At 65.3% G+C, this 114,510-nt stretch carries 107 protein-coding genes, 1 tRNA gene and 2 riboswitches; of the genes, 64 read left to right on the top strand and 44 right to left on the bottom strand.

The features are described 5' to 3' along the window. The first annotated feature begins 24 nt into the window (after positions 1–24). Positions 25–129, top strand: a riboswitch (glycine riboswitch). Between the two features lies 1 nt (position 130). Then, positions 131–246, top strand: a riboswitch (glycine riboswitch). Between the two features lie 46 nt (positions 247–292). From gcvT to gcvPB, 5 genes are read left to right on the top strand one after another with little or no spacing between them, the layout of a single operon-like run. Then, positions 293–1,429, top strand: coding sequence for a glycine cleavage system aminomethyltransferase GcvT (gene gcvT / locus ABWP22_RS08655; RefSeq protein ID WP_353199559.1), 1,137 nt, complete (start codon positions 293–295; stop codon positions 1,427–1,429). Then, on the top strand, positions 1,426–1,797 hold the full coding sequence (gene gcvH, locus ABWP22_RS08650) for a glycine cleavage system protein GcvH (protein WP_353199558.1): 372 nt from the start codon (positions 1,426–1,428) through the stop codon (positions 1,795–1,797). The genes gcvT and gcvH overlap by 4 nt, the downstream gene beginning before the upstream one ends. After that, complete coding sequence (locus tag ABWP22_RS08645) at positions 1,798–2,568, top strand: class I SAM-dependent methyltransferase (protein ID WP_353199557.1); 771 nt, start codon at positions 1,798–1,800, stop codon at positions 2,566–2,568. Between the two features lie 5 nt (positions 2,569–2,573). Next, positions 2,574–3,944, top strand: coding sequence for an aminomethyl-transferring glycine dehydrogenase subunit GcvPA (gene gcvPA / locus ABWP22_RS08640; RefSeq protein ID WP_353199699.1), 1,371 nt, complete (start codon positions 2,574–2,576; stop codon positions 3,942–3,944). 5 nt (positions 3,945–3,949) lie between these two features. Next, on the top strand, positions 3,950–5,509 hold the full coding sequence (gene gcvPB, locus ABWP22_RS08635) for an aminomethyl-transferring glycine dehydrogenase subunit GcvPB (protein WP_502951109.1): 1,560 nt from the start codon (positions 3,950–3,952) through the stop codon (positions 5,507–5,509). Positions 5,510–5,643: 134 nt separating this feature from the next. Here gcvPB and ABWP22_RS08630 read toward each other — a convergent pair whose 3' ends face one another. The 4 genes from ABWP22_RS08630 to ABWP22_RS08615 all read right to left on the bottom strand — a co-directional run bounded on the left by ABWP22_RS08630 (position 5,644) and on the right by ABWP22_RS08615 (position 8,909). Continuing rightward, on the bottom strand, positions 5,644–6,432 hold the full coding sequence (locus tag ABWP22_RS08630; protein WP_353199555.1) for an Npun_F0296 family exosortase-dependent surface protein: 789 nt from the start codon (positions 6,430–6,432) through the stop codon (positions 5,644–5,646). Positions 6,433–6,798: 366 nt separating this feature from the next. Further along, positions 6,799–7,584: an Npun_F0296 family exosortase-dependent surface protein gene (locus tag ABWP22_RS08625; protein ID WP_353199554.1), complete on the bottom strand. Its 786-nt coding sequence runs from the start codon at positions 7,582–7,584 to the stop codon at positions 6,799–6,801. 192 nt (positions 7,585–7,776) lie between these two features. Then, positions 7,777–8,295, bottom strand: coding sequence for an RNA 2',3'-cyclic phosphodiesterase (gene thpR / locus ABWP22_RS08620; RefSeq protein WP_353199553.1), 519 nt, complete (start codon positions 8,293–8,295; stop codon positions 7,777–7,779). Further along, on the bottom strand, positions 8,292–8,909 hold the full coding sequence (locus ABWP22_RS08615; protein ID WP_353199552.1) for an arylesterase: 618 nt from the start codon (positions 8,907–8,909) through the stop codon (positions 8,292–8,294). Before ABWP22_RS08615 ends, thpR begins: the two co-directional genes overlap by 4 nt. Before the next feature lie 65 nt (positions 8,910–8,974). On the opposite strand from ABWP22_RS08615, the gene ABWP22_RS08610 reads away from it, so the two are divergent. The 5 genes from ABWP22_RS08610 (at position 8,975) to ABWP22_RS08590 (ending at position 16,519) form a co-directional block, all read left to right on the top strand. Next, complete coding sequence (locus tag ABWP22_RS08610) at positions 8,975–9,691, top strand: ABC transporter ATP-binding protein (RefSeq protein WP_353199551.1); 717 nt, start codon at positions 8,975–8,977, stop codon at positions 9,689–9,691. 13 nt (positions 9,692–9,704) lie between these two features. After that, on the top strand, positions 9,705–10,406 hold the full coding sequence (locus ABWP22_RS08605; RefSeq protein WP_353199550.1) for a dienelactone hydrolase family protein: 702 nt from the start codon (positions 9,705–9,707) through the stop codon (positions 10,404–10,406). Positions 10,407–10,426: 20 nt separating this feature from the next. Continuing rightward, a complete protein-coding gene (locus tag ABWP22_RS08600; RefSeq protein ID WP_353199549.1) occupies positions 10,427–12,880 on the top strand; it encodes an ABC transporter permease in 2,454 nt (817 codons plus the stop codon). Positions 12,881–13,016: 136 nt separating this feature from the next. Then, entirely contained in the window at positions 13,017–13,754 is a 738-nt protein-coding gene (locus ABWP22_RS08595) for a Bax inhibitor-1/YccA family protein (protein WP_353199548.1), read from the top strand. Between the two features lie 275 nt (positions 13,755–14,029). Next, entirely contained in the window at positions 14,030–16,519 is a 2,490-nt protein-coding gene (locus tag ABWP22_RS08590) for a TonB-dependent receptor (RefSeq protein ID WP_353199547.1), read from the top strand. Between the two features lie 24 nt (positions 16,520–16,543). Here ABWP22_RS08590 and ABWP22_RS08585 read toward each other — a convergent pair whose 3' ends face one another. The 8 genes from ABWP22_RS08585 to ABWP22_RS08550 are packed head-to-tail and all read right to left on the bottom strand — an operon-like array spanning position 16,544 to position 22,917. Next, positions 16,544–17,131: a 2-hydroxychromene-2-carboxylate isomerase gene (locus ABWP22_RS08585; RefSeq protein WP_353199546.1), complete on the bottom strand. Its 588-nt coding sequence runs from the start codon at positions 17,129–17,131 to the stop codon at positions 16,544–16,546. Positions 17,132–17,142: 11 nt separating this feature from the next. After that, positions 17,143–17,865 carry an SDR family NAD(P)-dependent oxidoreductase gene (locus ABWP22_RS08580; RefSeq protein WP_353199545.1) on the bottom strand — a complete coding sequence of 241 codons (723 nt, stop codon included), beginning with the start codon at positions 17,863–17,865 and terminating at the stop codon, positions 17,143–17,145. Then, positions 17,862–18,311 carry a PaaI family thioesterase gene (locus ABWP22_RS08575; RefSeq protein ID WP_353199544.1) on the bottom strand — a complete coding sequence of 150 codons (450 nt, stop codon included), beginning with the start codon at positions 18,309–18,311 and terminating at the stop codon, positions 17,862–17,864. The genes ABWP22_RS08580 and ABWP22_RS08575 overlap by 4 nt, the downstream gene beginning before the upstream one ends. Further along, positions 18,308–18,766, bottom strand: a complete 459-nt coding sequence (locus tag ABWP22_RS08570) for a MarR family winged helix-turn-helix transcriptional regulator (RefSeq protein ID WP_353199543.1) — start codon at positions 18,764–18,766, stop codon at positions 18,308–18,310. Before ABWP22_RS08570 ends, ABWP22_RS08575 begins: the two co-directional genes overlap by 4 nt. 40 nt (positions 18,767–18,806) lie before the next feature. Continuing rightward, the gene (locus tag ABWP22_RS08565) at positions 18,807–19,697 is read right to left on the bottom strand and encodes a dienelactone hydrolase family protein (protein WP_353199542.1); all 891 of its coding nucleotides are present in this window, start codon (positions 19,695–19,697) and stop codon (positions 18,807–18,809) included. A 42-nt stretch (positions 19,698–19,739) separates the two neighbouring features. After that, positions 19,740–21,302, bottom strand: a complete 1,563-nt coding sequence (locus ABWP22_RS08560; protein ID WP_353199541.1) for an NTP transferase domain-containing protein — start codon at positions 21,300–21,302, stop codon at positions 19,740–19,742. Next, entirely contained in the window at positions 21,299–22,246 is a 948-nt protein-coding gene (locus ABWP22_RS08555; protein WP_502951107.1) for an XdhC family protein, read from the bottom strand. The genes ABWP22_RS08560 and ABWP22_RS08555 overlap by 4 nt, the downstream gene beginning before the upstream one ends. Beyond that, the gene (locus ABWP22_RS08550; protein ID WP_353199540.1) at positions 22,243–22,917 is read right to left on the bottom strand and encodes an SRPBCC family protein; all 675 of its coding nucleotides are present in this window, start codon (positions 22,915–22,917) and stop codon (positions 22,243–22,245) included. Before ABWP22_RS08550 ends, ABWP22_RS08555 begins: the two co-directional genes overlap by 4 nt. A gap of 103 nt (positions 22,918–23,020) precedes the next feature. On the opposite strand from ABWP22_RS08550, the gene ABWP22_RS08545 reads away from it, so the two are divergent. Together ABWP22_RS08545 and ABWP22_RS08540 are read left to right on the top strand one after the other, a co-directional pair. After that, positions 23,021–23,608 carry a cold-shock protein gene (locus tag ABWP22_RS08545; RefSeq protein ID WP_353199539.1) on the top strand — a complete coding sequence of 196 codons (588 nt, stop codon included), beginning with the start codon at positions 23,021–23,023 and terminating at the stop codon, positions 23,606–23,608. Then, entirely contained in the window at positions 23,608–24,057 is a 450-nt protein-coding gene (locus ABWP22_RS08540; protein ID WP_353199538.1) for a DUF192 domain-containing protein, read from the top strand. Before ABWP22_RS08545 ends, ABWP22_RS08540 begins: the two co-directional genes overlap by 1 nt. Positions 24,058–24,085: 28 nt before the next feature. Here the strand turns inward: ABWP22_RS08540 and ABWP22_RS08535 are convergent, their stop codons facing one another. From ABWP22_RS08535 to infA, 5 genes are all read right to left on the bottom strand, one after another. Further along, positions 24,086–24,418 (bottom strand): hypothetical protein, encoded by a 333-nt coding sequence (locus ABWP22_RS08535; RefSeq protein WP_353199537.1) that lies wholly within the window; start codon positions 24,416–24,418, stop codon positions 24,086–24,088. Positions 24,419–24,495: 77 nt separating this feature from the next. Beyond that, a complete protein-coding gene (locus ABWP22_RS08530; protein WP_353199536.1) occupies positions 24,496–24,633 on the bottom strand; it encodes a hypothetical protein in 138 nt (45 codons plus the stop codon). 244 nt (positions 24,634–24,877) lie between these two features. Then, positions 24,878–25,210 (bottom strand): hypothetical protein, encoded by a 333-nt coding sequence (locus tag ABWP22_RS08525; RefSeq protein ID WP_353199535.1) that lies wholly within the window; start codon positions 25,208–25,210, stop codon positions 24,878–24,880. A gap of 326 nt (positions 25,211–25,536) precedes the next feature. After that, positions 25,537–25,869: a hypothetical protein gene (locus ABWP22_RS08520; RefSeq protein ID WP_353199534.1), complete on the bottom strand. Its 333-nt coding sequence runs from the start codon at positions 25,867–25,869 to the stop codon at positions 25,537–25,539. 175 nt (positions 25,870–26,044) lie between these two features. Next, a complete protein-coding gene (infA, locus tag ABWP22_RS08515; protein WP_017668801.1) occupies positions 26,045–26,305 on the bottom strand; it encodes a translation initiation factor IF-1 in 261 nt (86 codons plus the stop codon). 192 nt (positions 26,306–26,497) lie between these two features. On the opposite strand from infA, the gene ABWP22_RS08510 reads away from it, so the two are divergent. Then, the gene (locus tag ABWP22_RS08510; RefSeq protein ID WP_353199533.1) at positions 26,498–27,607 is read left to right on the top strand and encodes an S-(hydroxymethyl)glutathione dehydrogenase/class III alcohol dehydrogenase; all 1,110 of its coding nucleotides are present in this window, start codon (positions 26,498–26,500) and stop codon (positions 27,605–27,607) included. Continuing rightward, a complete protein-coding gene (gene fghA / locus ABWP22_RS08505; protein WP_502951106.1) occupies positions 27,604–28,428 on the top strand; it encodes an S-formylglutathione hydrolase in 825 nt (274 codons plus the stop codon). Before ABWP22_RS08510 ends, fghA begins: the two co-directional genes overlap by 4 nt. Before the next feature lie 126 nt (positions 28,429–28,554). On the opposite strand, the gene ABWP22_RS08500 is transcribed toward fghA, so the two are convergent. Both ABWP22_RS08500 and ABWP22_RS08495 read right to left on the bottom strand, forming a co-directional pair. Further along, entirely contained in the window at positions 28,555–30,204 is a 1,650-nt protein-coding gene (locus ABWP22_RS08500) for a thiamine pyrophosphate-binding protein (protein ID WP_353199532.1), read from the bottom strand. Continuing rightward, on the bottom strand, positions 30,201–31,628 hold the full coding sequence (locus ABWP22_RS08495; protein WP_353199531.1) for a DUF1254 domain-containing protein: 1,428 nt from the start codon (positions 31,626–31,628) through the stop codon (positions 30,201–30,203). Before ABWP22_RS08495 ends, ABWP22_RS08500 begins: the two co-directional genes overlap by 4 nt. A 100-nt stretch (positions 31,629–31,728) precedes the next feature. Here ABWP22_RS08495 and ABWP22_RS08490 point away from each other — a divergent pair, with 100 nt between their 5' ends. Beyond that, positions 31,729–32,904, top strand: coding sequence for an acetyl-CoA C-acetyltransferase (locus ABWP22_RS08490; protein ID WP_353199530.1), 1,176 nt, complete (start codon positions 31,729–31,731; stop codon positions 32,902–32,904). Between the two features lie 145 nt (positions 32,905–33,049). Beyond that, positions 33,050–33,949: a crotonase/enoyl-CoA hydratase family protein gene (locus ABWP22_RS08485; RefSeq protein WP_353199529.1), complete on the top strand. Its 900-nt coding sequence runs from the start codon at positions 33,050–33,052 to the stop codon at positions 33,947–33,949. Between the two features lie 87 nt (positions 33,950–34,036). Here the strand turns inward: ABWP22_RS08485 and ABWP22_RS08480 are convergent, their stop codons facing one another. Both ABWP22_RS08480 and ABWP22_RS08475 read right to left on the bottom strand, forming a co-directional pair. Continuing rightward, positions 34,037–34,372, bottom strand: coding sequence for a GntR family transcriptional regulator (locus tag ABWP22_RS08480; RefSeq protein ID WP_353199528.1), 336 nt, complete (start codon positions 34,370–34,372; stop codon positions 34,037–34,039). 91 nt (positions 34,373–34,463) lie between these two features. Continuing rightward, a complete protein-coding gene (locus ABWP22_RS08475) occupies positions 34,464–35,567 on the bottom strand; it encodes an NAD(P)-dependent alcohol dehydrogenase (protein ID WP_353199527.1) in 1,104 nt (367 codons plus the stop codon). A gap of 127 nt (positions 35,568–35,694) precedes the next feature. On the opposite strand from ABWP22_RS08475, the gene ABWP22_RS08470 reads away from it, so the two are divergent. The 7 genes from ABWP22_RS08470 to ABWP22_RS08440 all read left to right on the top strand — a co-directional run bounded on the left by ABWP22_RS08470 (position 35,695) and on the right by ABWP22_RS08440 (position 42,399). After that, entirely contained in the window at positions 35,695–35,937 is a 243-nt protein-coding gene (locus ABWP22_RS08470) for an exodeoxyribonuclease VII small subunit (protein WP_353199526.1), read from the top strand. Between the two features lie 13 nt (positions 35,938–35,950). Beyond that, positions 35,951–36,850, top strand: coding sequence for a polyprenyl synthetase family protein (locus ABWP22_RS08465; RefSeq protein ID WP_353199525.1), 900 nt, complete (start codon positions 35,951–35,953; stop codon positions 36,848–36,850). A gap of 12 nt (positions 36,851–36,862) precedes the next feature. Next, on the top strand, positions 36,863–37,363 hold the full coding sequence (gene coaD / locus ABWP22_RS08460) for a pantetheine-phosphate adenylyltransferase (RefSeq protein ID WP_353199524.1): 501 nt from the start codon (positions 36,863–36,865) through the stop codon (positions 37,361–37,363). Further along, positions 37,363–38,115, top strand: coding sequence for a peptidylprolyl isomerase (locus tag ABWP22_RS08455; protein ID WP_353199523.1), 753 nt, complete (start codon positions 37,363–37,365; stop codon positions 38,113–38,115). Before coaD ends, ABWP22_RS08455 begins: the two co-directional genes overlap by 1 nt. A gap of 40 nt (positions 38,116–38,155) precedes the next feature. After that, entirely contained in the window at positions 38,156–39,226 is a 1,071-nt protein-coding gene (gene queA, locus ABWP22_RS08450; protein WP_353199522.1) for a tRNA preQ1(34) S-adenosylmethionine ribosyltransferase-isomerase QueA, read from the top strand. After that, positions 39,223–39,702 (top strand): transcription elongation factor GreA, encoded by a 480-nt coding sequence (greA, locus tag ABWP22_RS08445; RefSeq protein WP_353199521.1) that lies wholly within the window; start codon positions 39,223–39,225, stop codon positions 39,700–39,702. Before queA ends, greA begins: the two co-directional genes overlap by 4 nt. 105 nt (positions 39,703–39,807) lie before the next feature. Beyond that, complete coding sequence (locus ABWP22_RS08440) at positions 39,808–42,399, top strand: TonB-dependent receptor plug domain-containing protein (protein WP_353199520.1); 2,592 nt, start codon at positions 39,808–39,810, stop codon at positions 42,397–42,399. Between the two features lie 92 nt (positions 42,400–42,491). On the opposite strand, the gene ABWP22_RS08435 is transcribed toward ABWP22_RS08440, so the two are convergent. Together ABWP22_RS08435 and ABWP22_RS08430 are read right to left on the bottom strand one after the other, a co-directional pair. Next, positions 42,492–42,854: a hypothetical protein gene (locus ABWP22_RS08435; protein ID WP_353199519.1), complete on the bottom strand. Its 363-nt coding sequence runs from the start codon at positions 42,852–42,854 to the stop codon at positions 42,492–42,494. A gap of 37 nt (positions 42,855–42,891) precedes the next feature. Beyond that, the gene (locus ABWP22_RS08430) at positions 42,892–43,764 is read right to left on the bottom strand and encodes a hypothetical protein (RefSeq protein WP_353199518.1); all 873 of its coding nucleotides are present in this window, start codon (positions 43,762–43,764) and stop codon (positions 42,892–42,894) included. Between the two features lie 109 nt (positions 43,765–43,873). Between ABWP22_RS08430 and mgtE the strand changes: the two genes are divergently transcribed. Then, positions 43,874–45,283, top strand: a complete 1,410-nt coding sequence (mgtE, locus tag ABWP22_RS08425) for a magnesium transporter (RefSeq protein ID WP_502951105.1) — start codon at positions 43,874–43,876, stop codon at positions 45,281–45,283. After that, the gene (locus tag ABWP22_RS08420; RefSeq protein ID WP_353199517.1) at positions 45,283–45,693 is read left to right on the top strand and encodes a DUF1489 family protein; all 411 of its coding nucleotides are present in this window, start codon (positions 45,283–45,285) and stop codon (positions 45,691–45,693) included. Before mgtE ends, ABWP22_RS08420 begins: the two co-directional genes overlap by 1 nt. A gap of 163 nt (positions 45,694–45,856) precedes the next feature. Here ABWP22_RS08420 and ABWP22_RS08415 read toward each other — a convergent pair whose 3' ends face one another. Together ABWP22_RS08415 and ABWP22_RS08410 are read right to left on the bottom strand one after the other, a co-directional pair. Then, positions 45,857–46,657 (bottom strand): enoyl-CoA hydratase-related protein, encoded by an 801-nt coding sequence (locus ABWP22_RS08415; RefSeq protein WP_353199516.1) that lies wholly within the window; start codon positions 46,655–46,657, stop codon positions 45,857–45,859. A gap of 61 nt (positions 46,658–46,718) precedes the next feature. Next, positions 46,719–47,852, bottom strand: coding sequence for a M14 family metallopeptidase (locus tag ABWP22_RS08410; protein WP_353199515.1), 1,134 nt, complete (start codon positions 47,850–47,852; stop codon positions 46,719–46,721). A 183-nt stretch (positions 47,853–48,035) separates the two neighbouring features. Between ABWP22_RS08410 and ykgO the strand changes: the two genes are divergently transcribed. Continuing rightward, positions 48,036–48,161, top strand: coding sequence for a type B 50S ribosomal protein L36 (gene ykgO, locus ABWP22_RS08405; protein WP_164157367.1), 126 nt, complete (start codon positions 48,036–48,038; stop codon positions 48,159–48,161). An 89-nt stretch (positions 48,162–48,250) separates the two neighbouring features. After that, entirely contained in the window at positions 48,251–48,859 is a 609-nt protein-coding gene (locus ABWP22_RS08400) for an HAD family hydrolase (protein ID WP_353199514.1), read from the top strand. A gap of 19 nt (positions 48,860–48,878) precedes the next feature. Here ABWP22_RS08400 and pyk read toward each other — a convergent pair whose 3' ends face one another. Further along, the gene (pyk, locus tag ABWP22_RS08395; RefSeq protein ID WP_353199513.1) at positions 48,879–50,330 is read right to left on the bottom strand and encodes a pyruvate kinase; all 1,452 of its coding nucleotides are present in this window, start codon (positions 50,328–50,330) and stop codon (positions 48,879–48,881) included. 77 nt (positions 50,331–50,407) lie between these two features. On the opposite strand from pyk, the gene ABWP22_RS08390 reads away from it, so the two are divergent. The 12 genes from ABWP22_RS08390 to ABWP22_RS08335 all read left to right on the top strand — a co-directional run bounded on the left by ABWP22_RS08390 (position 50,408) and on the right by ABWP22_RS08335 (position 58,257). Then, on the top strand, positions 50,408–50,734 hold the full coding sequence (locus tag ABWP22_RS08390; protein WP_353199512.1) for a DUF1244 domain-containing protein: 327 nt from the start codon (positions 50,408–50,410) through the stop codon (positions 50,732–50,734). 32 nt (positions 50,735–50,766) lie between these two features. Beyond that, a complete protein-coding gene (locus ABWP22_RS08385) occupies positions 50,767–51,006 on the top strand; it encodes a DUF2312 domain-containing protein (protein WP_353199511.1) in 240 nt (79 codons plus the stop codon). A 17-nt stretch (positions 51,007–51,023) separates the two neighbouring features. Next, positions 51,024–51,665, top strand: a complete 642-nt coding sequence (locus ABWP22_RS08380) for a glutathione S-transferase family protein (RefSeq protein ID WP_353199510.1) — start codon at positions 51,024–51,026, stop codon at positions 51,663–51,665. Between the two features lie 50 nt (positions 51,666–51,715). Further along, positions 51,716–52,204, top strand: coding sequence for a (2Fe-2S)-binding protein (locus tag ABWP22_RS08375; protein ID WP_353199509.1), 489 nt, complete (start codon positions 51,716–51,718; stop codon positions 52,202–52,204). Next, positions 52,197–52,964: an FAD binding domain-containing protein gene (locus ABWP22_RS08370; RefSeq protein WP_353199508.1), complete on the top strand. Its 768-nt coding sequence runs from the start codon at positions 52,197–52,199 to the stop codon at positions 52,962–52,964. Before ABWP22_RS08375 ends, ABWP22_RS08370 begins: the two co-directional genes overlap by 8 nt. Positions 52,965–53,055: 91 nt before the next feature. Beyond that, a complete protein-coding gene (locus ABWP22_RS08365) occupies positions 53,056–53,796 on the top strand; it encodes a YebC/PmpR family DNA-binding transcriptional regulator (protein WP_353199507.1) in 741 nt (246 codons plus the stop codon). A 23-nt stretch (positions 53,797–53,819) separates the two neighbouring features. Beyond that, positions 53,820–54,230 (top strand): nuclear transport factor 2 family protein, encoded by a 411-nt coding sequence (locus ABWP22_RS08360; RefSeq protein ID WP_353199506.1) that lies wholly within the window; start codon positions 53,820–53,822, stop codon positions 54,228–54,230. A 48-nt stretch (positions 54,231–54,278) separates the two neighbouring features. Then, positions 54,279–54,770: a crossover junction endodeoxyribonuclease RuvC gene (gene ruvC / locus ABWP22_RS08355; RefSeq protein ID WP_353199505.1), complete on the top strand. Its 492-nt coding sequence runs from the start codon at positions 54,279–54,281 to the stop codon at positions 54,768–54,770. Beyond that, positions 54,767–55,363, top strand: a complete 597-nt coding sequence (gene ruvA / locus ABWP22_RS08350; protein WP_353199504.1) for a Holliday junction branch migration protein RuvA — start codon at positions 54,767–54,769, stop codon at positions 55,361–55,363. Before ruvC ends, ruvA begins: the two co-directional genes overlap by 4 nt. A gap of 9 nt (positions 55,364–55,372) precedes the next feature. After that, entirely contained in the window at positions 55,373–56,386 is a 1,014-nt protein-coding gene (gene ruvB, locus ABWP22_RS08345; RefSeq protein ID WP_353199503.1) for a Holliday junction branch migration DNA helicase RuvB, read from the top strand. A gap of 45 nt (positions 56,387–56,431) precedes the next feature. After that, positions 56,432–56,980, top strand: a complete 549-nt coding sequence (locus ABWP22_RS08340) for a peroxiredoxin family protein (RefSeq protein WP_353199502.1) — start codon at positions 56,432–56,434, stop codon at positions 56,978–56,980. A gap of 23 nt (positions 56,981–57,003) precedes the next feature. Then, entirely contained in the window at positions 57,004–58,257 is a 1,254-nt protein-coding gene (locus ABWP22_RS08335) for a cysteine desulfurase-like protein (protein WP_353199501.1), read from the top strand. On the opposite strand, the gene ABWP22_RS08330 is transcribed toward ABWP22_RS08335, so the two are convergent. Next, positions 58,258–59,049, bottom strand: coding sequence for a bestrophin-like domain (locus tag ABWP22_RS08330; protein WP_353199500.1), 792 nt, complete (start codon positions 59,047–59,049; stop codon positions 58,258–58,260). An 87-nt stretch (positions 59,050–59,136) separates the two neighbouring features. Between ABWP22_RS08330 and leuC the strand changes: the two genes are divergently transcribed. Further along, positions 59,137–60,552 (top strand): 3-isopropylmalate dehydratase large subunit, encoded by a 1,416-nt coding sequence (gene leuC / locus ABWP22_RS08325; RefSeq protein ID WP_353199499.1) that lies wholly within the window; start codon positions 59,137–59,139, stop codon positions 60,550–60,552. Between the two features lie 161 nt (positions 60,553–60,713). Further along, entirely contained in the window at positions 60,714–63,143 is a 2,430-nt protein-coding gene (locus ABWP22_RS08320) for a putative bifunctional diguanylate cyclase/phosphodiesterase (RefSeq protein ID WP_353199695.1), read from the top strand. A gap of 4 nt (positions 63,144–63,147) precedes the next feature. On the opposite strand, the gene nadB is transcribed toward ABWP22_RS08320, so the two are convergent. From nadB to ABWP22_RS08305, 3 genes are all read right to left on the bottom strand, one after another. Continuing rightward, on the bottom strand, positions 63,148–64,779 hold the full coding sequence (gene nadB, locus ABWP22_RS08315; RefSeq protein WP_353199498.1) for an L-aspartate oxidase: 1,632 nt from the start codon (positions 64,777–64,779) through the stop codon (positions 63,148–63,150). After that, positions 64,763–65,689, bottom strand: coding sequence for an ABC transporter ATP-binding protein (locus ABWP22_RS08310; RefSeq protein ID WP_353199497.1), 927 nt, complete (start codon positions 65,687–65,689; stop codon positions 64,763–64,765). Before ABWP22_RS08310 ends, nadB begins: the two co-directional genes overlap by 17 nt. Before the next feature lie 202 nt (positions 65,690–65,891). Next, the gene (locus ABWP22_RS08305) at positions 65,892–68,222 is read right to left on the bottom strand and encodes a TonB-dependent receptor (RefSeq protein ID WP_353199496.1); all 2,331 of its coding nucleotides are present in this window, start codon (positions 68,220–68,222) and stop codon (positions 65,892–65,894) included. A gap of 165 nt (positions 68,223–68,387) precedes the next feature. On the opposite strand from ABWP22_RS08305, the gene ABWP22_RS08300 reads away from it, so the two are divergent. From ABWP22_RS08300 to ABWP22_RS08240, 13 genes are all read left to right on the top strand, one after another. Further along, on the top strand, positions 68,388–68,588 hold the full coding sequence (locus ABWP22_RS08300) for a zinc-finger domain-containing protein (RefSeq protein ID WP_353199495.1): 201 nt from the start codon (positions 68,388–68,390) through the stop codon (positions 68,586–68,588). Further along, positions 68,585–69,529 (top strand): hypothetical protein, encoded by a 945-nt coding sequence (locus ABWP22_RS08295; RefSeq protein WP_353199494.1) that lies wholly within the window; start codon positions 68,585–68,587, stop codon positions 69,527–69,529. The genes ABWP22_RS08300 and ABWP22_RS08295 overlap by 4 nt, the downstream gene beginning before the upstream one ends. A gap of 64 nt (positions 69,530–69,593) precedes the next feature. Beyond that, positions 69,594–71,027, top strand: coding sequence for a metalloprotease TldD (tldD, locus tag ABWP22_RS08290; RefSeq protein WP_353199493.1), 1,434 nt, complete (start codon positions 69,594–69,596; stop codon positions 71,025–71,027). A gap of 19 nt (positions 71,028–71,046) precedes the next feature. Further along, positions 71,047–71,604, top strand: a complete 558-nt coding sequence (locus ABWP22_RS08285) for a pyridoxamine 5'-phosphate oxidase family protein (protein ID WP_353199492.1) — start codon at positions 71,047–71,049, stop codon at positions 71,602–71,604. Beyond that, complete coding sequence (locus ABWP22_RS08280) at positions 71,604–71,807, top strand: putative signal transducing protein (protein ID WP_353199491.1); 204 nt, start codon at positions 71,604–71,606, stop codon at positions 71,805–71,807. The genes ABWP22_RS08285 and ABWP22_RS08280 overlap by 1 nt, the downstream gene beginning before the upstream one ends. A 100-nt stretch (positions 71,808–71,907) precedes the next feature. Beyond that, on the top strand, positions 71,908–72,246 hold the full coding sequence (locus tag ABWP22_RS08275) for a P-II family nitrogen regulator (RefSeq protein WP_353199490.1): 339 nt from the start codon (positions 71,908–71,910) through the stop codon (positions 72,244–72,246). Positions 72,247–72,326: 80 nt separating this feature from the next. Further along, positions 72,327–73,004 carry a 2,3-diphosphoglycerate-dependent phosphoglycerate mutase gene (gpmA, locus tag ABWP22_RS08270; protein WP_353199489.1) on the top strand — a complete coding sequence of 226 codons (678 nt, stop codon included), beginning with the start codon at positions 72,327–72,329 and terminating at the stop codon, positions 73,002–73,004. Then, the gene (locus tag ABWP22_RS08265; protein ID WP_353199488.1) at positions 73,001–74,128 is read left to right on the top strand and encodes a serine hydrolase domain-containing protein; all 1,128 of its coding nucleotides are present in this window, start codon (positions 73,001–73,003) and stop codon (positions 74,126–74,128) included. The genes gpmA and ABWP22_RS08265 overlap by 4 nt, the downstream gene beginning before the upstream one ends. A 65-nt stretch (positions 74,129–74,193) precedes the next feature. Next, positions 74,194–75,906, top strand: a complete 1,713-nt coding sequence (locus ABWP22_RS08260) for an amidohydrolase (RefSeq protein ID WP_353199487.1) — start codon at positions 74,194–74,196, stop codon at positions 75,904–75,906. A gap of 346 nt (positions 75,907–76,252) precedes the next feature. Beyond that, the gene (locus ABWP22_RS08255) at positions 76,253–76,477 is read left to right on the top strand and encodes an antitoxin MazE family protein (RefSeq protein WP_353199486.1); all 225 of its coding nucleotides are present in this window, start codon (positions 76,253–76,255) and stop codon (positions 76,475–76,477) included. An 8-nt stretch (positions 76,478–76,485) separates the two neighbouring features. Beyond that, positions 76,486–76,845 carry a type II toxin-antitoxin system PemK/MazF family toxin gene (locus ABWP22_RS08250; protein WP_353199485.1) on the top strand — a complete coding sequence of 120 codons (360 nt, stop codon included), beginning with the start codon at positions 76,486–76,488 and terminating at the stop codon, positions 76,843–76,845. Between the two features lie 268 nt (positions 76,846–77,113). Next, entirely contained in the window at positions 77,114–77,416 is a 303-nt protein-coding gene (locus ABWP22_RS08245) for a DUF4258 domain-containing protein (protein ID WP_353199484.1), read from the top strand. 11 nt (positions 77,417–77,427) lie between these two features. Beyond that, positions 77,428–77,865 carry a helix-turn-helix domain-containing protein gene (locus tag ABWP22_RS08240; protein WP_353199483.1) on the top strand — a complete coding sequence of 146 codons (438 nt, stop codon included), beginning with the start codon at positions 77,428–77,430 and terminating at the stop codon, positions 77,863–77,865. 192 nt (positions 77,866–78,057) lie between these two features. Here ABWP22_RS08240 and ABWP22_RS08235 read toward each other — a convergent pair whose 3' ends face one another. Further along, on the bottom strand, positions 78,058–79,440 hold the full coding sequence (locus ABWP22_RS08235; RefSeq protein ID WP_353199482.1) for an ApeA N-terminal domain 1-containing protein: 1,383 nt from the start codon (positions 79,438–79,440) through the stop codon (positions 78,058–78,060). Positions 79,441–79,843: 403 nt separating this feature from the next. Next, positions 79,844–81,652, bottom strand: coding sequence for a translation elongation factor 4 (gene lepA / locus ABWP22_RS08230; protein WP_353199481.1), 1,809 nt, complete (start codon positions 81,650–81,652; stop codon positions 79,844–79,846). Positions 81,653–81,770: 118 nt separating this feature from the next. Here lepA and ABWP22_RS08225 point away from each other — a divergent pair, with 118 nt between their 5' ends. The 4 genes from ABWP22_RS08225 to ABWP22_RS08210 all read left to right on the top strand — a co-directional run bounded on the left by ABWP22_RS08225 (position 81,771) and on the right by ABWP22_RS08210 (position 87,549). Beyond that, positions 81,771–83,069 carry an FAD-dependent oxidoreductase gene (locus ABWP22_RS08225; RefSeq protein WP_353199480.1) on the top strand — a complete coding sequence of 433 codons (1,299 nt, stop codon included), beginning with the start codon at positions 81,771–81,773 and terminating at the stop codon, positions 83,067–83,069. 163 nt (positions 83,070–83,232) lie between these two features. After that, positions 83,233–83,309: transfer RNA gene (locus ABWP22_RS08220), tRNA-Pro, on the top strand. A gap of 238 nt (positions 83,310–83,547) precedes the next feature. Continuing rightward, complete coding sequence (locus ABWP22_RS08215; RefSeq protein WP_353199479.1) at positions 83,548–86,217, top strand: transferrin-binding protein-like solute binding protein; 2,670 nt, start codon at positions 83,548–83,550, stop codon at positions 86,215–86,217. A gap of 6 nt (positions 86,218–86,223) precedes the next feature. Next, positions 86,224–87,549: a tetratricopeptide repeat protein gene (locus tag ABWP22_RS08210; RefSeq protein WP_353199478.1), complete on the top strand. Its 1,326-nt coding sequence runs from the start codon at positions 86,224–86,226 to the stop codon at positions 87,547–87,549. Positions 87,550–87,572: 23 nt separating this feature from the next. Here the strand turns inward: ABWP22_RS08210 and ABWP22_RS08205 are convergent, their stop codons facing one another. The 10 genes from ABWP22_RS08205 to ABWP22_RS08160 form a co-directional block, all read right to left on the bottom strand. Next, complete coding sequence (locus ABWP22_RS08205) at positions 87,573–90,290, bottom strand: M14 family metallopeptidase (RefSeq protein WP_353199477.1); 2,718 nt, start codon at positions 90,288–90,290, stop codon at positions 87,573–87,575. Next, positions 90,290–91,474, bottom strand: a complete 1,185-nt coding sequence (locus ABWP22_RS08200; protein WP_353199476.1) for a hypothetical protein — start codon at positions 91,472–91,474, stop codon at positions 90,290–90,292. The genes ABWP22_RS08205 and ABWP22_RS08200 overlap by 1 nt, the downstream gene beginning before the upstream one ends. 113 nt (positions 91,475–91,587) lie before the next feature. Further along, entirely contained in the window at positions 91,588–93,258 is a 1,671-nt protein-coding gene (locus tag ABWP22_RS08195; protein ID WP_353199475.1) for a carboxypeptidase regulatory-like domain-containing protein, read from the bottom strand. Then, entirely contained in the window at positions 93,255–95,399 is a 2,145-nt protein-coding gene (locus ABWP22_RS08190) for a DUF4175 family protein (protein WP_353199474.1), read from the bottom strand. The genes ABWP22_RS08195 and ABWP22_RS08190 overlap by 4 nt, the downstream gene beginning before the upstream one ends. Continuing rightward, positions 95,396–96,487, bottom strand: a complete 1,092-nt coding sequence (locus ABWP22_RS08185; protein WP_353199473.1) for a BatA domain-containing protein — start codon at positions 96,485–96,487, stop codon at positions 95,396–95,398. The genes ABWP22_RS08190 and ABWP22_RS08185 overlap by 4 nt, the downstream gene beginning before the upstream one ends. Next, positions 96,487–97,383, bottom strand: a complete 897-nt coding sequence (locus ABWP22_RS08180; RefSeq protein WP_353199472.1) for a DUF58 domain-containing protein — start codon at positions 97,381–97,383, stop codon at positions 96,487–96,489. The genes ABWP22_RS08185 and ABWP22_RS08180 overlap by 1 nt, the downstream gene beginning before the upstream one ends. Before the next feature lie 26 nt (positions 97,384–97,409). Beyond that, positions 97,410–98,402 (bottom strand): AAA family ATPase, encoded by a 993-nt coding sequence (locus ABWP22_RS08175; RefSeq protein ID WP_353199471.1) that lies wholly within the window; start codon positions 98,400–98,402, stop codon positions 97,410–97,412. Positions 98,403–98,410: 8 nt separating this feature from the next. After that, complete coding sequence (locus ABWP22_RS08170; RefSeq protein WP_353199470.1) at positions 98,411–99,100, bottom strand: DUF4159 domain-containing protein; 690 nt, start codon at positions 99,098–99,100, stop codon at positions 98,411–98,413. A gap of 154 nt (positions 99,101–99,254) precedes the next feature. Beyond that, complete coding sequence (locus tag ABWP22_RS08165) at positions 99,255–100,589, bottom strand: TldD/PmbA family protein (RefSeq protein WP_353199469.1); 1,335 nt, start codon at positions 100,587–100,589, stop codon at positions 99,255–99,257. A gap of 17 nt (positions 100,590–100,606) precedes the next feature. Next, positions 100,607–102,241 carry a TldD/PmbA family protein gene (locus ABWP22_RS08160; RefSeq protein WP_353199468.1) on the bottom strand — a complete coding sequence of 545 codons (1,635 nt, stop codon included), beginning with the start codon at positions 102,239–102,241 and terminating at the stop codon, positions 100,607–100,609. A gap of 20 nt (positions 102,242–102,261) precedes the next feature. On the opposite strand from ABWP22_RS08160, the gene ABWP22_RS08155 reads away from it, so the two are divergent. The 4 genes from ABWP22_RS08155 to dacB all read left to right on the top strand — a co-directional run bounded on the left by ABWP22_RS08155 (position 102,262) and on the right by dacB (position 106,851). Then, a complete protein-coding gene (locus ABWP22_RS08155) occupies positions 102,262–102,630 on the top strand; it encodes an integrase core domain-containing protein (RefSeq protein ID WP_502951104.1) in 369 nt (122 codons plus the stop codon). 209 nt (positions 102,631–102,839) lie between these two features. Then, the gene (locus ABWP22_RS08150; RefSeq protein WP_353199467.1) at positions 102,840–104,321 is read left to right on the top strand and encodes an MFS transporter; all 1,482 of its coding nucleotides are present in this window, start codon (positions 102,840–102,842) and stop codon (positions 104,319–104,321) included. Between the two features lie 7 nt (positions 104,322–104,328). Next, entirely contained in the window at positions 104,329–105,357 is a 1,029-nt protein-coding gene (locus ABWP22_RS08145; protein WP_353199466.1) for a serine hydrolase domain-containing protein, read from the top strand. A 42-nt stretch (positions 105,358–105,399) separates the two neighbouring features. Continuing rightward, a complete protein-coding gene (gene dacB, locus ABWP22_RS08140) occupies positions 105,400–106,851 on the top strand; it encodes a D-alanyl-D-alanine carboxypeptidase/D-alanyl-D-alanine endopeptidase (RefSeq protein ID WP_353199465.1) in 1,452 nt (483 codons plus the stop codon). Positions 106,852–106,863: 12 nt separating this feature from the next. Here dacB and ABWP22_RS08135 read toward each other — a convergent pair whose 3' ends face one another. Beyond that, complete coding sequence (locus tag ABWP22_RS08135; protein ID WP_353199464.1) at positions 106,864–109,245, bottom strand: penicillin acylase family protein; 2,382 nt, start codon at positions 109,243–109,245, stop codon at positions 106,864–106,866. A gap of 216 nt (positions 109,246–109,461) precedes the next feature. Between ABWP22_RS08135 and ABWP22_RS08130 the strand changes: the two genes are divergently transcribed. After that, positions 109,462–112,338: a TonB-dependent receptor plug domain-containing protein gene (locus ABWP22_RS08130; RefSeq protein ID WP_353199463.1), complete on the top strand. Its 2,877-nt coding sequence runs from the start codon at positions 109,462–109,464 to the stop codon at positions 112,336–112,338. A gap of 31 nt (positions 112,339–112,369) precedes the next feature. On the opposite strand, the gene ABWP22_RS08125 is transcribed toward ABWP22_RS08130, so the two are convergent. After that, complete coding sequence (locus ABWP22_RS08125; RefSeq protein ID WP_502951103.1) at positions 112,370–114,004, bottom strand: N-acyl-D-amino-acid deacylase family protein; 1,635 nt, start codon at positions 114,002–114,004, stop codon at positions 112,370–112,372. Between the two features lie 154 nt (positions 114,005–114,158). Between ABWP22_RS08125 and ABWP22_RS08120 the strand changes: the two genes are divergently transcribed. Beyond that, a partial coding sequence (locus ABWP22_RS08120; protein ID WP_502951102.1) for an AMP-binding enzyme occupies positions 114,159–114,510 on the top strand: 352 nt, incomplete at its 3' end.

Genomic DNA, 114,510 nt, shown 5'->3' with positions numbered 1-114,510 from the left:
GTGGTGTCGCCGGGGGAAACCCCGGCGCCGCGCGCGGGAGAGTGTGGGTGGGGCTGCAAGGCCGATGCCCACCGCCGAAGGAGCAAGCCGCCCCCGGAATCTCTCAGGCCCAAGGACCGCGCCGGCGTATCAGCGACACTCTGGAAAGCGGGTATGGCCTTGTGGCCATGCCCCACCGAAGGGGTAAGCCGCGGTCACGCAAGTGACCCGGTCAAAGCTCTCAGGTCTGGCGACAGTGGGGGACAGGCGGTCGGCAACCATGCCGGGCGCAACTGTTGTTGCCGGGGGTTACATGGCCGAAGCCGATCTGAAATCGCTGCCGTTGGATGCGCTGCATCGCCGCCTGGGCGCGCGCATGGTGGGCTTTGCCGGCTATGCCATGCCGATCCAGTTTGAAGGCATCATCGCCGAACATGTGTGGACGCGTGAATCCGCCGGGCTGTTCGATGTTTCGCACATGGGGCAATTGCTGGTGGAAGGCGACGGCGCGGGCGCGTGGTTGGAAACATTGGCGCCCGGTGATTTCCTGGCCCTGCAGCCGCACCGCACCCGATACTCGCTGCTGTTGACCGATGATGGCGGCATCATCGACGATCTGATGGTCACCAACACCGGCAAGAGCTATTATCTGGTGGTCAATGGCGCCACCAAGGCGGGCGACATCGCGCACATGCAGGCGCGGCTGCCCGCCGGCATCACACTGACCCACATGGAGGATCACGCGCTGCTGGCCCTGCAGGGGCCGCAGGCGGTCACCGTGATGGGGCGGCTGGCGCTGGCTCCGGCCGAAGCGGACCAGCCCGGTTTTGCCGATCTGAAATTCATGGCCGGTGCGCGGTTCCTGTGGAACAGCATCACGCTGGGCATCACACGGTCGGGCTACACCGGCGAGGATGGCTATGAAATCTCGGTGCCGGCGGCTTCTGCCGAGGCGTTGGCCGAAGCCTTGCTGGCGCATGCGGAGGTCAAGTCCATCGGGCTGGGCGCACGCGATTCGCTGCGGCTCGAAGCCGGGCTGCCGCTTTATGGACATGACATTGATACCAGTGTCACGCCGATCGAGGCCGATCTGGCCTATGCCATTTCCAAGCGTCGCAAAACCGAAGGCGGCTTTCCGGGGGCATCGCTGATCCTCGATCAATTGCTGAACGGTGCGCCGCGCAAGCGGGTGGGCCTCAGCGTGGAAGGCCGGCTGCCAGCGCGCGAGGGCGCCACCGTTTGGGCAGGGGAGCGTCAGGTGGGGGTCGTCACGTCCGGCGGCTTCGCGCCCAGCCTGAATGTGCCGATTGCCATGGCCATGGTTGAAACCGCGCATGCCGGCGACGGCACCGCGCTGGAGATTGATGTGCGGGGCAAGCGCATCGGCGCGCGCGTCGTGCCGATGCCGTTCAAGCAGAAGAATTATGTCAGGGAAGGGACCAAAGCATGAGCCGCCTCTATACGCAGGATCATGAGTGGATCGATGTCGATGGCGGTACCGCCACCGTGGGCATCACCGATTACGCGCAGGGCCAATTGGGCGATGTCGTGTTCGTCGAACTGCCGGAAGCCGGCCGCGCCGTGACCAAGGGCGGGGAAGCCGCCGTGGTCGAATCGGTCAAGGCCGCATCGGATGTCTATGCGCCGGTGTCGGGCACCGTCACCGAAGCCAACCCGGCGCTGACCGATGATCCGGCGCTGGTCAACACGGCGCCCGAAACCGAAGGCTGGTTCTTCAAGCTGACGCTGGCCGATGCGTCCGAACTGGATGGCCTGCTGGACAAGGCGGCCTACGACGCGTTCGTCGCCGGGCTGTAAGTGAGCATCGGCACCGCCTCCCGCTGGGATCCGGCGCTCTATGCCGCCAACGCCGGTTTCGTACCGGCGTATGGCGTTGCCGTGCTTGATCTGCTCGGCCCTCGGCCGGGGGAGCGTATCCTCGATCTGGGCTGCGGTGATGGCGTGCTGACGCTGAAGCTCGTCGAGGCCGGCTGCGACGTGGTGGGCGTGGATGCTGATCCTGCCATGGTCGCCGCGGCGCGGGCCAAGGGCCTTGATGCCCGCGTTGGCGACGCTCGCGCGCTGGATTTTGCCGGCGAATTCGATGCGGTGTTCACCAATGCTGCGCTGCATTGGGTCGGCCAGCCTGATGTGGTGACGGCGGGCGTCAAGCGTGCCTTGAAGCCCGGCGGGCGGTATGTCGGTGAATTCGGCGGTCACGCCAACATTGCCGCCATCCGCACAGCGTTGAAGGCGGTGCTGGCCAACCACGGCTTTCCGGCCGCTGGCGCCGAAACCAGCTATTACCCCACCGGCTCGGCCTTTCGCGCCGTGCTCGAACGCGGCGGCTTTGCAGTTGAAGCCTGCGCCCTCATCCCGCGCCCGACGCCGCTGCCCGCCAGCGGCATGGCCGGCTGGCTGGAAACGTTCCGCGGCGGCTTCATCGATGCCGCCGGCGTGCCCGATGGCCTGAAGGATCAGATCATCGCCGAAACCACCGCACTGCTCGTGCCCGCGCTGCAGGCAGCCGATGGCGCCTGGATTGCCGATTATGTTCGCCTGCGCTTTGCCGCGCATTTTCCGGAGTGACCCGCTTGCGTTACCTGCCGCTTTCTCCCACCGACCGCCAGGCCATGCTGGCCACCATCGGTGCCGCCGATATCGATGCGCTGTTCAGCGATGTGCCGCTGGATGCGCGGCTGGATGGCCCGATCGCCGGCCTGCCCAACCATGCCAGCGAAATGGCGGTGGAACGCGCGCTGATGAAAATGGCGGCGAAGAACACCACCGCCAGCACCGCGCCGTTCTTCGTCGGCTGCGGCGCCTACAAGCATCACGTGCCGGCCACGGTCGACATGGTGATCCAGCGCGGCGAGTTCCTCACCGCCTACACGCCTTATCAACCGGAAATCGCCCAAGGCACGCTGCAGGTGCTGTTCGAGTTCCAGAGCCAGGTGGCGCGGCTGACCGGCATGGAGGTGGCCAACGCCTCGATGTACGACGGCTCCACCGCGATGACCGAAGCGGTGTTCATGGCGCGGCGCATCACCCGGCGCGCCAAGTGCCTGGTTTCGGCCGGCGTCCACCCGCATTACACCTCGGTGCTGAACACGCTCACGCGCTTCACCGGTGATGTGGTGGTGGCCGGCACGCCCAGCCTGGCCGTCGGGGCACCGGGCGATGATCTGGCCAGCCTGATCGCCGGCATCGACAAGGACACCAGCTGCGTCATCGTGCAGAACCCCAATCTGTTCGGCCACATCGCCGATCTGACGCCGCTGGCCGATGCCTGCCACGCGGCCGGTGCGCTGCTGATCGTCGTCGTCACCGAAGTCGTCTCGCTGGGTGCCGTGAAGTCGCCGGGCGAAATGGGCGCGGATATCGTCGTGGGTGAGGGCCAGTCGCTGGGCGCGGGCCTGCTGTTCGGCGGGCCTTACCTCGGTCTGTTCGCCTGCCGCGAGAAACATGTTCGCCAGATGCCGGGGCGCCTGTGCGGGGAAACGGTCGATGCCGCCGGCAAGCGCGGCTTCGTGCTGACGCTGTCCACCCGTGAACAGCATATCCGCCGCGAGAAGGCGACCAGCAACATCTGCACCAACAGCGGCCTGATCGCGCTGGCATTCAGCGTGCACCTGACCTTGCTGGGCGAAAAGGGCCTGCGCCATCTTGCGGCGCTTAATCACGCCCGCGCCGTACAACTGGCCGACCGGCTGGGCCGGGTGCCGGGCGTGACGCTGCTGAACGGGTCGTTCTTCAACGAATTCACCCTGGATCTCGGCCGCGAAGCGCGGCCTGTCGTGCGTAAACTCGCTGACAAGGGCGTGCTGGGCGGCGTGTCGCTGGGCCGGCTGTGGCCGGGCGAGGCGTCGCTGCACAATGCGATGATTGTCGCGGTCACCGAAACCGCCACGGATGAAGATTTTGACGCGTTCGAAGACGCGCTGGATGAGGTGCTGGCAAAATGACTGAGATGAACAACGTGGGCCGCCCCAGCCGACTCGATCTGGGGCTGGTGGCCGGCACCGGCGCGGTTGTGGAAACCTTCACCGGCAATCGCGCGCTGATGCTTGAAGAACCATTGCTGTTCGAACGCGGTGCCGCCGACGGTTCGGGCGTCGATTTCGCGCCGGTGCCGCCCGTGCCGGATCGGCTGGGCGGCCTTGGCCGCAGCGCGCCGATCGGCCTGCCCGGCTTTTCGGAGCCGGAGGCCGTGCGCCACTACACCCGCCTGTCGCGGCAGAATTATGCCATTGATCTCGGCATCTTCCCGCTGGGTTCGTGCACGATGAAGCACAACCCGCGCCTCAACGAGAAAATGGCGCGGCTGCCGGGCTTTGCCGATATCCATCCGTTGCAGCCGCAGGCCAGCGTGCAGGGTGCGCTCGAACTGATCGACGTGCTCGCCGATTGGCTGATGAAGCTGACCGGCATGCCGGCGGTCGCCATGAGCCCCAAGGCCGGCGCGCACGGCGAATTGTGCGGCATGCTGGCGATCCGCGCCGCGCTCGATGCGCGCGGGGATGCTCGCCGCGTCGTGCTGGTGCCTGAATCGGCGCATGGCACCAATCCGGCCACGGCGGCCTTCTGCGGCTTCACTGTCGAGAATATCCCGGCCAATGCGCGTGGGCGCGTTGATCTCGATGCCATGCTGGCCCGGCTGGGGCCGGATGTGGCGGCGGTGATGATCACCAATCCCAACACCTGCGGGCTGTTCGAACCCGATCTGAAGACCATTGCCGATGCCGTTCATGCGGCTGGTGGCTATGTCTATTGCGACGGCGCCAATTTCAACGCCATCGTCGGTCGCGTGCGTCCCGGCGATCTGGGTGTGGATGCGATGCACATCAATCTGCACAAGACGTTCAGCACGCCCCACGGCGGCGGCGGGCCTGGCTCAGGCCCGGTGGTGCTTTCGGCTGCGCTGGCGCCGTTCGCGCCGATCCCGTTCGTGCGCCGCACCGCAACAGGCCTGGAACTGGTGGAAGAAGACACCGCCGGCACGGTCGCGCCTGACAGTTTCGGGCGCATGGTCGCCTTCCACGGCCAGATGGGCATGTTCGTGCGCGCCTTGTCGTACATGATGAGCCATGGCGCCGATGGCCTGCGCCAGGTGTCGGAAGATGCCGTGCTCAACGCCAATTATCTGCTGGCCAGCCTGAAGGACATCTACACCGCGCCGTTTGCGGATGGTGGCCCGTGCATGCACGAAGCGCTGTTTTCCGATGATTTTCTCGACGGAACGGGCCTCACCACGCTCGATCTTGCCAAGGCGCTGATCGATGAAGGCTTCCACCCGATGACCATGTATTTCCCGCTGGTCGTCCACGGTGCCATGCTGGTCGAGCCGACCGAAACCGAAAGCAAGGCCAATCTCGATCAGTTGATCGGGGCGATGCGCCATGTGGCCACGCAGATGCTGGCCGATCCCGAAGCCTGGCGCAGCGCCCCGCATTTCGCGCCGCGCCGCCGGCTTGATGAGACGCTGGCGGCGCGGCGACCGGTGCTGAACTGGAAGGATGAGGCGGCGTGACCGTGTTTCCTGCTCTCCCCAGGCCTGTTCTGGGGTAAGCTTGGGGGGAGGGTCACTCGGCGAAGCCGAATGGGGTGGAGCGTGGCCAACGGTGGCCATATCTGCACCCCTCACCCTTCAGCCGGCACCGGTATTCAGGAAGCCATCAATTGGCTGCGGCGGCGCATGCCGGCACCCACGAGGCCAAAGCCGGTCACGAGCATCAGCCAGGTCGCCGGTTCCGGCACGGCGTTGATGCCGCCCGGCACCGGAACGATCGTGCCTGAAATGCGGTTCCAGCGGCCGACCGTGTGGTTGTCGCTTTCATAGCCGCCAACCTCGGGCGACTCGCTGAACACGATCCGATCAAAGGTCGTGCCGCCGCGGGCATAGAAATTCAGGAAGGCATAGGGCTCGCCGCAATTCTGGTCGGCAAACTCAATGTTCGGATTGCAGCGATAGCTTGGTGCCGCCGGCAGGCCGCCGATGAAGGTGCTTGCGGCTTCGGCATTGAAGGTGAACAACAGGTTGCCACCGCTATAGAAGCTGACATTGTTGCCGCGATCCAGCGCCGACAGCCAATAGCCGAAATAGGTCACGCCGCCCGGTTCGGTGCTGGACAGATCGACACTGTAGCCAGCCGTGGTGAAGGTCACGGCATAGCGCGTGTCGCCGTTGGCGCCGCCATATTGATCGGCGTTGCGCACTTCGACGTTCTCATAATTGCCGCGGAACACGGAACCACCGAAGGTGGAGAGGAAATTGTTGCCGGTGCCGGTGTTGATGGTGTCGAAGGTTTCCACGCCGAAGGCATCAAAGCCCGTGGTGGTGGTTTGCGCGCCCGGCATTTCGGATTCCAGGCTGACCGTGAATGGAATGAGCGCTTGCGCGCTGGTTGCCACCATCAGGCCCGCGGTGGCGCCGAATGCAAGAATGATTTTCATGTCAAACCCCTGAGTTGCTGTTGGCCGAAACTGTTCATATCAATTAACAAATCGTTTACGCGCCTGTCGAGGGTCGTCATTAAGGCGGAGCGCGATGCAGCGCAAGCGTGAAGTTAATATCGATGAACAAAAAATAACGAATTGCCCGGCGCGCCTGTGGTCTCCAATCGCTGCCGTTGCAACTCAAATATATGTATTTACGAGGAAAATTGTTTGAGATGCGCGCGTCGCAAGCGCTGCTGGGCCAAATCTCACGCTTCAGCCCGGGCCGGCGGCGCCGGATTTCGCCGGCTCCCGCAGGCGGAAAGGCGCAAAAAAGGCCGGCAGTCTTTCGACTGCCGGCCATATTTTCACACCGTGCTGTGTTCAGGCTGCAACCAGCATGTGCTTTCGCATGCCGACGCCGACGAGGCCAAAGCCGAACACCAGCATCAGCCACGTCGCCGGCTCCGGTACAGTATTGATGGTGCCCGCCACTGGCACGATGGTGCCCGAAACACGGTTCCAGCGGCCGACCATGTGGTTGTCGCTTTCATAGCCGCCGCCGGCCGGCTTTTCGGCGAAGACGATGCGATCGAAGCTGGTGCCGCCGCGTGCATAGAAGTTCAGGAAGCTGTAGGGCTCGCCGCTGTTCCGGCCCGCAAAGGCGATGTTGGGATTGCCATAATGGCTCTTGAAGTCCGGCAGTGTGTTGATGAAGGTGCGGGCAGCCTGTGCACCGAAGGTGAACAGCAACTGGCCGCCCTGATAGAAGCTGACATTGTTGCCCGCATCGAGCGCGGACAGCCAGAACCCGAAATAGGTGACGCCGCCGGGCTGTGATGACGACAGATCAACGCTGTAGCCCGCATTGGTGAAGGTCACCGGATAGCGGCCGTTGCCGCCAGCGCCGCCATATTGATCGGCCTTGTTGATCTGCACCCCGGCGTAACGCCCGCTGAACACGGATCCGCCGAAATTGCTGGTGACGTTCTTGCCGGTGCCGGTGGCGATGGCATCGAAGGTCTCGATGCCCACCGCGTCGAATCCGGATGTGCTTTTCTGGATGCCGGCTGCTTCCGATTCCAGGCTGACCGTGAAGGGGATGACGGCCTGGGCGCTGCTGGCCGCCAGCACGCTGGCCACTGCGGCGATGGATGGGGACTTGATCATCGTGCTGTATCTCGCTTCTTGTTCATAAATATTTCGGAAACGTTGATAATTTCCGGAAGCGACGCAGGTAGGTTGGCCGCGCAGCCTTGGCAATGCGCAGCACGGGGCATCTAGCCTTTTGATTTTTAAATATACTTTTGATTGACGCCGGCGCCGCCTTCGCGGCTTCGCCGCAGCCTCACGGCCAGCGGCTCAGGGCCACCGCGCCAGCACCGTATAATCGCTGCCGTCACGGCCCAAATGGCTGTCCCAAAGGGCAAAACCGCTCACTGGCCAATTCAGGCGCGGGATCGGCGCCTGCGGCCAGCCGGTCACGCCCAGCATGGTGCGCCCGCGTGCCACCGTGATGTGCGGCACGAACGCCCGGGGTTCCGGCGCGATGCCCACCCCGGCCAGCGCGGCATTCACTGCCCTGGCCAGCGCCGCCAGCCGATCGGCCGGGCGCACCCCCACCCACAGGCTGTCCACGCGGCCGCGATGGTCGAACAGGCCGGGATCGCCCAGTTCGGCCGTGAACGGCTTCGCATTCACCCGGCCCAGAGCGGCAGCAATGTCCTGTGCGGTGTGGCGATCGACTTCGCCGATATAGCGCAGCGTCAGGTGCAGTTGATCGTCGCGCTGCCAGCGCGCGCCGGCCACCCCGCCCATGCTGGCGGTCAGCGCCGCCTTCACATCGGCCGGCAATTCCAGCGCGACAAAAAGCCGGATCATCTGATCGCGTCCAGCTCCCGCTCCACGGCCGGCAGGATGCGCTGCACCATCACCGTGACGCCCTTGGGATTGGGGTGCATGCCATCGGCCAGTTGCAGTTTCGGCTGTGCCGCCACGCCGTCCAGAAAGAAGGGATAGAGCGCGACGCCATTGGCCTTGGCCACGGCCGGATACAGCGCTTCGAACTCACGCACATAGGCGGCGCCCAGATTGGGGCTGGCACGCATGCCGGCAATCATCACCCGCACGCCCTTCGCCTTGAACGCCTTCACGATCCCATCGATGTTGGCGCGCGCCGTCGCCGGCGATTGGCCGCGCAGCATGTCGTTGGCGCCCAGTTCCAGGATCACCAGATCGGGCTTGGTCTTCATGCCGGCCAGCACCCAGTTCAGCCGCGCCTTGCCTTGCGTGCTGGTGTCGCCCGACACGCCGGCGCCCACCACCGTCACGGCGCGGCCTTTTGCCTTCAGCGTCTTTTCCAGTTGCGGTGCAAAGCCGGTGCCGGGCGGCAGCTGATATCCGGCCATCAGCGAATCGCCATAGGCCAGCACGGTCAATGGCTTTGCGGCCATCGCTGCCTGCGACATGAACAGCGCGCCGACTCCCAGCATCATCTGGTAAAACGCCCGGGACAAGCCTAACTGCACAAATCGATCCTCTTCCGATCCAGCGGGAACTGATGAACACCCATATCGTCATTGACGCCCGCGATGTCACCCTCCGGCTCGGCAGCGGTGATGCCGCAGTCGATGTGCTGCGCGGCCTCACCCTGGCGGTTCCGGCGGGGCAGCGCCTGGCCATTCTCGGTCCGTCCGGCTCCGGCAAATCCTCCGCCATGGCGGTACTGTCGGGTATGGAGCAGGCCACATCTGGCCGGGTGCTGATCGCAGGCGCGGATTTCACCGCCATGAACGAGGATGCGCTGGCCCGCGCCCGCCGGGGCCGCATCGGCATCGTGTTGCAGGCTTTCCACCTGATCCCGACCATGACCGCGCTCGAAAATGTCGCCGTGCCGCTGGAGCTGGCTGGCGAGGCCGATGCGCCGGCACGCGCCAAAGCGGAACTCGAATCGGTCGGCCTTGGCCACCGCCTCAGCCACTATCCCACCCAATTGTCCGGCGGCGAGCAGCAGCGCGTCGCCATTGCCCGCGCGCTGGTCGGCCGCCCTGCGCTGATTTTCGCCGATGAACCCACCGGCAATCTCGATGCCGCCACCGGCGAGACCATTGTCGAGCTGCTTTATGGCCGACTGGCCGAAACCGGCGCCACGCTGGTGCTGATCACCCACGATGCCGATCTGGCGGCGCGCTGCGATCGCATCATCACCATGCGCGACGGCCGCATTGTCGACGACACAACAGATGACACAACAACTGGGGCCGAAGCGGCCGCATGAGGAGACGATACGCGTGACTTTGTTCAGCTATTTCGACGACACCGATGAACTGGAAGGTTTTGTTGCCCTGCCCGACGGGCCCGGCCCGCATCCTTGCGTGCTGATCGTGCACAACTGGGCTGGCCAGTCGGAGGCGGACAATGGCGTGGCGCGCAAACTGGCGGCCATGGGCTATGCCGGCTTTGCCATCGATGTCTATGGCAAGGGCGTGCGCGGTGATCCGGCGGGTGACAATGGCCATCTGATGAACCCGTGGATGGGCGACCGCGCCGGCCTGCAACGCCGCCTGTTGGCTGCGGTCGATGCGGCGGTTGCCAATCCGGCCATCGATTCGGATCGCATTGCCATCATCGGTTATTGCTTCGGCGGGCTTTGCGCGCTCGATGTGGCCCGCGCCGGCGATGCACGCGTCAAGGGCGCGGTCAGTTTCCACGGCGTCTATGCCCCCAATGGTCTGCCAGATGCGCCGATCGCCGCCAAAGTGCTGGTGCTGCACGGCTGGAATGATCCGCTCACCCCGCCCGATGCCACGGTGGCGCTGGGCCATGAGCTGAATGCCAAGGGCGCCGATTGGCAATTGCATGCCTATGGCCACACCATGCACGCCTTTACGGCGCCGCAGGCCAACAACCCGGCCGGCGGCATCCAGTACAGCGCTGCCGCTGATCGCCGATCGTGGCAGGCGCTGACCAATTTCCTGGCCGAAGTCCTCTGAATCTCGCCTTTCGTCTTGCGTTGCGGGAACTGCGCGGCGGGCTGGCCGGCCTGCGCATCCTGGCCGTGTGCCTGGTGCTTGGCGTTGCGGCGCTGGCCGGCGTCGGCAGCCTGGCCAGCGCCATCAACGCCGGCCTGTCCGAACGTGGCCAGTTGTTGCTCGGCGGCGACGTCGCGCTGCGCCTTTCGGGTGCCATGCCGGGAGCGGTGCAGCGCAAGATCGCGGCCGATCTCGGCACGGTCGGCGTGGTCGCCAAACTGCGCGGTATGGTTTCGGGCCCGCGGCCGGGAACAGACGCCGTGTTGGCAGAGATCAAGGCGGTCGATGCCAACTGGCCGCTCTATGGCCGCACCCTGCTGGCTGGCGGTGGTCACGTCCGCCCCGGCTATGCCGCGGCACAGCCGGCGTTGGCCGACAAACTGGGCCTGAAACCTGGCGACCGGCTGACGCTTGGCCAGACCAGCCTGATCTATGCGGGCACCTTGCTTGAGGAGCCGGACCGCGCCGGTGATGGTTTCGGTTTCGGCCCCGGCCTGGTTGTCCACGGCGATGATCTGGCCAAGGCCGGGCTGATCACCATCGGCAGCCTGTACACCAGCGAATTGCGCATCCGGCTGAAGCCCGGCGTCAGCCTGGAAGACGCCAAGGCGCGGCTGGAGACCGTCGCCGCCGGCGCCCGCATTCGCGATCGCAGCAATGGCGCGCCCGGCACCCGCAATTTCATCAGCCAGTTGGGCCAGTTCCTCACGCTGGTCGGCCTGACCGCGCTGGTGGTGGCCGGGGTCGGCGTGGCCGGCGGGGTGTCGGCCTACCTCGCGGCGCGCACCCGCACCATCGCCACGCTGAAGACGCTGGGGGCTGACAGCGCCACCGTGCGCGCCATCTATCTGTGGCAATTGTCGATCGTCGCGGTCGTTGCCGTGGCGATCGGCCTGGCCATCGGCGCCGCCACGCCGGCCGTTGTCGCCGGCCTGGCGGCGGCCAGCCTGCCGGTGCCGCCGGCCACCGGCCCGCAATGGGCCGCACTGGCGCAGGCGGCCTTCTATGGCCTCGCCATCGCGCTGGCGTTTGCGCTGTGGCCCCTGGCGCAGGGCGCGCGCATGCCGGCCGCGCGCCTGCTGCGCAGCCTGACCGAAGCGCGCGCCCGGCCCGATGCCACCACCATCGCCATCATCGCCGGCAGCGCCGTGGCCGTGCTCGGCCTGCTGGTGCTGCTCGCGGAACAGCGCATCTTCGTCATCGGCTTTCTTGGCGGCGCGCTCGGGCTGCTCTTGCTGCTCTGGTTGCTCGCTGGTGCCATCACCTGGGGCGCCGCTCGCGTGCCGCGCCCGCGAAGCACGCTGGCCCGGCTGGCGCTGGCCAATCTGCACCGCCCCGGCGCGCCGACCCGCAATCTGGTGGTGGCATTGGGACTGGGCCTGACCCTGTTCGCCACGCTCGCCACCATCGAAGGCAATCTGGCCGGCCAGATCAATCGCAGCATCCCGGCGCGTGCGCCCAGCTTTTTCGTGCTCGATATCCCGGGTGAAGAACGCGCCGCCTTTCTGGCCAGCGTCACCCGCGCGGCACCGGGCGCCGGCATTGTCACCGTGCCCAGCATGCGCGGGCCGATCACCGCGGTGAACAACGTGCCGTCGGAAAGGATCGTGGCGCCCGAAGCCTGGATCCTGCGCGGCGATCGCGGCTTGTCTTACGCTGCCGATTTTCCGCCGGGCAATATGTTGGTGCAGGGCAAATGGTGGCCGCGCGATTATGCCGGTCCGCCGCTGATCTCCATCGATGAAGACGCGGCGCAAGCGCTCGGCCTGAAGATCGGGGACACGATGACCGTTTCGGTGCTGGGCGTCGAAGTGACCGCGAAAATCGCCAGCACGCGCAAGATCGATTGGCAGTCGATGGGCTTCAACTTCGCGATATTGTTCTCGCCCGGCACGCTGGAGGCGGCGCCGCACGGCTGGATGGCCACGGTGCAGGTAAAGCCGGATCAGGAAGCCGGCGTGTCGCGTGCAGTGGCGGGCGCCTTTCCGACCGCTTCGATCATCCGGGTGAAGGACGTGATCGGGCAGGTGCAGGCCTTGCTTGCGCAGCTTTCGGCGGCGATCCGCGCCGCCGCCAGCGTCACCGTCGCCGCCGGCATTGCCGTGCTGGTCGGCGCGCTGGCCGCCGGGGCGCGGGCGCGTACCTATGATGCGGTGCTGCTGAAACTGCTCGGCGCGACGCGCGGCCAGGTGGCGGCGGCGACGCTGGCCGAATATGGCCTGCTGGCGCTGATCGTATCCGGGCTGGCGCTGTTGCTGGGCAGTGCGGCGGGCTGGTTCGTGGTCACCCAGGTGTTCAGCCTGGAATGGACGCCGGATTGGGGCGGCGTGGTCGCCACGGTGGCGGTGGGCGCCGTGGTGACGGTGGTGCTGGGGCTGCTCGGCAACTGGCAGGCCCTCTCGGCACGGCCGTCAGCCGTGCTGAGACAATTATAGCGGCCGGCCCGACCAGCCGCCGTGCTGCGACAACTCTGATGACGCGTCGGTAATCCGCAGCCATTGAAAAACGCCGCGAGATGCCCGATATCGGTTCCGTCACCGGCCTGTTGCCGGCATCTTGGAGGAAAGACCAATGGCCAATCAAATGGACCCACGGCTCGCAGCCATGCGGGCCCAGGCCAGTGCAAGCGCCGGCTATGATGCCGGCCTGCGCAGCTATATGCTCAGCATTTACAATTATATGGCATCGGGCGTGCTGCTGACCGGCATCGTCGCCTTGCTGGTATATTCGACGCCGTCGCTGTTCGCGGTGTTCTTCAACGAAATCGGCCGCCCGACGATGCTGGGCTGGGTGGCGATGTTGTCGCCGCTCGGGATCATCCTGGCGATGAACTTCGGCCTGGCGCGCATGAGCGAATCGACGCTGAAGGGCCTGTTCTGGGGCTTTGCCGCGCTGATGGGCGTGTCGATGAGTGTGATCTTCGCCCGCTACACCGGCGCGTCGATCGCGCAGACCTTCTTCGTGACCGCGGCCTCGTTCGCCGGCCTCAGCCTTTATGGCTACACGACCAAGAAGGATCTGTCGGCCATGGGCCGCTTCCTGATGATGGGCCTGATCGGCATTGTCGTCGCGTCGATTGCCAACATCTTCATCGGTTCGACGGGTTTGCAGTTGGCGGTGAACATCCTGGGCACGCTGATCTTCGCGGGCCTGACCGCCTATGACACGCAGCGCCTGAAAGAACTTTATTACCAGGTCGCCGGCAGCGATTTCGCTGGCAAGTCGGCGGTGCTTGGTGCGCTGACACTGTACCTGAACTTCATCAACTTGTTCCAGTTCCTGCTCAGCTTCATGGGCAACCGCGAATAAACCGCTTGGGACAGCGTGAACATCAAGGCCCGGCAGGTAAACCTGCCGGGCCTTTTGTCTTTCGGTTGCCACGCTGTTTCGAAAAATTGGCAGTTGCACGCCAGATCATGGCCCGACCGTAACCAAACTGTGACAATTTGGCCACGTGCGACCGGAAACAGTCGGCCATTTGGCCCACTTTCGCTTTGGCGCTTTCCTTCCGGCCTGACTGCCGAGAAACAGGCACATCGTGGGGTATATACCCTATTGCAACGCCTTATCCGGGGTCGACCATCATGAACTTCTCTGCTCTTCGTATCGCCATCCTGGCCGGCGCCAGCCTGATCGCTACCGCCGCAACCGCGCAGCAAAGCGCCCAGAATGATGCGGCAAACGACGATGACATCATCATCGTGACGGCCAGCAAGCAGGCCAAGACCCTGCAGGACACCCCGATTTCCGTGTCGGTGACCGGCCGCCAGGCGATTGAAACCGCCCAGATCCGCGATGCGCTCGATCTGCAGACGCTGGTGCCGTCGCTGCGCGTGTCGCAGTTGCAAAGCTCGGCCAACACCAGCTTCATCATCCGCGGCTTCGGCAACGGGGCCAACAATGTCGGTATCGAACCGGCGGTGGGTGTGTTCATCGACGGCGTCTATCGCAGCCGTTCCGCCGCGCAGATCGGCGATCTGCCCAGCCTGGAGCGCATCGAAGTGCTGCGCGGCCCGCAATCGACGCTGTTCGGCAAGAACGCGTCGGCCGGGATCATTTCGGTGGTCACGTCCGAACCGAAGTTCGAGTTCGGCGGCCAGGCGGAACTCTCCTATGGCAACTACAACGCCATCGTGGCGCGCGCCGAAATCACCGGCCCGATTTCCGAAACCATCGCCTTCAGCCTGGCCGGCAATTTCAACAAGCGCGACGGCTATGTGTTCAACACCACGCTCAACCGCGACGAGAATGAGCGCAACCGTGGTGGCGTGCGCGGCCAGTTGCTGTTCAAGCCGTCCGAAGATTTCAAGCTGCGCCTGATCGCCGATTACGACAAGATCGATGAAATCTGCTGCTCGGTGGTCAACCTTGTCGACGGCCCCACCGGCAATGCCGTGCGGGCGCTGGGCGGCCGGGTCATTTCCAATCAGCCGCTCGCGCTGACCTCGGCCACCAACTTCGGCTCCACCAACCTGATCGACAATTTCGGCGTCTCGGCCCAGGCCGATTACAACGCCGACAAGTTCGATCTGACCTTCATTGGCGCCTATCGCGGCGTGCGGCTGAACACCAATGCTGACAGCGATTTCACCAGCGCCGATCTGATCGGTGAGAACAGCGCCCGCAACGCCATCGACACCTACACCGCCGAATTCCGTATCGCGTCGAAATTCGATGGCCCGATCAACTTCCTGCTTGGTGCCTTCTATTTCCACGAGAATATCGATGCCAGCGGCCAGTTGACCTTTGGTCGCGATTTCCGAAACTATGCCAGCGCCCTGTCGGGCGGGGCCTACACCAATCTGGAACCCACGCTGCGTGCGCTGCTGCCCGGCACGCCGTCCGCACCCTTCGGCGGCCAGGGTCAGGGCCGGTTTGAACAATATGACTATCAGAATCGCGCCATCTCGATCTTCGGCAACGTGGATTGGGAAATCGTCGAGAATCTGACCTTCACCGCCGGCGGCAACTACACGCGCGACAACAAGCGTGTGGCCACCAACATCACCACCAACGACGTGTTCTCCGGGCTTGATCTGGTGCTTGCCGGTGTGCGGGCCGGGGTGCCGGCCAGTGTGGCTGCCACCTCCGCCAACCCGTTCCTGGGCTTGCGCCCGTTGCAGTTCATCCCGCCGTTCCTGAACTTCCCGAACGCCGTTGAAGATGGCCGCACGTCTGACAGCGATTTCGCCTACACGCTGCGTCTGTCCTACAAGGCCAGCGACAACATCAGCGTCTATGCCACCCACGCCACTGGCTTCAAGGCGAGCTCGTTCAACCTTTCGATCGATTCGCGGCCGTTCGCGACGCAGTTCATCCCCGGTTCGACCGCGCAGTCGCCGGCACCGGCCGCGTCGCCGATCCGCACCGCGCTGGGCGCTGCGTTGCCAGTGAACCTCACCACCGGCTCGCGCTTTGCTGATCCGGAACATGCCACCGTCTATGAAATTGGTGCCAAGGGCCAGTGGGAAGGCTTCAGTGTCAATCTCGCGGCGTTCATTCAGGTCATCAACGGCTTCCAGAGCAATGTGTTCTCCGGCACCGGCTTCATCCTGGCCAATGCCGATCAGCAATCGTCGCGGGGGCTTGAACTGGACACCAGCTTCTCGCCATCGAAGAACTTGCGCTTCAGCGCCAACTTCACCTATCTCGACAACAAGTTTGATCGCTTCCCCGGCGGCGCCGCGCTTGTTGCCGGCAGCTTCTCTACGGTTCCGGTGGACCTGAGCGGCCAGCGCAGCGCCGGCGTGCCGGAATTCTCGACGTCGCTTGCCACCGATTACACTGTGCCTCTGGGCGACAAGAACAGGCTGATGTTCCACATCGACTATCAGCACAACAGCCCGACCCAGATCGCCCAAGGCACGGTCGCGCTTCAGCGTGAAGTCAATCTGGTCAACACCTCGGCCACGCTTGCCATCGACAACAAGCTGGATTTGACCATCTGGGCCCGCAACCTCACCGACGAAGCCTGGGTGACCACCATCTTCCCGGGTGTGGCGCAGGCCGGCACGCTGTCGGGCTATCGCAACCAGCCGCGCACCTTTGGCGGCCTGGTGCGCTATCGCTTCTGAGGTTTATAGGGGGCGGCCGGCGGATCAGCCGGCCGCCGCCGCCTCCACCCAATCCAGTCGATCCTGGCCGAAATGCATCTGCCCAGCGACAAAGCAGGTTGGTGCGCCAAACACGCCGAGCGCCACGGCGGCTTCGGTATTGGCGATCAGGCGGGCCTTTACGTCCGGTGATTGCGCCAGCGCCAGCAGGCCATGTGCATCATGCCCGCCCGCGGTCAGCACGCCGGTCAGCACCTGGGTATCGGCCATGTTCAGCCCCTGCTGCCACATGCCGGCAAACAACGTGTTCACCACGCCGCCAAAGCGGGAATCGCCCTCCAGTCCGGCCAGAACGCGCATCATCGTCAGCGTGTTGATCGGGAAATACGGGTTCATTGCCAGCACAACGCCATCGCGTGCCGCCCAACGCTGCATATCTTCGTTCATCCAGCGGCCCTTGGCAGCGACCGTGCCCGGCGGGCTACCGCCGGTGGCCTTGAACACCCCGCCGAGCAGGATCGGCACCGGGATCAGAGCCGCGCCGGTGCGGGCCACGATGCCCTGAAGGCGGTGCCAGGCGAGGTAGGCGGTGGGTGATCCGACGTCGAACAGAAATTCGATTGCATTGGGCATGGCTTGCTCCTTCACCATTTCTCGATCCACGGTCGCAGATCCAGTTCGTGCGTCCAGGCGCTGCGCGGCTGCTGGTGCAGCCGCACATACTCCGCCGCGATGGCGTGGGGATCGAGGATGCCATCGTCGTTCTTCATCGCGTAACGATCCGGAAAATTGCTGCGGATGAACGCCGTATCAATGGCGCCATCGATGATGCTGTGCGCGACATGGATGCCCTTGGGGCCCAGCTCGCGCGCCATGGCCTGGGCCAGGCTGCGCAGCGCGAACTTGCCGCCGGAAAAGCCGGCGAACCCTGCTGAACCGCGCAGGCTGGCCGTCGCCCCGGTAAATATGATGGTGCCGCGCCCACGCTTCACCATGCGCCGCGCCGCCTCTCGCCCGGTGATGAAGCCGGCGAGCGCGCACATTTCCCAGATCTTGGTGTAACGCCGCACGGTTTCATCAAGGATTCCCATCGGCGAGTTGGCGCCGATGTTGAACACCAGCACCTCGACCGGCCCGATTTCGGCCTCGACCCGGTCGAACAGCGCGACCATTTGCGCCTCGTCACGGGCATCGCCGCCGATGGCCACGCACTGGCCGCCACTGGCCAGAATCCGATCACGCAGCGGCGCCAACTGGTCGCCGTTGCGCCGCACCGGCACCGCCACCAGGCCGATGCCGGCAAAGGCTTCAGCCGCCGCGCCGCCGGTGGCATCGCCGGCCCCGATGATCACCGCCGCGCCGCTCATGCGGCACCCATGATCAGGCAGGTGGTGGTACCGGTGGCGAGCAGACGGCCCTCGCTGTCGGTCAGCGTGCCGCGGGCGGTGGCCACGCGCTTGCCGCGGCTGATGATCTCGCCGCGCGCGGTCACCCGGCCGGATGTGGGGGTAATCGCCTTGATATAGCTGATATTGAGATCGATGGTGCTGTAGCCGACGCCCGCCGGCAGCGTGCTGTGCACTGCGCAGGCCATGCACGAATCGAGCAAGGTGGCCGCAAAGCCGCCGTGCACGGTGCCGATCGGATTGAGGTGTTGCGGTCCAGGCGTGGCGAGGAATATTACCCAGCCTTCACCGGCACTGCCGCCGTCAATGCCCATCAGCGCGGACATGCCGCGGTGCGGCCCTGCAACCAGCGCCTGCATCAGGTCCAGCCCGGTTCGCGCCGGTGCATTATCTGCAATTGCAGTCATATTGCCGTCTCCAATCGCTCATGGGCTTCATCGAGCAGGAAGCGCAGTGCCGCGAGGCGGCCGGGGCCGAGTTGGATGGCCAACTGATCCTGTGCGGCCTGCCAGCCGGCCTGGGCGGCAGCGCGGCGCTGATGACCAGCGTCGGTGAGCCAAACCAGCCGGCCGCGTTTGTCGTCGGGATCGATGCGGATGCTGATCAGGCTGGCATTGGCCAGCGGCCGCACCAGCCGCGAAACCGTGGAGGCATCGGCGCGCAACTGTTCGGCCAGGGCGCCGATGCCCAGCCCCTTGCGGCGCGACAGGCAGGCGAGCAGGCCGAACTGGCCGATGGTCAGGCCATGCTCCGCCAGTGCATCGTCGTAAATCTGGCTGACCCGCCGCGACAATTGCCGCACCTTGGCCGCGGTGCACAGCAGGCCGGGCCCGGAACGCGGGGGTGGAGCAGGCGAAATCACGCCCTCAGTATAATCTGCAATTGCAGGCAATCAAGCCTGGCTAACGCAGCCAGGCCTGCGTGCGGCTCCACGCCAGTTCGGCTGCGGCCTTGTCATAGCGCGCCGCCGCGGTGTCGTTGTTGAAGCCATGGTTCACGCCGGCATAGACATGCGCGTCATAGGTCACGCCGGCGGCTTTCAGCGCCGCCTGCCAGGCTGGTGCCATGGCATTGATGCGCTCATCCAGGCCGGCATAGTGCAGCAGCAATTTCGCCTTCACCTGCGCTGCCCCGGCCACATCCTGCGGGGCAGCGCCATAATAGGCGACACCGGCGCGCAAGGCCGGGCCTGCGTCCACCGCCAGCGCATTGACCATGCCGCCGCCCCAGCAAAAGCCGACCGCGCCGGCCGCGCCCTTGCCCGGCGCCTTGGCAGCCAGCCATTGCAGCGTGGCAACGCCGTCCGCCACCGTCTGGGCACGATCGAGCTTGCCGATCATGTCGCGCGCCACATCTTCGGCGCTGGTGGTGCCGCTGCCAACCGTGGGCGTGCCGCCGGCTGGCGTGAGGAAATCGGCGGCGAAGGCCACGAAGCCGGCCGTGGCCAGCCGCCGCGCCAGATCACGGTTGTGATCATTGAGGCCGCGATTCTCGTGGATCACCAGCACGCGGGGGGCTGTGGCGGCGCCTTTGGCCGGCTGCGCCAGATGCCCGCGCATCGTGCGCCCGCTGCCCAGATCGGCAACGATATCAGCGGCCTTGATTCGCGGATCGTCTGCGGCCACCATTGGCGCCGCATCGCTGCGCGCCGCGATCAGGCCCAGCATGCTGCTCGCCGCCGCCATGCCGCCGGCCAGCCGCGCCATTTCAGCCATCAGGTCGCGACGGTTGGGGTCGCGGCCGTGGGTGAAGCGGTCATAGAGATCGATCATCGCCTGGGTCGGTTGCGTCATGGTTGATCCTCCAATGTCGCCGAAGCTTAGGCTAAGCCAGCGTCAGGGCAAGGCCCGCAACGCCGCCAGCGCCGCCGGCGTGTCGATATCATCCAGGCAGGCATCCGACGGCGCCGGCAAAGCGGTCACGGCAAACGCCGCCATCACGGCCCGCCCGCCGACATCGCCCGTGAGCGCCAGCAGTTGCGGGAAGGCGGCGCGCGGCCAGCGCACCGGATGGCCGCGCCGGCCCTGAAATTCCGGCAGCACCACCTCGCCCGCGGCTGCCGCCAGAGCCGTGATCAGGGCGGGCTCGATGCGCGGCATGTCGGCCAGGCAGACCAGCGCCGCATCCCAGTGGGCTGGCACCGCCGCAATGCCGGCAGCCAGGCTGCGGCCCATGCCGTCCTGCCAGTCGGCGGCTGCGACGAACTGGACCGCCCGCCCGGCCAGCGCGCGCCGCACTGCTGTTGCTTCATTCCCGAGCACGACCACGGGCGGCGGCAGACCGGCGGCGGCAAGGGCATCGATCACATGCGCCACCAGCGGTGCCCCGCGCCATGGTTCCAGCAATTTGTGCGGCCCGCCCATGCGGCTGGCCCGCCCTGCCGCCAGCACCACCGCGCCGACCGTTTGTGGCCGCCGCGCGGTCGCGCGCGGTTCCGGGCGCTCGGCTTCGGGCAACAGGCCGCCTTCGCCCATGGCGGCAATGTCGTCGCCGCGCACTGCGATCCCGGCCAGCAGGCGTTCAAGCACCAGATCAAAGCCGTTGCGTTTCGGGCTGCGCGCGCAGCCGGGCAGGCCAATCACCGGGCGGCCGCGCAATTGCCCCAGCACCAGCAGATTGCCGGGATCGACCGGCATGCCCAGCCGCTCGACGCTGCCGCCGGCCTGGAGGATTGCCTGCGGGATCACGTCACCGCGATCGACGCTGGCCGACGCGCCAGCCACCAGCAGCACATCGGCATCCATTGCGGCCAGACGGGTCGCCAGTGCCGGGGCATCATGTGGGCAGGGCGGCTGCATCCGCATGTCCCCGCCCAGCGTGGTGACCCGCGCCGCCGTCACCTGCGCCAGCCTGGCCAGCGCCTTGGCACTGGTGCCGGGCAAGGTCGTGGCGATCAGCGCCACCTTCGCCGGCCGAAACGCTGCGATGTGCAGCGGGCGCGCTGCCGCAATGGCGGCGGCCAGTTGCGCTTCGGCCACGGCATAGCGGATGATCTTGATGGTCGCGACGATGCCGCCCGCTGCGACCCGCGTGTGCGGTGCCAGCGTCGCCAGTGTGATGGCTTCGTCGATGCTGTTGATCGCGGCGACCAATCCGGGCGGCAGGCACAGCAATCCGGCGCTGCGCGCCGCCAGATTGACCCGGCCGTGCACTGGCGCCAGCGCCATCAGGCCGGTACCGGCCAGCGCCGCTGCCAATTGCGCGGCCGCCGCATCCTCGCCGACGTCGCCAGGCTCCAGTTGGGCCACCATCACGTCGCTGATCCCGGCTGCGGCCAGCGCCGCCACATCATCCGCGCTCAGGCGATGGCCCTTGGCCAGCCGCCGCCGCCCCAGCGCCACACTGTGCGCCAGCAGCGCGCCCTGCGCGGCGACCAGCGGCACCGGCCCGAATTTCATGGGCGGGCCAAGACCCCGCGCCAGCTCGCCACCAGTTGCGCCGCGATCGACAGGGCAATCTCCGCCGGGTTGGCTGCACCGATGTTCAGCCCCGCCGGGCCGTGGATGCGCGCCAGATCGGCCGCGCCAAAGCCCTGGGCCGCCAGCCGCTCCAGCCGCGCGGCGTGATTCTTGCGGCTGCCCAGCGCCGCGATGTAGAACGCCGGCGATCGCAGTGCCGCGGCCAGCGCCACATCATCGACCTTGGGATCGTGGGTGAGCGCCACCAGTGCGGTGGCGGCGTCAGGGCGCAAGGCGGCCAGCGCCTCATCCGGCCAGCGCCGATCCAGCACCACCCCGGCAAAGCGATCGTCGGCGGCGAACAAGCCGCGCGGGTCGATCACCGAAGCAGCGATGCCCAGACTTTGGGCCAGCGGCACCAGCGCCTGCGCGATGTGCACGGCCCCGATGATCAGCAGCCGGCGTGGCGGCGGATAGGCGCGCACGAACGGGCCGGCGTCACCCGCCTGCGCCTGGCCGGTGGCGGGATCGCTGCTGATGTTGCGCGCCTCGCCCACCGCGGTTGCCGCCAGCACATCGGCCACCAGCGCGACCGGCAGGCCATCGTCGGCCAATCGTTGCACCAGGATCGAAATGCGGCCGCCGCACGCCAGCCCGGCGCTCCACGCCACTTCATCGGCAACGCCAAACTCCAGCACGGCATGGCCGGTGCCGGCGGCGATCAGATCCTGCGCGGCCAGGATGACATCGGCCTCCACACACCCGCCCGATACGCTGCCTGCGAACAGGCCATCGGCGCGCACCGCAAGATGACTGCCCATCCGGCGCGGCGCCGAACCCCAGGTGGTCATCACCGTGGCGATGCCAACACCATGCCCGGCCCGTGCCCAATCGAGCCCGGTGGCCAATGTGGCCAGATCATCGTCCAGGCCCGCCACGCTCACAGATGATTCCACTGCCAGGCCAGGAACAGCATCACCGCCAGGATCAGCCCGCCGCCCCACACCAGCGGCGACAGCCCGCCCTGGACCGCCGGGGTGCTGACGGACACCGTTTCCACTGCCGAATCGACCGCTCCGGCTTCCACCGCCGCTGGCGCCTCGACTTCGGCCTTCAGCTTGGCGAAAAAGCCTTCGGCATATTGCCGGGCGGTGCCTTCGATCAGTCGCGCGCCCAATTGCGCCAGCTTGCCGCCCACCTGCGCCTTCACCACATAATCGAGGCGTGTGAGCGCCGGGCCAAGCTCGGCCAGCGCGACATCGGCGCCGCCCTTGGCAAAGCCGGCGATCCCGCCCTTGCCTTCGCCAACCAGGCGGTAGCGTTCGGGCGCCACGATATCCTCCAGCCGCACCGTGCCGGCAAAGCGCGCCCGCACCGGGCCGACCTTGGCATTCATCTCGCCTTCGAAGCTCGGCACGCCACCTGATTCGGTGCCTTCCGTGCGCACCAGCCGCTCGACCCCATCAATGCAGCGCGCCAGCACATCGGGGTCGTTCAGCGCCGCCCACACGCTGGCGCGCGATGCCGCGATGTCCACTTGTCCTGCCAGTTCCATGCGCGCCTCGTCATCTGCCTGTTTGTGGCCTGTCACCAACGCTTGCCGTCTTCGGCGCATCCAAGTCAATCAGGCGGAAAAAAGCTGGTTTGCAAAGCTGAAGCCACTGATTAAGACTTTATGACTTGCGGGGGCAAGTGGGGCAGGTTGCGGGGGAATGGACATGAAGGCGGCTGAATCAGCAGTGGCGTCGCTGGCTGAGGAAGAAGAAATCATCGTGCGCGGCACGATGAAATGGTTCGATCCGGTGCGCGGCTATGGCTTCATGGTGCCGGTGACCGGGGAAGGCAGCGACATCCTGGTGCATTTCAGCCTGGTGCGCGAGCTCGGCCGTCGCAGCCTGCCGGAAGGCGCCACCCTCACCTGCACGGTGGTGGCGCGCGATCGGGGCCGCCAGGCCAAGCGCATCCTCGATCTTGATCTGACCACGGCAATCGGCCCGGATCCTGAAACCGTCGCAGCACGTGCCGCCGATCGGGTCGATCCGCGGGCCATGGTTGCCGCCGCAGGCCCGTTCGAACCGGTCGCAGTCAAATGGTTCAATCGTTTGAAGGGTTATGGCTTTGTGATAAGGCCGGACAGCATGGACGACATCTTCATCCATATGGAAACGCTGCGCCGCGCCGGCTTGACCGACGTGCAGCCCGGCCATCCATTGCAGGTGCGGGTGGCGCCAGGTCACAAAGGGCCGCTGGCGGTGGTGGCGATCCCCATCGACGCCGTGCCCGAATCGGATGAAGGCTGCGGTTGATGCGAAATCTGCTGGCGGCAGCAATGCTGCTGTCTACCTTGGCGTTGGCTCCTGTATGGGCAGCCACCCCGTGCCCGAACAGCGGCCTGCAAACCATCAAGGTGGTGTTTGAAACGGCGAAGGGGCGTTTTCCCTACCGCGTGGAAGTGGCAGCCACATCCGAACAGCAGGCGTGCGGCATGATGTTCCGCGAATCGATGGCGCCGGGGACCGGCATGCGCTTTCCGATGCAGCCGCCGCGGGCGACCGGTTTCTGGATGGAAAACACGATCCTGCCGCTCGACATCATTTTCGTGTCGCCACAGGGACGCGTGCTCAACGTCCGGCAGGGGCAGCCCTATTCGCGCGACGTTCTGGCATCCGCTGGGATCACGGCTGATGTGATCGAACTTGCTGCCGGCGAAGCGAAGCGCATCGGCCTGAAACCCGGAGACCGGGTGAAGCGCTGAGGACGTTCGCGGCCTGGGCCGCGAACACTCACGCCAGATCAGGACCGACGAGGCGCTGCCACCAGGTGCGGGCGACCGGCACCGGCTGCTTGCGCTGTTCCAGCTGCCAATGCGGCAGGCTTTCCGCAGCCACTTCGCGGCCATCGCGATCCACGATGATCAGCAGCCAGGTGTCTGCGCCATGCCGCCGCGTTGCCACCTGCAACTCGGTGCCGGCCAGCACGAACTGGTGCCGATTGTGAATCAGATGATTCAGCATCTTGGCCGGAGTTTCGGTCCAGCCGGGGCCTACGATGCGGTCGAGGACCACACCAAGGGGTGATTGGAGGGCGTGCAACGCCGAGACAATGTATGTAGCCATGGGTGAACGATATGCTTAATAAATAATAAATACAAGCCGATTCGAATAAGATTAAGAAAAAGTTATTTTCATTAATTTCAGATGGTTGGATCAGTCGGAACGTCGTTGATCACGGCTGAAGAAAGGCTGCAGCGGCGCCGCTGGTTCAGATGCGCAATCTCGGTCAGCGCCGGGCGCACGCCCATGGTCTGTCGTCGTTGGACCACCACCGTCATCGAACTTGGCGTTGGTAAGGCGAACCGGCCTGGATCCGAGGGAGCGCTTGCGGCGACCGACACTCGGACCGCGGCGACAGGGGGGCGATCTCACGTCGGCTGGCATCACTGGCGTGATCGAATTGACAGCGTGCGAAGTCGGGCCCGCCGGCCTGAAACCCGAAGCCTGGGTGACGCACTGGGCCCATTCCCGGCCTGACCGGCATTTGCCGTTTCCGGCTTGCACCGGAAATGGTCGTGCGGCTCAGGCCAGATCAGGGCCGACCAGTCGCTGCCACCAGCTCTGGGCGGCGCGCGCGGGCTTCTGCTGCTGCTCAAGCTGCCAGTGCGGCAGGCTTTCCGCAGCGACTTCGCGGCCATCACGATCCACGATGACCAGCAGCCAGGTGTCCGCGCCTTGCCGCCGCGCTGCGAGCTGCAGCCCGGTTCCGGCCAGCACGAACTGGTGCCGATTGTGAACCAGATGATTCAGCATCTTGGCCGGAGTTTCGGTCCAGCCGGGGCCTACGATGCGGTCGAGGACCACACCAAGGGGTGATTGGAGGGCGTGCAACGCCGAGACAATGTATGTAGCCATGGGTGAACGATATGCTTAATAAAGAATAAATTTAAGCCGATTCTTTTTGGGCAATGAATTTTTTTTCAAGCGCAATTACAGAGCATTGGCGCAAGATCGGCGGCGATTATGCAAAATAGAAAATGGCATCGGCGCCGCTGATTCGGGGCGTCACGTCTGTCAGATTCGGCCTGGTTGACGTGAGGTGCCTTCGTCGGGCGGTGCCACCAGCGGTGTGCTCGAACATGCAACTGATCATGCGAGCCGGCGCGGCGGCCGGGGACGGCATGGGATGGCCGTCAGCGCCAGCGCATCGGTGTCTGGGGTGCGCCGATCAGCCCCGGCAATCAGGCGGCATCAGGGTCCATCAGGCGCTGCCACCAATTGAGGCGCGGGCTCGGCGTGGGGCGCAGCTGTTCGATGCGCCAGTGCGGCAGGCTTTGGGGTGCGACTTCGCGGCCCTCGGGATCGACGATGATCAGCAACCATTGATGTTCGCCCTGGCGCCGTGCCGCCAATTTCAAGTTGCTGTCAGCCAGGATGAATTTGTGCCGGCCCTGCACAAGATGGTCGAGCAGGTTGGCGGGCGTTTCGGCCCAGCCAGGGCCGACGATGCGATCCAGCAGGGTGCCGCGCGGCGATTCCTGCGCATTCAACGATGAAACAACATATTGGCCCATTTCAATGGGCTATGGCCAAAGGGGCTTGAACGCAAGTGACGCTTCGGAGAAACTTTCCCCGAAATGGCTGACATTTCGCTGTGACGCATTGAAATTGCTGCACATGCGGGATCTACGTACGACGCAAAATTGCACCCCGTCCGGCAGCAGACAAAGCCCCGCTGATGCGTCCAGGTCAGCGGCGGAAAAAGCGCCGCTGATTCATGGGCATCGGGGTGGTCTTTTCGCGGAAGACGATGCGGCCCTTGTCCAGATCATAGGGCGTCATTTCCACATGCACCCGATCGCCGACGATGGAACGGATGCGGTTCTTGCGCATCTTGCCGGCCGTATAGGCAATGATCTCGTGCTCGTTTTCCAACTTCACGCGGAAGCGCCCGTCGGGCAGGATTTCGGTGATTTCACCTTCGATCCGGATGATCTCTTCTTTTGGCATGTTACGCCTGAATCTCGCTGGCAAACCGCATGTAATATCCCGTAGTTGTGCTTGGACAGCCGGGCCGTGTGCCGGGCAGCCGCGTGGCCGGCTTGCCCCATGGCGCGTCAAGGCCGAAAAAGCAACCCGTCCCCCTTTGCAAGCCGAGCGGTTCGTGGCCATGTGTGACTGCATCTCAACAGGACAACGCCCATGAAAAGCCGTGCCGCCGTGGCCTTTGCGCCGAATCAGCCGCTCGAAATCGTCGAGATCGATGTGGAAGGGCCCAAGGCGGGCGAAGTGCTGGTGGAAATCATGGCCACAGGCGTTTGCCACACCGATGCCTACACGCTGGAAGGCAAGGACAGTGAAGGCATTTTCCCGTGCGTGCTGGGCCATGAAGGCGCCGGTGTGGTGCGGGCGATCGGTGCCGGCGTCACCAGCGTGGTGCCAGACGATCATGTCATCCCGCTCTACACCCCCGAATGCCGGCAATGCAAAAGCTGCCTTTCGGGCAAGACCAATTTGTGCACCGCCATCCGCGCGACGCAAGGCAAGGGGCTGATGCCTGATGGCACCACGCGGTTCAGTTACAAGGGCCAGCCAATTTACCACTATATGGGTTGCTCGACCTTCTCGAACTTCATCGTGCTGCCCGAAATTGCCGTGGCGAAGATCCGGCCCGACGCGCCGTTCGACAAGGCCTGCTACATCGGCTGCGGCGTCACCACCGGCGTCGGCGCGGTGGTCAATACCGCCAAGGTGCAGGCCGGAGCGCGCGCCATCGTGTTCGGGCTGGGCGGCATCGGGCTGAATGTCATCCAGGGGCTGCGGCTGGTGGGCGCCGAACAGATTGTCGGGGTCGATCTCAATCCGGACCGCGAACATTGGGGCCGGCAATTCGGCATGACCCATTTCGTCGATCCCCGCGACGTGCAGGGCGATATGGTTGCGCATCTGGTGGCGCTTACCGAGGGCGGCGCGGATTACACCTTCGATTGCACCGGCAACACCGATGTGATGCGCACTGCGCTCGAATGCTGCCACCGCGGCTGGGGCGAATCGATCATCATCGGGGTGGCCGAAGCCGGCAAGGAGATCAGCACGCGCCCGTTCCAGCTGGTGACCGGCCGGGTGTGGAAAGGCACCGCGTTCGGCGGCGCCCGCGGCCGCACCGACGTGCCGAAGATCGTCGATTGGTACATGAACGGCACCATCGCCATCGATCCGATGATCACCCATGTGCTGCCGCTGGAAAAGATCAACCAGGCGTTCGATCTGATGCACGGCGGCGAGAGCATCCGCACGGTGGTGCTGTTTTGATCACGCGCACGCAAACCGCCTGCCATGGTGGGGTGCAGTCGTTTCACAGTCACAACAGCAAGGCCACGGGAACGGTCATGCAGTTCGGGTTGTTCACCCCGCCGGGATCTGGCCCGTTCCCGGTGCTGTGGTGCCTGGCCGGCCTGACCTGCAATGAAGAGACCTTCGCGATCAAGGCCGGGGCGCAGGCGCTGGCCGCTGAACTCGGCCTGATGTTGATCACGCCCGATACGTCACCGCGTGGCGACGGCGTGGCCGATGATCCGGCGTGGGACGTGGGCCAGGCGGCGAGCTTCTATCTCGATGCGACGAACCCGCCGTGGGCGGCACATTTCCGCATGCGGACATGGCTGATCGACGAGCTGCCGGCGTTGATCGCAACGAACTTCCCGGCCGATCTGGCGCGGCAGGGCATCACCGGCCACAGCATGGGCGGCCACGGCGCGTTGACCCTGGCGCTGAAACACGCGAGCGTGTTCCGCAGCGTATCAGCCTTCGCGCCGATCGTCGCGCCGACGCAGGTGCCGTGGGGGCAAAAGGCGCTGCTCGCCTATCTGGGGGATGACCCGGCAGCCTGGGCCGTGCATGATGCCTGCGCGCTGATCGACGGCGGCGCGCGCGTGGCGGATTTGCTGGTCGATCAGGGCGAGGCGGACCAGTTTCTGGAGCCTCAATTGCGGCCGGAATTGCTGGCGTCGGCCTGCGCCCGCGCCGGCATCCCGCTCACCCTGCGGCGGCACGCGGGGTATGACCACAGCTATTGGTTTGTGCAGAGCTTTGTCGGCGATCACCTGCGCTGGCACGCGGCGCGGTTGCGCTGAGCGGCCGTTCCCACCCCCAGCCCCTCCCGCAAGCGGGAGGGGGGTCGTTTCCGCCCTGTTTCACTGCTCCCCTCCCGCTTGCGGGAGGGGCTGGGGGTGGGTCTTGTTGCCCTCAAGTCGCCAGATTCAAACGGCTCTGGCCACCGGCACTTCGATCAACGTCGGCCTATCACTGGCCAGCGCCGCCTGAAACGCCGCGATCAGTGCCGCAATCGATTCCACCCGCACGCCCTGCACGCCATGCGCCGCCGCCAGCGCCATGAAATCGATGGCCGGTTCTTGCAGATCCATCGCCACGAACACGCTTGTGCGGGCGCTGTGGTCGCCGATGGCGCGGGTGCGCTGCTTGAGAATGCGGTAGGATGCATTGTTGAACACGATCGTCACCACCGGCAATTTGTAGTGCGCGCACGTCCACAGTGCGGCGGCGCTGTACATCAGGCTGCCATCGCCAGTCAGCGCCACCACCGGCCGGTCCGGGTGCGCCAGCTTCATCGCGGCGGCCTGTGGCACACACACGCCGATGCCGCCGCCGCGCATGCCGAACCAGGAATCGGGCCGCGTGGCGGGCAACAGGCTGCGCACCACATTCATGCCGGACGACAGCAGCTCCTCGATGATGATCGCATCATCCGGCATCACCTCACCCAGCCGCTTCAGCACCGCCAGCGGGTCCATCGGGCTGGCGCCCATTGCCGCTTCGGCCTTGGCCAGCAGCGCGGCCTTTGCCTCGGCAATGCGCGCCACCACGCCGGCCCGCCGGCCATCGCCGCAGCCCGTCACCAGCGCCGTCAATTCCGGCAAAGTCGCCTTGGGGCAGCCCTGGATGGCGGCATCGGCGGCGAAATTCTTGCCGATCTGCCAGGGCTCGTCATCCAGATGCACGACAGATGTGCCCGGCGCCAATGCCTCCACGCCGGTCGCCTGGCTTTGGGTGAGCAGATCGGCGCCGATGGAAATCAGCAGATCGTGACCCTGCATGACGCTGCGCAGCGCCGGGGTCATGCGCGGCACGGTGCCGGCGAACTGCGGGTGGTTCGATGGGAAGGCGGCGCGGTTGGCCATGCCCTCCATGTAAACCGGCGCGCCGACGGCCTCGGCGAACGCCACCATCTCGGCAAAGGCATCATTGTTCGCCACGCAATCGCCGGCAAAGATCACCGGCGTTTCGGCGGCACGAATCATCGCGGCCGCCTTGGCGATTTCCGTCGCATCGCCGCGCAGGCCGGCACCGATGCGCGTCGGCGCGCCGAGATCGAGATCATCGGGCGCGATTGCCGTGAGCACGTCACCGGGGATGGAGAGGAACACCGGCCCGGTCGGCGCTGTGAGCGCCACTTTCGCCGCCCGCCGCACCGCGCGCGGCAGTTCGGCGATGCTGTTCACTTCGAACGACCATTTGCACAGCGGTCGCGCCATGGTGGCCAGATCATCCCACAGCAAAGGCTCGGTCAGGCGGATGCTCATGTCCTGCTGCCCGGCGGTCACCAGCACCGGCGCGCCGGCCTTGGCGGCGTTATAAAGCATGCCCATGGCGTTCCCCAGGCCCGGCGCGGCGTGCAGGTTGCACACCGCCAGCCGCCCCGTGGCCTGCGCCCAGCCATCGGCCATGCTCATCACCACCACCTCGTTCAGGCCGAGGATGTAACGCAGCCGATCTTCCACGACGAAGGCATCGAGCAGCGGCAATTCGGTGGTACCGGGATTGCCGAAGACGAACTCGACGCCTTCGCTGTGCAAGATGTCGAGCAATATATGCTTGCCGGCTCGGCTCATGGGATCACCTCGTCTTGCGTGACGGGCGGCAGCCGAACGCTGCCATCCAGCAGGCCGGCGCCGGGCAGATAGGCGCGGAACATCAACACGAACGGGCCCTTGGGCGCCGGCAGCCAGTTCACCACGCGCTCGCCACTCGGTTTGCCGTTCTGGATGAACAGTTCGATGCTGCCATCCGGATTGGGCCGCAAATGCCGCGATCGGTCGCCCACTGCAAAGCGATCGAGCGCATTGGGCACGAAGAACAGGCGGCCATCTTCTTCCTGTTGGTACATGGTCAGCGACCAGAAACCGCCCACCGGCAACCCACCGGGAATGCGCAGCCGCCAGCTCTTTTCGCCGGTCAGCGGCCGGCCTTCGCCATCGGTGCGCGCCGACACATAGATGGCCTCCACCCGCGGCAGTGCTGCCAGCCCGCCCAGCGCCACCAGGCTGCGCAGATCATCATCGTCGCCATAAAGCGCCATGTTGAACGGCGGATAGATCCAGCCGCCCACGCCGCCCCCCGCCATCAGCCCGCCCTTCAATTCGGCGATCAACGCCGGCAGGCTGTCGTCCCACAATTTCTGCTGTTCGGGCGTCAGATTCTCCCAGGCCTGGCCGATGCCCTGTTGGGCAAAGCTCTGGGCGCGGGCCACCAGCCGGTCATCGCCGGACCGCGCGACGGCGGCATTCACCGTGGCAAGGAACGCCTTGCCATCGGGCGTGGCCGGCACCTGCAAGTCCAGCGGCGTCGCGCCGGCCACGGCCGAAAGCGTGAAGCGCGTCAGCCCATCGGCGGCGGCGGCGAGATCCTCCGTGCCATTCACCACCACCCGCACCAGCAGCCAGGCGTCGTTCGATTGGCTTGGCACCTTCTCCACGCCGGCCGGCAACTCGCCGCGCCAGCCGGGGCCCACGATGGCATAGCGCCCGCCTGCGGCACCCACCGTACGCGTGCCAAGCAGCGCGTTCACATCGCTGGTGATGCTCATCAGCGAGGCCGAATGATAGCGCGCCAGCGGCGGGATGGTGAAAAACACCGGGCCCTGGGACAGATCGAGCCAGGCCGAGCCATAAAGCGTGTCGTTGTTGGGCGTCGTGATCTCGCGCGTCGTGGCATCGGCCAGGGTGACGCGCGGGATCAGCGCATTGATCCCGGTGCCGAAGCCGGCCTCGGCGATCCGGGCCAATTGCAACTGGCGGGTGCGCAGCATTTCATAAGGGGCAAAGCCGAAGCGGAAGGCGCGGCGCAGCGCGCGGATGTCCGGCGTATCGGGCAACGGCGCGATTGCAGCCGGTGCCGGCACGGGCTTTGCGGCAGGCTTTGGCGCTGGCCTGGCCGCCACGGCAGGCTTCTTTGCAGGCGGTGCGGCCTGCGCCGGCACCGCCTCCACAATGATTTGGGCCAGCAGCGCGGCAATCATTCCCCAATGGCGGCGCATCTTCCGTCCTTCCCTGATCATTTTGCCCGTCCATGCCCAAGGGGCGCGCGGGCGTAAAGTCATGTGGAACGAATCAGTCCTTCGATCCGGGAGATACAGCATGAGCGAAGCCTATATCGTTGCCGCCAAGCGCACCGCCGGTGGCCGTCGCGGCGGCTTGCTGCGCGATTGGCACCCCGCCGATCTGGCCGGCAAGGTGCTCGATGCGCTGGTCGATGACAGCGGCGTCGATCCGGCCCTGATCGAAGACGTCATCATGGGCTGTGTCGGTCAGGGCGGCCAGCAGAGCACCAACGTGGCGCGCAACGCCGTGCTGTCCTCGAAATTGCCCGAATCCGTGCCGGGCACCAGCGTCGATCGCCAGTGCGGTTCGAGCCAGCAGGCCATCCATTTCGCCGCTGCCACGGTGATGAGCGGCCAGATGGACGTGGTGATCGCTGCCGGCGTCGAATCGATGACGCGGGTGCCGATGGGCATGACCGTGGCGCTGCCCGCCAAGGCCGGCATGGGCATGCCCTATGGCGAAGGCATGGCGGCGCGCTATCCGGGCATCCAGTTCAGCCAGTTCACCGGCGCCGAGATGATCGCCGAGAAATACGGGCTGACCAAGGACATGCTCGATGAATTTGGTTACGAAAGCCAGGTGCGTGCGGGCCGCGCCGCGAAGGATGGTTCGTTTGCCAATGAAATCGTCGCCGTCGATGTAACCACGCATGACGGTGCGCTGCATCGCCATACCCAGGATGAAGGCATCCGGTTTGACGTGTCGCTGGACGGCGTGCGCGGCGTGAAGCTGATCAACCCCGATGGCGGCCGGTTGACGGCCGCGACCAGCAGCCAGATCTGCGACGGCGCGTCCGGCGTGCTGATCGTCAACGAGCGCGGCCTGAAGGCCCTGGGCGTCAAGCCGCTGGCGCGCATCCACACCATGACCGTGGTCGGCGAAGACCCGGTGATCATGCTGGAAGCGCCGATCGGGGCGACCAAGAAGGCCTTGCAGCGTGCCGGCATGAACATCGGCGACATCGACCTTTATGAAGTGAACGAGGCCTTTGCGTCGATCCCGATGGCCTGGCTGCAAGTGCTCGGCGCCGATCATGCGCGGCTGAATGTGAATGGCGGCGCGATTGCGCTGGGGCACCCGCTGGGGGCTTCGGGCACCAAGCTGATGACCACCCTGGTCCACGCGCTGCATGCGCGCGGCAAGCGTTGGGGCCTGCAGACGATGTGCGAAGGCGGCGGGCTTGCCAATGTGACGATCATCGAGGCGCTGTAAGTCAGGGAAAACCCACCCCCAGCCCCTCCCGCAAGCGGAAGGGGAGTCGATAGCCCTTCCGCCGCCTGCTCCCCTCCCGCTTGCGGGAGGGGCTGGGGGTGGGAAACGCAGCAAGCGCGAACCGTCGTCGATAAAGGAATTCATGATGACCTATACCCAGATCGCCCTCGACATCGACGGCCCCATCGCCACCATCACCCTCGACCGGCCGGAGAAGCTCAATGCCTTCACCGGTGTCATGATGGCGGAGATCATTGCCGCCTTCGACGAAACCGACGCGAATGATCAGGTGAAGGCCGTGATCGTCACCGGGCGCGGCCGGGCCTTCTGCGCCGGGGCGGACCTCAGCGCCGGGGCCGCCACCTTCGATTATGAAAAGCTGGGCGGCGCGCGCAGTGCCAGCCCGATCGGCGACGATGGCAGCATCGATTGGCACCACCCGGCCACTCGCGACGGCGGTGGCCAGATGACCATGCGCATCTTCCGCAGTCTGAAACCGGTGATTGCGGCGGTGAACGGCCCGGCCGTGGGCATCGGCGCCACCATGCAATGCGCGATGGATTTCCGGATGGCCAGCGACACGGCGCGCTTCGGATTCGTCTTCGCGCGGCGCGGCATCGTGCCCGAAGCCGGATCGAGCTGGTTCCTTTCGAAGCTGGTCGGCCTGCCGCAGGCGCTGGAATGGTGCATGACCGGCCGGGTCTTCGACGCCGCCGAAGCCGAAAAGGGCGGTCTCACCCGTTCCACCCACGCCCCGGACGATCTGTTGCCGGCGGCCCGGGCGCTGGCGCTGGAGATCGCCGAGAATACCGCGCCGGTCTCGGTGGCGCTGACCCGGCAGATGCTGTGGCGCATGGCCGGCGCGCCCAGTCCGTGGGATGCGCATCGGCTCGATTCCAAGATGGTCTATATGCGCGGCCGTTCGGGCGACGCGAAGGAAGGCGTCGTCAGCTTCCTCGAAAAGCGCAAGCCGGCCTATCCGGACACCGTGAGCCAGGACATGCCGGCAGCAGTGTTTCCGTGGTGGCCTGAGGAAAAGTGGTAATCATCGCCGTCGCAGCGGCGAAAGATGAGTATCGCCGTTGCAGCGGCGAGTGGTCATCATCGCCGTCGCAGCGGCGAGTGGAAGGCCTCAGGCCTGTTCGAGCAGTTCGGCGGCTTCCAGCCCCAGCCGGTTGATGCGCGCCAGCACGCGCGGCCATTCCTCGGTCAGGAACTGCTCGCGCTCTTGTGTCAGCAGGCTGTTCATGGCGCCTTCGGCGGCAAACAGGCCAACGCCCTTGCGCGCCCGCACCAGGCCGGTGGCTTGCAGATCCTGATAGGCCTTGGCAACGGTGAGCGGGTTGACCCCGGCTTCGGCCGCCAGCGCCCGAACCGACGGCAGCATGGCACCATCGCCAAGCGTCAGGATCCGTTCGATAATCACGTCACGGATCTGGCGATAAATCGGGCGGTCTGGCGTGAACATCACTGTGGTATGGGGCCAGCACAGCCGCAGGTCAACCGTGTTAACCATCTAGACCAGCAGAAAGTGGCGTCCTGTCTGCCGGAAGGCCGCGTCAATCGAGGATCAGCACCGGCTTCACCACGCGCCCTGCCGCCATGTCGGCCACGGCCTCATTGATGGCGCTCAGCGGATATTCGCGGATCAGCGGCGTGTGGTTGAAGCGGCCGGCGACATGGCGGCCGATCAGCCAGGGGATGAAGGCTTGCGGATCGGCATCGCCCTCCACCGCCCCCCTTATGGCCCGCCCGCCCAGCAATGTGTTGGGGTTGAAGGTGATTTCGGTGCCCGGTGCGGTCACGGCCAGCATCGCCAGCTCGCCGCGGCTGGCCAGCGCCTCCAGCCCGCCGCGCACCACTGCCGACACGCCGGTGGTATCGACAATGCGATCGACGCCGGTTGCGCAGATGGCGCGCAGCGCGGCCGCCAGATCCTGGCCTTCCGCCAAGATCGTGTGCGTCGCGCCCAGTTGCCGCGCCAGATCGAGCCGCGCCGCCACCCGATCGACCGCGATGATGCTATGGCAACCGCGATCCACCGCGGCCAGCATCGCCGCCAGGCCGACCGAGCCTGCCCCCAGCACCGCGAACGACTGCTCGGCCTGCACGTCCAGCGTGTTGTAGGCCGTGCCAGCGCCGGTTTGCAGCCCGCAGCCGAACGGCGCCAGCAGCGCGAACGGCACATCCGCGTCCACCTTCACCGTGTTGCGCGCATAGGCGATGGCGTGGGTGGCAAAGCTGGATTGGCCGAAGAAGCCGCCATAGACCGGCGCGCCCGCCAAGGTGAACGGCGCCCGGCCGTCCGAAAGCACGCCGGCATAGTTCAACATCATGAAATTGCTGCAATATTGCGGATGATCGTGGCTGCAATTGCTGCACGCGCCGCAACTGGCATAGCTCAGCACCACCCGATCCCCCGGCGCGACATGGGTAACGCCGTCCCCCACCGCCACCACCGTGCCGGCGCCTTCATGGCCCAGCACCTGCGGCAGCGGCGTGCCCTGTTCATAACGCTGCACGCCGACATCGGTGAAACAGATGCCGCACGCCGCCAGCCGGACCAGCAATTGCCCCGGCCCCGGATCGGCGAGTTCCAGTGTTTCGAGGCTGTAAGGTCCGCCGCGTTGGCGCAGCACGGCAGCGGTGGTGGTCGTCGTCATGGCGGGTCTCCCGTTCTGGCACCATCATCGGCTCTGGCCCCGCGAAAGGCCAGCCGCCATTCCTGCGAGGACAGCCTGTTGCAGACCGGCTTGACCCCGGACGCGCGCCCGTTCAATTACGGCCACGATGGACAGTCCTTCCGCACCCCCGCCGACCTTCGAGGCCGCATTGAAGCGCCTGGAGGATATCGTGCGCCAATTGGAGTCCGGCGAACTCAGCCTCGATGCCTCGATCAGCCTGTATGAGGAAGGCCAGAGCCTGAAAGGCCTGTGCGAGGCAAGGCTGGCCGATGCCCGCATGCGCATCGAACAGATCCAGCAAAGCGCCGCCGGTGAAGCCGCCGGCACCCGCCCCTTTGATGCCCAGTAAAGGCGCCGCCGCGATGGTCCCCGCTCCGTTGATGCTGAAACCGGCGCTCGATGCCATTGGCAAGGCCATTGATCAGCGTTTTGATCGCCTGCTCGCCGTGCCCGACGACAGCCGCGCCCGCCTGTATGAAGCCATGCGCCATGCCGTGATCGGCGGCGGCAAGCGCATGCGGCCGTTGCTGGTGGTGGCGGCTTGCGATCTGTTCCAGGTGCCACGCGAACGCAGTTTGCGGGTCGCGCTGGCGATCGAATGCATCCATTGCTACAGCCTGATCCACGACGATCTGCCCTGCATGGACGATGACGATCTGCGCCGCGGCAAGCCGACCGTGCACATCGCCTTCGATGAAGCCACCGCCGTGCTGGCCGGCGATTGCCTGCATGATCTGGCCTTTGAAATCCTGGCTGATCCTGCCACCCACGATGATCCGCAGGCGCGGCTGGAACTGATCACCCAATTGGCGATCCAGTCCGGACCGGAAGGCATGGCCGGCGGCCAGATGATGGATCTGGTGGCGGGCGATGTGACCTATGATCTGGCGGGCATCACCCGGCTGCAACAGTTGAAAACCGGCGCATTGATCGTGTGGTGCCTGGAAGCCGGCGCCATCATGGGCCGCGCCACCGATGCCGAGAAGAAGAGCCTGCGTGGTTATGCCCGTGATCTTGGCCTGGCCTTCCAGATTGCCGATGATCTGCTCGATGTCGAAGGCACGTCGGCGAAGACCGGCAAGGCGGTGCAGAAGGATGCGGCGGCCGGCAAGGCGACGTTCGTGTCGCTGCTCGGCCTTGATCGCGCCCGCGACCAGGCCAGCGCGCTGATCGATCAGGCCATCGGCCAATTGTCCGGCTTTGGTCCGGAGGCGGACTTGCTGCGGGCGATTGCGCGCTTCGCGGTCGAACGTGACCGGTAGGGAGCTCAAGCCATGACGCGCATCGGTGTCTATCCCGGCACGTTCGATCCCATCACCCTGGGCCATATGGACATCATTCGGCGCGGCGCGCGCCTGGTGGACCGGCTGGTGATCGGGGTCGCCACCAACCCATCGAAATCGCCGATGTTCACCCTTGCCGAACGCAAGGCGCAGATCATCCGGGAGACGGCCGATATTCCCAATGTCGAAGTGGCCGATTTCGATGAACTGCTGATGTCGTTTGCCGAACGGCTGGGCGCCACGGTGGTGGTGCGCGGCCTGCGTGGCGCCGGTGATTTCGAATATGAATTCCAGATGACCGGCATGAATCGCGCCCTAAACGACGATATCGAGCAGGTATTCTTGATGGCCGATGTGGCATTGCAGCCGATCGCTTCACGTCTGGTCAAGGAAATTGCGGTCTATGGTGGCGACATCCGCAAATTCGTGCCGCATGCCGTGGCCGCCGATGTGGTGGCCCGCGTGCAGCAGACCGGGATGAAGGGCCAGTGATGCGATTTTCGATACTGTTTGCTGCGGGATTGCTGGTTGCCGTGAGCGGGGCCACGTCCGCGCTGGCGCAGCAGGCGCCGCGCATTGACCCCAAGGATTTGAAGGCGCCGCCCAAGCTGCCGCAGATGGCTGCGCCCTCCAATCTGCAGGGCATGATCGCGCAGGTCAGCGAAGAGAATATCCTGCTGCTCGATCTGGCCTCCGGCGGCCGCGTGAAGATCATCATGCGCCCGGACGTGGCCCCCAAGCATATCGATCGCATCCGCACGTTGGTGCGGCAAGGGTTCTACGACGGCACGATCTTCCATCGCGTCATCGATGGCTTCATGGCGCAGGGCGGTGATCCAACCGGCACCGGGACCGGCGGATCGAAGCTCGACGATCTGAAGGCCGAATTCAACGATCTGCCCCATGTGCGCGGCGCGGTGGCCATGGCGCGCGCGCAGGGTGAAGACAGCGCCAACAGCCAATTCTATATCGTGCTGATGCCCACGCTGAAGCTGGATCGCAACTACACGGTGTGGGGCCGGGTGGTCGAAGGCATGAAATGGGTGGACGGCATCGAAAAGGGCGAACCGCCGGACAACCCGACCCGCATCGTCAAGGCCAGCATCGCCACCGACAAGGTGCCGCCGCCCGATTTTGCCGCGCTGAAGCCGGCTGCCAGCGCGATTCCGGTTGGGGCGCTGGATCTGCCGCCGCCCACATCGGGCACCGCGCCAGTGGTTTCGGGGCCGACCCCGCCGCGCTGAACCGTCCCCCCCCTTCCTCCATCAAAGGGCTGTTCCCCCAATGCTGGTGTCCGATTTCGATTTCGATCTGCCGCCTGAGTCCATCGCGCTGAGACCCGTGTCGCCTCGCGATTCGGCACGGTTGCTCAACGTGACCGGGCGTGAGCTTGGCGCGCTCGGCGATTTTGGCTTTCTCGATCTGCCGGGCCTGCTGCGGGCCGGCGATGTGCTAGTGGTCAACGACACCCGCGTCATCCCGGCGCAATTGTTTGCCACCAAGGGCGAGGCCGCCATCGGCGTCACCCTGCACAAGCGCGAGGCCGCCAACCGCTGGTGGAGCTTCGTCAAGAACGCCCGTCGGCTGCGGGGCGGCGACGTCATTGAATTTGGTCAGGGCGCAGTGACCCTGTCCGGCACAGTGCTCGAAAAGAGCGGTGATGGCGTGCTCTGGCAATTCGATACCGACGGCGCGCCCCTGGAAAGCGCGCTGCACGCCGTCGGCCAGATGCCGCTGCCGCCCTATATCGCCCGGCGGCGTGGCATCGATGCGGCCGACCTGGCCGATTACCAGACCCTGCACGCCGCCAAGGATGGCGCGGTCGCCGCGCCCACCGCCGGCCTGCATTTCACGCCGCGCCTGTGGGACGCGCTGGCCGCTGCCGGCATCGCCCGCGAAACGGTAACGCTGCATGTCGGTGCGGGCACCTTCCTGCCGGTCAAGGCAGATCGCGTTGCCGATCACCAGATGCACGCCGAATGGGGCAGCATCGATGCGGCAACGGCGCAGCGCCTGAACGCGGCGCGGGCCGCCGGTGGCCGCATCATCCCGGTCGGCACCACCAGCTTGCGTCTGCTCGAATCGGCGGCCGGCCAGGATGGTGTGATCCAGCCCTTCACCGGCGACACCGCCATCTTCATTCACCCCGGCTATCGCTGGCGCGCCGTCGATGGCCTGATCACCAATTTCCACCTGCCGAAATCGACCCTGTTCATGCTGGTCAGCGCCATGATGGGGCTGGACGTGATGCGCGCGGCCTATGCCCATGCCATTGCGAAGGGGTATCGCTTCTACAGCTATGGTGATGGCAGCCTGCTGTTGCCCGGATCGGCCGCTGGCAGCAATCCTCGATGAGTGTGGCCTTCACCAAGGAATCCGACGCCGAAGCTGTCGCCGCCGATCTGCCTGACCGGCCGATCCCGGCCCACGCCAATCTGGTCACGCCGCGCGGCCTGGCGCAGATCGACGCCGAACTGCGCACGGCGCGCGCCGCCTATGCCGCGGCACAGGCCGGCGACGCGATCAGCGCCGACCGCACCGCCATGGCCCGCGCCACCCGCGATCTGCGCTATTGGTCGGCGCGCCGCGCTTCGGCGCAAGTGATCGCGACGCAGCCCGCCGGGGAAACCGTGGTGTTCGGCAACCGGGTCAGCCTGGAACGCGCCGACGGCCGCACGCAAAACTATGCCATCGTCGGTGACGATGAAGCCGATCCGGCATCCGGCAGCGTGTCGTATGTTTCGCCGCTGGCCCGCGCGCTGATCGGCAAGGGGCTGGGCGATGTGGTGACGCTCGTTGGCCAAGAGGTGGAGATCGTCGGCATCAGTTGAAAAACGGGTGAGACAATACAGCCCTTGCATATGCTGCCAGGACACACGAGGAAGCGTGTAAGATAATATTCATCCGGCAAGAAATGCACTTTCGGGGGGAAGACCATGACAACATCGAAACTGTACCTTGCCATGTTGCTGGCCGGGACCGCCGCCTTGACGCCGGCAATTGCGCAGACTGCAAATCCGGCACCAGCCGCTGCGACGTCAGCGCGTGAAGAAGCCGAGCCGGCTGCGGAAATCCTGGTGGTTGGATCGCGCGGGCGGGCGCGCACCGATGTCGATCGGCCGGTGCCGGTCGATGTGGTCGGTGCGCCGGAATTGCGCGCCACCGGCCAGACCGATCTGGGCCAGCAATTGCAGTTCACCTCGCCGTCGTTCAATTCGGCCAAATATGGCGTCAACGGTGCGACCAACTATGCCGATCCGGCGTCGCTGCGCGGGCTTGGCCCCGATCAGGTGCTGCTGCTGATCAACGGCAAGCGCCGCCATCAGTTTTCGGCGCTCAACCTCAACGTCGCGCCGGGGCGCGGCACGGTGGTCAGCGATCTGAACGCGATCCCGTCGGCCGCCATCAAGCGCATCGAAGTGCTGCGCGATGGCGCCGCTGCGCAATATGGATCGGATGCGATCGCCGGGATCGTCAACCTCGTGCTCAACGACGGCGCCGAAGGCGGCACGGTCGATGTGACGGCCGGAATCTTCCACGAAGGCGACGGCGAAACCTATCGCGCCGCGCTCAACCATGGTTTCCGGCTGGGCGGCGAGGGCGGGTTCTTCAACTACACGCTGGAATTCTTCGATTTTGCCGGCACCAACCGCTCCGACACGTTTGACGGCGCGCTTTATCCGGCCACGCCGGCGACTTATGCCACCACCGGCCCGACGGTGAATTTCCCCTATGCCACGGCCAATCCGCGCGTCGATCGCGGCGTTTATCCCACCACGCCATTCGTGGTCGGCAACTTCGGCGCTAACGAGAACCGTACCTATCAGGCGTTCTTCAACAGCCAGGTGCCGATCAGCGAAACCACCAACATCTATGCTTTCGGCGGCTATTCGCAGAAGGACATCGTCGCCTTCGGGTTTTTCCGTTCGGCCGCGAACTTTGCCAACTCCACGCTCAGCATCTTTCCCGACGGCTATGTGCCGGTGATCCCCGGCACATCGAAGGATTATTCGGCTGTGGTCGGCGCCAATCACGAGACATCGGGTGGCCTGAAGCTCGACCTGTCGATCGGCTATGGCCATAACGAGCTCGACCAGTCGATCTTCAACACGCTCAACCCGTCGCTGGGCACGGCATCGCCCACCAGCTTCTATGTCGGCCGCACCAATTTCGGCCAGTACATCGCCGAATTCAACGGCAGCAAGAATTTTGACGGCTTTGGCGGGCTGAAGGGTCTCAACATCGCGTTCGGATTGCAGGCGCGGCGCGATGATTTCCGCGTGATGCGCGGCGATGCGGCGTCTTTTGCCACCGGGCCGCTGGCCGCGTCGGGCAAGTTCATCGGTTCCAGCGCGCGCCCCGGCATCGCCGATCGCGACGAAATCGACATTGCGCGCGAAAACTACGCCGGTTTCGTCGATGTGGAGCTGGATATCAACGACGCCTTTCTGGTGGCGGCGGCGCTGCGCTATGAAAACTACAGCGACTTCGGTGGCAACGTCTCGGGCAAGCTCGCCGCGCGCTACAAGATCACCGACAGTTTCGCGGTCCGCGGCTCGTACAACCGGGGCTTCCGGGCGCCGTCGCTGGCGCAGATCGGCAACCGGGTGCTCACCTCCACCGCACAGAACAATGTCGTGGTGCAGACGCAGCAGGTGTCCAGCGATGATCCCCGCCTGGTCACGCTGGGCGTTGAGCAGCCACGCGCCGAAATTTCCAACGGCTTCAGCGCCGGTGTGACCGGTGATTTCGATGATATTCTGGGTGGGCAGATCACCACCACGCTCGATGTGTATCTGATCGACATCAAGGATCGGATCACCATCAGCCAGGGCCTGCGCACCGCCGATTTCCCGGCCATTCGTGCGCTGTTCCCCACCAACAATGAAATCTCGTTCTTCACCAACCAGATCGACACGCGCACCAAGGGGATTGATTTCGTCGCCACCTACCGCACGCGGCTGAGCGACGATTGGCGCCTGGATGCCAGTGTGGCGGCCTCGCACAATCCCACGAAGGTCCGCCGGCAGCGGCCAACTCCGGCGCCGATCCTGGTCAGCGCCACCGCACGTGGGCAAAGCCTGCAATTGCTCGATCAGACGTCGATCGAATTGATCGAAGTCGCCATCCCGCAAACCAAGGTGCTGGGCAGCGTCACGGTCGGTTACAAGAATGTCACCGTGAATGCGCGCGGCACCTATTTCGGTTCGGTCAAGGCGTTCAGCACCGGTCTGTCCGGGCAGGACCCGAATGTGCAATGCGATGCCGCGGCCCGCTGCGTGCAGACCTTCGCGGCCAAGGCGATCTTCGATCTGAGCTCCAGCGTGAAATTGATGGACAATCTCAACATCACGCTGGGGGCCAATAATATCTTCAACACCTATCCCGACAAATACAATAATCGTCGGGACGGATTTCTGGGTGAGGCGGCCTCCTACTCGAACGGCCAGGTGCCTTATTCGCGCAATTCCAACCAGTTCGGGTTCAATGGCGCCTATTATTATCTGAGCGCTGCGTTCAGCTTCTGATTTTGTGCTCTGTTTGAAGGCCCCAACGCCCTCCCCACAAGGGGAGCCGAAGTGCTTCGGTCAAAACGATATTCAGCTCAGGTTGCGTTCGCTCAGGTTGCGTTCATCGTCCAATTGGCGAGCAGCAGAAACGCCGTGCCGCCGATGGTGGCGTGGGCCAGCAGCGCCGGGCCGACGATCTCGGGACGCGGCTTGGCCATGAGGCCGGCAAACAGGCCGGAGACCACGGCAAGGCCCAGCAGCACCAGGGCAATCCTGATGTCATCGCCCAGCGGTGCGGTGCCGCGGACCAGCTTGCTGCACAGCACCACCACCTCCAGCCCGCCCAGGCCGGTGAGAAGATGAATGGCCTGCACGCCCTTTGGCGGACGCTTGGCGCTGAGAAAATACCAGCCCAGCACCAGCCCCATCGCGACGGTCGTGCCATAGATGATGATCGGCAACCAGACCTGCATGTGTTTCTCCCCCCATGCGCGGCTCAACACGCCGCGATCATATGTCAGTGCCGGCCTGGCCGCCAGCCGGGCGTAACAGCAGCCATAGCCGATATTCGCCGGCCTGAAGCAGCGCACCGGGCTGGCGCATGATGGCGTTTTCGACGATTTCGGTGGCGATCGGCGACAGGGCCGCACTGCCCGGCAAGGGCACCATGGCGGTGATGCGGCCGACGCTGTCAGCCGTCACTTCATATTCGACGCGCAGGCCCTGTGGCGGCAACGGCAGCGTGGCGACATCGCGGGCCAGGCGCTGTTGAATGCCGCTCCACGCCGGGCCGGGGCGGGCGAGCGGCAGGGCGGATGCGCTGGCCGGCGCTTGCTGCGGCGGGCAGGGGCTGGCAGCGCGGCTGACCACCACCGGCCACAGCCAGCCCGGCCGCCATTTCAGCGCCATGCAGCCGCCGATCTCATAATCATCATAGCTGCCGGAGGTGCTGGCCAGCCCGCCGACGCCGTGCACGGTCACGCCGCCGCTGTCCCCCGGCACCGGCGAGGTCACCACCCGGTAATTCTTGCGCCCGCGCCGGCCACGGGTGACATATTTGTCGGTCACATTCAGCACCGCCTCGCGCACCGGCCCCGGTGACAGCGCCGCATTGCCGAGATGCACGATGGTGACGGCTACCAGCACGCCGGCCATGATCGCCAGGATCAGGCCGCCAAAGCCGGATTTTCCATTTGCCATCTGCGCCTGCTGCGCGGCCCGCCAGAATGGCAAGCTGCCCGCTATGCCGAACACCGCCGCCGACAGGCTGGCCCATTCCCAGCCGCCCGCCAGCGGCTCCGGCCAGGCGAACAGGATCGCCACGAACGCGATCCCGGCCGCGCCGTGGAGCGGCCAGGTGGAGGATGCGCTGTTGCCGGACATGGCAGGTATGTAACCATCCACCGCCAGCCTGCAAAGGTGGCTGCGGCGCTTTTGCCGGGACGGCGCGCCCCGGCTGGCGCTGGCGGCGGTTGCGCGTATAACCGCCGACGTGACCGACGATGCCCGCCTGGATTATCGCGACGACGACGCGCCGGATGCCCTGCAGGAAGGGCAGTTGAGCCGTGTCTTTGTCGCTGATGTAACGGCGGCGGTGGACAGCAGCGATGTGGACAGTGTCCGCGCGCTGGTGGCGCCGCTGCACCCGGCCGACGTCGCCGATCTGTTTGCCGCCATTGCCAATGATCGGCGCGGGCCGCTGGCCAGCGCGCTCGGTGAACTGCTCAATGCCGATGTTGTCGCCGAGCTTGACGATTATGTCCGTGATGATGTGCTCGGCGCGCTGTCGCCCGGCGAGGTCGCCGAAGTCGTCACCCAGCTCGACACCGACGATGCCGTGGCGATCATCGGCGATCTGGAAGCGGATGAGCAGCGCGAAGTGCTGCGCGCACTGGCACCCGAAGACCGTGCCGATATCGAAGCCGCGCTGAATTACCCGGAGGAATCCGCCGGTCGCCTGATGCAGCGCGATCTGGTCGCGGTGCCCGAAACCATGAGCGTCGGCGAGGTGATCGAAGCGGTGCGCACCACCATCGATCCGGCGACGGATTTCTGGGAGATTTTCGTCATCGATGCCGCACGCCGGCCCACCGGCACCATGCGGCTGAGCTGGCTGCTGACCGCACCGCCCGATATTTCCGTGGGCGATGTGATGAAGCGCGAACAGACGCTGATCCCGGTCGCGATGGACCAGGAGGAAGTGGCGCTGCTGTTCCAGAAATACGCGCTGATCTCGGCGGCGGTGGTGGATGATGCCGGCAAGCTGGTCGGTGTGATCACCGTCGATGACGTGGTGCACATCATTCAGGCCGAAGCCGGCGAAGATGTGCTGAAACTGTCCGGCGCCGGCGACGGCGACATCAACGAGCCGGTGTTCACCACCTATCGCACCCGGTCGCGCTGGCTGGTTGCCAATCTGGTGACGGGCCTGGTGTCGGCCAGCATCATCGGCGCGTTTTCCAGCAGCATCCAGGCGCTGGTGGCGCTGGCGGCGCTGTCGCCGATCGTGGCCAGTGTCGGCGGCAATGCCGGCAATCAGACCATGGCCGTCACCGTGCGCGCGCTGGCCACCAATCAACTGACGACCAGCAACACGCGCCGCACCGTGTGGCGCGAGATCCGGGTGGCATTGCTCAACGGGCTGACGCTGGCCGTGCTGATGGCGATCGGCGTCACCCTGGTGTTCGGCAATGCCACGCTGGGGCTGGTCATTGCGGTGGCCATGCAGTTCAACATATTGATCGCCGGGCTGGCCGGCGTGATGGTGCCGCTGACGCTCGACCGGCTGGAGGCCGACCCGGCAGTGGCATCGTCGGTGTTCGTGACGATGATCACCGATTCGATGGGCTTCTTCGCATTCCTCGGCCTGGCGACGCTGGTCGGCGTCCAGTATCTGGGCTGATGTTGCATCTGACCAAAGTGGCCGTGGGCTGCCCGGACATCGAGACGTTGGCGGCCCGGCAGACGCAGTGGTGGGGCGACGGCCGCGCCGGTGCCCACACCCGCTTCATGCCGAAACGCGCTGAGGAACTGATTGGCGGTTCGATCTTCTGGATCATCGCACATCGGCTGGTGGCGCGGCAAACCATCCTGTCCATCGCCATGGCGACGACAGCATGGGGCGAGAAATGCGCCATCGAACTGGTGCCTGGCCCAGTGGCGGTGCAGGCGCGACCATGTCGCGCCCACCAGGGTTGGCGCTATCTCGCCGCCGAGGACGCGCCCGCGGATTTTGTGGACGGCACCAGCGACGGCATCGAGGCGCTGCCGGCCGGGCTGGTGCGGGAATTGCAAGCGCTGTGGTTGCTTTAAGCCAAACTCCCTCCCCCTTGAGGGGAGGGCGAGAGACGAGCCGCAGGCGAGGCCCGTGGGGGTTGCGCCTGCGGTCACCAAAGGCGGGAACCCCCACCCCGCTCGGCTGGCGCCGGGTCGCCCTCCCCGCAAGGGGGAGGGAGCGGAAGTGCTTCGAATTGGGCTATTTCCCCGTGAACTGCGCCGGCCGCTTTTGCAGGAACGCGCTCACGCCCTCGACGAAATCGGCGCTGCGCCCGGCGAGCAATTGGTGGCGCCGTTCGACCATCAGGCCTTCGCTCAACGACGTGTCGAGGCATTGGCGGATGCCCTGCCGGATCAACGCATAGGATTTGGTCGGGCCGGCGGCGAGCTTTTCGGCTACTGCGCGCGTGGCGGCGGCGAGATCGGCATCATCGACCACCTTGTAGACCATGCCCCAATCCAGCGCGGTTTCGGCCGGAATCCGTTCGCCCAGCATCATCATCGCCTGCGCCCGCGCCCGGCCGGCCAGCCGCGGCAGCAGCCAGGTCGAGCCGACATCGGGCACCAGGCCGATGTTGACGAAGGCCTGCAGGAAATAGGCAGAGCGTGCGGCAATGACGATGTCGCCGGCCAGCGCATAGGAGCAGCCGGCGCCCGCCGCCGGGCCATTGACCGCCGTGATGAACGGCACCGGCAGTGCGAACAGCCGTTCGAGCAGCGGATTGAAATGCGATTCAAGCACCGACCCGGCATCCGGCGGCCCGGAGCGCTTTGGCCCACCACCGGCGCCACCGCCGGCCAGATCGGCGCCCGAACAAAAGGCGCGGCCGGCGCCGGTGAGCACCAGCACCCGCGCCGTGCCTTCGTCGCGGACCCGGTCAACCGCGTCGATCATCTCCTCGATGACGCCGACATGCAGGGCGTTCATCACCTGCGGCCGGTTGATGGTGAGTGTGGCGATGGCGTTTTCGGTTTCGAATGTGATGTGGCTGTAGGTCATTGGGTGTCCTCGCGTTTGCACGGCAGGATATGGGGGGCAGGGATACAGGTCACCCCATCATTCAGCCAAGGTCAGGCAGCGTTTCCAGTATCGCCGCCAGACAATCGCGGCCCAGATGCTTGCTGCGCTCGGGCGACCAGCCAAATTCGGCGCAGGGCAGGTCGTCATTGTCCTTGAACGGCATTTCCAGCGTCATGGCCAGGCAGCCAAAGCGTTCGGCGAGCTGGTTGGTGCTCATCGCCAGATTGGCGGTGCCGGGGCGGGCGCGCGGATAGCCCTTTGCGGTCTGGAAATCCGGTGACAGCCGCGCCAGCCGTGCCTTGTACTTGTCCAGCAGCGCCAGTTGTGTCTCGGTAATCGACGGGATGCCGTCGAAGCCGGCGATGAACACCTGCGGGATGGCTTCGTCGCCGTGCACGTCCATGGCGATGTCACAGCCGGTCTGGCTCATCGTGCCGAGCACGCACATCACTTCCGGCGACCGTTCGGCTGACGGGTTGGCCCATTCGCGGTTGAGGTTCACGCCGGCGGCGTTGGTGCGCAGATGGCCGCGAATCGACCCGTCGGGATTCATGTTGGGCACGACGTGGAAGGTTGCCAACTGGCGCAACTTGCGCGCCACCGGGTCGGCCGGATCGGTCAGCCGCTCCAAGGCGCCTTCCATCCACCATTCGGCCATCGATTCGCCCGGATGCTGGCGGGCGTAGAGCCAGATTGTGCGCGGTCCTTCGCCGATCACCAGCCGATCGATGGCCCGACCATCCAGGCTGTGGCCCAGCACGTCCACCGCCACGCCCGGCCGGGCGGCGATGCGGGCGATCAGATCATGGTGCCGTTCCAGCGAATAAGGCGCGAAATAGGCCAGCCATAGCTGATCGACGGCAGGCGCGACGCGGATGGTCAGGGTGCCGTTGTCGGCCTTGGGGTCATAGCTGGTTTCGGCCCGCCGCCAGACTTGCCGGTCTTCCGAAACGCAGGCGCGATATCCGGGCCAGCCGCCGGGGTAGCCGCTGCCATTGAGATTGATGATGCGGATGGTGCAGGGCTGCCCGCGTGCGCCGGATAGGCGGAAATGATACCATTGGTAAAAGTCGCTGTGCGCATCCTTCCGGATGCTCAGCACGATCTCGTGCGGGCTGGCGATGTGTTCGACAACGATGTTGCCGGAATCGAAATTCGAATCGATGCTGATCATGTGCTGGGCTTCACAATCCCGGTCTGGCCGCTGGCGCCATGGCGGTCGCCCTCAGAACCATTGTCTTCAGGGCCGCTTGGTCGCATGGCCGGCGCGCTGGCGCAACCGCGGTTGACAAAGCGGTGGGCCTCCCATAACCCCACGCTTCCATTTCAAAGACCCGATTCAGCACCGGAATTTCCCATGAAGATCCGCAACAGCCTCAAGAGCCTCAAGGCTCGTCACCGTGATTGCCAGGTGGTTCGCCGCCATGGTCGCACCTATGTGATCAACAAGACCAACCGTCGCTTCAAGGCCCGCCAGGGCTGAAGTCTTGCGCTGCCGGTTGGCAGCGCATCGGTGGCATGATGCACCCCTGCCTTGCGGCGGGGGTGTTGTCGTTTGCGGGTGATGCAGCCATGCCCATGAAATCTGTGGTGTTCGATGTCGGCAATGTCCTGTTCGGTTGGGACATAAAAGCGTTGTACGCCAAGTTGATCGACGATCCGGCCCGGCTCGATTGGTTCTGCAGCACGGTTGTCACGCAGCAATGGCATTTCCAGCACGATGCTGGTCGGCCCTTTGCCGAAACCTCGGCCGAACTGGCGGCATGCTTTCCGGCGGAGGTCGATCTGATCCGCGCCTTCGGGCCGCGCTTCAACGAGACCGTCACCGGGCCGGTGCCGGGCATGCCGGCGCTGGTGGAACGGCTGGCAGCGCGCGGCGTGCCATTGTTTGCGATCACCAATTTTTCCGATGAATTCTGGGGACCATTCCGCGCCGTCTCGCCGATTTTCGATCATTTCCGCGACATCATCGTATCGGGCGCCGAACGGTTGGTGAAACCGGATCCGGCCATCTATGCTCTGGCGCTGCGTCGGTTCGGTCTGGCGTCGGGCGACGCGCTGTTCGTTGATGATCGCGCCGAAAATGTCGATGCTGCGGCGGCCAACGGCTTTGTCGGGCATCTTTTTCGGGATCATGACCGGCTTGCGACGGAACTCGCAGGGCTGGGCCTGCTTGATTGAGCGTCCTGGCGGCGCGGCCTCAATAGATTTTCAGCTCATCGCCGATCAATCGCACCACATGCACCACATTCGTGGTTCCCGGTGTCGAAAACGGGACGCCGGCAATCAGCACCAGCGGGTCGCCGCCCTTCGCCAGGCCCGATCGCAGCGCCATGCGCTTGGATTTCGCCACCATGGCTTCGAAACTGTCCACATCGCGGGTGACGATGGCATGGATGCCCCACACCAGCCCCATGCGGCGGGCCGTGATCTGGCTTGGCGTCAGGCACAGCACGGGCACCGATGGCCGTTCGCGCGCCGCGCGCCCGGCGGTCGAACCCGAAATGGTGAAGCAGGCAATCGCCCGCGCCCCGATGGCAAGGCTGATATCGGCAGCGGCCGCCGTGATCGCCGCCGCAGTCGAACGGCCCGCGCTTACCGCTGTGAAATGCACCCGGCCGTGATAGCCCGGATCGGCCTCGACCTGGCGGGCGATCGCATCCATCATCGCCACGGCGGCTTCGGGAAAATCCCCGGCGGCGCTTTCGGCTGACAGCATGACCGCATCGGCGCCGTCATAAATGGCCGTGGCCACATCCGACACTTCGGCTCTGGTCGGCGTGGGGGCGCTGATCATCGATTCCAGCATCTGCGTGGCTACCACCACCGGCTTGCCGACACTGCGGGCCAGGGCCACGATCCGCTTCTGCGCCGGCGGAACATTCTGCGGCGGAAGTTCGACCCCCAGATCGCCGCGGGCAACCATCACGGCATCGGCAATTTCCAGTATCTCCTCAAGCCGATCGAGCGCTGCCGGCTTTTCGATCTTGGCCAGCAGCGCCGCCCTGCCGCCGATCAGGCGGCGGGCTTCGGCAACGTCCTCGGGCCGCTGCACGAAGGAAAGCGCAATCCAGTCGACCCCGACATCCAGCGCAAAATCCAGATCGGCGCGATCCTTCGCCGTCAGTGCTGGCAGCGGCACCACCACATCCGGCACGTTGACGCCTTTGTTGTCCTTGATGATCCCCGACGATTCCACGATTGTTTCGATGGCGTGGGCAGACACCGTTGTGGCGCGCAGCGCGATCTTGCCATCGTCCACCAGCAGCCGATCCCCTGGGGCCAGCGCGGCATAGATTTCCTTGTGGGGCAGGTGGACGCGCGCGGCGTCTCCGGGCGCGTCGTTCATGTCCAGACGAAAGGCCTGGCCTTTCACCAGCACCGCACTGCCACCCGCCACCCGGCCGACCCGCAGCTTTGGCCCCTGCAAGTCCGCCAATATGGTGATCGGCCGGCCGCTGGACTGCTCGACGCTGCGAACGGCAGCAATCAGGGCGCCCTGGCTGGCATGGCTGCCGTGGCTCATGTTGATACGGAACGCATCGGCACCGGCGGCATGCAGGCGGGCGATCATTGCTTCACTGCTCGATGCCGGGCCCAACGTGGCAAGCACCTTGACCTGGCGGTTTCTTGGCTGAAAGACTCCGCTCATGTCGCGCCTTCTGGTTGCTGCCGGGATGTTAGCCATGGTTGGCGCGCAATGCGATGAAAGATTGGGCAAACATGACGATGACTGCGACGGTTTTTGCGGACGCTGCGACGCGCGATCGATTGGAAGCCGCCGCCTTCCGCCGGTTGATGCTGCACCTGGCGCAGCGCAGCGATGTGCAGAATATCGATCTGATGGGGCACACCGGTTTCTGTCGCAATTGTCTGGGCGATTGGCTGCACGAAGAGGCCGGGAAACTGGGTGTCACGGTTTCGAAGGACGACGCACGCACCCATGTTTACGGCATGACCCAGGCCGAATGGAAAACCCGGCACCAACAGCCGGCGACCCAGGCACAGTTGGACCTGATGGCCGAATCGCTGGCGAAGAACGAGGCGGTTCGGTAACCCCAACGCATCGATTTCAGACAGGGATTGCCATGACCGAAGAGAATGTCTCCGCCACGCAGTTGCGCCAGTTTATCGAGCGCATCGAGACGCTGGAGGAAGAGAAGAAGGGCATCGCTGACGACATCAAGGATGTCTATGCCGAAGCCAAAGCCACCGGGTTTGACATCAAGACGATGAAATCCCTGGTGCGTCTGCGCAAGATGGAAACCGCGGCGCGGCAGGAAGCCGAGGCGCTGCTGGAAACCTACAAGGCCGCGCTCGGCCTGTGAACTTGAGGGGAAACGTGATGAAGCTGTACGGGGGAAAATTGTCGCCGTTCGTGATGCGGCCGCTGCTGGTGAGCCGGGCCAAGGGCGCCGAGGTTGAACTCGCCATGTTCGAGGGCGGCATCAAGAGCCCGGAATATCTGGCGCTTTGCCCGACGGGCAAGATGCCGTTGCTGATCGATGGCGATCTGGCACTGCCGGAAAGCCAGGTGATCGCCGAGTATCTGGATGCGGCGCTGCCGGGGCCGAAGCTGCTGCCCGATGATGCAGCCGGCGCCGCAATGGTGCGCCTGATCGTCCGGCTGGCCGATGTGTACATGGTGCCGGCGTTGGGCGGCTTGTTCCGTGGCCGCGAACAGCCGGAAGGGGTGCCGGCGGCGATGCAGGCGATGGCCGAAGGGCTTGGCTATATCGAACATTACCGGCGCAGCGGCGACGCATTTGCCTGGGGGAACAGCTTTTCCCAGGCGGATGCCGCGCTGATCCCGTTGTTCTTCTTCCTGGATGCGCTGGATGGCCCGATGCCGACCAAGGCGCTGATGGCGGCACGGCCGGGTCTTGCCGCCTGGTGGGATCGCGCCAAGGCCAGCAACCTGGGTGCACAGGCCATTGCCGAACAGGCCGCGGGCCTGGCGGCGATGATGGCCGCGCGGCAGGGCTGATTGCCGACGTGTTGCAGAGCGGTTAGGGTTGGGCGGCAAAGGGAACAGCAATGCAGATAAGCTTGACCATCAACGGCCAGAATCATGATGTGGAGGCTCCGGCCGCCACGTTGCTGGTCGAAGTGCTGCGCGACACGCTGGGCCTGACCGGCACCCACATCGGCTGCGACACCAGCCAGTGTGGCGCCTGCAACGTGCTGGTGGACGGCAAGGCGGTGAAATCCTGCACCATTCTGGCCGCACAGGCGCAGGGCGCTGCGGTGACGACGATCGAAGGGCTTGCGAACGGCGAACAATTGCATCCGATGCAGTTGGCCTTTCGCGAAGCGCACGGCCTGCAATGCGGGTTCTGCACACCGGGCATGGTGATGGCGGGGCTGGAAATCGTGCGCAAGCACGGCACCAGCCTGACGCCCGAACTGGTGGCGCACGAGCTGGAAGGCAATCTGTGCCGCTGCACCGGCTATATCAACATCATCAAGGCCGTGGTCGCCGGCGCCGCCGGGATGGCCGTCCTTGGGGAGAGCCAGCATGCGTGATTTCGCCCTGCACCGCCCGGCCAGCGTGGCCGACGCGGCCGCCGCCTTTGCGACTGGCGGCGAGGCCGCCTATCTGGCCGGCGGCCACACGCTGATCCCGGCGATGAAATCGCGGCTGCGCATGCCCGATGCGCTGATCGATCTGTCGGCGCTGGGCCTGGGTGGCATTGCTCGTGATGGGGATCGGCTGTGGATCGGCGCGATGACCCGGCACGCCGATGTGGCGACTGGCGCCACCGCGATTCCCGGCCTGGCGGCGCTGGCCAATGGCATCGGCGATATGCAGGTGCGCAATATCGGCACCATCGGCGGCAGCCTCGCCAACAATGATCCGGCCGCCGATTATCCGGCAGCGGCGCTGGCGCTGAATGCCACAATCGAAACCGATCGCGGCAGCCACAATGCCGATGATTTCTTCCAGGGCATGTTCAGCACGGCGCTTGCCGAGGGCGAGATCATAACCCGTATTGGCTTCGCCGTGCCGCAGGCTTCGGCCTATGGCAAGTTCCGCCATCCGGTGTCGCGCTATGCCATGGTCGGCGTGTATGTCGCGCGTTTTGCTGCTGGCTGGCGCGTCGCCGTCACCGGTGCCGGCCCGGGCGTGTTTCGCTGGCACGACGCGGAAAGCGCGCTGGCGGCGGGCAGCGACGTGCCGGTGCTGGCGGCCGATGATCTCAACAGCGATATCCATGCCAGCGCCGACTATCGCGCGCATCTGTGCGGGGTGATGCTGAAGCAGGCAATTGCCCATCTGGCCTGAGGGCGCCATGCGCCAGTGCCCGTGCTATTGATTGCGGTGCGGCGGCAGCGTTGCTAAGCCCGCCGCCATCCATCATGCAAGCAGACGAACAATGGCAGGTCACAGCAAGTTCAAGAACATCATGCACCGCAAGGGTGCGCAGGACAAAAAGCGCAGTGCGCTTTTTTCCAAGCTCAGCCGCGAAATCACCGTGGCGGCCAAGATGGGCATGCCTGATCCGAACGCCAACCCGCGCCTGCGTGCCGCCGTGCTGGCCGCCCGCAGCGAAGGCATGCCCAAGGACAATATCCAGCGCGCCATCGACAAGAGCCAGGGCGGCGACACGGCGAACTATGAAGACGTGCGCTATGAGGGCTTTGGTCCCGGCGGCGTGTCGTTGATCGTCGAAACGCTCACCGACAATCGCAACCGTACCGCGACCAATGTGCGGACGATCTTCGCCAAGAACGGTGGCAATCTGGGGGCGTCGGGCAGCGTCAGCCACGGCTTTGAACGGCTGGGCCTGATCTCCTATCCCGTCAAGGCCGGCAGCAGCGACCGCGTGTTCGAAGCCGCGCTGGAAGCCGGCGCCGACGACGTGCAATCCACCGAGGACGGCCACGAGATCTGGACCGCCATTGATGGCCTGCACGAAACCGCCAAAACCATCGAAGCCGCGCTGGGCGAAGCCGAAGCCATCAAGCTGGCCTGGAAGCCGGGCCTGATGGTCAGCGTGGGGGAGGCCGACGCTGGCCAATTGCTCAGGATGATCGATGCGCTGGAAGACGATGACGATGTCCAGACGGTGTGGGGCAATTATGATGTGCCCGAAGACGTGCTGGCGAAGCTGTGAGGCTGGCGGCCGCAAGCATGATCATGGCGATTGCCACCCCGGCGGCAGCCGATGCGATTGCCGAGATCAAGGCCGCGCGCAGCGCGTATAACGCGGCCATCGCGGCGCGCGATGTGGCCGGGGTGCGCGCCGCGCTGGGCGATGAGTATATCGGCCTGGCCGGTACGGGCGGCGAAAAGATCATCGGCGCCGATGCCATGGCGGATTATTTCGCGCGCGCCTTCAAGACGCCGGGGTTCCTGGGCTTTGTGCGCATGCCCGACGTGGTGACCATGGCCGTGCCGCCGCTGCGCGCCATGGAGCGCGGCCACTGGTCGGGCGGCAGCACCTCCGGCCGGGTCAGCGGCGAATATCTGGCAGTGTGGGTGCCCACCGCGACGGGCTGGAAGCTGCGCAGCGAGACGTTTGTGACGCTGGCAAATGGCGCAAGCTAAACTCCCCTCCCCTGAGCCGAAGGCGAGCGTTGCTCAACGGGAGGGGAGTTGAACCTCATCCTTGGCCTTGATCCCGGGCTGGCCGCCACCGGCTGGGGCGTGATCCGGGCGGAGGGCAATCGGATCAGCCACATCGCCCACGGCACTGTGCGCACGGCGGCCAGCGCCCCCTTGGCAGAGCGGCTGGCCAGCCTTTACGATGCGCTTTGCCAAGTGATCGAAGGCCATGGCTGTGATGCCGCCGCCGTTGAAGAGGTATTCGTGAACGCCAATCCGCAATCCACCCTGAAACTCGGCCAGGCGCGCGGCGTGGTGATGCTCAGCGCCGCCAAGGCCGGCTTGCCCGTGACCGAATATGCGACGCGGCTGGTGAAGAAAGCCATCGTCGGCGTGGGCAGTGCGGACAAGGTGCAGGTACACGCCATGGTGCAAAGGCTGCTACCCGGCGTGGCGGTGGTGGGCAGCGATGCGGCGGACGCGCTGGCGGTGGCGATAGCGCACGCGCATCTGGGCGCCAGCAAAAGCCGGGGCCTGACATGATCGCCCGCCTGAAAGGCCTGGTGGATTCGGTTTCCGCCGACGCACTGGTGCTGGATGTGAACGGCGTCGGTTATCTCGTGCAGTCCTCCTCGCGCACGCTTTCGGCGCTCAGTGTCGGCCAGGGTGTGGTGATGCACATCGAAACCCAGGTGCGCGAAGATGCCATCACGCTGTTCGGCTGCGTCAGCGAAACCGAGCTGGCAGCGTTCCGCGCGCTGATCACCGTGCAGGGTGTCGGCGGCCGCGTGGCGTTGAATATCCTGAGCGTGCTCACCCCGGATCAGGTGGCGCATGCCGTGGCCGCCGGTGATGCGGCGTCGCTGGCGCGGGCCAATGGCGTCGGGCCCAAGCTTGCGGCGCGCATCGCCAATGAATTGAAGGGCAAATTGGGCGGGGTGGCGCTGGCCGCCGGCGCGCCGATTGCAGTGCAGGCTGGCAACCGGTTGCTGGAAGACGCGCTGGCGGCGCTGGCAGCGCTGGGCTTCCGGCCGATGGACGCCAGCCGCGCGGTGAGCGACGCGCTGGCGGAACTGGGTGAGGGGGCCAGCCTGAATGATGTCGTGCGAGTGGCATTGAAGAAGAGCGTGCGGTAAACGCCGGCCGTGACCGCCGATCTCTCCCCGCAACGTCGCCCCGACGATATCGATGCCGCGCTGCGGCCCAAGGGCCTCGATGAATTCATCGGCCAGGCAGCGCTGCGTTCCAACCTGTCGGTCTTCATCAACGCCGCGCGGGGCCGCGGTGAGGCGATGGATCATGTGTTGCTGCATGGGCCGCCCGGCCTTGGGAAAACCACGCTGGCGCAGATCGTGGCGCGCGAGCTGGGCGTGGGCTTTCGGGCGACGTCTGGCCCGGTGATCGCCAAGGCCGGCGATCTGGCGGCGATCCTCACCAATCTCGAACCGCATGATGTGCTGTTCATCGATGAAATCCACCGCCTGTCGCCGGCGGTGGAGGAAATTCTCTATCCGGCGATGGAAGACCGGGTGCTGGACATCATGATCGGCGAAGGCCCGTCGGCGCGCAGCGTGCGCATCGATCTGCCGGCTTTCACGCTGGTCGGCGCCACCACCCGCGCCGGCCTGCTGACCACCCCCTTGCGCGATCGGTTCGGCATTCCGCTGCGGCTGAATTTCTACAGCGTCGATGAATTGGAACAGGTCGTCACCCGCGCCGCGCGGCTGCTCGATCTGCCGCTCACGGCTGATGGCGCGCGCGAGATTGCGGCGCGTGCCCGCGGCACGCCGCGCATCGCCGGGCGGCTGCTGCGCCGGGTCCGCGATTTTGCCGGCGGCAACGCCGTGGATCAACGGCTGGCCGATCAGTCGCTCAGCCGGCTGGAAGTGGATCGGCTCGGCCTCGATGCCATGGATCGCCGTTATCTGATGATGATCGCCGATATCTATCGCGGCGGGCCCGTGGGGATCGAAACGCTGGCCGCCGGCCTCAGCGAACCGCGCGACACGCTGGAGGATGTGATCGAGCCCTTCCTGATCCAGCAGGGCCTGGTCGCCCGCACGGCGCGCGGCCGCATGCTGACCGGGCCGGCGTGGAAGCATCTGGGCCTGATCGCGCCCGCCGAACAGACCATGTTGCCGTTGCTGGACGAGGAATGACGCGGGCCGTGTAACCGGATGCGGCCGGCGCGCGAATGCGGGATCATGCGCTACTTCCTCCTCTCCGCCGTTGCTCCGCTGGTCATGCTCGCCGCCCCGGCTGCGGCGATTCCAGCGGTTGGGGAAAAGGCCCCGGCCGTGGTGGGCGTCGACATCACTGGCAGGCAGCGCACCCTGAAACAGGTGGCGGGCCGCAAGGGCACGGTGCTGATGTTCTTCCGTTCTGCATCATGGTGCCCCTATTGCAAGGCGCAGCTGATCGCGATGAACGACGGCGCAGCCGCCCAATTGGCCAGCCGCGGCTATACGCTGGTCGGCTTGTCCTATGATGCGGTGCCGGTGCTGGCCAGGTTCGCCGCCGAGCGCAACGTCGCCTGGCCGCTGCTTTCTGATCCGCAATCCAGGGTGATCGATGGCTGGCAACTGCGCGATCCGGCCTATCCGCCGGGCAATCTTGCCCATGGCGTGCCGCGGCCGGCGATTTATGTGATCGATCGCAAGGGCGTGATCCGCGCGCGCCTGATGGAAGACACTTATCGCAAGCGCCCGCCGGTCGAGGTCGTGCTTGCCGCAGTGGATGCGCTGGGCCAGTAAGGTGCCCCTGAGGGGGAGTGAAAATGCAATTGCCGATTGATCAGGTGCGTGCGGCGTTTCCAGCGCTGGCGCTGGCGGATGATGGCGAACCGCGCGGCTATTTCGATGCGCCGGCCGGCACGCAGGTGGCGCGGCGGGTGATCGATGCCATGGGCCACGTCATGGTTCAGGCCTGTGCCAATGATGGCGGGCTGTTCCGCACCAGCGTGACGACCGGCGTTATTGTCGAATCGGCGATTGCCAGTGCGGCGGCCTTCTTCAATTGCGGCGATGATGAAGTGATTTTCGGGCTGAACACCACCAGCCTGTTTTTCCAGATGGCGCCGTTGATCGCGCATGATTGGCGTGCCGGCGACAATATCCTGCTCACCCGCATGGACCATGATGCCAATGTCTCGCCGTGGCTGCAGGCCGCGGCGGCGCGCGGCGTGGAGGTGCGGTTTCTGGAATGGGACCGGGAGAGCTTCGCGCTGAAGCTGGAGACCTTGCCCGATCTGATCGATGCGCGCACGCGCGCCGTGGCCGTGGGCCATGCCAGCAATTTCCTGGGCACCATCAACGATGTTGCCGCCGTGTGCGCCGCGGCGCGCGCGGTGGGGGCGGTCAGCATCGTCGATGCCGTGCAGTCCGCGCCGCACATGGCGCTGGATGTGGCGGCGATCGGCTGTGATCTGATGGCGGCGTCGGCCTATAAATTCTTTGGGCCGCATGCGGCGATCCTGTTCGTGTCGCGGCGCTTGCAGGCCATCATCCCGCCGTTGAAGGTGCGGCCGTCGGCGGATGTGATGCCGACACGGCTGGCGCCCGGCACGCCCGCGTTCGAAGCCATGGCCGGCACCGCGGCGGCCATCGATCATCTGGCCTGGCTGGGCGAGGCCGCCGGCACCATGAGCGCGGCGCAGCCGCTGCGGCAACGGCTGGTGGCCGGGCTGGCGGCGGCGCAGGCGCATGAAACGGATCTGATGCGGCAGTTTCTGGCCGGACTGTCCGATGTGCCGGGCGTGGCTCTGCACGGCATCGCCAATCCCAACCGCCTGCACGAACGCGTCGCCACCTTCACCTTCGAACTGGCCGGCAAAAGCAGCGCCGACGTCGCGGCGGCGCTGGCGGCGCGCAACATGTTTGTCTGGCACGGTTATTATTATGCCTGGGAGCCGGCCGGCGTGCTCGGCGTGAAGGAACGGGGCGCGGTGCGGGTGGGCTTCACCCATTACAACAGCGCCGCCGAGGTTGACGCACTGCTCGGTGCGCTGGCCGGTATCGCCAGGGGTGGCTGATCAGGGTCGCAGCGAAGCGTCTGCCGCCAAGTCGCGGGCCATGAAGCCCGACAACTCGCGCATCGGCGCTTGGTTGACCATGACCAGGCCGGAACGCGGCCTGTCGAGGTCCAGCACCAGAAAAATCGCCCCGGCGGCGAGGATCAGGAACAGGGCGTGCGGCGGCCGCGCCAGCCGGGCGTTGGCCGCCCCGGAATAGCCGAGCGAGAAGGCTGACAAGATCAGAAACACGGCAAGCGCGTCGATCACCGACAGCGGAATATGCTCGCGCGCCATCGCCTCACGGCGCCAGGCGGCATCATCAACCCGCGTCAGGCTGTCGGCCATCAGGCGCAGCCGGGCACCATCGCCGCCGCTTTGGCGGGTCAGGTTCCACATCTGCTCCATCAGGGCATCGCTGGCGGTATCGCCGGGCCGGTTGCGATCGGTTTCCTGCCCGTCACTCGCCCACGCCAGCCGGGCATCGACATAGGCGCGCAGCGTGGTGGCCATCTGCGCCCGATAGGGGGCTGGCTGCAATTGCAGCCGCTGCCAGAGCGCAAAGCAGCTGGCCGCTTCCTCGACCACCAGATCGCGGCGCGTATCATATCGATTGAGCGCCACCGAAAAGGTGAAACCGACCAGCAGCGTGAACAGGCTGAGTGCGGCCGTGGTTGCATAAAGCGTCTCGGCCGTGCCGGAACCGTCGAGCCGGCTGCGCCAACCGCGACCGGCCGTCATTGCCCCGGCGCCCAGCGTCAACAGCAGCAGCGCGACGGCTAGCGGCGGCAATTCATCAACCAGGCTGTACATGCCAGCCAAGCCTAGAAGCTCGACAGCGCCCGGCCAAGTGCAAATGCCGCTGGATTTTGGTGCCTCAGCTTGGCAAAGCCTTGCCGCATGGCCCACCTTCCCCGCACCTTGTATCAGAAAATCTGGGACGATCATGTTGTCGGCACGCTGGACGACGGCACCGCGCTGATTTTCATCGATCGCCACCTGATCCATGAAGTGACCACGCCGCAAGCGTTCGAGGCGCTGCGCCTGGCGGGCCGGCAGTTGCGCCGCCCGGATCTGACGCTGGCGGTGCCCGACCATAATGTGCCGACCACAGATCGCAGCAAGCCGATTCTCGATCCCATGTCGAAGGCGCAGCTTGATGCGCTGGTCCGCAATTGCACCGATTTCGGGGTCGAGCTCTACGCCATCGATGCACCGGAACAGGGCATCGTGCATGTCATCGGCCCGGAACAGGGCTTCACCTTGCCGGGTGTGACGTTGGTGTGCGGGGACAGCCACACGGCCACCCACGGCGCTTTTGGCGCGCTGGCGTTTGGTATCGGCACATCCGAAGTGGAACATGTGTTCGCCACCCAGACGCTGCTGCTGCGCCAATCGCAGGCGATGGAGGTGCGCGTCACCGGATCGCTGGGTTTTTCGGTGTCGGCTAAGGATGTCGCGCTGGCGGTTTGCGGCGCGCTCGGGTCCGGCGGCGGCGCCGGCCATGTCATCGAATATACCGGCCCGGTGATCGAGGCGCTGTCGATGGAAGGCCGGATGACCTTGTGCAACATGGCGATCGAGGCTGGGGCCCGCGCCGGACTGGTGGCGCCGGACCAGAAGACCTTTGATTATGTGCAGGGCCGGCCGCGCGCGCCGCAAGGCGCGGCTTGGGATCAGGCGCTGGCCTGGTGGCAGACATTGCACACGGATGCGGGCGCACGCTTTGACCGCACCCTGATCATCGACGGCAGCGCCATCGCGCCGCTGGTGACCTGGGGCACCAGCCCCGAAGATGTGGTGGCGATCACCGGCCGCATCCCGGAACCGGACAGCTTCGCCGATCCCGGCAAGCGCGCGGCGGCCGCCAAGAGCCTGGAATATATGGGCCTGTTGCCAGGCACCCGCATGGAAGACGTGGCCGTGGAACATATCTTCATCGGCAGTTGCACCAACAGCCGGATCGAGGATCTGCGCGTTGCCGCGGCGGTTGTGCAGGGCCGCCGCGTGGCGTCCGGTGTGCGCCAGGCGCTGGTGGTGCCCGGATCGGGCCTCGTCAAGCGCCAGGCCGAAGCCGAAGGGCTGGACCGCATCTTCACCGAAGCCGGCTTTGAATGGCGTGAGCCGGGTTGTTCGATGTGCCTGGGCATGAACCCGGATCAGGTGCCGGCTGGCGAACGCTGCGCCTCCACGTCGAACCGCAATTTTGTCGGCCGCCAGGGCCCCGGTTCGCGCACGCATCTTCTGTCACCGGCCATGGCCGCTGCGGCTGCCATCACCGGCCGTTTGACCGATGTGCGCCAATTGATGGGCTGAAGATCGCTGCCATGCCGGCCGCCGCAATTGATTTTTCGCGCTGGCGACATTCTGGCAGCATGTGAAGTAATTATTTGTAAACGCCGCCTCCCTAAGTTGCGACGATTGATGTTGGTGGGGCTTTGGCTGCGGCGGTGACGATTGACTGGTTCTCGGGAGTGATGCTGCGGGCCCGGCCGGTCGGCCTTTTCCCACATGTCTGCTTGTGGGTCACGGCGCTGCTGGTTGCGATTGCCGCCTGTGCCGGCCCGGCCCGTGCCGAACGCCAGCAGTTGGCGTTCCACATGTTTGATTGTGCGCGTGCGCCCGGGCAGTGCCCAGCCCGCGACGGCGGCGGCTGGACCTGGTTTGCTGTCGATGTCGGCGGGCTGAAATCGCTGCCACCGCAATGGAATCTGCTGGTGGACAATACGCGCTTCACGGCGGTGTCGGTTCAGGTGGTGCACAAGGGCGGCGTCTATCAACTGCAACGCGGCCAGTTCGAACTGACAAGCAACTGGACGCTTGGCAACAATCTGCGGTTTCAAGTGCCGGTGGCCGGCGCCGATGTCACCGCGGTGCGCGTCGGTTTCCGCAACATCGATGCGCCGCAAATGATGCGTTCCATCAAGGCCATGGATGCTGCCGGCCACGAACGTCACCTGCTGGACTGGACCATATTGATTGCCCTGGTGATGGGCGTGTTGTTTTCGGCCTTTACCTACAATGTGTTTCTGCTCACCTGGCTCAAGACCTCGTTCCAGCGCTGGTATGTGGTGTGGGTGGCCAGTGCGCTTTGCTATCTGCTGGTGTGGACGGGTGCGATGCTCAACATCCTGCCGTTCCTTGCGGGTCCGGCGACCGCGCGGACGACGTTCCTGCTGGTCGGGTTGCTGGTGGTCTCAGGCGCGGCCTTTTTCTTCGCGCTGATCGAAAAGGGCAAGCTGCCGCAAAGGCTGATCGATTTTGGGCAATTGGCCGGGATGATGACGGCGATCACGTCGGTGGTGGCGGCGTTCGACATGGTGTTCCCCGCCTGGTTCAGCGACCGGATGCTGAACCTGGCGATGATCAGTGTGACCGGGGCGTTGATGGTGGGCAGCGTGTTTGCCGTGCTGCGCGGCAGCCGTGCCGTCTGGTTCTATCTGGCGGGATGGACGCCGGCCTTGGCCATGCTGGGCCTGCGGATCGCCCGCAATTTCGGGCTGCTGCCACAGGATGATTTCATCGATCAGGCCGGTTTCGCAGCGATCGGTTGGGAATCCCTGGTGCTCAGCCTGGCCATCGCCGATCGCTTCCGCCAAATGCGCCGCGATGCCGATGCCGGCGATGCGGAGCGCCAGATCCTGCTGCGTTTTGCCACCACCGATCCGCTCACCGGCCTGGGCAATCGCGCCTTGTTCCAGAATTTGCTGGAAAAGCCCGCGATGCGCCAGGGCGGGATCGATGTGATTGCCATCGATATCGACTATCTGAAACAGACCAACGACATGGCGGGCCATGATGCGGGCGATGCGCTGATTGTGGCGGTGGCGGAACGCCTGGCGGTTGCGGCCGGCCCGCTGGCAACCATCGCGCGCATCGGCGGTGATGAATTCGTGATCCTGTTGGAAGGTGCGGCCCGGGCGCGTCTGCCGGCGGTGCGTCAGATGATCGCCCTGTCGGCCGGCATGCCGCTGCGCCATGCCGGTTATGATCTCATCATTTCCATCTGCGCCGGGCATGCTGCCAGCGAAGAACGCGGCGTGCCGATGGCCCGCATCTTCAAGCAGGCCGATCTGGCCATGTATGCCGCCAAATCTGCCGGGCGCGGCTGCTGGCGCAGCTATGATGGCAGCATGGCCGATGAAGCCTTCGCCCGCAGCCGCATGATTGCCGAAGCCCGCGCCGGCCTCGCTGCCGGACAATTCCTGCTCCATTATCAGCCTGTCCAGCGCCTCGATGGCGTCGTGGTCGGCCATGAAGCCCTGCTCCGCTGGCAGCATCCGCGTCTTGGCTTGCTGGCGCCCGGCGAATTTGCCGATGTGATGAAGGAAGCCACCATCCTGCCGGCGTTGCAGTTGTGGGTGCTCGACACGGCGCTGACCCAGGCTGCGTATCTGCGCGGGCAGGGCGCGGATCTCACCATGTCGGTCAATTTCGTCACCGGGCAGTTGCAGGGCACGGCAGCCGCCGTGGCGATCCTGGATGATCTGTCGCGCCACCATGTGCCGCCACAGGCGTTGGTGGTCGAGGTGACGGAGAACGTGGTGATGGGCGGGCTGGGCGGCGCCTTGATCGAATGCCTGGAATGTCTGCGCGATGCCGGCGTGCATGTGGCGCTCGATGATTTCGGCACCGGCTTTGCCAGCTTGATCCATTTGCGCGAAGTGCCCGCCAATATCGTCAAGATCGATCGCAGCTTTGTCGGGGATATGGTCGATTCGGCCAGCAGCCAGCAGATCGTGCGGGCGCTGGTGGATCTGGCGCACAGCCTTGGCAAGCAGGTGGTCGCCGAAGGTGTCGAAACCGAAGGGCAGCGGTTGCTGCTGCGCCAGATGGGCTGCGATCTGGCCCAGGGCTGGCTGTTCGGCAAGCCGGTGGCGCAGCCGTATCAGCGGGTTGCGGCCTGACCGGTCAGGCGTCCCGGCCTTGGGCAGGGTCCAGCACGGTATCGAGCGCGGCTGCCGACTGGTTCGGGTAATCGGTGCTGAAATGCAGGCCGCGGCTTTCCTTGCGGGCGCGGGCGGATCGTACGATCAGATCGGCCACGGTCACCAGGTTGCGCAGTTCGACAAGATCGGCGGTGATGCGGAAATTGCCATAATATTCCTGAACTTCCTTGCGCAGCGTCTTCACCCGGTGCGCGGCGCGCTCCAGGCGCTTTTCGGTGCGCACGATGCCGACATAATCCCACATGGTCCGCCGCAGCTCGTCCCAATTATGGGCGATCACCACCTCTTCGTCGCTGTCGGTCACCCGGCTTTCGTCCCAAGGCTTGATATCGGGCATGGTGTCTGCGGCATCCTGCGCCATGATGTCGTCCGCCACGGCCTGGCCGAATACCAGGCATTCCAGCAGGCTGTTCGATGCCAGCCGGTTGGCGCCATGCAGGCCGCTCTGCGTCACTTCCCCCGCCGCCCACAGCCCCCCCAGATCGGTGCGGCCGTTCAGGTCCACCATCACGCCGCCGCAACTATAATGGGCGGCCGGCACCACCGGGATGGCTTGGGTGGTGCAATCGATGCCAAGTTCGAGCAGCCGCGCATGGATGGTCGGAAAATGGCCGCGCACGAAATCCGCGCCAAGATGGGTGAGATCCAGCAGCACATGTTCCAGCCCCAGCCGTTTCATTTCGGCATCGATGGCCCGCGCCACCACGTCGCGCGGCGCCAGTTCAAGCCGATCATCATAGCGCTGCATGAAACGGCTGCCGTCGGGCAGCTTCAGATGACCGCCTTCGCCGCGCGCCGCCTCGGTGATCAGGAAATTGCGCACCCTGGGGTGGAACAGGCAGGTCGGGTGGAATTGGTTGAATTCCATGTTCGAAACCCGGCATCCCGCCCGCCACGCCATGGCGATGCCATCGCCGGTCGCGCCATCGGGATTGGTGGAATAAAGATAGACCCGGCTGGCCCCACCGGTGGCCAGCACCGTGGCCGGCGCCAATATGCGCACCACCCGCCGCTTCTGCGTGTCGAGCGCATAGACCCCATGGCAACGCCGCGCCGGGAAGCGCCGGCCGACAACATGGCGGTGGGTGATCAGATCGACCGCCGCCATGTGCGGGATCAGCGTGATGTTGGGGTGGGCCTCGGCAGCCCGGATCAACGCCTGGCTCACCGCCCAGCCGGTGGCATCATCGACATGCACGATGCGACGATGGCTGTGCCCACCTTCACGGGTGAGGTGCCAGCGTTCCGACACGGTTTCGCCGGGATTGAACGGCACGCCCAGCGCCGCCAACCGATCGATGGCGGCCGAGGCATTGGCCGCGACATATTCCACCGTGGCGCGGTCATTCAGGCCGGCGCCGGCGACCATCGTGTCTTCGACATGCGCCGCAACCGTGTCACCGGCATCGAGCACCGCCGCGATGCCGCCCTGCGCCCACGCCGTCGAACCTGCGGCAAGATCGGCCTTGGCCAGCACGGCCACGCGGCCATGTTCGGCCAGGTTCAGCGCGGCGGTGAGGCCGGCCGCACCCGATCCGATCACCAGTGCATCATAGTGCAACGCTTCCGGTGGCAGTTTAGGTTTTTGGGCCACTCGTCAGCTCCAGGAACACGTCTTCCAGATCGGCCTCGCGCGTCGACACGTCGAGCACGCCCAATCCGGCAGAAGACACCATCGCCAGCACGGCGCCAGCATTGGTGCTGCGCTTGTCGAAGGTGATGGCCAACTGGCGCGGGCCTTTCAGTTCGACCGATTTGCAGGTGGCAAGCTCGGCCGGCACCACGCTCAGATCGCGGTCGACCACCAACTCCAGCACCTTGTCACCGGTGGTGCCGAGCAATTTATGGGTCTCGTCATTGGCGACCACGCTGCCATGATTGATGATGGCGATGCGATCGCACAGGCTTTCGGCTTCTTCCAGATAATGGGTGGTCAGCACGATGGTGGTGCCGTCGGCATGGAGTTGCCGCACATAATCCCAAAGCAATTGCCGCAGTTCGATGTCCACGCCGGCGGTCGGTTCATCCAGCACCAGCACTGGCGGCGTGTGCACCAACGCCTTGGCCACCAGCAGCCGCCGCTTCATGCCGCCCGAAAGCGTGCGGGAATAGACATGCGCTTTGTCCTCCAGCCGCACGGCCCTCAGCAATTCCATCGTCCGCCGCTTGGCGCGCGGCACGCCGAACAGGCCAGCTTGCAGCTCCAGCGTTTCGAACGGCGTGAAAAACGCATCGAACACCAGTTCCTGCGGCACGATGCCGATACTGGCCTTGGCGTTCCGGGGGTGTTCGTCGATGTCGAACCCCCAGATGCGCGCGCTGCCGCCGGATTTGTTCACCAGGCCGGCGAGGATGTTGATGGTGGTGGATTTGCCGGCGCCGTTGGGGCCGAGCAGGCCGAAGATGCTGCCGCGCGGAATCTCCAGATCGATGCCGTTCAACGCGCGTTTGCCGCCGGCATAGACCTTGGTCAGGCCGGAAAGGCGGATGGCAGGTTCGCTCATGGGCAACGGGATAGACGGTGGGGTGGGTTGGGGCAAGGGTTGGGGGCTGTGGCATGTTGGAGGGTGGCTGCGGCGGAGGCAGGAGCGGCGGTGGAGCCACAAGCCTGCCCCGGCGCAGGCCGCGGTCAGACGAGACAAAAAAGGCGGCCTGATCGGGCCGCCTTTTTCGCTCGCTGGTCGATCTTGCCGGCTCCGGCTGCGATCAGAACCTGTACACAGCTTCCACCCCGAACAGCCGCGGCAGGCCGCGGATGAAGGTGGGGATGCCAAAGCCGCCGCCGGTGTTGCCACCATCCAGCAGATATTTGTTATTCAGCAGGTTGTTGGCAAAGCCGATGATTTCCCACTTGGCGTCCGGATGGCGGATGCCGGCGCGCAGATTGACCAACGTCACCGGACCCTGCGACGTCACCGGGTTGTTGGGCAGTTCAAAGAACAGCGACGAACGGTGCGTGACGGTGGGAGTGGCGAACAGTTCAAGCTTGTCACCCAGCGGCACGCGCACGGTGCCGCCGATGGCGCCCTGCCATTCCGATTGCAGGCGGAAGCGATCGCCGGCGAACTGGCCGAAGCGCGGATCATCGTTGACACGCGCGTCGATATAGCTGCCGTTGGCGAACAGGTTGAAATTCGGCGAGATATTGGCGCTGATTTCCGCTTCGATGCCCTTGTTGCTGGCGTCGGCATTCTCGATGGTCGACGGCAGGCCGGGCCGCAGCACGGTGATCTGGAAATCCTTGTACTTCAGCAGATAGGCACCGATGCTGAAGGTCAGCTTGCCGATCGAACCCTTCACGCCGGCTTCGAAATTGTCGATGATTTCCGCCGGGAACACGCGGACGGCCGGGGTCAGCACACCCGCAGTGCGCCCGGCATTCACCTGCAGCACCGGCGAGCGACGGCCGCGCGAATAGGTGGCATAAAGATTGATGTTGTCAGTGGCGCGGAACAGCAGGTTGGCGCGCGGCAGGAAGGCATTGAAGCGGCCGCTGGAGCTGAGCACCTGGCCGCCGGTGTTGATGCCGCCGGGGATCAGCGTCGCACCGGTGATCACCGTGTTGGGGATTTTCGTTGAAATGCCGCTGAAGCGGTTTTCCGTCAGCCAACGGCCGCCAACATTGATCTCCAGCCTTGGCGTCGGGATCCAGGTGGCATCGGCAAACGCGCTGAACGTGTCGATGGTCGCCGAATTGCGGAACAGTTCGGCGGAATAAGGCAACTGGGTGAAGCGCCCGGCGGTGAGCAGGGCAGTGGCGCGCGCGGCTTCGACGACGCCGGTGGCATTGTTGATGCAGGCCAGGCCCGGCACCAGCCGCGCGGCGCACTGCAGGAAAATGCCTTCTTCCGAACTGAACGGCACGCGCTGGAACCCGGTTTCCCAGAAATAATTTGCGCCGAAGAAGGCGCGGAACGTGTCGCTGGTGTAATTGGTGCGCGCTTCGAAGCTCAGTTGCTCGCCGCGGGCATCTTCGGCGAATTCCAGATACCAGGCCTGGGTGCCATCGGCATCGAACACCTCGTTGCTGTCGAAATTGCGCCAGCCGGCCACCGCCGTCACGCTCCAGCCGTCGCTGAACTTGTAGTTGCCGGTCAGGTTCATGTCATAGACATTGCGGGTCAGGCTGGGTTGATCGGCACTCAGCACGGCGGCGCTGACCGGCGAACCCGCCGCTTCCTTGAACGTGTAGGGGCTGGTGCTGCCGCCGGTTGGCGCAAACGTGCCTGACGAAAAGGCCGTGCCCGGTGCGCGCTGGCCGTCATAAGTGCCAACCAGATCGACGGTCAGATCGGCGTTCGGCGTGTAGCGCAGCGACACGCGCGCGCCATATTGGCCCTGGCCATTCAGATCGTCGATACGCGGGCCGTTCGGCGTCTGCGAACCGGGCCGGCCGGCGATATTCTCCACCACACCGTCGCGCAGCTTGACGGCGCCGGCCACGCGCAGCGCAATCTTGTCGTTGCCGATGTTCACATGACCATCAATGCGGCGCTGTTCGTAATTGCCGTAGCCAACCCGCACTTCGCCTGACGTGCCGGCCTTCGGCTTGGCCGTGATCACCGAAACCACGCCCACCGCTGCGGCCGTGCCGAACAACGTCGCCTGCGGGCCTTTCACCACTTCGACACGCTCAAGATCATAAAGGTCGAAATAGGACCCGCGGGAACGGGAGACATCGACGCCGTTCAGATAGACCGTCACCGCCGGCGCGCCCTGCGACGAGCCGCTGTCGGAGGTGATGCCGCGGATGACGAAACCCGGATTGTTGGGCGATTGTTCCTGCACGTTGAGGCCGGGCACATAGGCGGCCAGTTGGTCGAACTGGGTGACGCCGATTTCGCGCAGCGAACGGCCACTGTAGGCGGTGATGGTGATCGGCACGTCATTCTGCTTCTGCGCGCTGCGCTGGGCGGTCACCACCAGCTCTTCACCGATGGTTTCGGCAATCTGGTCATCCGCCTGCTGCGCCAGTGCGGGCAGGGCGACAAGGCTGGCAAGCAGGCTGGCATTGGCCAGCAACAGGAAACGGCGCATCGTCTTGAACCCCTTTTTGATGGACGGCGCACGATGATGGTGCGCCGCAACACGCGCTGGCCTTTGGCGTGTGGACGTTGCACCGGCGTGGCAAAGCCATGACAACATTGTTGCAGAGCGCTGCGACATGGTGACTTTGCCGGCCAGCGCTGGTAAAGCGACCTCATGCCTTCCGCCCACAATCACGCCCTTCCGGCGCCCGAAACCTATGTCACGCAAACTGCCCGGGTCTGGTGCGATGGCGATGAGCAGGCCGGTGACGGCCACCCCCGCGTCTGGCTCCAGATCGATGCGACGGGCTTTGCCGATTGCGGCTATTGTGATCGGCGCTTCATCCTGGCCGGCGGCCCGGCCGACCAGCGATGAACGTGCCGCTCCTGCTGGCGCTGGCCCTGCTGGCGGTGCCGGCCAGCGCGGCCAAGCTGGCGACCCCGCCGCTGCTCACCCTGAATGTCGCCGACAACGGCAATCCCTATATGAAGGTCGCCGTGAAGCAGGCGACGCTCAATATCCGCATCGCGCTCAGCTATGATCAGGGGATGGTGCTGAATCCGGCTGCGGTGCAGCGCGCAGCGCTGAAGCCATTTCCGCTGATCGGCAAGTTCAGCTTCAGCAACAGCGCCTTCGGCAATGGCAAGTCCGTCCTGCGTTTCAATCTGGCGACGATCACCCCGCAGGCGCTGCCCGCCCGCAAGGTGCCGGTGGTATGGCTGGAAACGCCGATGGCCGGCGATGCCGAGGGCATCTTGCCGATCGGCGCGCTGGCCGCCGATCGCATCGATGTGATCCTGCGCGACACGCCGCCCGGCAGCCAGAGCTTCATCATCCCCAAGAAGGGCAAAGAGGAGGCGATGATCAAGACGCGGATCGGCGATGAACCGGTGACCATCAGCCTGGAACTCAATATCCCGACCACGGTGATGAACGCCCGCGCCGGCGAAGCGCTGGTGAAGGCCGGGCTGGTGCGGCGCACGTCCAGCCTGGGTTTCTGGCGGCCAGTGCCGGGTGTGGCCCTGCCCACCCAGACCCTGTCGCCAAAGACCGGGTTGACGATCGCCGGCCTGCCGATGCGCCAGATGGGCGTGCGGATTTCCGAAACCGAAGCGCGCGCCATCGATGCGGCGGCCCGCGGCACCTCCACCGACACCGACGATGAAGACACGATCACCGTATCGGCCGACCGCAACAAGAAGCGCCGTGGCCGCGACCCGTGGATCCTGATCGGCCGCGACGTGCTCGATGATTGCAGCCGCATCAGCTTTGATCGCGCCGGCGAGCGTTGGGTGCTGACCTGCAAATTCGGCTGAGCGGTCCAACGGCGGCGTCGCACACCCCCTTTTGTTTTGCGCGCCCCTGGCCCATATCGGGGGCATGACCAGCACACCCGACGCCAACACGCTCTTCTATGCCGATACCGGCCTTGATCCCGATCGCACGGCGTGGCTGGTGTCCGAAACGCTGCATGGCTGCGACGATGGCGAACTCTATATGCAGTATGCCGTGTCGGAAAGTTTCGCCTTTGACGATGGCCGCCTGAAAGCCGCCAGCTTCGACACGCAGAAGGGCTTTGGCCTGCGCGGCGTGGCCGGCGAGATGACGGCCTTTGCCCACGCCAACGAGCTTTCGGAAGCCGCGATCCTGCGCGCGGCCGACACGATCAAGGTGGTGCGCGATGGCCATGGCGGCACGCTGGCGCTGGCGCCGCGTCCGACCAACGCCCGGCGCTACACCGACATGAACCCCCTGGCCGGCATCGATTTTTCCGCCAAGGTAGCGTTGATGCAGCGCATTGATGCGGCAGCGCGCGCCCGCAATCCCCAGGTGGTGCAGGTGTCGGCCAGCCTGCTCGGCAGTTGGAGCGTGGTGGAAATCCTGCGCGGTGATGGCAGCCGGGTACGCGATGTGCGGCCGCTGGTGCGGCTGAACGTGCAGATCGTCGCCGAGAAGAATGGCCGCCGCGAAACCGGCTTTCATGGCCTGGGCGGGCGCTATCTCTATGACAGCCTCTTCGAGGATGCGTCGTGGGAAGGCGCCATCGACATTGCCCTGGCGCAAGCGTTGACCAACCTCGATGCCATTGATGCCCCGGCCGGGCAGATGACCGTGGTGCTCGGCCCCGGCTGGCCCGGCATTTTGCTGCACGAAGCCATCGGGCACGGCCTGGAAGGCGATTTCAACCGCAAGGGCACCAGCGCTTTTTCCGGCCGTATCGGTGAACGGGTGGCGGCGCCGGGTGTTACCGTGGTTGACGATGGCAGCATCGATCAGCGCCGCGGCAGCCTGACGGTGGACGACGAAGGCACGCCCACCGGGCGCACCGTGCTGATCGAGGATGGCATCCTGAAGGGCTATATGCAGGATCGGCTGAATGCCCGGCTGATGGGCGTGGCGCCCACCGGCAACGGCCGCCGCGAATCCTTTGCGCACGCCCCGATGCCGCGGATGACCAACACCTTCATGCTGGGTGGCAACGAAGACCCCGGCAACATCCTGTCCAGCGTGAAGAAGGGTATTTATGCCAAGAGCTTCGGCGGCGGCCAGGTCGATATCACCAGCGGCAAGTTCGTGTTTACCTGCACTGAGGCCTATGAGATCGAACATGGCAAGTTGGGCCGCCCGTTGAAGGGCGCCACGCTGATCGGCAACGGCCCCGATGTGCTGACCCGTGTGAAGGCCATGGGCAACGACATGGCGCTGGACGAAGGCGTCGGCATCTGTGGCAAGGGCGGACAGAGCGTGCCGGCCGGGGTTGGCCAGCCGACCCTGTTGATCGACGGTTTGACCGTGGGCGGCACTGCCGCCTGACAAGGCAAGGGAGCATGGCATGTCGGAATTCTTCGATCACATCACCCCCGAACATGCCGATTTCATCGCGCGCCAGCCGGTGTTTTTTGTCGCCACCGCCGCGCCTGATGCCCGAATCAATCTCAGCCCCAAGGGGATGGACACGTTCCGGGTGCTGGAGGCTGGAAAAGCATGCGCCTATCTGGATTTCGGCGGCAGCGGCAATGAAACCCATGCGCATCTCGGCGCCGATGGCCGTATCACCATCATGTTTTGCGCCTTCGACCAGCCGGCGCTCATCTATCGCATCTATGGTCGTGGCCATGCCGTGCTGCCGCAAGACGGTGGCTGGGATTGGCTTGCCGCACAATTCACCATTGAACGCGGGGTGCGCCAGATTTTCGTGATCGATGTCGAATCCACCCAGACCAGTTGCGGCTGGGCGGTGCCCAAGATGGCGCTGGTGGAAGAGCGCCAGACCCTGCGCAAATATTATGTGAACGACGACGCCGCGGAACGCCTGGCCAAATATCAGCAGCGCAACCGATCGATCGACGGCCTGCCGATCACGCCGCCCGCGCGCCTGCCGTACAACTGATGGGGCTGGCCTGCATCGAAACGCTGTTCTCGCCGGTGGAGGCCGAGATCGCCCGCAGCCGTTTGGCCGCCGCCGGCATCATGGCCGTGTTGTTCGATGCCGGCATTGCCAGCCTGATCGGGCCGGGCGTGTCCGGCATCCGCATCATGGTTGATGCCGATGATGAAGCGGTGGCCCGTGCGGAACTGGCCCGACCCCTCTGATTCCGGCCCGCGTTCATGGCATCCGCACCGGCAAACAACCCATATCGGGAACCAGGGCCCTGCGGCAGGTTGCGGCTCAGTAAACGAGGCGCAAGTGCAGATGAAGCTGATCACGGCGATCATCAAGCCGTTCAAATTGGAAGACGTGCGCGAGGCCCTGATGGCCAGCGGCGTGCAAGGCATGACCGTGACCGAAGTGCGCGGGTGCGGCCACCAGATGGGCCACGCCGATGCCGGGCATGGTGCCGAACACGGCTTTAGCCTCGTCCCCAAGCTGAAGATCGAAATCGTCGTGGAGGATGATGATGCCGCCCGGCTGGTGGAGTGTATCTTGCAATCCGCGCACACCGGCATCACAGGTGACGGCAAGATTTTCCTCTCCGGGATTGGCCAGGCCACGCGCATCCGCACCGGTGAATTGAACGAAACCGCGCTGTGAACCCGGCATTGATCGGGGCGCCGGCCGCTGATCTGCAAATCTTGGCTGGCAACCCCGCCGGACTGCGCTAAGAACCACGAATGCCTACGCTCGTTTTGCTTCGCCACGGCCAGAGCCAGTGGAATCTTGAAAATCGCTTCACCGGCTGGTGGGATGTCGGCCTCACCGAACAGGGCATCGCCGAAGCCACCGATGCTGGCCGCCGCATGGCCGCCGCTGGCCTGGATTTCGATATCGGTTTCACCAGTGTGCAGAGCCGCGCGATCCGCACGCTCAATCTGGCACTGGAGGCGATGGGCCGGCTGTGGCTGCCGGTGGTGAAGGATTGGCACCTGAACGAACGCCACTATGGCGGCCTCACCGGCCTCAACAAGGCCGAAACCGCTGCCCAGCATGGCGAGGACCAGGTGCTGATCTGGCGCCGCAGTTTTGACGTGCCGCCGCCGCCGCTGGTACCGGGCGGCGCCTTCGATCTGGCCCGTGACCGCCGCTATGACGGGATTGCCGTGCCGACCGCGGAAAGCCTGAAAGACACGATCGAGCGCGTGCTGCCCTATTATCAATCCACCATCGTGCCGCAGTTGCAGGCCGGCAAGCGGGTGATCATCGCCGCCCACGGCAACAGCCTGCGCGCCCTGGTCAAGCATCTGTCCAACGTGTCGGATGCCGATATCCTGCACGAGGAAATCCCCACTGGTCAGCCGATGGTCTATGATCTGGCCGACGATCTGACGGCGGTGTCGCGCCGCTATCTGTGATCCTGCGGGCGATTCTGTTGCTGGTGGCGGCCGTGCCCGCTGCCGCCAATCCGCTGCAACCGTTGGCCGACGCGCTGGTTGCCGGCGATCCGGCCATACCCAGCGTGGTGATCCACGCCACCGCGCCCGCAGCCGGCATCAACTGGATCGCCGCTGCCGCCGGCGCCCGCGAAACCGGCCCGGTGTCGCTGGCTGCTCGCCCGTTCCGCATCGCCAGCACCACCAAGCTGTTCACGGCGGCGGCGATCTTGCGGTTGGTCGAAACCGGCCGCATCGGACTCGATATGGGCGTGGACCGGCTGCTGTCACCGCAAACCGTCGCGATGCTGGCTGGCGGCGGCCATGCACCGTACCGCATCACCGTCCGCTGGCTATTGACCCACCGCAGCGGTCTGCCGGACCATGCCGAATTGCCGGCGTTTCAGGCGGCAATCATGGCCAATCCGCAGCGGCGCTGGCAGCGGTCCGAACAAATAGCGCTGGCCATGCAGGACGGCAGGCCCGTGGGCGCGCCCGGCGCAGTCTGGTCCTATTCCGACACCGGTTATCTGTTGCTGGCCGAAGTGATCGAACGCCAGACCGGCCGGCCCTGGGCCGCCGCGCTGCGCCACCTGTTGACGCTGGATCACCTCGGCCTTCCCGACACCTGGTTCGAAACGCTGGAACCGCCGCCGCGCGGCACCGCAGCCAGGCCCCTGTTGCGCCAGTATCTGGGTGATCTGGACATCACCTCGGCCGATCCCTCCTTCGATCTGTGGGGCGGCGGCGGCCTGGTATCGACCGTCACCGATCTTGTCCGGTTCATGCGGGCCTTGCAGGCCGGGGCGCTGTTTTCCCGGCGCGAAACCCGCGACCTTGCCTTGTCCGATCAACGCCCGGTGGCGCCGGGTTCCGACACCCTGCATGGCCTGGTTTTCTTCCACGAAATAATCGCTGGTCATCGGTGCATTGGCCATCCCGGGTTCTGGAATGTCGATCTTGTGGCCTGCCCGTCGCTGGATCTGGTGCTGGCCGTCAGCCTCAACCAGCCGATCACAAAACGGCCTGGCGAGCGGCGCGCGCTGGTCGCGGCCATCGTGACAGCGGTCGCTGCACAAACTCGCGAGCAACGCTTGCGGCCCTGACGGTAGCGCTTGACGCACTTCAGGATATCGCCAGACTGTCGCCTCGTTCGGGGAGGGGACCGCATATGATCAAGGCCATTGTAGCATTCAGCCTGCTGGCAACACCGGCCATTGCCGCGCCGCCTGAGACGGTGCTGCTGCACGGTCGCATCATCACCGCCGATGCGGCTGGCAGCGTGGTGCAGGCGCTGGCGATCAGCGATGGCAAGGTCAGCGCCGTGGGCAGCGATGCCGACATCGCCAAACTGGCCGGGCCGAACACCCGGATCATCGATCTGAAGGGTCGCACCGCCACTCCGGGCCTGATCGACACCCACGCCCATATCCTCTCCACCGGGCTGGGTGAGCTGTACGAAATTGCGCTCGGTGATGCCCGTTCGGTCGCCGAAATCGTCAAACGTGTCGCGGCGCGCGTCGCCAAGACGCCGAAGGGCGAATGGATTGCCGGTGTCGGCTGGGATGAAGGCAAATTCGCCGATGGCCGCTATCCCACCGCCGCCGATCTCGATGCCGTCTCGCCCGACAATCCGGTCTGGCTGGAAAACACCACCGGCCATTATGGCGTCGCCAATTCCGCCGCGCTGAAACTCGGCAATGTCACCGCCGCCACCGCCACCCCGACGGCCGGCACCATCGAACGGCTGCCCGATGGCCGCCCGGCCGGCGTGATGAAGGAAACCGCGCATGATCTGATCACCCGGCTGATCCCGCCGGCCAGCGCTGCACAGCGTTCCGCAGCGCTGGTTCACATGATCAAGCGCCTGCACGAAGAAGGCATGACCGGCTTCAAGGACCCCAGCATCGGGCGTGAAGATTGGGAGGCCTATCTGGGCCTGGTCAAGGCCGGGCAATTCCCGATCAACGCCTGCGTTTTGTTCTCCGGCGGGCGATCCATGGCCACGGCGACCAAGGCGCTCACCGAAATCAGGCAGGCCAAATCCGAGATCGCCAGCGTGCCCGGCAGTTCGCTGTCGGTCTGCGGGGTCAAGCTGTTCATGGACGGCAGCGGCGCCGCGCCCACCGCCTGGATGTACGAAGACTGGAACCACCACCGCACCGAAATCGCGCAAGGAAACAGCGGCTATCCGCAGATCGAGCCAAATGAATATCGCCAGATGATCGCCATGTTCATCAATGCCGATATCGGCATCGGTACCCACGCGATTGGGGACAAGGCGATCGATTGGGTGGTCGATGGCTATGCCGCCGCGCTGAAAGCCCACCCGGTGAAGGATCTGCGCCTCTCCATCATCCACGCCAACACCCCCACCGATCACGCCATCGCCACCATGGCCGCCCTGCAACGCGACTACGGCTCCGGCTATCCCGAAACCCAGGGCAGCTTCGCCTGGTGGATCGGCGATATCTATGCCGCCAACCTCGGCCCGGCCCGCAGCCAGCGGCTCAACCCCTATGCCACCTACGTGAAGAACGGCATCATCTGGGGCGGCGGCTCCGACACCGGCGTCACCCCCTTCCCGGCGCGGCTCGGCCTGTGGGCCTCGGTCGCCCGTGAACCCTCTGGCGGCACCTGGGGCAAAACCCCCTTCGGCGCAGCGGAAAGCGTTGACATCAACACCGCGCTGAAAAGCTACACCACTTGGGCCGCCCCCCTGATCGGCCAGGCCGGCCGCACCGGGGCTTTGGCGACCGGCATGGCCGCTGACATCGCCGTGTGGGACCGCGACCCCACCAAAGTCCCCACCGCCGCCATCAAGGACATGAAGGCCGACCTGACCCTGTTCCGGGGCCGCGTGGTGTACGAACGCACCCCCTAATCCTGCCCTCCGACCTGCTCCTACCCTCCAAGGGGAGGTGGCGCCGAAGGTGACGGAGGGGTGGCGCCTGTGTCACCGGAGCACCGAATCACCAACCCCATCCAGTTTTGACCCATTGGACGAAACGGGCGGGATTCAGCGTTGAATTCTCTGACCTCCCCGCCGCCCGTCCGGCCCGCACACAAACGCCGGGCAGCGCCATGATGACAGAAGCCGGCGATGTAGGACAGCGGGGCAGGGGAGGCGGGAAGGGGCAAGCGGCACGTCACCCCGCCCATTCGCAAGCCACTGGCCTCCTGTCGTCCATCCTGATAAGTTACATGTAACGATAGGGGAGGCCCCCGCCATGGTTGCCGCTGCAAACCCGAAGTCATCGCGCATGAAGGTGCAGGCGTTTCGCGCGCGTCTGCGCGAACAGGGCCTGCGCCCGATTCAGATATGGGTGCCCGACGTGCGCGCCCCCGCCTTCCGCGCCGCTGCGCATCAGCAGTCGCTGGCCGTCGCCGCCAGCGCGCACGCGCGTGACGATCAGGCCTTCATCGATGCCATATCGGAAACGGCCGACGATTGAGGCGGCCCGTGCAGCGCGGCGAAATCTGGACGGTCGCGGGCGGCAGCGATTATGCCGGCAAGCCGCGACCTGTCGTCATCCTCCAGGATGACAGCTTCGACGCCACCGCGTCGGTCACCATCTGCGCCTTCACCACCGATCCCACCGACGCGCCGCTGTTCCGCCTGGCCATCACCCCAACCCCCCGCAACGGCCTGCGCGCGCCGTCCCGCCTGATGGTGGACAAGATCACCACCGTGCCCAAATCAAAGCTGGGCACCCCGATCGGCCGGCTGGGCGATGCGGACTTGGTGCGGCTGGGGCAGGCGGTGCTGGTGTTTATTGGGTTGGCCGTGTCGCCAAGGACCGGCCGCAAGGCGGGATGGTGACCTGTCTTGATCCTCCCTTTCCAGGGGAGGGGGACCGCCAGCACGGCGGTGGAGGGGTAGGCCACAAGTGCTGGCCTCTAAGGCAGGAAAGGAGATAGCCTCCGGCGGGCAGGGGTGACCCCTGCACCCATTTGTTTGGGGCGGCCCCCAACTTCAACACGTCGCCCCCCCCGGATCAAGTCCGGGGCAGGCTGTGCTTGACACGGGGCTTGGCATGCTTGCCCAATCTGCGCTTGCCAAGCCTCACGACCTATAATAATTATAGGTCGTGAGCGAGCCAGTGCCCTTGCGCATGAACGATGCGTCGGCGCTGAAATTGCTCCGCGATATTGCGCAAGACAGCGGCCGGGTGATCTTCACGCAACACGCCCGGCTGCGCATGCGGCAACGCAAGGTGACCCCCGTGCAGGTGCTGGCCTGTCTGCAGCACGGGATCATCAGCGAGCCGGTGGCGCTGGACGTGCACGGCAACTGGAAACTGACCGTCGCCCGGCAGGTCGCGGGCAAGGATCTGAATGTCGCTGTGGCGATCGATGTGCCCAGCCGGGCGATCATCATCACCGTGTTTTGAAGGAGGCAGCTATGTATCATTATCGGGAAAGCGGCCTTCGCAATGTCTGGCTGGCGAATGGCTATGATGAACTTGAAACGCCCTATGGGCCGGGCATCGCCATCCACGATCTCCCCGGCCTGCACCGCGCCATCGCCCACGGCCTCGTCACCAAGAATGGCAAGCTGACCGGCACCGAACTGCGTTTCCTGCGACAGGAAATGGGCCTCAGCCAGGCCAAGCTCGCCGCCATGCTCGGCAACGAAGCCCAAACCATCGCCCTGTGGGAAAAACGCAGCAGCCAACCCAACATCGCCGACCGCTTCATCCGCGCCATCTACCGCGAGCTGAACGAAGGCAATGCCCATATCCAGGAGATGATCGACCGGCTGATCGATGCCGATCTGGAGGAGGGGGAGGGGCGGATCACGCTGGAACAGGCGGGCGGTGGGTGGAAGGTGGCGGCGTGAGGTGCGCGGCGCACCAGACTTGATGCGGGGCGGCGTGCAGGGACTCGTCGTTGCACCCATTAGTTTTCGCTTAGCCCTTCACCCCCAAAGCGTCGCCCCGGCGAAGGCCGGAGTTTGGCCGTTTCTTGCATCCAACATAACTTCACAGCGGCTAAGTCTGGTACAATGTCCCCGGAATTCACGGAATTCATCTCATTCCTTATATCTGCGGGAAATATATGCAAAATCAAACCCGTAATGTTCATTCTTATTCATTAATTCTAGAGAATTATTTAGTGGCAGTCCTATTTCTCGTAAAATAATTGCATTGAGTAATGCCAGCAAACATCTAGTAGTATAAAAAAGATCGTCTCCTTTAAGAATTTCGCTTTTGTCATTTTTATCGTAGTGGGTAAGATAGTTTCTAGTATCTACTATAGATCTCAAGAATTTTTTGTTATTTGTGAATTTCATGAATTCAATGTCGTCTTCAATTTCACTAAATATTTGAATCAGTCGCGAAGCAAGAGAGGGTTCATGTGCGTAAGCAAGCGCACCCCTCAGTTTTTCCGCAATAAGCGGGTCCCCATTCGAGGGAAAGCTGTCCTGAAAAAGCTTTCTCTGGCTTTTATAATAGGCCTTATCTATAGAAATATTATTTAGTCGACGGCTGAAAACTTCGAGCGCCTGAACGGTAGAAAGAAATCGATCCTCAAGAAATTTTTTACCAGTCGAATTGAGAGAAAAGTATAAACTCATAACGGATGCAAATCGCTCTCTCGTCGAAATCCAATCGCCGATCGCATTTGAATTCAAAAGACAAATCTCATTCAACGAGATTACAGCAGTTGCTTTGTCCGATTCAGACTTCTGGAAATCATCTAGAATAGATCTGAAATAATATCGCGACGCCCTGCGTTTTGAAACATCTCCATCTGGATTTCTTACGCATTGTATTGACTTTATCGGCAAAAAATTGGCTGCACAAATGCAGCACATCTCTCTCAATGAGGTTGAATCGTTTATTATCTGATTCAGGCTGACTGGTTTAGCATACTTTATTGTCAAATAAGATAAACTATTTATCTGGACCGAGGTGTTAAGATTTGATTTATAATCAAAGTATCGTGAAATTGCAAATTTCAAATCATCTAATTCATATAATGATATCTCATCCATAGCTGGTAATGATATATTTAATTGATTATCATGATAATCTGCCGGAATTTGCGCAACTCCAAACACTTTGCTCGAATTGAAAATATCTAAACTACATCTATCGATAAATTTTGAATCCAAACCCTCAATATGATCTCCAAAAAGAGTTGAACCAACAAAAAAATTTGTAGATGAAAATCCTGGAAAGCCAATATTAAGGCCGTTAATCATACAGTTAAACAATGAAAATAGTTTTGATTCTTTAGTTAATCCAAAAATAGTGCCGACATTGCCATTTATTGAGGACGAATTGAATGAACCAATCAACTGGAGCGAGTATCCAATTACCGGATCAAAAGAAAGTACCCCGCCTACAGTTTTAGTGGGGTCGGATGGTAGCCACCAAACTCCTATGTATTCAGAATTTATCTCGTCCATAGCGTGATTATGATCAATTTTATAGATAATTTCAATAGCCAAGTTGCCGGGAATTTTTTTGGTCGGTGGTTTGCTGAAGCAGATGTGGATGCTGTCTGTGTCTGGGGCGCTAGCGAGGGTTTGAGTTGGGCCGTCCCGTTTGTATTTCGACCGGGGTTTCGAGAAAGTTGAACTCCAGATCCAGTCCAAGGTGAAGTGTTGTGGTGAATAGTGTGTTCCTCGACAAGATCGGGACCAGCGCGGTGAGAAGGGCCGCCCGAAAACTGATGGGTGCAGGGACGAGTCCCTGCCCGCCGGAGGCTCTTCTTGGTTCTTGCGTTTGTGCTTGCGGCGACCCCTCCGTCAGCCTTCGGCTGCCACCTCCCCTGAGAGGGGAGGAGCTTGGGAGGGGAGAATCATAAGATCAATTATCATCCCCCATCCGCAAGGCCGCGATGAACGCTTCCTGCGGGATGTCCACATTCCCGTACTGGCGCATCCGCTTTTTGCCTTCTTTCTGCTTGTCCAGCAGCTTGCGTTTGCGCGACGCGTCGCCGCCGTAGCATTTGGCGGTGACGTCCTTGCGCAGGGCGGCGATGGTTTCGCGGGCGATGACTTTGCCGCCGATGGCGGCCTGGATCGGGATTTTGAACAGGTGGCGGGGGATCAGGTCTTTCATGCGTTCGCACATGTGGCGGCCGCGGGCTTCGGCGGCGCCGCGGTGGACGATCATGGAGAGGGCGTCGACGGGCTCGTTGTTGACCATGATCGACATTTTCACGAGGTCGCCTTCGCGGTGGCCGATCTGGTGATAATCAAAGCTGGCATAGCCGCGTGAGATGGATTTGAGGCGGTCGTAGAAATCGAAGACGACTTCGTTGAGCGGCAGTTCATAGACGACCTGGGCGCGGCCGCCGACGTACGTCAGGTTTTTCTGGATGCCGCGCCTGTCCTGGCAGAGTTTCAGGATGGAGCCGAGATGTTCGTCGGGCACATAGATGGTGGCTTCGATCCAGGGTTCATCGATCTTCAGGATCGTGGACGGATCGGGCATGTCGGCCGGATTGTGCAGTTGGATCTCGGTGCCGTCGCGCTGGACGATGTGATAGACCACCGATGGCGCGGTGGTGATCAGATCGAGATCATATTCGCGGGTCAGCCGCTCCTGGATGATTTCCAGGTGCAGCAGCCCCAGGAACCCGCAGCGGAAGCCGAAGCCCAGCGCGGCGCTGGTTTCCATTTCGAAGGAGAAGCTGGCGTCGTTCAGGCGCAGGCGGCTGATGGATTCGCGCAGTTTCTCGAAATCGGCGGCGTCGGTGGGGAACAGGCCGCAGAAGACGACCGGCTGCACCTCCTTGAAGCCGGGCAGGGCTTCGTTGGCGGGGCGCTTGGCATCGGTGATGGTATCGCCGACGCGGGCCTGGGCGACTTCCTTGATCTGCGCGGTGATGAAGCCGACTTCGCCGGGGCCGAGTTCGGTGAATTGTTCGATCTTGGGCCGGAAGGCGCCGACGCGGTCCACCAGGTGGGTGCTGTCGGCGGCCATGAACTTGATCATCTGGCCTTTCTTGATGACGCCATCGATGATGCGCACCAGCACGACGACGCCGAGATAGGGATCATACCAGCTGTCGACCAGCATGGCCTTCAGCGGCTTTTCCGGATCGCCCTTGGGCGGCGGGATGCGGGTGACGATGGCTTCCAGCACCTCGACGATGCCGATGCCGGATTTTGCCGACGCCAGCACGGCGCCCGACGCGTCGAGGCCGATGATGTCCTCGATCTCCTTCTTCACCTTTTCGGGATCGGCGGACGGCAGATCGATCTTGTTGATCACCGGCACGATCTCGTGGTCATGCTCGATGCTCTGGTAGACGTTGGCCAAAGTCTGCGCTTCGACGCCTTGCGCGGCATCGACCACCAGCAGCGCGCCTTCGCAGGCGGCGAGGCTGCGCGACACTTCATAGGCGAAATCGACGTGGCCGGGCGTGTCCATCAGGTTGAGGATATAATCGAGGCCGTCGCGGGCGCGGTAATCGAGGCGGACGGTTTGCGCCTTGATGGTGATGCCGCGCTCCTTCTCGATATCCATGTTGTCGAGCACTTGTTCGGACATTTCGCGCAGCGCGAGGCCGCCCGTGGTCTGTATCAGGCGGTCGGCGAGGGTCGATTTGCCATGATCGATATGGGCAATGATCGAGAAATTGCGGATACGGCTTTGGTCTGCGGTCATCGTGCGGCTTTAGCAGGGCTGTGTCCTCATGCAACGCGACAGTTGGCCATGGTTGGCCAGCGCTTGACCGGCGCGCGTGCGCGCCATAGCGGAGCGGCACTGGATCAGGAGACCCGATTTGACGCTTTCCATCGCCATCATCGGTGCCGGCCCGGCCGGCTATTACACCGCCGAAGCCGCGCAGAAGATGTGGGGCAAGGATGTCCGCATCGACATCATCGATCGGCTGCCGACGCCCTATGGCCTGATCCGCGCTGGCGTGGCGCCGGATCACCAGTCGATCAAGGCGGTGACCAAGCGTTATGAGGCGACCAATCTGGCGCCGAACACGCGGCTGGTGGGCCATGTGATGGTCGGCCGCGATGTGTCGGTCGAGGAGCTTCTGGGCCTGTATGACGCGGTGGTGCTGTCGGTGGGTGCGCCGCTGGACAAGCCGATCGGCATTCCGGGCGACGATCTGCCGGGCGTGGTCGGATCGGCGGCGTTTGTCGGCTGGTACAATGGCCATCCGGATCATGCCGGGCTGCCGGTGGATCTGTCTCACCATGGCGCGGCGATCATCGGCAATGGCAATGTTGCCATCGATTGCGCCCGCGTGCTGGCCAAGACGGTGGATGAGCTTTCCACCACCGATATCGCCGATCACGCGCTGAAGACGCTTGCCGCCAGCGGGGTGCGCGATGTCCACATCATCGGCCGGCGCGGGCCGCATCAGGCCAGCTTCACCACCAAGGAAGCCGGCGAACTGGGCCACCTGGTGCGTGCGCATCCCATTGTGCGGCCGGGCGATTTTCCGCCGGAAGCCGAAGACGCCGCACTGGATCCCGGCCAGCGCAAGATGGTCACCCACCTGCGCGGCTTCGCCGGCCTGCCGAGGGGCGACAAACCGGTGACGATCAATTTCGAATTCTTCCGTCGCCCGGTGGCGGTGGAGGGCCATGGCAAGGCCGAGCGCCTGATCGTGGAGACGACGCGGCTTGAGAATGGCCAAGCCGTCGGCACCGGCGAATTGCATGCGATCCCGTGCGGGCTGGTCATTGCCTGCATCGGTTATCGCACCGCCGAGATTGCCGGCGTGAACTGGTCCGACAAGCTCGGCCGTTTCCCAACCGATGATGCCGGGCGGATTGCGCCGGCGCTTTATGCCAGCGGCTGGGCACGGCGCGGGCCATCGGGCACCATCGGCACCAACCGGCCGGATGGATTCTCGGTGATCGAGGCGATGGTGGCGGATGGCATCAGCGCCAGCCAGAAGGCCGGCGGGGACGGTCTGGATGCGCTGCTGAGCCAGCGCGGCGCGCGACCCACCGATTTTGCCGACTGGCAGCGCATCGAAGCCGCCGAAGTCGCTGCCGCCCGCGCCGGTGCGCCGCGCGAGAAGATCACCGACATTGCGGCCATGCTGGCGGCTATCTAACGGGCGTCGTGGCGCGGGGTCAGGCCCGGTCGCATCGGGCTGGAATTGGCGCTGAATTGGTCTGGCGCGGTGCCGGCCCAAAAATGCCGATCAAATGCCAGATGCCGGGTTTCAGCGGTTGCGCGGGAACCGATGCGCCGTTATAGCCGCAACTCCGCAGCGTCGGGGCGTAGCTCAGCCTGGTAGAGCGCTGTCTTCGGGAGGCAGAGGCCGGAGGTTCGATTCCTCTCGCCCCGACCAGCGGATGACGAGGGAAGGGTTCCCGGCCCTTCCCACCCCAACGCCTGGTCTCGATTGCGCTCAGATTGCGCTCAGATTGCGCGTCCTTCCCTGCGGACCTGATCCCGGTGGAGTGCCGGCGGTGGCAACGCAGGAAACTTGTCGATACCGCCGCTGGATTGCCGCCAAAGGCTGATTGTGAAATCGCGCCGGCCTTGCTAACCCGTTGGCCAACAAGATAACGCAGACGGGGGTCATCATGCGGTTGGTTCGGTTGGCGATGCTGGTGGGTGCCAGCGTGCTGGTGACGGCTTGTGGCGGCAGCGGATCGGGCGGTGGCCTGGTGATCACCAATCCGCCCGCGCCCGCTCCGACACCGACGCCGACACCGACACCGACACCGACGCCAACGCCCACCCCGACACCGACGCCAACGCCCACCCCGACACCGACGCCCACCCCGACACCAACGCCAACGCCAACGCCAACGCCCACCAACAGCTCGCTGATCGGCCTGTCTGCCAGCCAGAGCTTTCCCACCGACGCGGTGACCGGGACGGTGACGGTCAACCGCACCACGGAAGCCGCCACGGCCACGGCGGCGCGCGCCACGGTGACCATCGCCTACAGCCAGGCGACCGGCGGCTATACGGTCACGGTGGGATCGCGCAGCCAGAGCTTCCTGCCCGGCGATCTGGATGCAGCGCAAAGCAGCCCTGGCGCTGCGGTCTATATCCGCCGCAATGGCACCACGACGGACAGCCTGACGCTCACCCGCGCCGCCACGTCGGGCCGGTTGACCTTCCAATATGTCGGCGCCGGTTTCTGGCAGCGCACGGTGGAAAACAGCGCCACGGTCGACGGCAGTTTCGATGCCTTCACCTATGGCTTTCCCACCCTGGCTGCGGCCATGCCGCGCACGGGCAAGGCCAGTTATGATATTGATCTGCTCGGCGTGATCTCGCCCCAGCAGGCCATTTCGGGGGGCGGCACGTTGCAGGTGCTGTTCGACAATGGCCTGATGCTGATCAGTGGCACGCTTGATCCCAACGTCGGCAGCCCGCGCGCCGAAGCCTTCACCGGCGATGCCCGCATCACCAGCGGCACCAGCTTCACCGGCAATCTGGGCTTTTTCCAGTTCGGCCAGTTCAACGGCACGCTGGATGGCCGTTTCTATGGCCCGGAAGGGCAGGAGGTCGGCGCGGCCTTTGCGCTGGCGGAAGCCGGCGGCCGGCGGGCGGTGGGCACCATCACCGGCCGGCGCGGCACCGGCGTCGGCGGCAACACCAGCCTGGCTGCACAGACACTCAGTGATTTTTACCCCGGTTCAGGCGGCCGGCTGGGTGCGCGCATCACCGGCACATCGGGCACCAACACCACGCCCACCACCTATGCCAATCTGTCGGCCGCCAACGGCGATTTCACCGTGAATTATAATGCCGGCACCCGCAAATACACGGTGGTGGCCGGTGATCGCAGCCTGCCCGAAGGCACCAGTGCGGGCGGCACCGTCACCGAAAGTTTCGAACGCGCCAGCTATTCCAACCGCTTGAATCTGGTCGGCGGCAGCGGCGGTGCGGTGTTTGACACGTTGCGCTATGTCGCTGGCGGGGTGTGGACCAAGCGCAGCGGTGCCGGTGCCAACACCGATTATCTGATCGATGAACTGGTGTTCGGCATCCGCACGCCACTGGCCGGCATGCCGCGCACGGGCGAGGCTGCCTATAATTTCGCTATCCACGGCACCGCGGCCGATCCGGATCAGCGCAATTTCATGTTCGTGGGTGGCAGCGGCGTTTTGCGGGCCAATTTTGCTTCGGGCGCGATCAACATGGCCGGCTCTGCCCGCTATCGCGAGAACAGCACGATTTCGGGCTTTCCGCCGGTGCAGGCCGATGGCAGTTTCACTGCCACGGCCAGCATCGCATCGGGCAGCAACGGCTTTGCCGGCACCGCCACGCTGGCCGGCCTGGGCAATTATACCGGGCCGATCAGCGGCAATTTCTTTGGCCCGGCCGCCGATGAGGTAGGCGGCGCGTTCAGCCTGTCTGATGGCAGTGGGCGGCTGGTCGGCAGTTTCATCGGCATCAAGGATGATGGCCTGCTGGCCGCCGGGCAGCCGCTGCTGAATGTTGCCAGCCCGACCACGTTCGAACAATTTCCGATCGCCATGACCGATGGTGTTGGCCGCGCGCCCGCCGGCACGGTGGTGATCTATTCGCCTGCCACCGCATCCTATCGGGTGACGGGCGACGCGTCCGAATTTGCCCGCGTTGGCATCACCACTGCATTTCTCACCGAATTCGGCCCGGCCAACCGCCTCGCCAGCCAGACCAATGCGACCTTCACCGTGGGGCGCACCATCATCGAAGGCCCGCCGACGCGCCGCCAGATCACCGGCCGGCTGTTCAACCCCGGCAGCGGCAACACCACATTGGCGTTGACCTACACCAGCTTCGTGGATGTACTGGTGCAGGAGGTGGACGCCGCCGGCCAGCCGATCAGCCCGCGCGGCTACAGCCGGATGTGGCTGCCGTTTGGCGTCGCGACGCCGGCCGCCGCCCTGCCGCGCACCGGCACCGCCACGTACAACGGGGTCGCCTATGCCCAGGGCGTGACGCCGACCAGTTTCAATGTGGAAGCCAGCGGCACCAGCCGGATGGTGGCCAATTTTGCCGACAACAGCTTCACCGCCAGCGTGACGTTGAGCGATGTCGCGACCGGCTCGGCGTTTGCGCCGTTCAATTTTGGCGGCTTCATCGCCACCAACGGCTTTTCCGGCAATGGCAACAACGGCAATATCGGACAGTTTTCCGGCCGCTTCTTTGGCCCGGCCGCCAATGAATTTGGCGCCGCGTTCGATGCCACCCGCGATGATGCCAATGGCCGCACCACATTTTCGGGCGTTGCCGTCGGCCGGAAGGATTGATCCAGCGTGCCGCTGTGGTTGATCGCGGCCGCGCTGGCCGGGCCGGCGGCTGCGCCCGAACCAGCACCGGCACCGGCACCGCCCGCCGCCGTGACCCTGGATCTGGGCGCGGCGCAGGTGCTGGAACTGGCCAGCGCCAAGGCCGAAGCGGGCGATGTGGCCGGCGCCATCACCCTGTTCACCGCACTGGCCAGGGATCCGGATGTCGATATCCGCAGCGAAGCGCGGTTTCGCCATGGCCGGCTGCTGGAAGCCCAGCGCCAGTTTGGCGATGCCGCCGTGCTGTACCGCGCCATCCTGGATGAACGCCCCGATGCCCAGCGCGTGCGCCTGCAACTGGCGCAGGCGCTGTTGCGGGCGGGCAAGGAGGGCGCGGCCGCGCAGGCGCTGCGCCAGGTCCAGGCGGGCGGGTTGCCGCCCGATATCACCCGCATCGTCGCCCAGTTTCAAAGTGCGCTGCGCGCGGTGCAGCCGGTGGGCGGATCGTTGGAAGTGGCGCTGGCGCCCAGCAGCAATGTCAACCGCGCGCCGCGCAGCGCCACGCTGGACACGATCATCGCGCCGCTGCAGCTTTCAGACGATGCCCAGGCGCAATCGGGGCTGGGGGTGAAGCTGGCCGGGCAGGGCTTCGTACGGTTGCCGATCAGCAACCGGCTGCGCTGGACGGCGCGGGCATCGGGCCAGGGGTTTTTCTATGGCCAGGCCCAGTTCAACGATATTGCCGGCAGCGTGGAAACCGGGCTGGAATGGCGCATTGGCCGGTCCCGCCTGCAGTCGAGCTTTGGCCATACGCGGCGCTGGTTTGGCGGGCGGCCCTTTACCACCGCCAACACCGCCAGCCTGAACTGGTTGCGGCCGTTGGGGCCACGCACGCAACTGGATGTGTCGGCCAGCGCCGGCCACACAGATTTTGGCCAGAATGATCTGCAGGATGGGGCCGCCATCGATCTGGCCGTGGGGCTGGAACGGGCCTTTGATGCCCGCAGCGGCGGCCGCATCAGCCTGGCGGGGCAGCGGCTGGCCGCGCGCGATCCGGGCTATGCCGCCGTGGGCGGCGGGGTGAACCTGCTTTATTATCGCGAGATCGGGCGTTCCACGCTGTTCGGTTCGGCCGGCGTGTCGCATCTTGGCGGCGATGACCGGCTGTTCCTGTTTCCCAAACGCCGCATCGAATGGCTGGTGCGTGCGGCGGCCGGGATCACGCTGCGGCAGGTGCAGGTGCGGGGGTTTTCCCCGGTTATCAGGGTCAGCCACGAGCGCAATTTTTCAACCGTGGGCCTGTTCGATTTCGCCCGCACCGGCGTGGACGTGGGCATCACCCGCGCCTTCTAGGTTCAGGACAGGTCCGGGCTGCCTCAGCGGTCGGCACCGCCATAGTGCAGCGCGTTGAACAGGAATTTGAACGTGCCATAGGCTTGGGCGCGCTGGACGACTTCTGGGCCGAGCAGGAACAATTTCCCGCGCTCCACGTCGATGTCGGCCACGGCGATCGTGCCGGCCAACTGCTCCTGCCCCACCGCCCAGCCGCTGCGCAGCAGGGAGCGGCCCTCGAACCAAGACACCGGCACGGCCGCGCCCGTGCCCATGGCCGGCACGAAGGTGGGGGAGCGGTTGAAGAACAGGTCGACTTGCGTTGGCAGGCCATAGGCCAGCGGTTGCCGGTTATCGACCTGCGCCCGCAGCACGGATCCGGGGATGAAGAATTCCTTGGTGTCGGGCGCGCGGCTCTCGCCATTCACCGTGCGGCTTTGCGCCAGCGCCAGCGGGGCGCCGAACAGTTCGGCCAGCCGCGCCGAACCGCCGATCGCCACCACGGCGCCGCCGGCCCGGAAATATTCCTTCAGCGCCGGCACGGTTTTCGCATCCGTCAGCGTGCCGGTCGCGGCCTTCCATTCGACCGGCGTGTCCTCCGGCTTGGGCTGCGGCGATGGCCGCTCGCTGCCCCAGGCGCCGTCACCGGGCAGGGCGCCATCGGCAAACAGCAGCACGTCGAAATTGCGCTTCAGGCCGCCGGCTTCGACCCGCTGCGGGTAGATCACTTCGAACGGAAATTCATATTGTTCCAGCACCCAGCGCGTCCAGCCCGCGGTCATCAGGCCGCCATAACGATCAACCAGGCCGATCCGCACCGGTCGCAGCTTCACGGTGGCGGCCGCCGGCGGCCGGGCGACGGCGTGCGCTACCAGCCCCAGTTCCATAACAGCCTTGCCGATGATGGCGCTGGCCGCGCCGGAGGCTGGCACCCAGATGGCGCCGGGGGCGAGGCTATCGTTGCCGAGCGTCATCGCCGCCTTCACCCAGGCCGGCTGCACCCCGGCCTTGAGCAGGCGATTGGTGAGGATCGCGCTGTTGTTGGTTTCGTGGCCGATCAGCCAGCCTGCGCGGCCGTTGCCGACAATGCGACCCGGCGACGGCCGCATCAGATCATCGACGGCGGCGAAATTGCCCGCCACCGGATCGAGCACGCGATCAAACTGCACGCCCATCTGATAGGCCAATGTGTAACCGGCCACGTCATAGGGCGCGGTGGGCGCGCCGCCGGGATAGGGCACATCGTTGGGATGGTCCTGCGGTTCGAACATGTCGAGCACGTGCGGGCGATAGGCCTGCGCGGTGCGCACGATGAAGCTGCCGGCGGCATAGCGCTTGCCGCCCGCCGTGAACGGCGCGGCGGCGCGCTCGACCTCCACGCCGTTCTTGATCAGCGCGTTGAGGAAGGTGATGGTGGTCGGCCCGTCGCGCTGATCGGCGGGGATGATATAGGCGCGGGCATCGCGATCTTCGGGGGCCTGGAGCAATTTGGCGTAAAGCGCCGGATCGACCTTGCGCGCGCCGCCGCCGGGCAGGGGTGTGGCCTCGGCCAGCCGCTCCACCTTGGTCGGCGTGATGGTCCAGCTGTCGCGGCTGCCGCGTTCGATGCTGTTGGCGCCCATGCGCCAGATGTTGAACAACAGCCGTTCGCGGTTGCGCGATGCATAATCCAGCACGGCGCGGTTGAGCGTCCATTGATAATCGAGCGTATCCTGCAGATGCCAGGCGCGCGGGGCGATGGGCAGCATTTCATCGCCGCGCGGCAATTGCGTGGCCGGCACCAGCGGGATGGTGGTTGGCGTCGGGCCACCGATGATCTCGGTCAGCAGGCCGATGCTGTTGTGGAAATAGGCGACACTGCGTTCCATGCCGTTGTGCCAGGTGGAATAGCGCGCGGCGCTGCGCATGCCAGAGCCAGCCTTGCCTTCGGCGATCAGCCGCGAATGCATCGCCGCGCCGACCTCGTTCAATTCGGTCATGACGATCGGATCATAGTTGAAATTGAACGGGTCGCGGAACGGCGGCACGAACACCACCATGCCTTCCGGCCCGGTCTGGTGCTGGTTGTAGACGATCTGCGGGTACCATTGCCGGAACAGCACGCGGTTGACGTTTTCGGTCTCCGGCATCTGCGCCATATAGCTGTCACGATTATTGTCGTGGCCGATATATTTCTGGTAAAGCCTTGGCAGCGTTGCGAATTCCCGTTTCTTGGGGTCGGCTGAACGCATGTACCAGTTGCTCACCAGTTCCATGCCATCGGGATTGTCGTGGCCGAACAGGATGATGCAGTCCTCCAGCATGCGCATGGTTTCGGCATCATTCTGGGTGAGCATCCGGTGCAGCACCTGGATCTGGCCCTGCGAGGTCACGGTTTCGGAGGCGTGCAGCCCGGCATCGATCCACACGATGGCCTTGCCCTGCGCCGCCAGGGTCCGCGCCTGGGCTTCATCCAGCCCCCGTGCCTTCGCCAGCTGCTGGGCGATGCGGCGATAATCCTCCAGCTTGGCCAGATTGGCCGGTGTGGAGACGATCGCCACCCACATTGTGCGGCCTTCGGCGGTCTTGCCGATGTCGATCAGCTTCATGCGATCGGATTCACTGGCCAGCTTGCGCAGATAGGCTTCATACTCGCCATAATTGGCGAGGTAATAATCGCTGCCGGGCGCCTGCTTGAAGAAATCCTTCGGCGCTGTCTGCGCCGCAGCCGCCACCGGCAGGCCGAGCAGCAGGGCCGCAATCAGAAACCGGTGCGCTGTCATTATTGTGCTCCTGCCCGGCGGGCGGTGATGGCCACGTCGATCTCGTCGGGGCGTGGGTTGATGAAATCGAGGCGGGTGCGCCCATCGGGCGTCAGGCTGATGGCCGCGGGGATGGTGGAATTGCTCAGTACCCAGCCGGCCGGCAGCACGACGGCATTGTCCGGGCGGCCAAAGGCGCGGTGCCAGACCAGTTCGCCCTCAACCACGCGGTAACGATCGGGATCGGTGTAGGTTTCGGCGATGCGGATGCGGCGGCTGGTGCCGGCGGTGACGGCGGGAAAACGGAACACCACGGCGGTGGTGTCGGGCGTCACCTTGGTTTCGCGGGGATCGATGGCGGTGATCGCCGCGCCGCGCACCAGTTCGGTGGTGAGCGCCGCACCGGTATCGAGATCGCGCGCCGACGGGTTGGAGACGGTGCTGCCGGCGCGCACGACATTGACATAGGCGCCAACGCCCGCCCGCTCCTCGGTGTAATCATGGGTCAGGTCGAAGCTATGGGTTTCGGGCTGCTGCAGATAATAGACGATCTCGCGGGTTTGCGACGCGCGCTCGCGCAAGCTGGCCGCCATGCTCGATCCTTTGGCGAGCGGGCCAGCGACGGGCAGCGCGCGGATGCGCAGCGGCATCGGCGCTGGCATGGCGTTCCAGAACGACACCGCGATGCGGCCATCACCCTGCTGCAACACCTGCACCGGCACGTTCACGGATGCCAGGCGATAGCCCGGCGGCAGCACGACCATGTTGCGCTTGATGCCCAATGAGCGATCAAAAATGATCGCGTCACCGTCGGCGAAATAGGTCTTCGCGTCTTCATAGGTCTTGTCGATGCGGATGCGCGCGCCGCCGCCTTCGGGCACCGGCCGCGCCAGCGTGACGGCGATATAGTGGCTGTCGGGGGTGGCACTGGTCACGCCGCCGGCTTTCGCCACATCGCCGCTCACCTCGGCAAAGGCCAAAGGCTTGCCAGTGGCGGCATCGATGACGGATTCGTCACTGGCGATGCTGCCGGTGCGGATCGGGTTGTAATAGGCGGTGGCGCCCGGCGTGGTGGCGGTGATGTCGTAAATGATGCGGAACTTGTGCGTGCCCGGGGCGAGCAATTCATAGCGCGTGTAGGCGCCGGCATCGGTCTGGCGCGGCGCGGCCGCTGCGGCCGTCGCGAGGCCCAGCAACAGGATCATCGTGCCAACCCTGGCACAGTGCGCTTGTATCGGACCCATGTGCCAACCCCCTGAATGTGCACAGCGTGGCCGAGGCTTGGCGACTTGGCAAGCAGGCGGCGTCTCAATCCGCCCTAGCCGGGAATGGCGCGGCCGTAGCGACTGCGTTCGAACCACCAGAGCAGCGCCGAGGCGATGAGCCAGGCGAGGAACCAGGGCCAGCTTGGGCCGCGCGCGGGCGGAGCGGCGGTGGCAGAGCTGCCCGGCTGGACGAGCGCCAGTGTCGCGGTGCGGGCCTGAACGGCGGCGCGGGCTGGGCTGGGCGGTGTGACGAGGAACGGCGTAGCGGCGGTGCCACGCAGTTCGTGCCAGCCGGGCAGGCGCGGCCAGAAGGCGGCGCAGCCGGCATCGACGATCAGCGTTGTCACCGCGCCGTCGGGCTGGCGCACGCTGGCAGCGCTGCCGAGGTTGCAGACCGTCATGCGCGCGCCCGGCGCGGCATCGGGGCTGAGGCGTGGCGGCGAAGCGGCCTGCGGGCGGGCGATTGTGGCGAAGATCGCGCTCCAGATCGCGCCATGGCGTTGGCCTTCGCCGGCCAGCACCAATGTGTAGAGATCGGTGACCGGCCACAGCGCGATGCGGCCACGGCCAAGATTGCGCCAGTGGCCCGCCGGTGCGCCGGGCAAGGCGGCCATGTCGCGGCCGGGACGGGTGGTCACTTGCGTCAGCACCGGCCCCTCGCCGAGCAAGCGCAGCGGCGATGTGGCATCGTCGGCGGCAAAGCCGAGCGCGGCCCACTCACGCCTTGTCGCATCGGGCAGCGGCCCGGTGACGCGTAGCAGCACGCCCAGCCCGCCGCGCACCGCGTTCAACACTTGCGCATGGCCGCCCGCGCCGATTGCCGCCCAACTTCGTTCGTCGAGGATGAGCAGATCGAGCTTCGCCAGGCTGGCGGCATCGAGGCGAGGGGTCGCGTCACCGATGTCCAGACCATTGCCGGCGGCGATGCTGGCGCTGACGCCAAGCCCGGCGTCGGTGGCCCAGCGCCGCAGATATTTGAGATCGGGGCCGGCCGCGCCGGCCATGATCAACGCGCGCAGCAGAACTGGTTCGGCGGCGACCACCGGCACCATGGCGGTTTCCACCGGCCGGCGCGCAGCATCGGTGATGCGCAGGGTGAATTCGGCTGGTCCGGCTGCGCCAGCCGTCCCCGCCAGCGTGAATTCGCCCAACGGGCCGAGCGGCGCGCTGGCCAAGTTGCGCCCGGCGGGATCGAGCAAGGTGACGCGGCCGCCCGGCACATTGTTCACGTAGCCGCCGACGCGAAACGCCGCCCCCGGCGCGACCGGTGCCGGCGCGGTGAGCGACACCAGCCCGCGCGGCAGCGGCGGTGGATCGAAGGCGAGCGGCAGGTCGGTGATGGTCTGGTCGCGCGGCGGCAGGCCGGTGCCGATGATGCGCAGCGCGCGCGTGCCGGGGTGGCGGCGCAGCGCGGTGGCGAGATCGGGCACGCGTTCCACGCCGGCCAGGGTGGGGGCTTCGGGCAGGGCGACCAGTGCATCCCCGGCGGCCAGCATGGCAAGCCGGGGTGCGCCGGCCGTGGCGACCACCAAAGTGCCGGCGTGGCCGGATATCGGCGGCGGTTCGAGCGTCAGCCACAGCAAGCCGGCGGTGACGATCTGCAAGGCGGCAAGCAGCGCCAGCCGCCACGGCTTGGCCGGGGCCGGCGACGTGCGCTGCCACCACAACAGCCGCGCGATGCCGATCAGCGCCGCCAGCGCCAAGCACATGCCAAGCGCCGTCATTGCAGCGCCGCCAGATAGCGTTTGCCGGCCATGTCACTGGCGGCGCGGCGCAGCACTTGTGCCGGCGGCGGGGCCATCGCCGCCCATAGCTGCGCGCGCAACGCCTTGCGGCACGCGGTGCAGCCCTGGTCGCGCTGCACGGCATCGATGGCGGCGGCGAGTGCGAGCGGATCGGCCGGCGGGTGCGCGGCGGCCCAGGCCTGCACGCCACCCAGCGCCACCGGGCCGGGCCCGGCGAGCGCGCGCCACGCCGCCGCCGGCACCGCATTCACCCCATCGCTGGCGCGCGGCGCCGGGGCGAGGGCCGGCGCGATGATATCGGTGCGCTTCCCGCTCAGCCGCCGGTTGAGATCGATCGGCGGCAGTTCCGGCCCGGTGCGCGACAGGTAGATGCGGGTTGCCTGCTGCACCGCCTTGATGCGGGCCAGCGCAATAAGGGCAAAGGGCAGCGCCTTCTCGGGGGCGCCCTGGCGCAGGTTCAGTTCGGATTGCCACATGGCATCGACGGCCTGGCGCAGCAGGCTGTTGCTGGCCGGATCCATCAGCGTGGCCGCATCGCTTTCGGCGTGGGCATGGCCATAATCGGCCAGCACATCGTCGGCGCTGCCGAACACCGGCTTGGCGCTGCCATGGTCGTGGCCATCGTCGGCGGCATGGCCGCTGGGCAGCCTGTCCTGCTTGGGCAGGGCGTCGTCCCTGGGCTTTTCGGCAGGGGCATCGCTGGTCGGCAGCACCGGCGCCGCGCTGCTTTCATCACCCAGCAGCGCGCCATAGCGCAGGCGCAGCGTGCGTTGATCGACACCGATCGTATCCGATTGGGCCAGGAAGCGATCCGGGGCCAGGCGGCGGCGCTGCTTGATCAGCGCTTGCGTATCGATGATGATCTGGCGCTGGCTGCGGAAATAGGCCGGCAGCACGGTTTTCACCATGCCATCCAGTCCGCCGGCCTCCTGCCCCAGATCGGGCGGCCAGCGCAGGATCAGGCTGGGGCTGCGGCTGGTTTGCGGGTTTGGGCTGCGCCCGAACATGCGATTATCAGCGACGATCAACTGCGCGACGATATCGTTGCCGGCGGTAAGGCCGAGGCTTCGGATGTCGAGGCTGGTATCGAAACGCCGGCGTTTGCGGTCCCCGCTGCCGGTGATCACCCGGCTGGTTTCGCGGAAGCTGATATTCTCGCCTTCGCCGCTGGTGACGATCAGGCGCAGGCGGGCGGTGGCGGCGACGCCATGATCGTCGCTGACGTCGAACCGCAACTGCCAGCGTGTCTGGCCGACGGCCATCGGTGTCAGCGTGCGTTCAGGCTCGATCACCCGGATGGTCGGCGGCACATCGGGAACCGCGTCGATGCGTTGCAGCGCGCCGGGGGCGGCACCGGCGGCCACCACGCGGTAGAGCAGCGAGCGGTTGAGGGTATCGCTGGCCACCCACAAGTCGCCGGATCTTGTGAGCGGCAAACGCCGGCCATCGACGCCCTGCAACACGGCGCTGGTCGGGTTCGGGGCAAAGCGCAGTGCAAAGGCCAGCCGTGATCCGGTGGGCGCGCGGGTGGTGAGCGCGGCATCGCGGGCAGGCAGGCCGGTATAGGCCGGCGGCGTGATGCGCAGCCGCTGGCCGATCAGGCGCGGCGGCCCGGCCGGGCGCGCGGTGACAGGGCGGGGGCGCAGCGGGGCGCTGCCGCCGGCGGCGGGCCACGACAAGGCCGCCGCCGCGATGGCGAGGCCGATCAGCCAGGCGGCGGCGATGGGCCGCGTCTGCCAGCCGGGGCGCAGCGTGGCGGCGTCGATGGCGGCAAGCCGCGCGGCGATGCGCTGGCGTTGCAGGCGTTGCAGCGGGCCAAGATTGGCATCGCTGACCAGCAGGTCGCTGCTGTCTTCCAGTTCGGGATGGGCGGCGTCGAGCTGGCGGACGAGCCAGACCTTATCGAAGCGGCGGCTGCGCGCGTGGGCGACCATGGCGACAAGGGCGAGGCCGGCGACGACCACGGCAAAGGCGGTCGGCCATCCGCCCGCACGCGCTACCAGCGCTGCCGCCGCCAGCGGCAGTGGCAGGCCGATGGCGAGATCGTTGGCGGCGCTGCGCAAGCGGGCCGGGCGGGACCAATGCGCGACAAAGGCGGTGGCTGGAACCGCGGCGGTCATGGTGACACCGCGCGGCGGCGGCGGGTTGCCAGCCAGCGTTCGGCCGCAAACAGCGCGGCGATGGCCAACGCCAGCCAGGGTTGCAGATCACGCGCCGGCACCGGCCAAGGGGGGGCGCCGGTGATGGGGGCGACATCGCGGGCCATGGCGCGGCCTGGCGGCGGCGGTGCCAGTATGGCGGCGAGTTGCCGGGGAAAATCCGGATCGAGCAGGATCGGCATCGCCGCCGGATCGAGCCGACGGGTGAAGCGATAGAGATAGCCGCGCCCGATGCGTTGCATGGTGGCCAGCGGCTGGCCATCGGTATCGTGCCAGATGGGCGTGGCGACACCGGCGGCGGTGACGCCCGGTGCGGCGAGCACGGTGGCACCCTTGGTGACGGCGGCACGCAGATGCGCGGGCAATGGCCCGGCGGCGATGTGGACAATGATGGCCTGTGTCGGCGTGCCCGGCGATTGCAGCGCGCTCGCCGCTGCGCGCAGATAGCGCAGCCCCGGATCGCTGCCGGCGGGCAATATGAAGTGCAGACGCAGCGGCGGCGCTGCGGAGGCCGGCATGGCGCCGGGGACGATTTTCCAGGTGACGGCGCGCGACAGGCGCGGACGCTCGGCGTCGAGCCCCGCGAGGCATTCGGGCACGATCAGGGTGAGCGGCACGTCAGGCGGCAGTTCGGCATCGAGCTGGCGGATGAGCGAGAAGAGCGGCGGGCAGGCCTGCGCGAGACAGCTCGCCTGCGGTTCATCGCCGGGCGGGAATCCGCTGGCCAGCCAGATATTGCGCATGGCCGCAGCCGGCGGCCCGGCATCGACACCCGGCACGGCGGCGACCACCGGCGTGCGATCCGCGCTTTCGGTGAGCACCGGGCGCGCCAGCCACAGCGCCAGCCCCGTGATCAGCAGCAGCCGCAGCGCCAGCAGCAGCAAGTCATCAAAGCGCAGCCGGGATTTGGGCCGCGGCTTTTCGCGCAGCCATTCAAGCGCGGCAAAATCGGTCGGGCGGGCCTCGCTGCGCCGCGCCAGATGGATCAGCAGCGGCACGGCCAGCGCCAGCAGCGCGGCCAGCGCCGCCGGAAACAGCAGCGCCGGCATCAGCCATATTCCCCGGCCGCGCGCGCGCCGAACAGGGCGCGCAGCGGCACGTCGAGCTGTTCATCGAGCACCAGCGCGGCGTGGCGGATGCCTAGACTGTCGAAGCGGGCATGGCGGGCCGCGCGGGCAGTGCCAAAGCGCGCCAGAAATTCCGCGCGCAGCGCCGGGCCATCGCCGAGCAATTCTGCGCCGGTTTCGGGATCGCGGAAGCGATGGCCGCCCGGATAGGCAAAGTCGCGTTCGCTCACCGTCAGCACTTCGATGGCCAGCACTTCGCGGCGCGCCCCGGCCAGCCGCGCGGCAAGGTCCATGGCCTGCGCGTCAAAGAAATCGCTGATCATCACCACCAGATCATGCGCGCCGATCCGATCCCACAGCGGCGTCAGTTGCGTCAGCGCCGGGAAGGCGCCGGCGGCGGCCAGGGCGTTCAAATCAAGCGCCAGCCGGTCGCGCTGGCGGGCGCCGCCGCCGGCATCGAGCAGCCGCAAGCCGCCAGAAGACAGGCCGACCAGCCCGAAGCGGTCGCCCTGGCGCAGCGCCAGTTCGGCCATGCAGGCCGCGAGCCCGCGCGCGGCGGCCAGTCGTGACCAGCCGGGATTGGCTTCGTCTTCCTGCGCCATCGAGGCGCTGGCATCGATCAGCAGCCACAGCGCCAGCGGGCTTTCGCGTTCGGATTCGCGCACGAAAAACCGGTCGGATCGGGCGTAGAGCTTCCAATCGATGGCGCGCGGTTCGTCGCCGCGTTCATAGGCGCGATACTGGGCGAATTCCAGGCCGGCGCCCCGGCTGCGGCTGTGATGCAGGCCCAGCCCGTGCAGATCGACGGCGCGCCGCGCGGTCAAGCGCAGGCCGGCCAGGCGGTTGCGCACGGCGGGGGGGATCAGATCAGGCGACATCGGCCGGCGCGATTACGCTGGCATCTTCAGGCGGCCGGCGGCGGCACGGCGTGCAGCAGGCCGGCAATCACGTCGTCGGCGCTCTTGTTCTCGGCCTCGGCCGCGAACGACAGCAGCAAGCGGTGGCGCATCACCGGCGCAGCCAGCGCATATATGTCGTCGCGGGTGACGGCGAGCCGGCCTTGCAGCAGCGCCCGCGCCTTGGCGGCGAGCACCAGCGATTGGCCAGCGCGCGGCCCGGCGCCCCAGCGCACATAGGCGTTGACGATATCGGGCGCGCCCGGCCCCGGCCGGCTGGCGCGCACCAGCCGCGTGATCCAGCCCAGCAGATCCTCGCCCAGATGCACGTCGCGCACCCAGCCTTGCAGCGCCAGCACATCATCGGCGTCCATCACCTGCGGCACGCTGGCCACGCGGTTGCCGGTGGTGGCGGCGATGATGTCATGCTCTTCGGCTTCGCTGGGGTATTCCACCCGCACCAGCAGCAGGAAGCGATCGAGCTGGGCTTCGGGCAGCGGGTAGGTGCCGGCCTGTTCCAGCGGGTTCTGCGTGGCCAGCACGAAGAAGGGGCGCGGCAGATTGTGGGTGACGCCGCCATAGCTGACGGTCTTTTCCTGCATCGCTTCCAGCAGCGCCGCCTGCGTCTTGGGCGGGGTGCGGTTCAATTCGTCGGCGAGCAGCAGATTGGTGAACACCGGGCCGGGCTGGAAGCGGAAATGCCGCTTGCCGGTGCCATGATCTTCCTCGAGCAATTCGGTGCCGAGAATGTCGCTGGGCATCAGATCGGGGGTGAACTGCACGCGGCGGAATTGCAGCTTCAGCGCCTCGCCCAACGAGCGGACCAGCAAGGTCTTGCCCAGGCCTGGCACACCTTCCAGCAGGCAGTGGCCGCCGGCCAGCAGCCCGATCAGCAATTGTTCGACCACATCCTGTTGCCCGACAATGGCCTGGGCGATGGCGGCGCGCAGGTCGCCCAGCCGCGCCAGCCGGGCTTCGATCTCGCGTTCGGTAACGTCCATGCCGATCCTCAACTGTTCAGCGCATACATGATGATGTTGACCGCGAACCTCGTGTTGTCGACGGCCAGGAAGCGCTTGTTTTTCCAATCATAATCCCACTCACAGCCATAATCCTTGTTGCTGTAGAGCAGGCCGAGGCGGCCATCGATCATCACACCCTTCAGATAATCATGCACCAGATCGTCACCCCAGCCGTTGAGTTCCAGGCCGGTGGCCGGCGGGCCATCGAATTTGAAGAAGCTGGAATAGACGGGGTGGGATCTGGGGATTTTCTGCAGGGCGCGCGGCCCGAAGCTGCGGGCGATTTCGGCTTCGAAGCTCTTGGCGAACAGGCCGTCGATGTCGTGATTGCAATCATCGACCAGCACGAAGCCGCCGTTGCGGATATAGGCGGCGAAGTTGCGGCGCTCGGCCGGATCGAATTCCACCAATTTGTGGCCGGCCAGATAGCAGAAGGGCGCCGCCAGCATGGCGGGATCGGACAGGGCGATGATGCGCTCCTTGGGATCGACACGCAAATTGGTGTAATCGATCAGCGAGGTCAGCACATTGTTCGGCATGCGCTGGTCCACATCCCAATCGCCGCTGTTGTATTTCAGCCTTGTGAACCAGAAATCATACGTGCCTTGCGCTGCGCGCGCTGATACCGGCAGCAGCGCGGCGGCGAGGGCCAGCCGCAGGAAGGCCGCGCGCGACACGCCCTCCCCCTTGCGGGGAGGGCGACTCGCGCCCCTTGGCGCGAGCGGGGTGGGGGTCACGCATTTGGTTACCACAGGCGGGTTCCCCCACCCCGCCGCGCTGCGCGCGAGTCGCCCTCCCCGCAAGGGGGAGGGAGTTTGCCGCGCTCCACGATCAGACAGCGTCCGACAGCGAGGTGAAGGTGAAATCGCGCAGCTTCATCGGCGGGATCATCATCACCAGGCTGCTTTCATCGCCCGCCACCCGCACCGGGCGGCCGAGTTCGTCGATGTTGTTCAGCATGATCACCGGCGATTCGTTGAAGCGGAAATTCTTCAGCGGATATTTGATCTGGCCATTTTCGATATAGAAAGTGCCGTCGCGGGTCAGGCCAGTGAGCAGCACTGTCTGCGGATCGACCATGCGGATATACCAGGTGCGGGTGACGAGGATGCCCTTGGCCGTGCCGCGCACCAGATCGGCGGTGGATTTGGTGCCGCCGGCCATGATCAGATTGCCCGGGTTGCCCATGGCGCGCTTGCCCTGTTTCTGCGCCCAGAATCGCGAATATTGCAGATTGGCGATCTTGCCGTCTTTCACCAGATCCATGCGCTCGCGCGGCAGGCCATCGCCATCCCAGGGCAGCACGGCGGCGCCGGGGTGGCCGGGATCGGCGGTCATGTTGACGCGCGGATCATAGACCAGCTCGCCGATCTTGTTGCCGCCGCCCTTCTTCGACAGGAAGCTGCGGCCTTCATCGGCCTGACGCGCATCGAAGAAGCGCATCATGAAGCTGATCAGGCCAGCCGCCGCCGCCGGTTCGAGGATGACCGTATATTTGCCGGGCTCCAGCGCGCGGGCTTCGGCCGAAGCGCTGGCCTTGCGCATTGCTGTCTGGATCTCGCTGGCCGCATCGAGGTCGCCGGCATCCTGCACGTTGCGGCCGACCCAGCCGGACCCGCGGCCATCGGCGGTGCGCACCGTGCAGGTGTAGTTCAGCGCCGTGGAGGCGGCATAGCCGCTGTTGCCGCGGCTGTTGGCGGTGGCATTGAAGCGGTTGGCATCACTGAGATAGCCGGCGGCGACCAGATTGGCGGCCTTGCACGGCGCGATCGAGCTGGCGGCCACACGCGCGCGGAATTCCGGCGTGATCGCCGCAGTGGCGGCGCTGAACGTGTCGGTCCTGGCATAGGTCTGCTTGTCCACCGCCGGCACGAACTCCGGATTTTCCGGGGCGAGCCTGGCCAGATCCTCGGCGCGGCGGACAACGCGGGCGAGCGCCGCATCATCGAATTCGTTGATCGTCGCGATGCCGACGCGCTTGCCAAACGCGACCTGCACGGACAATTCGGTGTCGGAAACAATGCCGCTGGTCGAAACATTGTTGCGGGCGAAGCGGATATTGCCTTCGGTGCTGCCGGCCAGTTCCGCGGTGCACTCGTCGGCCTTGGACAGCGCGATCACCTTGGCAAGGATGGTGCGGGCCTGGTCTTCGGTCATGATGCTCATGGTGCCTCCTGCGCCGCTCAACCGAGTGAACGGGCGGTGTTGATGACGTTGATGCCGTTGAAGCGCGCCGTGGACGAACCATGGCTGACCGCCGAGACCTGCGCCGGCTGGCCCTTGCCATCGAAGAACGATCCGCCCAGGCGATAATCGCTGGCGTCGCACACCCCGGCGCAGGCGTTCCAGAATTCCGGCGTGCGGATCTGATAGGCGACATCCTCGATCTGGGCGCCGAGCTTGCCATTCTTGATCTCGTAGAACAGCTGGCCGCCGAACTGGGCGTTGAAGCGCTGCTGATCGATCGAGAAACTGCCGTCGCCGATGATGTAGATGCCGTTTTCAACGCCGGCGATCATGTCGGCCACGCTCATCTTGGCCTTGCCGGGCTCCAGGCTGACATTGGCCATGCGCTGGAACTGCACGCTCGACCAACTGTCGGCATAGCAGCAGCCATCGGATTCCGTCTTGCCCAGGATATGCGCCTGATCGCGAATGGCTTGATAATCCACCAATTTGCCATTGCGGATCAGGTCCCACTTCTTGGTGGGCACGCCTTCATCGTCATAGCCGACATGGCCGAGGCTGCCGACTTCGGTCTTGTCGGCGGTGATGTTCACCTTGTCGCTGCCATACTGGAAACCCGCCTCGCGCTTGTCGAGCGTGGCAAAGCTGGTGCCGGCATAATTGGCTTCATAGCCCAGCACGCGATCAAGCTCGAGCGGGTGGCCGACCGATTCATGGATGGTCAGCCAGGTGTGCGACGGATCGAGCACCAGATCATATTTGCCGGGCTTCACCGACGGCGCCGTCAGCTTGGCGCGCGCCTGTTTGGCGGCGGCAATGGCGTCCTCCTTCATGTCGTAGGACTTGCCATAGTTGATGACGCCGTTGGGTGAGACGAACTTGTCGGCGGCATTGCCATCGAGATATTCGAAGCCGCGCCCGGCCGGGGTCGAAAGTTCCGAACGGGTGCGGAACTTGCCGGTGGTCTTGTCGATCGCGGTGACGGTCATCGGGGTCCAGATGCGGTGGACATCCTGATCGATGAACGAGCCATCGGTGCTGGCGAAATATTTCTGTTCATTGACGAGGAACAGGGTGGAATTGACGAAATCCGCACCGGCGCCCAGCGCCGCGGCGTTGACGCCGAGCAGCATGTCGGCCTTGTCCTTCACCGGCACCGTCATGGCATTCTTGATGATCGGCGTTTTCCAGCTGACGTCGCCGACGCCCTTGGTGGGGGCGAACTGCACCGGCGCCGTTTGTGTCGTGGCGTTGGCCTTGGCGATGGCGGTGGCCTGGCGCGCCGCGTTGGCGGCGGCATCGGCGGTCATCTCGTTCGTGGCGGCAAAGCCCCAGGCGCCATTGGCGATGACGCGCACGCCGATGCCGGTCGATTCCGTGTTGACGACATTCTGGACGCGATTTTCGCGCGTGATGACGAACTGGCGCAGATAACGCCCGACGCGCACATCGCAATAGGTGGCGCCCGCCGACGTGGCCGCCCCCAGCGCGGCGACGGCCAGCGCCTTCTTCACCGCCACATCGATGCTGGATTGCAATTCTTCGGCGGCGATCAACCGGCCGAAGCTCGACGGGACGACGAAGCCGCCACCGACCAGCCCGGTAAGGGCGAGAAAGTCACGTCGTTTCAAGGCGATACTCCGATAGCTGAGTGTCCGGACCGGTCCGTGCAGCACGATGGCCCCGGGGCCGTCCCGGGCGCGCAACATTGCCGGTCTGGCCGCGAAGGTCAATCGATTGGGGACACGGGCGGGCGCTTGATCACTGGGCATATGTCAATCGGGCGACCTTGGACTTCAATCGGCTCGGGAAGCCCACGGGCAACGCGTTCGTGGCATTCTTCAACGGCCGGCTGCACGACGAATGTCGGAACATGCATTGGTTCTTGTCTGGGGACGACGCCCGCGCCAAATGCGAAGCGCGGTGCCGGGCCTTCATTGACACCCGGCCTCGCACATCATTGGGGTTCACGACACCGATCGAATTTGCTTCATCGGCCGGGGTTGACCCCGGCCGATGAAGCGCCAGGTCTCTCATTCTGGCCGGAGACAATCCCGGGACAGGGTCAGTTCACGTCAGCGAGAGGACGCATGTTGCCGACCCAGTTCCGAACCGAACCATCGCGCCGCGGTCATCCCGCGGGCGGCGACTGAAGCTTTTGGGACTGCATCAACTGCCTGATGTATCGAGCCATATCGGGCAGTGCTGCCTGCCAGGGAACGCGCCGCGATGACGGAAACGATGCCCATTGCGCCGGCGCCTTCGCGACTGTTGCGGCTTTACCTGCTGCTGGGTTTCTCCGCCGGCCTGCCGTTCTACATGTTCAACGCGGTGCTGCTGCTGCGGTTGGCGCGCCATGATGTGGATATCGTTGTCATCGGCTTTTTCGCCTGGATCGCCTTGCTGCCGACCTTCAAATTTGCGTGGGCGCCACTGCTCGACAATTACAGCGTCCCCGGCTTTTCGCGCTTCTGGGGCAGGCGGCAGGGCTGGGTCATGATTTCACAGCTCGGGATATTTCTGGCGCTTCTTGCCATGGCCGGCACCGCCGATGATCAGAGCCTGCCACTGACGGCGCTGTTTGCGCTGTTGCTGGCCTTCTGGACGGCCACGCTGGAGGTGGCGGCCGATGGCTGGCGGATCGAATTGGCGCCCTCGCAGGTTGAACAGGCGCCGGTGGTGGCGGCAAATTTGTGGGGGTATCGCAGCGCCATGATTGCCGCCGGCAGCGGCGCGGCGCTGGTCGCGGCCCGCGCGGACTGGACGACGGCCTATCTGGTCATTGCAGGCGCCGCCTTCGTGCCCTTCCCATTGCTGGCAGCCATGCGGCCCGAACGCTCCCCCGAATCCCACGATGCCATGGGCCGCACCAGTGCGCTGGTGCAGGGCGTGCTGGTCAGTCTCGCCGCTTTTGCGTTGATCGGGTTGGCCGCAGCGCTGGTCGGGGCTGCACTGTTGTCGGCGGTGCGCGGCGCCGGTCTGTCGGCCGAAACCAATGTCACGCCCATCGTGCTGGGCATTGCGCTGTTGCCGTTCGTGGCGCTGGCTGCCGCACTGCCGCGGATCAAGCGGCTGCCTTTGGATGCGTGGGCGAACTTGCCACGCGTGCTGGCACCCCATGTCGAACTCTTCTGGCGCTTTGGCCATGGGGTGCTGCCGCTGCTGGCCTTCGTGTCCTTTTACCGGATGGGCGATGTGCTGACGCTGACGCTCTCGCATCCGTTATGGAACGCTGCGGGGTACAGCCTCGATCAGATCAGCATGGCTGACGGGCTGGTGGCCGTTGGCTGCAGTTTGGCAGGTGTGGGGCTTGGCGGACTGTGTGCGGCGCGGCTGTCGATGACGCTGGCGCTGGTCATCGGGGCCATTGCCTCCGCCATCGGCAACTGGGTGTTCGTCTGGCTGTGGTTTGCCGAGCCATCGGCGCTGGTGCTCTATGTGGCCGCCGGGGTTGACCAGTTTGGCCACGGTGTCGCCGGGGCCGTGTTCGTTGTCTATCTGTCGATGCTGGTCAGTCCGCGTTTTCCCGGTGCACAGTTCGCGTTTCTGTCCGGCTTTGCGTTTCTGTTGCCGCGGCTGGTCGGCGGCGCCTCTGGGGCCATCCAGAAAGCCATCGGTTATGATGGGTTCTTCCTGATGGCGGGTGCGCTCAGTCTTGCTGCCATCCTGTTCTTGCCGATTGTCATGCACCTGCGGCCGCGGACGCGTTGAGGACGCCATGATTGAGACCATTTGCGAAACGGGCTTTGCCCCCGCCCGTCTGGCCGTCGCACGGGGCGAAATCCCGGGTGCCACGCTGGGGGTCGTCAGCGCCAACGGGGACCGCGCGGTGCGGCTGGCCGGGGCAGCGGCGCTGCGGCCGACCGTTGAACCGTTGACCCGTGACCATTGGTTCGATCTCGCGTCGGTTTCAAAGGTGATCGCCACCACGACGATGATCCTGCAACTTGCCGAACAGGGGCGGATCGATCTTGACCGGCCATTGACCGATGCCATCCCCGATCTTCGCCAATATGACGTGGCGAACGCCGCCGAACGCCAACTGACGTTTCGGGATTGCCTTGCCCATCGCAGCTTCCTGCCCGCTGTCGAGCCGATCTACACCTATGGCGACGATCCGGCCCGGCTGCGCGCCTTTGTGCTGCAACGCGAATGGCGGCAGCCACAGCCCGGGACGCCCCCAGTCTATTCCGATATCAATTTCATCCTCCTGGGCATTGCCATCGAACGCATCACCGGCGCGCCATTGTCGGCGTGGCGCCTGGGCGACGGCCTGGGCTTTGGCCAGGTGCCCGGGCCGGCGGTGGCCACCGAATATTGCCAGTGGCGCGGCCGCATGCTGAAGGGCGAGGTGCATGACGAGAATGCCCACGCGCTGGGCGGGGCAGCGGGTCATGCCGGGCTGTTCGGCACCGTCGACGGTGTGCTGGGCTTTGCCCATGCCATGTTGCGAGGCGCGCTGCTGTCGCCGGCGATGATGGCGCAGGTGCGCACGCCCCAGTTCGGCCATCGCACCTGCGGCTGGGAACGCGCCTTTCCGGGATGGTCGGGCGGCGACCGCTGTTCGCCCGATACCATCGGCCATACCGGTTTCACCGGCACCGGCCTGTGGATCGATTTCGGGCGCGGCCTGGCCTGGACCTTGCTGACCAATCGTGTCCACCCCAGCCGCCACACCGACAGCGGCATCTTCACGCTGCGCCCGGCGGTCGGGCAGGCGCTTGCCGAGGCGGCGACCGCCTGCTGACGTCACTTGCCAACGCCATGGTCCTTCGGCTTATGATCGGGGATGCGCCTTGCCTTGATTTTCGCCCTTCTTGCTCCAACCGGCATGGTCGCCGCGCAACCCGCACCGCCGCTGCAGCCCGTTGTCGAAGCCATCCTTGCGCAAGGTCCCGCCGGCACACGCTATGGCGTGATGGTGACGACGCTTGAAGGCGAATCGCTGCTTGCCATCAACCCGGATGGGCGGTTCATCCCGGCGTCCAACACCAAGCTGTTTGTCACCGCCGCCGCCTTTTCAAATCTGTCGGCTCTGGAGGCGGCGGCCACGGGCACCGGCGTGCGGTTGGAACCGGCAGGGCCGGGCGTGGTGGATGTCGTCCTGCAAGGCCGGGGTGAATCGCAGCTGTCCAGCGCGCCAGATTGCACCACCGCCTGCCTGCAGACGCTGGCCGATGCCGTGGCGGCCAACACCCGGCGCGTGCGCCATGTCGTCGGGGATGACAGCTGGTTTCCGGCCGAACGCTGGGGGCCGGGGATGAGCTGGAACAATATCCAGACCGATTCCGGCACCGGCATTTCGGCGTTGACGCTTGATGACAATGAAATCGCCGCAACGGTCACACCGGGCGCAATCGGTTCGACGCCGGTGGTGGCGACCTCGGCCTATTACCGGATCGACAACCGGCTGCTCACGGTCGCGGGTGACGGTGAGGCGATTGTTGACGAACGCGCGCCCAACAGCGACGTCGTGCGCCTGACAGGCACGATCGGCGTCGCCGCCAAACCGGCCACATTGCGCTTTGGCGTGGATGATCCGGCCGATCATGCCGCCTGGCGGCTGCGCGAATTGCTGCGTGCCCGTGGCGTTGTCGTCAGCGGCGGGATCGCCACAAGGCATCGGCCGTTGATGCCGTATGATGACCCGGCGATCCGGGGCAGCGCACCGCCGCCGCGGCCACCACTGCCGGACATGCTGGCAAGCCTGCCCGCGCCCGATCTGGTCACCGACTTGAAGATCATCAACAAGAAAAGCCAGAACCTCTATTCCGATCTGATGCTGCGCCGCATGGCCCGGCTGGCGGGAAGTGGATCGATCGCCGACGGCATGGCGGCGCTGCGCGCGATGACAGGAGCGGCCGGGCTGCCGGCTGACAGTTTCACCTTTGCCGACGGATCGGGGATGTCGTCGTACAACCGCATCACCCCGCGCGCCGCAACCCGTCTTCTCATCTGGGCCGCACAGCAGCCCTGGGGCCAGGCGTGGCGCGACACGCTGCCCATTGCCGGCGTCGATGGCACGCTGCGCAACCGCTTCAAGACTAGCAGCCTGCAGGGCAAGCTGTTGGCCAAAACCGGATCGCTCAACGCGACGCGCGCCCTGTCTGGTTATCTCGTCACCAAAAGCGGCCGCACCCTGGCGTTCTCGGCGATCGCCAACGACATGCCCGATGGTGCGGATGCCCGCGCCACGGCGGTCGTCGACAAGGCGCTTGTCGCCATCGCCGAAGCGCTTTGACGCAGCGAACCGTCAGCCCGGAACCAGCCGCAGCCGCCGCGCCGCATTGGCATCGACCGCCGCCCGGCTGAACCACAGCGGCTGCATGTCACCGGCCAGCCAGCGGTCGTAAAAGTCCCGATATTGCGCCGATCGCGGGTCAGCCGATTGGCCGGGGAGCAGCAGGAAGCGGCTGTTGTCCCAGCCGCCGACATCGATCACCTGCAAATAGCTGGCACCATGGGTCACCCCATAGCCGTTCCTGACGTTGAGGCCGCGCGCCATCGGCGTCTGGCCGTCGCCGCCGGAGCCGCCGCCTGCGATGCGCGGAAAGAGCCCGGCGATGCGCGGCACGGCCTGCAAGGGGTGGGTGATGACCACCTGGTGCAGCGTGCCCCAGCGCCACAAGGCCGGATCGGGGCCGCCGCGTTCCAGCGCCTTCTGCCACCCTGCCGCCAGGGCCGCATCGATCATCTGGTCACGGGCAGCGGCGGGCTGCGGGCCGAACCGCGCGTCGGGTGCTCCCAGCGCCGCCAGCATCGCATGCAGATTGACCGTTGGAATCAGATCCCGCGCGGCTTCGGGTATCAACGCCATGCGACAAGCGGCGAGCAGTTCGGGCATCACCATTTCATAAAGCAGCGCCGCGCCGCTTTCGGCGGTCACTGCACAGTCCCAGGCCCGCAACATCGCTGCGGCGGCCGCGGCCGCTGGCGAGACCTGCCGCGGGATCAGCCGCACCAGCGCCCGCGCTGGCAGCGACTGGACATCCTGCTGCAGCGATATGCTGTCGTTGATGCTGTGCCGCGGCTGGGCTGCAAGCACCTCGCATATCCGGTCATGGCGAAAGGGATCGCTCCATTCAAAGCCGATGATTTTCTTGCCGTAAGGATAATCCTTCGGCAGATTCAGCTGGTTGGCCGATGCAAACCAGCCTGCGGACGGGTTGTGCAGGCTTGGCAGTTCGGCAACAGGGATCAGGCCGTTCCAATCATGGTCCCCATCGCCTGGCGCCGGCAGCAATCCGTCGTGTCGCGGGCGGCGCGGGGCAAAGCCGATGATCTGCCAGCGGGTGTTGCCATCAATATCGGCATAGTGAAAATTGGTTGGCGAGACATGCAGCGTGAAGGCGCGCATCAGCGAAGGCCAGTCCGTCGCAAGGTTGATCGCGATGATGGCAAAGCGCATCAAGGCACCGGGCAGCATGTCGGCCGTGGCAAAGGCCATGGCGCGCTGCCGGCCCGGTTCCTGCGCGACGATCGGCCGGCCACCGGCATAGCGCAGCCGCACCTGCCGTGCCGGAGCGTCTTTCACGGCAATTGTTTCGTCATACGTCTCGAAGCGTTTCCACCGGCCCTTGTGCCAATAAAGTTCAGGGTCCGCGGGCGCGGTGCGCAACACGAACAGATCGGTCTGATCGATGTGCGAATTGGTGCGGCCGAAGGCGAAACGGTCGGTATGGCCCTGCATGATGCCCGGCAGGCCGGGGGCGCCGGCGCCGATCACGTCCAGCCCCGGCGCGGTCAGATGCACGACATGGCGAGGGCTGAAGCTGCCGATGCCCAGATGGGGATCATTGGCAAGGATCGGACGCCCTGTCGCACTGCGCGTTGCCGAAATCGTCCAGGCGTTGCTGCCCATGGCAAAACGGTTGGCATGGCGCTGTTCCGGGTCCAGCGCGGCCAGTTGCAGCGAGCCGAATGGCTGGGGCCGGGCCGATGGCGCCAGCAGGCCCAGATCGGCCTCGGTGACCGCAGCGACATCAAGACCATCCGGAATCCTGAAGTCCCACGCCGGGCGCAGCGGCGACATCAGCCGATCGGCTTCCAGCAACCCCAACGCTGCCAGCCTGGCCCGTCGCACTTCATCGTCAGCATCACCGGCCTCGACACCACGGGCCCGCGCCAGATCGCGCAGGTCCCATCGCAGCGGCCGGATGCCCAGCGCCGCATATTCAAGCGGCAATTGTGCCGGGTCGGCTTCCAGTTCGGCGATCCGGGCATTCACGCCGGCGACATAGCCTTTCGCACAGTCCAGCACGCCATCGGGCATCGCTGCCAGCTCGGCATCGATATCGCCGCGATAATGAAACAGCCGTGCCGCCGTATCGGCAGCCACGAACGCTGCGCCGAACGCCTCGGCCATGCGGCCCTGATCGCGGCGATACTGCAGGTCGATCTGGAACAACCGGTCCCGTGCGACCAGATAGGCTTGCCCAAAAAAGGCATCGTGCAGCGACTGCGCTCGGACATGTGGGATGCCAAGCTTGTCCTCAACGATTTCGATTGGCGCACGGGCCCCGGCAATTCGGATCCCGGACCGGCTGACGGCAACGGCCTGTGCCTGCGCGGCCAGCCGCCCCGGCAGGCCAAGCGCGGCAACCGACGCCAACAGAAACGCTCGTCGCTGGATCATCAGCCCCCCCCTCGGCCGCGCCATTGCTAGCCCTTGAATACGTTTGAAAACGGCCACCCCGCAGGACTATTGACCACCCGAAGTCGCCCTGCAATGGAGTTGTCGCAACAGGGTCAGTGCGCGTGCCGGTGGCGGCGGCTGGATTGTTCAGGGGGCAATATGCAGGAGCCGGTGTGGTGATCCTGCGACGAGCATGGATCTATCGGGGGGTTTTTTATGCGCAATCATGGCACAATCCGTCGTTCATTGGGCAATTGCGGCGGATTTGGAACCGCTGCGGCGGCGATCGCCCTGATCAGCGCCGCTCCGGCGTTGGCCCAGACCGCAACGACGACCTCGACGGCCGAAGCGACGGGGACCGACGAGCAGATTGTTGTCACCGGCAGCCGCATCGTCCGCGACGGTTTCCGGTCGCCGACCCCGCTTACCGTGCTGTCGCAGGTGGAAATCCAGACCCAGTCGCCGACCAACAACCTGGCTGACTTCATCAACCAGCAGCCGGCACTGGCGGGCAGCACCCGCCCGGCCAACTCGCGGTTGGCGATCAGCTCGGGGCTCGCCGGGGTCAACACGCTCAACCTGCGCAACCTTGGCGAAGTGCGCACGCTGGTGCTGCTCGATGGCCGGCGCTCGGTCGGATCAACGATCACCGGGCTGGTGGACATCAACACCTTCCCGCAGGCGCTGGTCAAGAATGTCGAGATCGTCACCGGCGGTGCTTCGGCGGCCTATGGATCGGACGCCGTCGCCGGCGTCGCCAACTTCATCCTCGACAAGAAATACACCGGCATAAAGATCGATGCCGATACGGGCATCAACGAAGCGGGTGATGGCTACAACTACAGCTTTTCCGCCGCCGTGGGCCTTCCGTTCGCCGGTGGGCGCGGCCATGTGCTGGCTGCCGGGGAATTTGCGCGCCGGAATGGCATCCTGACCACCGACCGCGACTGGAACCAGATCGGTTTCCGCACGCTCGTCAACCCGAACTACACAGCCACCAACGGCCAGCCCCAGAACCTCGTGGTAAAGGGTGCCGGCACCTGGAACACGCTGCCGGGCGGGATCATCCGGTCGGCAACAGGCACCGGCGGTGCGGCGCTGCGCGGCATCTATTTCGATGTCGGTGGTGCTCCCCGTGCCTATCGCTTCGGCGCCCTTACCGACGCCACGCAGACCCAGGGCGGGGATTGGGAACTGAATGACCAGTCGCGGCGGATCGGGCTTGATGCCGAGGACAATCGGCGCGGTGTCTTTGGCCGGGTGAGCTATGAAGTGGCCGACTGGATCGAGGTCTATGCCGAAGGATCGTACAACTGGAACAAGACGCTGTTCAATTCCGGACCGCAGGCCGTAGCCTTCACGCTGACCCGCGATAATGCCTATCTGATCAATGCGCTGGGAGCAGCAGCGCTGACCAACGTCACTGGCGTGACGGTCGGCACCTCGTCACAGGATCTGCCGTTCCGCAAGAACAACAGCGACCGCGAGGTGCAGCGCTACACGCTTGGCGCCGGCGGCGGGTTCGACCTGTTCGGCAACAAGGCGGTGTGGAGCGCCTATGCCCAATATGGCCAGACCGACACCAACGAGCAGTTGCGCGACATCATGAACAACACGCGCATGGCCCAGGCGACCGATGCGGTGTTCGCGCCGGCTGGCAATGCGCTTGGCGTCGCGGCCGGCACCATCGTCTGCCGGTCAACGCTGACCGCGCCAACCAATGGCTGCATCCCGCTCAACCGGCTTGGCATTGGCGTCGCCAACCCGGCGGCGTTTGCCAATGTGCTTGGGGACCCCTTCCGCAACCAGCGCTTCAAACAGACGGTGGCCGGCTTCAACCTCTCGACGATCCCGTTTGCCACCTGGGCCGGCGATGTCAGCGTTGCCGTTGGCGGCGAATACCGGAAGGAAGACGTGTCCGGCGTTGTCCCGGTGGAGTTCCAGACCGGCTGGTCGGTGGGCAACTTCCTGCCAACCTTCGGCAGCTATAACGTCAAGGAAGCCTATCTCGAAACCGTCGTGCCGCTTGGCGTCGGCTTTGAATTCAATGGTGCCGTGCGCGCCACCGACTATTCGACATCGGGCTATGTGACCACCTGGAAGACAGGTCTGACCTGGCAGCTCATCGACGACATCCGGCTGCGCGGCGTGATCTCGCGGGACATCCGGGCGCCCAACCTCAACGAACTGTTCCAGTCCGGCACCTCGCGCAGCAATAATTTTGGCACCGGCAGCGCCTTTGGTCAGTACGCGGGCCGCACCTTCCAGGAAATCACCATCGGGAATCGGGCGCTCCAGCCCGAGAAATCCGACGCACTGACCCTTGGCGGCGTGCTTCAGCCGCGCTTCCTGCCCGGCTTCTCCCTCTCGGCCGATTGGTTCCGCTTCAAGGTCAAGGGCGCCATCAGCCAGTTCTTCGCCAACGACATCGCGCAGCGCTGCACCGAAGGCCGGCTGGATTTCTGCAGTGCGATCGTCGTCGATTCGACCGGCGTCCGCGATTTCGTCGTGTCGGCCAGTCCGTTCAATTTCAACCGCATAACGGTGCGCGGCATCGATTATGAAGCGCGCTATGCGCTGCCGCTCGATCAATGGTTCGATGGCAGCGCCAGCACGCTGGTGCTGCGCGCCACCGCCACCAACTATATGGAAAACATCGTCGACAATGGCATTTCGGTGCCGATCAACACGGTCGGCCAGAACAGCGGCACACAGAGTGGCACGCCGGAGTGGATCTTCCGTGCCTCGGCAACCTTCGACACACCGCACTACAGCATCACGGCGGTGGGCCGCGGTGTCAGCGCGGGCACCTACAGCAACATCAACTTCGTCTGCACCACGAACTGCCCGACCAGCACGGCGCTGGCTCCGACCATCGACAATAATTCGGTGTCCGGTGCATTTTATGCGGATCTGAACTTCACCGCCAAGATCAGCATCGCCGGCTCGGATGGGCAGTTGTTCCTCAACATCACCAACCTGTTCAATCGGGATCCGATCCTGCTGCCCGAAGGCGGCCTGTCGGCAAACCCGACGTTCAGCGACATTCTGGGGCGCGCTTTCCGCGTTGGTGTGCGCTTCCGGACAAGATGACCGAACCAGGGTGGGCGCACCCGAGACTGGTTCAGGGACATTCAGCCGGCGTCGGCCGCAGCAACACCCGGCCGGGCAGCGCCCCGGTCGCCTTGCCGTCGGCCAGCGCCGCCGTGCCGTTGACGAACAGATGCATCACGCCGTCACTCAGTTCGCGGGGCTTCAGATAATCTGCGCGCGGCATGAATTTTTCCGGGTCGATCACCGCAACATCGGCGTAATAGCCGGGGCGCAGATAGCCCCGCCCGGCAAGCTTGTAGATGTCGGCCGTACGCCCGGTGGACCGGTGAATGAAGTCGGTCCGCGTGATGACAGGGCGCTCCTTGACATAACGTTGGTATTTTTCCGGAAAGCTCGCAAACATCCGGGGATGGCCGTCGGAACCGTCCGATGACGTGACCACCCAGGGCTGCTGCATCAACAGGTCGACATCGGCCTGTGCCATGTTGAAGGAAGCGACCCCGGTGCCGCGCCCCTGCCGCCCGGCGGCGCGCCCGGATAGGCTGTCGCGGATGATGCGCAGCGCCGCGTCACGGGGGTCGAGCTGCCAATCCTGTGCCTGTTTCTCCAGCGTCTTGCCGGTCCATTCGAACCCATCGGAGATCAGCAGCAAGGACGCCGCGCCGCCGCGCCGCCGCATGTTGTCGGCCATGTCCGCACGGATGCGCGCCAGCATCGGCGGGTCATCGAGCCGATTGAGCAGCGCCGCATCACCACCATCGACCGCCCAGCGCGGCAGCAGCGCCGCATCAATGCTCGTTCCCGACGCCAGCCATGGATATTGGTCGGCTGTCACGGCCTGACCTTGGGCGCGTGCTGTCTCGATCAACGTGATGATTGCCGACGCCTGCCCCTGCAGATCGACGCCCAGGGCCTTGATATGGGCGAAATGCACCGGCATCCCGGCATCCCGGCCGATGGCCAGCACCTCGCGCACGGAGCCGAGCAGGCCAATGCTGTAGCTCGATTCGTCGCGTTGATGCGTATCATACAGACCGCCGCGCTTCGCGGCCTCGCGCGCCACCGTTATGACCTCTTCGGTCCGCGCAAAACTTTGCGGCGCATAGAACAGCCCGGTTGAAAGGCCGGTTGCACCTTCACACATCGCCTTGACGACCAGCCCCTGCATCCGGGCAAGCTCTGCGGCGTCGGGTGCCCGCGCCGCCTGCCCCAGCACGCGCTGGCGCACTGCTCCAAAGCCGACAAAGGGGACAATATTTGTGCCGACCCCAGACGCTGTCAATTTGCGAGCATCGTCGCCAACATCGGGCGTCCCGCCGCCATCGACCCCGATCATGACGCTGGTGACGCCCTGGTACAACCAGGCGGCGTTGACCCGCGTCGCCGCATCGGGGGCGCGGAGGAAGCCATCGGCATGGGTATGGGGATCGATGAAACCGGGCGTAACGATCATCCCGCTGGCATCAATCGTCCGGGCGGCGGCCATCGGCGCCCGCGTGCCGACATAGACAATGCGGTCACCCTTGATCGCCACATCGCCAACATAGGGCGCGCCGGCGCTGCCATCATGAACCGTGCCGCCGCGGATCACCACATCGGCCGGCTCCGGTGCTGCGGCCGCTGCCTGCAATGCGGTCGCCATGACCGTCAGGCACAGTGCCAGTCGCAGCGACCGCGGTACAGTGGAAACGGGGGAGATGGCCATGCGGGCTCCTCACAGTCGCGCGGTCCCGAGTTGACCGGTCGAATGGCATCGAGGAAACCCAGGACGGCGAGATCATCCCCCCTGTCGACCTCTGTGATGACCATGCATACCGCGACCCGGCCAAAAATGGCAAGCCTGTCCCAAAATCGTCGACGTGCATCCGCAGGCGTGCGGAAACCTGCCGATCACCCATCCCAAGGAGACCGATGTTGCCGTGTTTGGTGTACCCAACGAGGATCTGGGCGAAGAAGTGAAGGCTGTGGTGCAGGCCGCGCCGGGCGTATTGGCAGACGCTGAACTTGCCGCCGAACTGATCGCGTTTTGCCGGGAGCATCTGGCGCACATCAAATGCCCGCGCTCGATCGACGGGCAAGCTCTACAAGCGCCAGCTGCGCCACCCTTATTGGGCGGGTCGCTCGAGCAAGATTGCCTGAAAATGCAAAGGCACATGGGCGACAGGTCTGCGCACCCAGTTGACAGCGCGCAAAGCCATCGGAGCATCTCCA

Source organism: Sandarakinorhabdus sp. (assembly GCF_040398665.1).
Taxonomy (GTDB): domain Bacteria; phylum Pseudomonadota; class Alphaproteobacteria; order Sphingomonadales; family Sphingomonadaceae; genus Sandarakinorhabdus.
This window is presented reverse-complemented; position numbering and strand designations above follow the sequence as displayed.

Coding starts and splice junctions, on each gene's coding strand:
- ABWP22_RS08535 (WP_353199537.1), bottom strand. CDS start 24,418: ATGGCTACATACATTGTCTCGGCGTTGCACGCCCTCCAATCACCCCTT.
- ABWP22_RS08135 (WP_353199464.1), bottom strand. CDS start 109,245: ATGATCCAGCGACGAGCGTTTCTGTTGGCGTCGGTTGCCGCGCTTGGC.
- ABWP22_RS08430 (WP_353199518.1), bottom strand. CDS start 43,764: ATGTCCGGCAACAGCGCATCCTCCACCTGGCCGCTCCACGGCGCGGCC.
- ABWP22_RS08180 (WP_353199472.1), bottom strand. CDS start 97,383: ATGTCGCCTGATCTGATCCCCCCCGCCGTGCGCAACCGCCTGGCCGGC.
- ABWP22_RS08545 (WP_353199539.1), top strand. CDS start 23,021: ATGAAGGCGGCTGAATCAGCAGTGGCGTCGCTGGCTGAGGAAGAAGAA.
- ABWP22_RS08240 (WP_353199483.1), top strand. CDS start 77,428: ATGTATCATTATCGGGAAAGCGGCCTTCGCAATGTCTGGCTGGCGAAT.
- ABWP22_RS08630 (WP_353199555.1), bottom strand. CDS start 6,432: ATGAAAATCATTCTTGCATTCGGCGCCACCGCGGGCCTGATGGTGGCA.
- ABWP22_RS08560 (WP_353199541.1), bottom strand. CDS start 21,302: ATGAAATTCGGGCCGGTGCCGCTGGTCGCCGCGCAGGGCGCGCTGCTG.
- ABWP22_RS08255 (WP_353199486.1), top strand. CDS start 76,253: ATGGTTGCCGCTGCAAACCCGAAGTCATCGCGCATGAAGGTGCAGGCG.
- gcvT (WP_353199559.1), top strand. CDS start 293: ATGGCCGAAGCCGATCTGAAATCGCTGCCGTTGGATGCGCTGCATCGC.
- ABWP22_RS08410 (WP_353199515.1), bottom strand. CDS start 47,852: ATGATCAGCATCGATTCGAATTTCGATTCCGGCAACATCGTTGTCGAA.
- greA (WP_353199521.1), top strand. CDS start 39,223: ATGAGTGTGGCCTTCACCAAGGAATCCGACGCCGAAGCTGTCGCCGCC.
- ABWP22_RS08150 (WP_353199467.1), top strand. CDS start 102,840: ATGACGGAAACGATGCCCATTGCGCCGGCGCCTTCGCGACTGTTGCGG.
- ABWP22_RS08205 (WP_353199477.1), bottom strand. CDS start 90,290: ATGACAGCGCACCGGTTTCTGATTGCGGCCCTGCTGCTCGGCCTGCCG.
- ABWP22_RS08305 (WP_353199496.1), bottom strand. CDS start 68,222: ATGCGCCGTTTCCTGTTGCTGGCCAATGCCAGCCTGCTTGCCAGCCTT.
- ABWP22_RS08295 (WP_353199494.1), top strand. CDS start 68,585: ATGAACGTGCCGCTCCTGCTGGCGCTGGCCCTGCTGGCGGTGCCGGCC.
- ABWP22_RS08495 (WP_353199531.1), bottom strand. CDS start 31,628: ATGCGCCGCCATTGGGGAATGATTGCCGCGCTGCTGGCCCAAATCATT.
- ABWP22_RS08380 (WP_353199510.1), top strand. CDS start 51,024: ATGAAGCTGTACGGGGGAAAATTGTCGCCGTTCGTGATGCGGCCGCTG.
- ABWP22_RS08330 (WP_353199500.1), bottom strand. CDS start 59,049: ATGTACAGCCTGGTTGATGAATTGCCGCCGCTAGCCGTCGCGCTGCTG.
- ABWP22_RS08300 (WP_353199495.1), top strand. CDS start 68,388: ATGCCTTCCGCCCACAATCACGCCCTTCCGGCGCCCGAAACCTATGTC.
- ABWP22_RS08145 (WP_353199466.1), top strand. CDS start 104,329: ATGATTGAGACCATTTGCGAAACGGGCTTTGCCCCCGCCCGTCTGGCC.
- ABWP22_RS08385 (WP_353199511.1), top strand. CDS start 50,767: ATGACCGAAGAGAATGTCTCCGCCACGCAGTTGCGCCAGTTTATCGAG.
- dacB (WP_353199465.1), top strand. CDS start 105,400: ATGCGCCTTGCCTTGATTTTCGCCCTTCTTGCTCCAACCGGCATGGTC.
- ABWP22_RS08320 (WP_353199695.1), top strand. CDS start 60,714: ATGCTGCGGGCCCGGCCGGTCGGCCTTTTCCCACATGTCTGCTTGTGG.
- ABWP22_RS08550 (WP_353199540.1), bottom strand. CDS start 22,917: ATGCGCCGAAGACGGCAAGCGTTGGTGACAGGCCACAAACAGGCAGAT.
- ABWP22_RS08470 (WP_353199526.1), top strand. CDS start 35,695: ATGGACAGTCCTTCCGCACCCCCGCCGACCTTCGAGGCCGCATTGAAG.
- ABWP22_RS08615 (WP_353199552.1), bottom strand. CDS start 8,909: ATGATGCTGGGAGTCGGCGCGCTGTTCATGTCGCAGGCAGCGATGGCC.
- ykgO (WP_164157367.1), top strand. CDS start 48,036: ATGAAGATCCGCAACAGCCTCAAGAGCCTCAAGGCTCGTCACCGTGAT.
- ABWP22_RS08580 (WP_353199545.1), bottom strand. CDS start 17,865: ATGAGCGGCGCGGCGGTGATCATCGGGGCCGGCGATGCCACCGGCGGC.
- ABWP22_RS08360 (WP_353199506.1), top strand. CDS start 53,820: ATGGCGATTGCCACCCCGGCGGCAGCCGATGCGATTGCCGAGATCAAG.
- queA (WP_353199522.1), top strand. CDS start 38,156: ATGCTGGTGTCCGATTTCGATTTCGATCTGCCGCCTGAGTCCATCGCG.
- ABWP22_RS08610 (WP_353199551.1), top strand. CDS start 8,975: ATGAACACCCATATCGTCATTGACGCCCGCGATGTCACCCTCCGGCTC.
- ABWP22_RS08415 (WP_353199516.1), bottom strand. CDS start 46,657: ATGACCTACAGCCACATCACATTCGAAACCGAAAACGCCATCGCCACA.
- ABWP22_RS08590 (WP_353199547.1), top strand. CDS start 14,030: ATGAACTTCTCTGCTCTTCGTATCGCCATCCTGGCCGGCGCCAGCCTG.
- ABWP22_RS08465 (WP_353199525.1), top strand. CDS start 35,951: ATGGTCCCCGCTCCGTTGATGCTGAAACCGGCGCTCGATGCCATTGGC.
- ABWP22_RS08280 (WP_353199491.1), top strand. CDS start 71,604: ATGGGGCTGGCCTGCATCGAAACGCTGTTCTCGCCGGTGGAGGCCGAG.
- ABWP22_RS08235 (WP_353199482.1), bottom strand. CDS start 79,440: ATGGACGAGATAAATTCTGAATACATAGGAGTTTGGTGGCTACCATCC.
- ABWP22_RS08565 (WP_353199542.1), bottom strand. CDS start 19,697: ATGACGCAACCGACCCAGGCGATGATCGATCTCTATGACCGCTTCACC.
- ABWP22_RS08190 (WP_353199474.1), bottom strand. CDS start 95,399: ATGACCGCCGCGGTTCCAGCCACCGCCTTTGTCGCGCATTGGTCCCGC.
- ABWP22_RS08480 (WP_353199528.1), bottom strand. CDS start 34,372: ATGTTCACGCCAGACCGCCCGATTTATCGCCAGATCCGTGACGTGATT.
- ABWP22_RS08375 (WP_353199509.1), top strand. CDS start 51,716: ATGCAGATAAGCTTGACCATCAACGGCCAGAATCATGATGTGGAGGCT.
- thpR (WP_353199553.1), bottom strand. CDS start 8,295: ATGATCCGGCTTTTTGTCGCGCTGGAATTGCCGGCCGATGTGAAGGCG.
- ruvA (WP_353199504.1), top strand. CDS start 54,767: ATGATCGCCCGCCTGAAAGGCCTGGTGGATTCGGTTTCCGCCGACGCA.
- ABWP22_RS08520 (WP_353199534.1), bottom strand. CDS start 25,869: ATGGGCCAATATGTTGTTTCATCGTTGAATGCGCAGGAATCGCCGCGC.
- ABWP22_RS08310 (WP_353199497.1), bottom strand. CDS start 65,689: ATGAGCGAACCTGCCATCCGCCTTTCCGGCCTGACCAAGGTCTATGCC.
- tldD (WP_353199493.1), top strand. CDS start 69,594: ATGACCAGCACACCCGACGCCAACACGCTCTTCTATGCCGATACCGGC.
- ABWP22_RS08485 (WP_353199529.1), top strand. CDS start 33,050: ATGACCTATACCCAGATCGCCCTCGACATCGACGGCCCCATCGCCACC.
- ABWP22_RS08400 (WP_353199514.1), top strand. CDS start 48,251: ATGCCCATGAAATCTGTGGTGTTCGATGTCGGCAATGTCCTGTTCGGT.
- ABWP22_RS08475 (WP_353199527.1), bottom strand. CDS start 35,567: ATGACGACGACCACCACCGCTGCCGTGCTGCGCCAACGCGGCGGACCT.
- ABWP22_RS08175 (WP_353199471.1), bottom strand. CDS start 98,402: ATGGACGTTACCGAACGCGAGATCGAAGCCCGGCTGGCGCGGCTGGGC.
- ABWP22_RS08195 (WP_353199475.1), bottom strand. CDS start 93,258: ATGACGGCGCTTGGCATGTGCTTGGCGCTGGCGGCGCTGATCGGCATC.
- ABWP22_RS08365 (WP_353199507.1), top strand. CDS start 53,056: ATGGCAGGTCACAGCAAGTTCAAGAACATCATGCACCGCAAGGGTGCG.
- infA (WP_017668801.1), bottom strand. CDS start 26,305: ATGCCAAAAGAAGAGATCATCCGGATCGAAGGTGAAATCACCGAAATC.
- ABWP22_RS08215 (WP_353199479.1), top strand. CDS start 83,548: ATGCGGTTGGTTCGGTTGGCGATGCTGGTGGGTGCCAGCGTGCTGGTG.
- coaD (WP_353199524.1), top strand. CDS start 36,863: ATGACGCGCATCGGTGTCTATCCCGGCACGTTCGATCCCATCACCCTG.
- ABWP22_RS08390 (WP_353199512.1), top strand. CDS start 50,408: ATGACTGCGACGGTTTTTGCGGACGCTGCGACGCGCGATCGATTGGAA.
- ABWP22_RS08500 (WP_353199532.1), bottom strand. CDS start 30,204: ATGAGCCGAGCCGGCAAGCATATATTGCTCGACATCTTGCACAGCGAA.
- ABWP22_RS08530 (WP_353199536.1), bottom strand. CDS start 24,633: ATGACGGTGGTGGTCCAACGACGACAGACCATGGGCGTGCGCCCGGCG.
- ABWP22_RS08575 (WP_353199544.1), bottom strand. CDS start 18,311: ATGACTGCAATTGCAGATAATGCACCGGCGCGAACCGGGCTGGACCTG.
- ABWP22_RS08490 (WP_353199530.1), top strand. CDS start 31,729: ATGAGCGAAGCCTATATCGTTGCCGCCAAGCGCACCGCCGGTGGCCGT.
- ABWP22_RS08455 (WP_353199523.1), top strand. CDS start 37,363: ATGCGATTTTCGATACTGTTTGCTGCGGGATTGCTGGTTGCCGTGAGC.
- leuC (WP_353199499.1), top strand. CDS start 59,137: ATGGCCCACCTTCCCCGCACCTTGTATCAGAAAATCTGGGACGATCAT.
- ABWP22_RS08440 (WP_353199520.1), top strand. CDS start 39,808: ATGACAACATCGAAACTGTACCTTGCCATGTTGCTGGCCGGGACCGCC.
- gpmA (WP_353199489.1), top strand. CDS start 72,327: ATGCCTACGCTCGTTTTGCTTCGCCACGGCCAGAGCCAGTGGAATCTT.
- ABWP22_RS08370 (WP_353199508.1), top strand. CDS start 52,197: ATGCGTGATTTCGCCCTGCACCGCCCGGCCAGCGTGGCCGACGCGGCC.
- ABWP22_RS08285 (WP_353199492.1), top strand. CDS start 71,047: ATGTCGGAATTCTTCGATCACATCACCCCCGAACATGCCGATTTCATC.
- ABWP22_RS08165 (WP_353199469.1), bottom strand. CDS start 100,589: ATGAGCATCATGACCGAAGACCAGGCCCGCACCATCCTTGCCAAGGTG.
- lepA (WP_353199481.1), bottom strand. CDS start 81,652: ATGACCGCAGACCAAAGCCGTATCCGCAATTTCTCGATCATTGCCCAT.
- ABWP22_RS08200 (WP_353199476.1), bottom strand. CDS start 91,474: ATGATCCTGTTGCTGGGCCTCGCGACGGCCGCAGCGGCCGCGCCGCGC.
- gcvH (WP_353199558.1), top strand. CDS start 1,426: ATGAGCCGCCTCTATACGCAGGATCATGAGTGGATCGATGTCGATGGC.
- ABWP22_RS08275 (WP_353199490.1), top strand. CDS start 71,908: ATGAAGCTGATCACGGCGATCATCAAGCCGTTCAAATTGGAAGACGTG.
- gcvPB (WP_502951109.1), top strand. CDS start 3,950: ATGAACAACGTGGGCCGCCCCAGCCGACTCGATCTGGGGCTGGTGGCC.
- ABWP22_RS08595 (WP_353199548.1), top strand. CDS start 13,017: ATGGCCAATCAAATGGACCCACGGCTCGCAGCCATGCGGGCCCAGGCC.
- ABWP22_RS08510 (WP_353199533.1), top strand. CDS start 26,498: ATGAAAAGCCGTGCCGCCGTGGCCTTTGCGCCGAATCAGCCGCTCGAA.
- ABWP22_RS08335 (WP_353199501.1), top strand. CDS start 57,004: ATGCAATTGCCGATTGATCAGGTGCGTGCGGCGTTTCCAGCGCTGGCG.
- ABWP22_RS08420 (WP_353199517.1), top strand. CDS start 45,283: ATGTTGCATCTGACCAAAGTGGCCGTGGGCTGCCCGGACATCGAGACG.
- ABWP22_RS08540 (WP_353199538.1), top strand. CDS start 23,608: ATGCGAAATCTGCTGGCGGCAGCAATGCTGCTGTCTACCTTGGCGTTG.
- ABWP22_RS08125 (WP_502951103.1), bottom strand. CDS start 114,004: ATGGCCATCTCCCCCGTTTCCACTGTACCGCGGTCGCTGCGACTGGCA.
- ABWP22_RS08625 (WP_353199554.1), bottom strand. CDS start 7,584: ATGATCAAGTCCCCATCCATCGCCGCAGTGGCCAGCGTGCTGGCGGCC.
- ABWP22_RS08585 (WP_353199546.1), bottom strand. CDS start 17,131: ATGCCCAATGCAATCGAATTTCTGTTCGACGTCGGATCACCCACCGCC.
- ABWP22_RS08435 (WP_353199519.1), bottom strand. CDS start 42,854: ATGCAGGTCTGGTTGCCGATCATCATCTATGGCACGACCGTCGCGATG.
- ABWP22_RS08130 (WP_353199463.1), top strand. CDS start 109,462: ATGCGCAATCATGGCACAATCCGTCGTTCATTGGGCAATTGCGGCGGA.
- ABWP22_RS08525 (WP_353199535.1), bottom strand. CDS start 25,210: ATGGCTACATACATTGTCTCGGCGTTGCACGCCCTCCAATCACCCCTT.
- ABWP22_RS08185 (WP_353199473.1), bottom strand. CDS start 96,487: ATGCCGGCGCTGCTGTTTCCGGCGGCGCTGGCCGCGCTGCTGGCGCTG.
- ABWP22_RS08340 (WP_353199502.1), top strand. CDS start 56,432: ATGCGCTACTTCCTCCTCTCCGCCGTTGCTCCGCTGGTCATGCTCGCC.
- ABWP22_RS08260 (WP_353199487.1), top strand. CDS start 74,194: ATGATCAAGGCCATTGTAGCATTCAGCCTGCTGGCAACACCGGCCATT.
- pyk (WP_353199513.1), bottom strand. CDS start 50,330: ATGAGCGGAGTCTTTCAGCCAAGAAACCGCCAGGTCAAGGTGCTTGCC.